Here is a 112,122-nt window from a genome sequence, read left to right as displayed (position 1 = left end):
GTTGTGCAGGGCGATGGCGGCGACGACCAGGCCGACCTGCGGCAGCGCCCGGCTGCTGTCGACCGATTCGACGTGGCTGTGTTCGGTCCGCGTGTCCATCCAGTGCATCATCGCAGCACCGCCGAGCAGGGCCAGCGCGGTGGCGATGCCGAGGCCGAGCGGGGCGCTGCTGGTGGCGATCGTCTGCACGGCCGGGACGAGCAATGAGAACAGGCTGGCGGCGAGCATCATGCCGCCGGCGAGGCCGAGCATCGGCGCCATCAGGCGTTCCGTCGGGCGGCGCATGAAGAGTACGGGAATGGCGCCAAGACCCGTGGCCAGGCCGGCGAACAGACTGGCCTGGAGGCCGGTCAGGGCCATCGGGTGGGCGGCAAACCATTGTCCGGCCTGGTCGATGCCGAAGGCCAGGGCGACGACGGCCATGGCAATGCCGGTCCACAAGTGCTTGCGGGCGGCGGGGCGGGCGTAGTGGCGGGCAACGATCTGGGTCATGGCTTTCTCCTTGTGATGGAGGAACTTTATGCCGTGACCGTCGATTGATCTAATCGATTGATTAAATTTTGGCGATAGCTGGGTTTAATTTGGTAGGGCGGCGTCGACCGGTTTTGCCTTGAGTACGCTGCTCAGGATGGCCGGATCGATACCGACCAGGAAGCCGCGCTTGCCGCCGTTGATGTAAATCAGCGGCAATTCGAGGATGCTGCGCTCGACGAACACCGGCATCGCCTTCTTCGTGCCGAACGGACTGGTGCCGCCGACCAGGAAGCCGGTGTGGCGGTTGGCGACTTCCGGCTTGCAGGGTTCGACCTTCTTGCACGGAATCTGCCGCGCCAGTTCCTTGGTCGACACCTTGCAATCGCCGTGCATGAGCACGATCAGCGGCTTGGCGCTCTCGTCTTCGAAGACCAGTGTCTTGACCACGGCATGTTCGTCGACGCCGAGTTCGCGTGCCGAGACGCGGGTGCCGCCGTGTTCTTCATAGGCGTAGAGATGCGGGGTGAAACTGACCTTGTTCGCTTTCAGGAACTTGGTCGCCGGAGTTTCGGGGGCGTGTTCTGGCTTGCTCATGGCGGCATTCTAACCGCGCGGATGATGCATCGCATGCAGCGACTTCAGCCGTTCGCGGGCAACGTGGGTATAGATCTGTGTGGTCGAGATGTCGGCGTGGCCGAGCAGCAGCTGGACGACGCGCAGGTCGGCGCCGTGGTTGAGCAGATGCGTGGCGAAGGCGTGGCGCAGCACGTGTGGCGACAGTTTCGCCGGGTCGATCCCGGCCACCAGCGCGTAGCGCTTGACCAGATGCCAGAAGGCATGACGAGTCATGGCGCCGCCGCGGGCGGTGACGAACAGGGCGTCGCTGACCTGGTCGTGCAGGATGGCGGCGCGCGCTGTCTTCAGGTAGTCGGCAATCCAGTCGATGGCCTGCTCACCGAGCGGCACCAGCCTTTCCTTGCTGCCCTTGCCAAAGGCGCGCAGCACGCCATCGGCCAGGCTGACCTCGTGCAATTTCAGATTGACCAGCTCGGAAACACGTAGCCCGGTCGCGTACAGGGTCTCGAGCATGGCCCGGTCGCGCCGACCGAGTGGCGTGTCGAGGTCGGGCGCGGCGAGCAGGTTGGCGACCTGCTGTTCCGACATGACCTTGGGCAGGCGCGACGGCAGGCTGGGGTTGGAGAGTTTCAGCGTCGGGTCACTGACGATGCGACCGCGCCCGACCTGCCAGCGGAAGAAGCGGCGCAATGTGGACAGGTAGCGCGCCTGCGAGCTGGCGCGCGTGCTACGTGACAGGTGGGCGACGAAGGCGGTCAGCGTCGTTTCACGCAGGTCGAGCAGCGGCTCATGCGCGTGTTCGGCGAGCCAGCCGGCCAGCCGGCCGAGGTCGGAACGGTAGCTGTCGAGCGTTGCCTTGGCCAGACCGTCCTCCAGCCAGAGGGCGTCGCAGAACTGGTCGATCTCGGCGAGGTCAGTGGGGCTTGGCGGCAAGTTCGGCGTTTTCATGCTGCAGCAGCCAGCGCTTGACCTCGAGCAGGAAACCGCCGCGTTCGCGGGCGAAGCCGCCGAGCCCGCCCTGGCTGGCGACAACGCGGTGGCAAGGGACAACCACCGGGTAAGGGTTGGCGCCGCAGGCCTGGCCGACGGCACGCGGCGCGTTGTGCAGGGCTTTTGCCAGTTGGCCGTAGGTTTCGGTCCGGCCGCCGGGAATGGCTGAAATCTGTTCCCAGACGCGGCGCTGGAAGCTTGTTCCGGCGGGTTTGAGCGGCAGGCTGAACGGACTGGCCGGGTCGCGCAGGTAGGCTTGCAACTGTCGAACGGCTTCGGCCGCGAGCGGGGTGGTCGGCGCCAGGGTGGGGCGGGGCTCAAGGAAGTCGATGGCGGTGATTTCGTCGGCGTCGCAGCAGATGCCGAGACAGAAACCGGGGGCGGCGACGATGGCTTGGTAGTCCTTCATGGCCGTTCAGAAAGCGGAAATGCCGGTCTGGGCGCGGCCAAGTATGAGCGCGTGGATGTCATGCGTACCCTCGTAGGTATTGACCACTTCGAGATTGACGACATGGCGGATGACGCCGAATTCGTCGGAAATGCCGTTGCCGCCGAGCATGTCGCGTGCCGTACGGGCGATGTCGAGCGCCTTGCCGCAGGAATTGCGCTTCATCAGCGAAACGATTTCCGGCGTTGCGCTGCCGTCGTCCATCATCCGGCCCAGGCGCAGTACGCCCTGGATGCCGAGGGTGATCTCGGTCTGCATGTCGGCGAGTTTCTTCTGTACCAACTGGTTCGCTGCCAGCGGCCGGTCGAACTGCTTCCTGTCCAGCGTGTATTGCCGGGCCGTGTGCCAGCAGGCTTCGGCGGCTCCTAAAGTGCCCCAGGCGATGCCGTAACGGGCGGAATTCAGGCAGGTGAACGGACCTTTCAGGCCGGCGACGTCGAGGCGGTTTTCCGTCGGGACGAACACCTCGTCCATGACGATCTCGCCGGTGATCGAGGCGCGCAGGCCGACCTTGCCGTGGATCGCCGGCGCACTCAGGCCGGGCATGCCTTTGTCGAGGATGAAGCCGCGAATGACGTTTTCGTCGTCCTTGGCCCAGACGACGAAAACGTCGGCAATCGGCGAATTGGTGATCCACATCTTGCTGCCGGACAGCTTCCAGCCGCCGGGCACGGCGCGGGCGCGGGTGGCCAGGCTGCCGGGGTCGGAACCGGAGTTGGGTTCGGTCAGCCCGAAGCAGCCGATCAGCTCGCCGCGACCGAGGCCGGGCAGGTACTTCTGTTTCTGTGCCTCGCTGCCGAAGGCGAAGATCGGCAGCATGACCAGCGAGGACTGCACGCTGAGCATCGAGCGGTAGCCGGAATCGACGTATTCCACTTCGCGGGCGATCAGGCCGTAGGAGACGTAGTTCAGCCCGGCGCCGCCGTATCGCGGCGGCAGCGTGGCGCCGAGCAGACCCATCTCGCCCATCTCGCGGAAGATTGCCGGGTCGGTGTGCTCGTTGCGGAAGGCGTCGCGCACCCGCGGCGCCAGCGCCTTCTGCGCGAAGCTGCGCGCCGCGTTGCGCACCTGGCGTTCGTCGGCCGCCAGTTGTGAATCTAGCAGCAGCGGGTCTTCCCAGTTGAAGCTGGGCTTAGCCACGGACGTGCCCGTCGCCGAGGACGATCCATTTCTGGCTGGTCAGGCCTTCCAGACCAACCGGGCCACGGGCGTGGATCTTGTCGGTCGAGATGCCGATTTCGGCGCCCAGGCCGTATTCGAAGCCGTCGGCGAAGCGCGTCGAGGCATTGATCATGACCGAGGCCGAATCGACTTCGCGCAGGAAGCGCATGGCCTTCGGATGGTTGTCGGTGACGATGCTTTCGGTATGCTTCGACGAATACTGGTTGATGTGGGCGATGGCCTCGTCGATGTCGGCCACGACCTTGACCGAAATGATCGGCGCCAGGAATTCGGTGTAGTAATCCTCTTCCGTGGCCGCGACGGCGTTCGGGACGATGGCGCAGGTTGCTTGGCAGCCGCGGATTTCGACGCCCTTGGCGGTCAGCATGTGGGCGATCGGCGGCAGCAGCATGGCGGCAACTGCGCGGTCGACGAGTAGCGATTCGGCCGTGTTGCAGGTGCCGTAGCGCTGCGTCTTGGCGTTTTCGACGATTTTCAGTGCCTTGTTCGGGTCGGCTTCTTCTTCCAGGTAGACGTGGCAGTTGCCGTCCAGGTGCTGGATCATCGGCACGCGGGATTCGGCCAGGAGCCGCGCGATCAGGCCTTTGCCGCCGCGCGGCACGATGACGTCGACGAACTCGCGCATGGTGATCAACTCGCCCACGGCGGCGCGGTCGGTGGTGTCGACGACCTGGACACAGTCGGCCGGCAGGCCCGCGGTGCGCAGACCTTCCTGGACCAGGGCAGCGATGGCGCGGTTGCAGCGGATCGCTTCCGAGCCACCGCGCAGGATGGCGGCGTTGCCGGATTTCAGGCAGAGGGCGGCGGCGTCGGCGGTGACGTTCGGGCGGGCTTCGTAGATGATGCCGATGACACCGAGCGGCACGCGCATCTTGCCGACCTGGATGCCGGACGGGCGGAACTTGAACTCACCCATCTCGCCGATCGGATCGGGCAGCTTGGCGACCTGTTCGACGCCTTCGGCCATGTTGTCCACGCCCTTGTCGGTCAGCGTCAGGCGGTCGAGCATGGCCGGCTCCAGACCGGCGGCGCGGGCGGCGGCGACATCCTCGGCATTGGCGGCGAGCAGTGCGGCTTTTTCACGGCGGATGGCGTCGGCAATCGCCTGCAGGGCGGCGTTCTTTTCGGCGGTCGTGGCGGTGGCGAGACGGCGCGACGCGGCGCGGGCCTGGCGGCCGATCGTCTGCATGTAGTCCTTGATGTCCATGGGCTTGTCGGTATGAGGCAAAAACACATTATAGCCAGACAAATTACAGGGAACTTCCAGAAGCAGGTAAACTCTTAACCGCAACGACAACAGGGCTTTCCGTCGAGGACAAGATGGCCGAAAAACTGATTTTGCCGACCGAAGTCAAGGTCTGCGCAACCTGCAGCTACTGGGATGGTGACCGCCAGGTGGATGCTGAAATGAAACTGGTCGTGGTTTCCGACGAGTGCCAGGGTGAGTGCCTGGTACAGGAAGCCAGCAAACCCGGGCTGCACGACGTGCGCCGGGAGTGCGACTGCATCTGGGAAGATCTCGATCCGGACGAACCGTCCGCGCCGCCGGCCGCTTAAGCCGGCCGCGAACTCCTGCACAGCGAGATGCCCAGTTGCAGGAATTCATCCCACAGATTGCCGCGACCGATCCCCTTGATCAGTGCGTCGATCCGTCCCGCATGCCTGAGCGCGGCTTCGAGGCGGTTCTGGCTCAGACGCTGCAAGGCCCGTTTGACCTGAACCTGACGCGGCCCCCAGACTTTGGCATCCTTCAACAGCAGATCGAGCGGGCGGCCGCTGTCCAGCCCGCCGCGGATCGCTGCCAGGGCGCGGATTTCCTCGCACATGGCCCACAGTACCAGCGGCGGCGCTTCGCCTTCCTGCATCAATCCGTCGAGCGTGCGCGCCAGGCGAGCAACGTCGCCGACCAGCAGGGCTTCGCGTAGTCCCTCGATATCGTAGCGGGCGACATTGAGCACGGCGTCGCGGATCTGCTCGTGCGACAGCTTGCTGGCTGGGTAAAGCAGGGCCAGTTTCTGGATTTCCTGGTGGGCGGCGAGCAGATTGCCTTCGACGCGTTCGGCGATGAACTTCAGGCTTTCCGGTTCGGCGCTCTGCTGCTGCCGGCGCAGACGGCCGGCGATCCAGCCGGGCAGTTCGGCCAGCGGTGGCGCATTCAGCTTGATGACGACGCCGGCATTGGCCAGCGTGGTGAACCAGGCCGCCTTTTCCTCGCGCCAGTCGAGCTCGGGCAGCGTGATCAGCAGCAGATTGTCGGACGACAGGTTCTGGCACCACTGCTGCAAGGCCGCGCTGCCCTCCTTGCCCGGTTTGCCGCCGGGAATGCGCAGGTCGATCAGCTTGCGGTCGCCGAACAGCGACAGGTTGCCGCCGGCGGCGAGTAACTGCCCCCAGTCGAACTGTGCCAGCACGGTCAGCACTTCGCGTTCGTTGTAGCCGGCGCTACGCGCGCGGGCACGAATCGCATCGGCCGCTTCGAGCACCAGCAACGGCTCGTCGCCGTAGAGCACGTAGAGTGGACGCAGCTCGCGTTCGAGGTGCGCCGCCAGTTGCTCGGCCTTGAGCAGCATCAGTCCTCTTCCGTCGCCGTCGGATCCTTGGGCTTGATCAGGCTCAGGCGGCGCATGATCTGGTTGACCAGGTCATTGTTCATGTCGCGCCAGAGGATGCCTTCTTCGATGTCCTTGGTCAGCACGCTGGAGTCGTCGAAGCTGATGTCCCGGGTCAGGGCAATCTTGTTGGGGGCGACGAGCTCCCGGCCCTGGCCGTCGACCAGGCGGAAGGTGTAATCCAGCTGCAGGCGGTATTCGCGGACGCGGCCTTGGGCATTGACGCTGAGAATGGTCTTCTGGCGGTTGTCGCCGAGTTGCTGGAAAACGGCGGCTGCCTGCTTGGCGTCGCCGACGATTTCGGTGTCGCCGCTGCTGCGGATGTAGCGTTCCAGCCAGATGCGTACTTCGGCCGTTTCCGGTAGGGCGATGTACATGGTCCGGTAGGGCAGGTCGCTGCCGCCCGCGCCGCGCAGATGGAAGCCGCAGCCGGCGACCAGAAGGGCGAGCAGCAGGGCGAACAGGGAGCGGAGCGGGTAGCGCATGCGAGTTTCCTCAGACGACGATATTGACCAGGCGGCCCGGAACGACGATGACCTTCTTCGCCGGCTTGCCTTCCATGAATTTCTGGGCGTCGGGATTGGCCAGCGCGGCGGCTTCGATGCTCGCCTTGTCGGCTTCGGCGGCGACGCGGATGGCACCGCGCAGCTTGCCGTTGACCTGGACGACCAGCTCGATTTCATCCTGCTTCAGCGCGGCCGCGTCGGCCTTCGGGAAGGTGGCGAGGCCGGCGTCGGCACCTGGCTTCAGTTCGCTGTAGAGCGCCTGGCCGATGTGCGGGACGATGGGGAAGAGCAGGAGCACGGCGCTTTCCAGGACTTCCTGGGCCAGCGCGCGGCCGGCGGCATCGGCCAGATCGCACTTGTCGTAGGCGTTGAGCAGCTCCATGACGGCAGCGATGGCGGTGTTGAACTGCTTGCGCCGGCCGTAGTCGTCGGCGACCTTGCCCATGGTCTGGTGCAGCTTGCGGCGCAGGTCGGCCTGGGCCGAACTCAACCCGTCGTTGCTCGTGCAGGCGGCGACCAGGCCACCCTGAACGTGGTCGTAAGTCGTCTTCCACAGGCGGCGAAGGAAACGGAAAGCGCCTTCGACGCCGGCATCCGACCATTCCAGCGACTGGTCCGGCGGCGAGGCGAACATGATGAACAGGCGGGCGGTGTCGGCACCGTACTGGTCGATCAGCGCCTGCGGGTCGACGCCGTTGTTCTTCGACTTCGACATCTTCTCGGTGCCGCCGATGACCACCGGCAGACCGTCGGCGCGAAAGGTGGCGCCAGTCGGCCGGCCGCGCTCGTCGGTGACGACGTCCACATCGGCCGGGTTGATCCACTGCTTCTTGCCGCCGTCGAGTTCGCGGTAGAAGGTCGGGGCAACGACCATGCCCTGGGTCAGCAGGTTGGCGAAGGGTTCGCCAAGGTCGCCGATCAGGCCGACGTCGCGCATCAGCTTGGTGAAGAAGCGCGAGTACAGCAGGTGCAGGATGGCGTGCTCGATGCCGCCGATGTACTGGTCGATGCCGCCTTTACACCAGTAGGCGACGCGCTCGTCGACCATGGCCGTGGTGTTGTCCGGGCAGGCGTAGCGCAGGAAGTACCAGGACGACTCGAAGAAAGTGTCCATGGTGTCGGTTTCACGCTTGGCGTGACCACCGCACTTCGGACAAGTGGTTTCGTAAAACTCGGGCATCTTGGCCAGCGGCGAACCGGCGCCGGTGATCTCGACGTTCTCCGGCAGCACGACCGGCAACTGCTCGTCGGGCACGGGCACGTCACCGCAGCTCGGGCAATGGATGATCGGGATCGGGCAGCCCCAGTAGCGCTGGCGGCTGATGCCCCAGTCGCGCAGGCGGAACTGGGTCTTCTTTTCACCCAGGCCCTTGGCAGCCAGGTCGGCGGCAATCGCATCGACGGCGGCTTCATAGCCGAGGCCGTCGTACTTGCCGGAATTGACCAGCTTGCCCTTGACCTTGTCGGCGTACCACTCGGCCCATTGCTGGTTGCTGAAGCTTTCGCCGTCGACGGCGACGACCTGCTTGATCGGCAAGTTGTATTTCAGGGCAAAGGCGAAGTCGCGCTCGTCGTGCGCCGGCACGGCCATCACGGCGCCGTCGCCGTAGCTCATCAGCACGTAGTTGCCGACCCAGACTTCAACTTTTTCGCCGGTCAGCGGGTGGCTGACGTAGATGCCGGTCGGCATGCCCTTCTTTTCCATCGTCGCAATGTCGGCTTCGGCAACGCCGCCCTTCTTGCATTCCTCGATGAAGGCGGCAAGTTCCGGATTGTTGGCGGCGGCGCGGGTGGCCAGCGGGTGTTCGGCGGCGACGGCGACGAAGGTGACGCCCATGATGGTGTCGGCGCGGGTGGTGAACACCCACAGCTTTTCCTCGGCGTTGTCGGCCAGCGGGAAGGCGAAGCGCACGCCGGTGCTCTTGCCGATCCAGTTCTTCTGCATCAGGCGCACCTGCTCCGGCCAGCCCGGCAGGTTGTCGAGCTCGGCCAGCAGTTCCTCGGCGTAGGCGGTGATCTTCATGTAGTACATGGGGATCTCGCGCTTCTCGATCAGTGCGCCGGAGCGCCAGCCGCGGCCGTCGATGACCTGCTCGTTGGCGAGCACGGTATGGTCGACCGGGTCCCAGTTCACGGTGCCGAGCTTCTTGTACACCAGGCCCTTTTCGTAGAGGCGGGTGAACAGCCATTGTTCCCAGCGGTAGTACTCGGGCGTGCAGGTGGCGAATTCGCGCTGCCAGTCGATGGCGAAGCCCAGCGACTTCAGCTGCGAGCGCATGTAGTCGATGTTCGAGTAGGTCCACCCGGCTGGCGCCACGTTGTTGGCCAGCGCGGCGTTCTCGGCCGGCATGCCGAAGGCGTCCCAGCCCATTGGCTGCAGCACGTTGTAGCCCTGCATCTTGTGGAAGCGCGAGAGCACGTCGCCGATCGTGTAGTTACGGACGTGGCCCATGTGCAGTTTCCCGGATGGATACGGGAACATCGACAGGCAGTAGTACTTGGGTTTGCTGGCGTCTTCGACGGCGCGGGCGGCACCGGTTTCGTCCCAGTGTTGCTGGGCGGCGCGCTCAAGGTCGGCCGGGGTGTATTTTTCCTGCATGGGCATGGGGAGCGTTCTTGCTGAAAGGCGTCGATCAAACCGCGAATTATAGCGGTTGCGCGGCCCGGTTTCTCCCCGGTTTTCAGCGCGTCCTGCGCTCGCCGGCAGGAAGGGGGCATTTTGCCCCCGGTTCTGTTACGGTTCCCCGGAGCGGCGTCGATTTGCGCCGCCCCGGGCCGGACATCAACGACGTCCGGTCAGGCGGCTTTTTTTTGGCCGACCATGTCGTTCCAGGTGCTCTGCCAGCAACGGTAGGCATTCTGCGCCGCCATCAGCGAGAGCAGCGACATGCGGGTCTGGTGGCGCCACATCCAGGTCAGTTGCGGGGCCGGGTTGAGCTTGCCGGTGGACAGCGAACCGGCTTCGTCCTCGACGATGGACAGGAAGCGCTCAATGGCCAGGCCGCAGAATTCGGAGCCTTCGGATTTTCCGGTCAGGTACTCGGCTTCGCCGACGGCGCGGCGCCACAGCTTGAGCGCCAGTTCTTCACTGATGCCGGCTTTCTTGGCGATCCACGGGAGGATCTTCGGTGACTTCATGCTGTTCATCTTGCTGCTCCTTTTACGATCGTGGCGGTGACCACTTCTGTATCGACTGCCTTGTGGGCAAAAAAGTTTTGTGCACTGCAATATTTATTTGCTTCCAGTATACGTTGCCGTGACCTGTGGGTCATTAGTGGATAACCCTTAAGTAAATGTTGCGTTGCACAAATGCAACAAATTGGTCCGACCATTTGTCCTTTGCTGGCGGCGGGCATTGTACACTGGCGGACTGTTTATGTGACCAGTCCAAACCATGCCCGATCTGCTCGCCAACCTCAATCCTCCTCAACTGCAGGCCGTGACGCTGCCGCCGGTGCATGCGCTGATCCTGGCCGGCGCCGGCAGCGGCAAGACGCGAGTACTGACGACGCGCATCGCGTGGCTGATTTCGACCGGCCAGGTCGGGCCGCACGGCGTGATGGCGGTGACCTTCACCAACAAGGCGGCCAAGGAGATGAGTGCGCGCCTGTCGGCGCTGGTGCCGATCAACGTGCGCGGGATGTGGATCGGCACCTTCCACGGCCTGTGCAACCGGCTGCTGCGCGCGCACTACCGCGAGGCGGGTCTGCCGCAGACTTTCCAGATCCTCGATTCGGCCGACCAACTGGCGATGGTCAAGCGCCTGCTGAAGAATCTCAACATCGACGACGAGAAATACCCGCCGCGCGAGCTGTGCCATTTCATCAACGCGCACAAGGAGCAGGGCGTGCGCGCCGGCCAGGCCGAGGTGTACGACCACTACACGCAGAAGCGCGTCGAGATTTACGCCGAGTACGAGGCCCAGTGCAACCGCGAGGGCGTCTGCGACTTCGCCGAGCTGTTGCTGCGCTGCTTCGAGCTGCTGCAGCGCAACGAGCCGCTACGCACGCATTACCAGCAGCGTTTCCGGCACATCCTGGTCGACGAGTTCCAGGATACCAACAAGCTGCAGTACGCCTGGCTGCAACTGCTCGCCGGCGGCGGCGCCAGGCTCTTTGCGGTCGGCGACGACGACCAGTCGATCTACCGCTTCCGCGGCGCCGAGGTCGGCAACATGCGCGACTTCGAGCGTGACTACTGTGCCGACAACATCATCCGCCTCGAGCAGAACTACCGCTCGCACGGCAACATCCTCGCCGCTGCCAACGCCATCATCAAGTACAACCGCGAGCGTCTGGGGAAGAACCTGTGGACCGACGCCGGCGACGGCGAGCCGATCCGCGCCTTCGAAGCCTATTCGGACATCGACGAGGCGCGTTTCATCGTCGACGAAGTCCGCGAACTGGTCCGCGACGGCGTGCCGGCGACGCAATGCGCCATCCTCTACCGTTCGAATGCCCAGTCGCGCGTGCTCGAACACGAGTTGTTCACCAAGGGCGTGCCCTACAAGGTTTATGGCGGCCTGCGCTTCTTCGAGCGCCAGGAAGTCAAGCACGCGCTCGCCTACCTGCGCCTGCTCGGCAACCCGGACGACGACACCGCCTTCCTCCGCGTCGTGAACTTCCCGACTCGCGGCATCGGCGCCCGCTCGCTGGAAAACCTGCAGGCTGCCGCGCACCAGATGAATTCCAGCCTCTACAACGCCGCCGCCTCGCTGACCGGCAAGGCCGGTCAGACCGTCGGCGCCTTCATCCGGCTGGTCGAGACGCTGCGCCAGGAAACCGAGAAGCTGCCGCTGCCCGAGATCATCGAGCATGTCGTCGAGAAGTCCGGCCTGGCCCAGCATTACCGGCTGGAAAAGGAAGGCCAGGAGCGCCTGGAGAACCTCGACGAACTGATCAATGCCGCCGCCACTTTCGTTGACGACGAAGGCGCGCTCGGCGAAGGCGGCGCGCTCGCCTCCTTCCTCGCCCACGCCTCGCTCGAATCCGGCGAGCACCAGGCCGGCGAGGGCCAGGAAGCGGTTCAGTTGATGTCGGTGCACGCGGCCAAGGGCCTGGAGTTCGACGTCGTCTTCATCAGTGGTCTGGAGCAGGGCCTGTTTCCGCACGAGAACGCGGTCAGCGAGGGGCGCGACGGGCTGGAGGAAGAGCGCCGCCTGATGTACGTCGCGGTCACCCGCGCCCGCCAGCGGCTTTACCTGTCCTGCGCGCAGACCCGGATGCTGCATGGGCAGACGCGTTATTGCACGGCCTCGTCCTTCTTCGACGAGATTCCCGAGGAACTGCTGCTCAAGCTCAACAAGAAGGCCGCGGCCCCGGCGCCGACCTGGGGCGGCTATGCCGCCGCCAGCAGCGAGCCGGTGGCCGGCGGGCTGCGTATCGGCCAGAACGTCGAGCATGCCAAGTTCGGTCTCGGCGTCATCGTCGCCACCGAGGGGCGCGGCGCCGATGCCCGGGTGCAGGTCAATTTCGGCGGCGGCGCCGGCATGAAATGGCTGGCGCTGGAGTACGCCAAGCTGACGCCGGTGTGATTTGGCAGCCGGCTGCGGTAGATCGCCGGGCGGCTCGGTGATACCCTCGGCATTTTGACGCTGACCGGAATGTTTTCCGTGACCAAGGCATGATGGCGAAAATCAAGGCTGGACTCGTTTCCCTGCGCGACCTCGTGGCGACGGCGTGGTGGATATTCCTGATCGCCGGGCTCGGCTTCGTCGTTGCCTACCAGTTCGTCGAGCCGGCGCCGCCGAAGCATGTGGTCATGACCGCCGGCGGCGAGAGTGGCGCGTATTACCAGTTCGCCAAACGCTACGCGGCGATCCTGGCGCGCGACGGGATCACCCTGGAGGTCCTGCCTTCGGAAGGTTCCCTGCACAACCTGGAACGCCTGAAGAATGGTGAAGCGCAGATCGGCTTCGTCCAGGGCGGTGTCATCGAGCCGTCGCCGGATGCCGAGATCGACGGCGAGCCGGAGGATCATGGCCTGCTTTCGCTGGGCAGCATGTTCTACGAGCCGGTCTGGGTCTTTTACCGTGGCAAGACCATCGACCGCCTGAGCGACCTGCAGGGCAAGCGCATCGCCATCGGCCAGGAAGGTTCCGGCATCCGCCATCTGGCGCAACGTTTGCTCGACGACAACGAGGTCGATTTCCGCAGCAACACGGTGCCGATTTCCGGCCTGGATGCTGCCGAGGAATTGCAGCAGGGGCGTATCGACGCCGCCTTCATCATCGCCGCCGAACATGCGCCGGTGGTCCAGGTGCTGCTGCGCTCGCCGGACGTCAAACTGATGAGCTTTTCGCAGTCCTTTGCCTACGAGCGCCGCTACCCCTTCCTGACCCGGCTGACCATGCCCAAGGGTGTTGCCGACCTGGTTCGCGATTTCCCGCCCGAGGATACGCGGGTGCTGGCGCCGACTGCCAGTCTGGTGGTCAGCGAGGACCTGCATCCGGCACTGCAGAACCTGCTGCTGCAGGCGGCGCGTCAGGTCCATGGGCGACCGGGTTTTTTCCAGACGGCCAACGAGTTCCCGGCGTACATGGACGGCATGCTGCCGCTGTCGTCGGAAGCCGAGCGTTTCTTCAAGTCGGGCCCGCCCTTCCTGCAGCGCTACCTGCCGTTCTGGCTGGCGGTGCTGGTCGATCGCATGTTCGTCCTGCTGCTGCCGGTGATCGCCCTGCTGATTCCGCTGATGCGGGTGGCGCCGGCACTGTATAGCTGGCGGGTGCGCTCCAAGGTGTTCCGGTGCTACGGCGAGCTGAAATTTCTCGAGGACGACCTGAAGAACCATTTCGACCGCGAGCGCCTGCCGGAATACCGCAGCCGGCTTGATGCGCTCGACGAAGAGGCGGCCGAGCTGCATGTGCCGCTGGGCTTCACCGATCTGGTCTACACCTTGCGCGAGCACGTCAATCTGGTGCGGCGCATTCTCGACAAGAAGGAGCGCGGTGCATGAAGGGCTTCCTCGTTGCCAACCCCAAGGGCGGTTCCGGCAAAAGCACGCTGGCGACCAATCTGGCCGGGTACTTTGCCAGCCGCGGCCACGAGGTGATGCTGGGCGACATCGACCGCCAGCTGTCGTCGAGCGAATGGCTGGCGACCCGGCCTTTCGAACTACCGACCATCGACACCTGGGAGATCGGCCCGGACAACATCGCCCGGCCGCCCAAGGGCACCTCGCACGTCGTGCTCGATACGCCGGCCGGACTGAACGGCAAGCTGCTCGACAAGGTGCTCAAGCTGTCGACCCGGGTCATCGTTCCGGTGCAGCCGTCGATGTTCGACATGCGCGCAACCCGCCATTTTCTCGAGGCCCTGCTCGACGAGAAGGCGGTGCGCAAAGGCCGCGCCGACGTCGCCGTGATCGGCATGCGGGTCGATGCGCGCACGCGTGCGGCCGCCGAACTGGAACGGTTTTTTGCCGGCTTCGATCTGCCGGTGCTCGCCTACCTGCGCGACACCCAGGTCTACGTCCAGGCGGCAGCCGCCGGCATGACCCTGTTCGACCTGCCGCGTTCGCGCGCCGAGCGGGACATCGAGCAGTGGCAGGCGATCATCGAATGGGTCGAGCGCCCACTGTGACGAGACGCACATGCTGAAATATCTCCTGTTGCTGGTCCTGCTGCTGATTGTCTGGTGGGCGTGGAAAAAGCGCGCCGGGGACGACAGCGGCGGCAATGACGCGCCACCGCGGACACCGGAACGGATGGTGCGTTGCGCCCATTGCGGGGTACATCTGCCGGAGAGCGACGCGGTCGTCGACGGTGACGCGTATTTCTGCAACGAGGCGCACCGCCGGGCCGGGCGCAGCGGCGGCGACTGATCGTGCAGGGCTGGCTGACCACCACTTGGGAGCCTAACTGGCGCTCCTTCCGCTACTTCGTGCTGTACCGCCTGCTGCTCGGCGGTCTGTGCCTGCTCGGTCTGCTGTTCCCGAGCGAGTGGAACGTCCGTCTCAACCTGTTGCCTTCGGCCTTGCTGTATACGCTGGTCGGGGCCTATTTCGCCGCCATGGTTTCCGGGTATTTCCTGGCCCGCTTCTGGCAGCAGCATTTCAATTTCCAGCTATCGTTCCAGGTTCTGGCCGACGTCCTGGTGATCAGTGTACTGATGTTCATCGCCGGCGGCGTCAGTAGCGGACTCGGACTGGTCCTGCTGATCTCGCTGGCGGCCGCCAGTCTGGTCGGCCAGGGCCGGCTGGTGCTCTTCTACGCGGCGCTGGCGACCTTGGCGGCACTGATGTCGCAGAGTTTCGGCATCCTTTATCGCGGCTTCGATCCGGGCAGCATCGTCCAGGCCGGCTTCCTGTCGGCGGGGTATTTCGCCACCGCCATCCTGGCCCGCCTGCTCGGCCAGCGCATCATGATCAACGAGGATCTGGCGCGCCGGCGCGGCATCGCGCTGGACAACCAGATCCGCATCAATCAGCGGGTGGTCGAGCGCATGCAGGACGGGGTGCTGATCGTTGCACCCGACGGCCAGGTCGTCCGCTACAACCCGATGGCCGCGCGCCTGCTCGGCCTGCCGTCGGTGGCCGGCCAACTGGCGGCCAATGCGCCGACGCTGGCCGCCGGGCTGGCGCACTGGCTGGCCGGCGGTAACGATACCCTCCTGTTTTTCGGTGCCGGCAATAGCGAACTCGGGGCGCGCTTCGAGTCCACCGCCAGTACCGACGGCGATGTGCTGATCTTTGTCGAGGACGTCGGCCGGATCAAGGAGCAGGCCAAACAGTTGAAACTGGCTGCGCTCGGGCGATTGACGGCGAGCATTGCGCACGAGATTCGCAATCCGCTGTCGGCCATCAGCCATGCTTCGGAGTTGTTGCACGAGGAGCGGCGCGGCGAGATTTTCGAGCGGCTGCTGCGCATCATCGGCGACAACACGGCCCGGCTGGACCGGATCGTCAGCGACGTGCTCGAACTCGGTCGGCAGAATCAGGCGCAGGTTGAAGCGATCGCCCTGCGCGAGTTTCTCGGCAATTTTGCCGTGGAGCTGCTGGCCAACGAGAACCTGCCGGCATCGACCATCGCGCTCGACGTTCCTCCGGGCAAGATGATCTGCTTCGACCGCTCGCATCTGCACCAGGTGCTCTGGAACCTGGTCGGCAATGCCTTGCGGCATGCGTCGCGCGGGCCGGGGTCGGTGCGGATCGTGTTTGCCGGGGAAGACGTGCCGGGGCGGGTAGAATTGCATGTGATCGACGACGGCCCCGGGGTCCCCGAAGCCTTGCGCGACCAGATTTTCGAGCCGTTTTTCACCACTCACACGCTCGGTACCGGGCTCGGCCTGTTCATCGCGCGCGAGTTGTGCGTGGCCAACGGCGGTGCGCTGGTCCTCAAGGCTGGGGGAGGGGGCGGTCATTTCATTGTTTCCGGGAGAAGCGATACGTGTCAGTCAGCCGTAGCGAACGACGCCCCCGCGGCGAGTTGAACCGTGTCCTCGTCATCGACGACGAGGCCGACATCCGCGAATTGATCGACCTGACCCTGGCTCGCATGGGGCTGGCGGCGGAATGCGCCGGCTCGGTTGCCGAGGCCAAGGCACTGCTGGCAGCGTCCTCCTTCCAGTTGTGCCTGACCGACATGCGCCTGCCCGACGGCGAGGGGCTGGAAATCGTCCGCTATATCGGCGAGCATCATCCCAGCCTGCCGGTGGCGGTGATCACCGCCTGGGGCAGCGCCGAAAATGCCGTCGCCGCACTCAAGGCCGGGGCCTTCGATTACCTGGCCAAGCCAGTCGGCCTGGAGCAGTTGCGGGCCCTGGTCCGCTCGGCTTTGCGGCTGCCCAGCGAAAGCGGTCAGAGCGACGAATTGCGGGCGCTGACCGGCGATTCGCCGAGCATGCAGCAGGTTCGCGAGATGATCGAGAAAATGGCGCGCAGCCAGGCGCCGATCTATATTTCCGGCGAGTCCGGTTCCGGCAAGGAACTGGCGGCGCGCCTGATCCACGCCCGCAGCGCGCGCAGCAGCGGGCCTTTCGTCCCGGTCAATTGCGGGGCGATTCCCGAAAACCTGATGGAGAGCGAGTTCTTCGGTTACCGCAAGGGCGCCTTTACCGGCGCCGACGGCGATCGCGACGGTTTTTTCCAGGCGGCTAACGGCGGCACCCTGTTCCTCGACGAAGTCGCCGACCTGCCGCTGGCGATGCAGGTCAAGCTGCTGCGTGCCATCCAGGAAAAGCGCGTGCGCAAGGTCGGCAACGTCACCGAAGAGCCGGTCGATCTGCGCATCATCTGCGCCACCCATCGCAATCTGCGCGAATGCGTCGACCAGGGCAAGTTCCGCCAGGATCTCTACTACCGGCTCAACGTCATCGAGTTGCGCATGCCACCTTTGCGCGAGCGCATGGAAGACATCGCGCCGCTGGTCGACAGCATTCTCAACAAGCTGTGCGGCGCGGTGCATCCGCGGCTGTCGGCGGCGGCGATCAAGGCGCTGCAGTTGTATTCCTTCCCCGGTAACGTGCGCGAACTGGAGAACATCCTCGAGCGGGCGACGGCACTCTGCGTCGGCGACGAAATCGGTCCCGAAGACCTGCACCTCGAACCCGAGGAGATTGGCGGAGGCGGGGGCGATGGTCAGGGGCGCGGCAGCGAAAGCCTGGACGAATACCTGAACCGCCTGGAGCGCCACGCCATCCTGGAAGCGCTGCAGCAAACCGAGGGCAACCGCACGGCGGCGGCGAGGCTGCTCGGCGTGACTTTTCGTTCCCTGCGTTACCGGCTGGAACGGCTGGGCATCGAATGAGCTGGTGCGACGGCGGCTGGTGGCTTGCGGCTGAACGGCTGGACTCACCCAATTTCGGCGAGCGGCCGGCGGCTGTTGAAGTCTCGCTGGTCGTCGTCCATAACATCAGCCTGCCGCCCGGCGAATTTGGCGGCAACTGGGTCGAGGATTTCTTCCTCAACCGCCTTGATGCCGGCGCCCATCCTTACTTTGCCGAGATTGCCGGGCTGCAGGTATCGGCGCATTTCTATGTCCGCCGCGACGGTCGTGTGATCCAGTTCGTCGGTTGCGACCGGCGCGCCTGGCATGCCGGTCGGTCGACCTGGTGCGGGCGGGATAACTGCAACGATTACTCGGTCGGCATCGAACTGGAAGGTTGCGACGAACTGCCGTTCACCGAGGCTCAGTACGCCGCCTTGTGGCCCTTGCTCGATGCCTTGCGCCAGCGTTATCCGATTGCCGCCGTCGCTGGTCACAGCGATATCGCGCCGGGGCGCAAGAGCGATCCCGGGCCGCATTTCGACTGGGCGGCGCTGGCCGCCCGTCATCCCGACCTCGACTTACCGCCCGAAGTAACGGCGTAGGCGCTCGACCGCCTCGGCCAGTCGGTCAACGCCGGTGGTGTAGGCGAAGCGGATGTGTTTCTCCGGCGCGTTGGCGCCGAAATCCAGCCCCGGTGTGGCGGCGACGCCGGTTTTTTCCAGCAGGTCGCGAGCCAGCGCAAAACTGTCGGCGGCCAGCGCCGAGCTGTCGCAATACAGGTAGAAAGCGCCTTCCGGGCGGGCGGTGATGCGAAAGCCAAGTGCTTCCAGCGCCGGTGCCAGGAAATCGCGGCGACGGCGGAATTCGGCCCGGCGTTCTTCCAGGATGGCGATGGTTTCCGGCCGGAAAGCCGCCAGCGCGGCGTGCTGTGCCGGCGTCGACGGGCACAGGACCAGGTTCTGCGCCAGCTTCTCGACGTCGCGCAGGTAGGGCTCGGGAATCACCATCCAGCCCAGGCGCCAGCCGGTCATCTGGAAATACTTGGAGAAGCTGTTGATCACCCAGATGTCGTCGCCGGCGGCGCAGGCGGTTGGTGCATCGCATTCGTCCCCCAAGGGGACTTCCTTCGGGGCGTAGGTGAGGCCGTGGTAAATCTCGTCGACCATGAAGTGGCCGTTGCGAGTGCGGCAGATGTCTGCTAGTGCAGCGATTTCCGGCAGCGTCAGCAGCGTGCCGGTCGGGTTGGCCGGCGAGGCGACCAGCAGGCCGGCGGTGCGCGCGTTCCAGGCCGCGCCGACCTGCGCCGGCGTCGGCTGGAAGTTGCTTTCCGGGCCGACGGCGATGGCTTGCGGTCGACCTTCGTAGGTGCGCAGGATGTGGCGGTTGCACGGGTAGCCGGGGTCGGCCAGCAGCCATTCGTCGCCGGGGTTGGTCAGGCAGGCGAAGGCAAGGTTGAGCGCGCCGGAGGCGCCGTTGGTCACGGCGATGCGGCGGGCCGGTACGTCGACGCCGTAACGTTGGCGGTAGAAATCGCTGATTGCCTGGCGCAGTTCGGGCAGGCCGAAGGCCTGCGTGTACATCGTCTTGCCGCCGGCGATGGCGTTGATGGCCGCCTGGGCGATCGGTTCCGGCGTCGGGAAGTCCGGTTCGCCGACTTCCATGTGGATGATGTCGCGGCCCTCGGCTTCGAGCTGGCGGGCGCGGGTCAACAGTTCGACGACGTGGAAGGGTTCGATGTCGGCGAGACGGGCGGCAGGACGGTACATGGGCTCTCCAAAGGAAAACGGCCACCCGCAGGTGGCCGTTTGATTATCGCTTAGGCAATACTTATGCAGCGTCCTTGAAGATGCCCATTTCGAACAGTTCGCGTTTGAGCACGAGTTCGCGCGGCATCTTCTCGCCCATCTTGTCGAACCACTCCTTGTGGCCGGCCAGTTCGGCCTTCCAGGCGTCGGCGTCGATGGTGGTCAGGGCCTCGAAGTCATCCTTGTTGATGTCCAGGCCGGTCCAGTCGATGTCCTCGAACTTCGGCATCCAGCCGAGCACGGTTTCCTTGGCGGCGACGGTGCCCTTGCAGCGGTCGACGATCCATTTCAGTACGCGCATGTTGTCGCCGAAGCCCGGCCACATGAACTCGCCCTTCTCGTTCATGCGGAACCAGTTCACGCAGAAGATCTTCGGCGTGGCATCGACGGTTTTGCCCATCTTCAGCCAGTGGTTGAAGTAGTCGCCCATGTGGTAGCCGCAGAACGGCAGCATGGCGAACGGGTCGCGGCGGACGACACCCTGCTGGCCGAAGGCGGCGGCGGTGGTTTCCGAGCCGAGGGTGGCAGCCATGTAGACGCCGTAGTTCCAGTTGAAGGCCTGGTACACCAGCGGCACGGTGGTGGCGCGACGGCCGCCGAAGATGAAGGCGGAGATCGGCACGCCGGCGGGGTCTTCCCAGGCCGGATCAACCGACGGGCACTGGTTGGCCGGGGCGGTGAAGCGCGAGTTGGCGTGGGCGGCCTTCTTGCCGGCCTTGCCGTCTTCCGGCGTCCAGTCCTTGCCCTGCCAGTCGATCAGGTGCGCCGGGGCTTCCTTGGTCAGGCCTTCCCACCACACGTCGCCGTCGTCGGTCAGTGCGACGTTGGTGAAGATGATGTTTTCCTTGAGCGTGGCCAGGGCGTTGTAGTTGGTCTTGGCCGAGGTGCCCGGGGCAACGCCGAAGAAGCCGGCTTCCGGGTTGATCGCGTAGAAACGGGTGATGCCGTCGGCGTCGAGGCGCGGCTTGATCCAGGCGATGTCGTCGCCGATGGTGGTGATCTTCCAGCCGTTCATCGGCTCGGGCGGGATCAGCATGGCGAAGTTGGTCTTGCCGCAGGCCGACGGGAAGGCGGCAGCGACGTAGGTCTTTTCACCTTCCGGCGATTCGACGCCGAGGATGAGCATGTGTTCGGCCAGCCAGCCCTGGTCGCGGGCCATGTTCGAGGCGATGCGCAGCGCGAAGCACTTCTTGCCGAGCAGGGCGTTGCCGCCGTAGCCGGAGCCGTAGGACCAGATCTCGCGGGTTTCCGGGTAGTGCACGATGTACTTGACGGTCGGGTTGCACGGCCAGGCGACATCCTTCTGGCCGGCTTCGAGCGGGGCGCCGACGGTATGCACGCAGGGGACGAATTCGCCATTGGTGCCGAGCACGTCAAACACCTTGGCGCCCATGCGGGTCATCGTGCGCATGTTGACGACGACGTAGGCGGAGTCGGAAATTTCCACGCCGATGTGGGCGATCGGCGAACCGAGCGGGCCCATCGAGAACGGGATGACGTACATCGTGCGGCCCTTCATGCAGCCCTTGAAGAGGCCATTCAGGGTTTCGCGCATCTTGGCCGGTTCTTCCCAGTTGTTGGTCGGGCCGGCGTCTTCCTTGTTTGCGGAGCAGATGTAGGTACGGTCTTCGACGCGGGCGACGTCGGACGGGTCGGAGAAGGCCAGGTAGGAGTTCGGGCGCTTTTCCGGGTTCAGCTTGATCAGGGTGCCGGCTTCAACCATTTCCGCACACAGACGGTCATACTCTGCCTGCGAACCATCGGCCCAGTAGATGCGGTCGGGCTGGGTCAGCGCAGCAATCTCGGCGACCCATTTTTTCAGGCCTTCGTGTTTGACGTAATCTGGTGCATTCAGCGGTGCGGTCATGGCGATGTCTCTCTCTAAGTTACTGAAATAGCTAGGTTTCACGCCAGTCGCCGGGAGCTGCCACCAAGACTGCGAGCGGCTGGAGGCCGTCGGCTGGGAAGCCCGTAATTATGCATCAAATCAGGGTAAATAGCTACTTGACTTTTCGTATCTAAGTGATGTCCGAAATGAACAAAAGCCGCCAAGCTGATATAATTTATCGCATCACAAAACCGTATTTCACGATATAAAACGGAGGAAGACATGGATCCCAGGCAGCTGCGCGAGGCCGCGCTTTACTATCACCGTCATCCGAAGCCGGGCAAGATCGCGGTCACGCCGATCAAGCAGCTGACCAATCAGTACGATCTGTCGATGGCCTATTCGCCAGGTGTTGCCTTCGCCTGCGAGGAAATCGTCGCCGATCCGGCCGAAGCCAGCACCCTGACCGCCCGCGCCAACCTGGTTGGCGTCATCACCAACGGCACTGCCGTCCTCGGCCTCGGCGCGATTGGTCCGCTTGCTGCCAAGCCGGTCATGGAAGGCAAGGGTGTGCTGTTCAAGAAGTTCGCCAACATCGACGTCTTCGATCTCGAGATCGAAGAACGCGATCCTGACAAGCTGATCGAGACCATTGCCTCGCTGGAGCCGACCTTTGGCGGCATCAACCTCGAGGACATCAAGGCGCCCGAGTGTTTCTACATTGAAAAGAAGCTGCGCGAGCGGATGAAGATTCCGGTCTTCCACGACGACCAGCACGGTACGGCGATCGTCGTCGGTGCGGCCATCCTCAACGGCCTGCATTTGATCGGCAAGGACCTGTCCAAGGTCAAGATCGTCACTTCCGGCGCCGGCGCTGCGGCGCTCGCCTGTCTCGACCTGTTGGTCATGCTGGGGGCGCCGGTCGAGAACATCTGGGTCACCGACATCAAGGGCGTGGTCTACGAAGGCCGCGTCGAGGAAATGGATGAGATCAAGGCGCGCTACGCCAAGAAGACCGACGCCCGGTCGCTGGGCGAAGTGATCGCCGACGCGGATGTCTTCCTTGGCCTGTCGGCCGGCGGCGTACTCAAGCCGGAAATGGTCGCGAAAATGGCGCCCCGGCCGGTGATCATGGCGCTCGCCAACCCGACGCCGGAAATCCTGCCCGAGCAGGTCAAGGCCGTGCGCGACGACGCGATCATGTGTACCGGCCGGTCGGACTACCCGAACCAGGTCAATAACGTCCTCTGTTTTCCGTTCATTTTCCGCGGTGCGCTCGACGTCGGTGCGACGACGATCACCGAGGAAATGAAGATGGCGGCGGTCAAGGCCATCGCCGAACTCGCTCGTGCCGAGCAGTCGGACGTGGTCGCTTCGGCCTACGGCGAGAAGATTTCCGGCTTCGGCCCGGAATATCTGATTCCCAAGCCCTTCGACCCGCGCTTGATCGTCAAGATTGCGCCGGCCGTGGCGCAGGCCGGCATGGATTCGGGCGTCGCGACGCGGCCGATCCAGGACTGGGACGCCTACCTGCAGGGGCTGAACGAATTCGTCTATCACTCCGGCCTGATCATGAAGCCGGTGTTCGCCCAGGCGCGACTGGCGCCCAAGCGCATCGTCTTTGCCGAGGGCGAGGACGAGCGCGTGCTGCGCGCGATCCAGGTCATCCGCGACGAGGGAATCGCCCGCCCGGTGTTGATCGGCCGACCGGCCGAAATCCTGCGGCGGATCGAGGCTGCCGGCCTGCGCATCCGCGAAGGTGAGGATTTCGAGATCATCCACTCGGAGAACAATGCCTTCTTCGACGCCCACTTCGACGAGTTCTGGCAGACCTACTACGGCATCATGCAGCGTAAGGGCGTCTCGCCCGACTACGCGCGCCGCGAAGTGCGCCGCCGTAATACGCTCTATGGCGCCTTGATGGTCCGCCTCGGTTACGCCGACGGCCTGATCTGCGGCACTTTCGGTCGTCACGACACGCATCGCGAATATGTTGAGAATGTCATCGGCACCCGCGCCGAGCATGATCGTTACTACACGATGAATCTGCTGCTGCTGCCCGGTCGCACCGTGTTCATCGCGGACACCTACGTGAATTACGATCCGAGTGCCGAACAACTGGTCGACATGACCTTGATGGCGGCCGAGGAAATCCGCAATTTCGGCATCGTTCCCAAGGTGGCGCTGCTGTCGCATTCCTCTTTCGGTACCGAGGACACGCCGACCGCGGTGAAGATGCGCGAGGTGCTCGGCGAACTCAACCGACGTGCGCCGGAACTCGAAGTCGAAGGCGAAATGCACGGCGACGCCGCGCTCGACGAGCAGATCCGCCAGGTGACCTTCCCCAATTCCCGCCTCAAGGGGCAGGCCAACCTGCTGGTGATGCCGACGCTGGACGCGGCGAACATCTCGTTCAACCTGCTCAAGGTGGCGGCCGGCGACAACCTGACCGTCGGACCGATCCTGCTTGGGGCGGCACGGCCGGTAAACATCCTGACGCCGACGGCCACCGTCCGCCGCATCGTCAACATGACGGCGTTGACCGTGGTTGACGCCTCCTGAGTAAGTGCCTCAGTTTTCGTCGCTATCTCAATGGTTTGATTGAAATTTTGTCCTTGGCTGATAAACTCGGATAAAATTCCGCCAAATCTTGGAGAGTTTCTACATGCGGCGAAAACTGTGGCTTCTGCTGACATCCCTGGCGCTGGTTCTGGCGCCTTTGCCGGTTATCGTGGACAAGGCAGAAGCTCAGACGAGCAAACCCAAGCAGTCGTCCGCCAAAAAGTCTTCGACCTCCGCCAAGCAAGCGAAGAAGACCGCGAAGAATACGACCAAGAAAACCGTCGCCAAGCATCAGGGCGCGGTGCGCCATGTTGCGGTCAGCGATGATCCGACCCGTCTGGCCATTCAATCCTCGGCTGCCCTGGTCCTGGATCAGAGCAGCGGTCGGGTGCTGGTCGAGAAGCAGCCGGACGCCGTGGTGCCCATCGCTTCGATCACCAAACTGATGACCGCCATGGTCGTGCTCGACGCCGGTCTCGACATGGAAGAAGTGATTTCCATCAGCAGCGCCGACATCGACGATCTCAAGGGGACCCGCTCGCGTTTGCCAGTGGGCACGACGATGACCCGCGAAACGGCGATGTTGCTGGCGCTGATGTCGTCGGAAAACCGCGCGGCCAATGCGCTCGGTCGCCACTATCCCGGTGGTTTGCGGGCTTTTGTCGATGCCATGAACCGCAAGTCGCGCTCGCTGGGCATGTTCGATACGCGCTTCGAGGAGCCGACCGGGCTGTCGAGCAACAACGTGTCTACCGCCCACGACCTGGCGCGCATGGTGACTGCCGCGGCACGTTACCCGCACATCCGCATGTATTCGACCACGGCCGAGGCCAAGCTGGAGCTGAGCGGGCGCATCCAGACCTTCGGCAACACCAATACCCTGGTTCGCAGCGACAACTGGCAGATCGGCCTGTCGAAGACCGGTTACATCTCCGAAGCCGGGCGTTGCCTGGTGATGCAGGCCTGGGTTGCCGACAAGCCGGTGGTCATCGTGCTGCTCGATTCGCAGGGCAAGATGACGCGCGTTGGCGACGCCAACCGGATCAAGCGCTGGATGGAAAGTGCCGGCCTGAAGCCGGTCGCCACGCCGGCCTGACCAGCCTGCCGGCGGCAGGCATCAATTGCGGTGGTGTACGTAGCCCAGGGCTTGTGAGACGGCGTTGGCCGTTTCCTGGACCTGGCGCGCCCATTCCGGGTTGTGACGATCGGCAGGGGCCGATACCGACAGCGCGGCAACGACCTGGCCTTCATCGTCGTGGATCGGTGCGGCGACGCACTTGAGGCCTAGTTCGGCCTCTTCGTCGTCGTAGGCGATGCCGTGGCGGCGAACCTTGTCCAGTTCCTTTTCCAGCGCTTCGAGCGTGGTCAGCGAATGCGGCGTCTTGCCCGGCAGGCCGGTGCGGCGGGCGTAGTCACGGACCTTCTGGGTGCCGTCGGCGGCCAGAAAAAGCTTGCCCAGCGAAGTCAGGTGCAGCGGCGCACGACCGCCGACCAGATAGACGACGCGAACCAGCGAACGTCCCGATGAGGTGCGCTCAAGATAGACGATCTCGTCGTCGTGACGGGCGCCGAGGTTGATTGCCTCGCCGATCTTTTCATGCAGTTCCTGCATGAAGGGCAGGGCGACTTCGCGGACATTGATCCGCGATTTGACGATGTTGCCGAGTTCGAGCAGGCGAATGCCCAGGCGGTAAGTGCCGGCATCCTGGCGCTCGACGAAACGGGCGTTGCACATCGCCGCGAGGATGCGGTGGGCGGTCGACGGATGGAGTTCGGTCGCCGTTGCCAGTTGCTTGAGGCTGGCTGCATCCGGCACCTGAGCAAGCGCGTCGAGCAGCGACATCATGCGCTCGATGACCTGGATCGAACCTGGCGTTCTGGTAGCGCCGTCGGCAACTTCTGACAACTGGATTCCTTTATTCGCGGGGTTTGAGTAGCATTAGCCACTTTGCCTTCTTGTGCGGCGCAATATTAACATGCGGATCGCCTTATACGTTACCTGTCTCGTTGACCTGATGCGCCCCTCAGTGGGCTTTGCCGCCCTGCGTTTGCTGACGGCAACGGGTAATGACGTCGTCGTTCCGCCGGCGCAGACCTGCTGCGGTCAGCCGGCCTGGAGCGCCGGCAACCGGCCGCTGGCCGAAATCCTGGCGCAGAAGGCGATTGTCGAACTGGAAGATTACGATGCGGTGGTCGTTCCTTCCGGTTCCTGTGCCGAGCAGATTCGCCTGACCTATCCCAAGCTGTTCGCCGACGATGCCGTCTGGGGACCGCGCGCCCGGGCGCTGGCCGCCCGTACCCAGGAACTGAGCGAGTTTCTCGCCGGCCAGGGCGAGCCGCTTGAGCCGCCCGGTGAATTTGCCGGCAGCGTCACCTATCACGATTCCTGCAAGGGCCTGCGCGGTCTCGGCATCAAGGCGCAGCCACGTGCCCTGCTCGGCCGCGTGCGCGGGCTGAGCCTGAAGGAGATGGCCGACTGTGAGGAATGCTGCGGCTTCGGCGGCGCCTTCGCCGAGAACTATGCTGATGTCTCGGCGCGCATCGTCGACCGCAAGTGCGAGTCGATTGCCGCTGCCGGCGCCGATGCGGTGGTCGGCGGCGATCTTGGCTGCCTGCTCAACATCGAGGGGCGCTTGCGTCGGCGCGGCGACGAGACGACGCGGGTGCTGCACTTCGCCGAAGTGCTGGCCGGGGAAACGAAGCCATGAACGGCAACGCCCGTCACTCGCAGGCGATGCATTTCACCGCCCGCGCCGCCGACAAGGTGCGCAACCCGGTGCTGCAGCAAGCGCTGCAGAAGGCCAAGCCGCTGTTTTCCGGCAAGCGCGCTAAGGCGATGGCGGCGCTGCCCGACGACGGCCTCGAATTCGAACAATTGCGCGAGGCCTGCGCCGGCATCCGCGACCGGGCGTTGAACGACCTCGACGTGTGGCTCGAAATCTTCGAGGAAAACGCCCGCGCGCGCGGTGCCGAAGTGCTGTGGGCGCGCGACGGCGGCGAAATCTGCGATCTGGTGATCGATGTCGCCCGCCGTCATGGCGTCAAGAAGGTGACCAAGTCGAAGTCGATGCTCTCCGAAGAAGCGCATCTCAACGACGCGCTGGCCGCTGCCGGCATCGAGCCGGTCGAGACCGATCTCGGCGAGTACATCATCCAGCTCGCCGGCGAGGCGCCGTCGCACATCATCGCGCCGGCGGTGCACAAGACGCTGCAGGAAGTCGAGGCGCTATTCGCCGAGAAGCACGGCCGACCGCAAGAGGCGCGGACTTCCGCCGACATCCCGGCGCTGACCCGCGAGGCGCGTGGTGTCCTGCGCCAGCACTTCCTGTCGGCCGACATGGGCATTTCCGGCGCCAATTTCCTGATCGCCGAGACCGGTACCGCGGCCTTGGTCACCAATGAAGGCAATGGCCGCATGGTGACGACGCTGCCGCGCGTGCACGTGGTGATCACCGGCATCGAGAAGGTGGTGCCGACGCTGCAGGATTTCGCGACCTTGATGCGCCTGCTGCCGCGTTCGGCGACCGGCCAGACGATCTCCAACTACGTCTCGCTGCTGACCGGCACGCGCGCTGACGACGAAACAGAAGGGCCGACCAAGACCGTCTTCATTCTGGTCGATAACGGCCGTGCCGACGTCGTCGGGTCGCACTACCAGGACATCCTGCGCTGCATCCGCTGCGGCGCCTGCATGAACCACTGCCCGGTGTATTTCTCGCTCGGCGGCCATGCCTACGGCTGGGTCTATCCGGGGCCGATGGGTTCGGTGCTGACGCCGCTCTATACCGGCATCGAGAACGCGCTCGACCTGCCGCACGCGTCGACCGGCTGCCGCCAGTGTTCGAGCGTCTGTCCGGTGCGCATTCCGCTGCCCGAACTGATGCACGGCCTGCGCCAGGAACAGCAGCGGCGCGGCCTGCGCCCCTGGGGCGAACGCCTCGGTCTGCGCGCCTGGGCCTGGGTTGCTGGCCGGCCGGCGCTGTACCGGGCGCTGACCCGGATCGCCGCCCGCTACCTGAACTGGCTGGCCGACGGCGAGGGCCGTATCCGCATTCTCGGTTTTGCGCCGGGCTGGACGACGGCGCGCGATCTGCCGGTGGCCGGCGGTGGCAAGACCTTTTTCGAACAATACGCTGCAAGCAAGAGAGACTGACAATGGAATTCGCACCCGAAGGCCCGATGGCCATTCCCCTCTGGATCAACGGCCGCGCCTACCTGACGGTGGGCGAGCGTTTCTTCGACGTGGTCAATCCGGCGACCGGGCAGGCTCGTCACCGGGTGCCGATGTGCGGTGCCGACGAAGCGGCGCAGGCCGTCGCAGCCGCGCGCGATGCCCAGGGCGCCTGGGCGGACTTGGGGCCGTCGGCGCGTCAGCTCTGTCTCGCCCGCTTGGCCGATGCCCTCGAGCGCTACGCCGGTCATTTCGCCAAATTGCTCAGCCAGGACAGCGGTCGTACCGACGACCTGGCAAGCGCCGAAGTGACGGCCACCGTCGCCGGTTTGCGCGCGATGTCGGTGGGGGAAACCGGGGTGGCGGCGCTGGTCGTCGACGACAGCCAGCCGCTCGCCGGTCTGGTCGCCGCCGCCGTGCCGGCCCTGCTGGCCGGTGCGACCCTGGTCGTCAAACCGAGTCCGAAAGCGCCGTCGGCGGCTTTCGCCCTGTGCGAACTGGCGACCCGCAACGACTGGCCGGCCGGCGTGCTCAACCTTGTCCACGGCGACGGCCCGGCCATCGAAGGCTTGTGCGCGGCCGGCGTCGATTACCTGGTGTACGCCGGTGCTTCGGCGCTGGGCGCCCAGGTCGGCGAGCTGGCGGCGAAACACGGAACGGCGTTCGTCACGGTCGGCTGATGGAACGCATCGTCTATCTCGAACAGGCATCGATGATCGCCACCGTCCGGCGGCCGGCGTTCGCCCATGCGTGGGTCGAGTACCCGGCGACGACCGCCGATCAGGTGGCCGAGCGCCTGCGCGGGGCGAGTATCGCCATCGTCAACAAGGTGCCGCTGCCGGGCGCGGTGATCGACAGCCTGCCCGACCTGAAGATGGTCGCGGTGGCGGCAACCGGCACCAATGTCGTCGATCTCGACGCCTGTCGCCGGCGCGGCATCGTCGTCAGCAACATCCGCGGCTACGCCGAACAGACCGTGCCCGAGCATGTCTTCGCGCTGTTGCTGGGGCTGTCGCGCAATCTGTTCGCCTGGCGCGAAACGGTGCAGGCCGGGCGCTGGCAACAGGCGACGCAATTCTGCCTGTTCGATCACCCGATCCGCGACCTGCACGGGGCGACGCTCGGCGTCGTTGGTGCCGGCAGTCTCGGCAATGGCGTCGTCCGGCTTGGCGAAGCCTTCGGCATGCGCGTGCTGCGCGCCGAACGCAAGGGGGCGGATGGCGTCCGTCCCGGCTATACCGCTTTCGCCGAGGTACTGGCGCAGGCCGACGCGATCAGCCTGCATTGCCCGTTGAGCGAGGCCACCCACCACCTGATCGGCGAGCCGGAACTGCGCGCGATGAAGCGCTCGGCCCTGCTGATCAACACCGCACGCGGCGGCATCGTCGACGAAGCGGCACTGATTCGCGCGCTGCGCGAAGGCTGGATTGCCGGTGCCGGTTTCGACGTGGTCACCGCCGAACCTCCGCCGGTCGGTCACCCCATGCTCGATCCGGCCCTGCTCGCCTTGCCCAACTTCATCCTCACTCCGCACGTCGCCTGGGCCAGTCGGCCGGCGATGCAGGCGCTGGCCGATCAGTTGATCGACAACATCGAGGCCTTCGTCGCCGGTCAGCCGAGGAACGTGGTCACATGAGCGCGCGCGACGACATCCTTGCCCGTGTTCGCGCCGGTGTCGGCAAGGGCGATGCCGGTGCCCGCCGCGCGGCGGCTCTGGCACGCCTGCAAGCCGGGCAGGCGGGGCCGCAGCCGACCCTGGTCGGCGATCTGGTCGAGCGTTTCTGTGCCAAGGCGGAATCGCTGGCCAGTACGGTTGCCCGCGTCGACGGCTACGCCGCCGTGCCGGCGCATGTCGCCGAGTGGCTGAGCGCCCGGCAACTGCCCCTGCAGGCGGTGACTGCGCTCGACGTCGCCGGGCTCGACTGGGCCGAGGCGGGCTTGTCCTGCCGCAGCGGCGTGGCGGTCGATGCCGACCCGGTCGGCATTTCCGGCTGCTTCTGCGCCATCGCCGAAACCGGTACCTTGATGCTGCTGTCCGGTCCGGTGACGCCGGCTTCGGTCAGCCTGCTGCCGGAAACCCATATCGCGCTGGTGCCGGCGGCGCGCGTCGTTGCCACCATGGAAGACGCGTTTGCCTTGCTCAAGGCCGAACGCGGTGCCTTGCCGCGGGCCGTCAACTTCGTTTCCGGGCCGTCGCGCACCGGCGACATCGAACAAACCATCGTCCTCGGCGCCCATGGGCCGTGCCGGGTCCATCTGATCGTGATCGGGGAAAATTCATGAGTATTCAATTTGCCGTGCGCGGCGACCACATCCAGCTCGACCAGTTGCTCAAAGCCACCGGCCTGTGCGAATCCGGCGGCGCCGCGCATGCAGCGATCGCCGACGGCCAGGTGACGGTCGACGGCCAGGTCGACACCCGCAAGCGGGCCAAGCTACGGCCCGGTCAGCGCGTCGTTTTTGCCGGCGAGGAAATCGAGCTGCTGGCCGAGTAGCGCTTACTTAGTCCAGCCAGCGGATCGGCGAGGCGAGTTCGGGGTGTTTGCCGCAATGCTCGCGGTAATGCCCGGCTATCGTCGCCATGTCCTGCGCCGGATCGCCACTCAGGGTGATGTAGGCGAGGATGCCGACCCGGCGCCTGGCGTAATCGATGAAGCCCAGCCCGACCGGCACCTGCGCCGCCAGGGCGATGCGGTAGAAACCGCTCTTCCAGCCGGCGGTCAGGCTGCGCGTGCCTTCCGGTGCCAGGACCAGCATGAAGCGCTGGCGGCGGGCGAATTCGTCGGCCATCTGGTCGACAAAACCGGTGCGCTGGCGCCGGTTCACCGCGACCCCGCCGAGGCGGCGCAGCAGGCCGCCGAAAGGCCAGCGGAAGAGGGCATCCTTGGCCGCCCAGTGCGCCGCCAGCGCCAGTCCCTGGCGCGCCAGCAGCGCGTAGAGCGCGTCCCAGTTCGAGGTGTGCGGATAAGCAATCAGTACCGTCCGGGGTGGGCGTTCAGCTGGCTCGATCAGGGTCCAGCCGAGACGTTTCAGCAGCCAGCAGGCAAGGGTCTGCATCGTCGGCTCAGCACATCTTGACCACGATGTCGTGCAGTGTGTTGGCGCAGTGGGCCATGCGGTCGGCAGCGTTGGCCAGGTGGCGGTAGATTTCGCGTTGCTTGAACATGTGGATGTAGTTGTCGCCCTGGAAGAGGTCGGCGATGGCACGCCGGTAGGCCTTTTCCACCCGGCGTTCGGCCTTGCGTGCGGCGTCGGCGTCGTTGGCCGCCTCTGCCGGGGCCGTCGCCAGGCGGCTGAAGCCCTGTAACAGCGCGTCGGTGCCGAGTTTGATGTGCATCGCCATCTCCAGGCAGTGCTTGTCGGGCTGCAGGCCGAGCACCTCCATTTCGCTGACCGTCGTCTTGCAGTAATTGACCACCTCGTCGAGGTCCATGATCGCGCGGTAGAGATCCTCGCGGTCGATCGGCGTCGAGAAGGCCTCGTTCAGCGTGTGCAGGTTGTGGATCTTGACCCGGTCGGCTTCGTGCTCGTCCTTGCGGATCTGCTTGCCGATGTCGTGATCGGCGTTTTCCATGAATTCGACCAGCAGCCCGGTGGTCTTGCCGACCTGCCGGCACTGTTCGACGAGCATGCCGAAAAAGTCGGGCATTTTCGGGAAGAATCGGCCGAGCAGGCGGGACAGCAGCGAGGGCGAGGCGGTAGCGTTGCTCATGGCTTGGCTCCGAGGAAAAGATTGACCAGCGCATAGGCCAGGATGGCGACCAGGGCGGCGCCGGGAATGGTGATCAGCCAGGTGGTGGCGATGTCCTTGGCCTTGGCCCAGCGCACCGCGCGCGGGCGTTCGGAGGCGCCGATGCCCATGATCGAGGTGGCGACGATGTGCGTCGTCGATACCGGCGCGCCGCCCAGCGAGGCGCTCATGATCACCAGGCCGGAGGTCAGTTGCGAGCCGAGGGCATGGATCGGGCGGACGCGGTAGATGGCGAAACCCAGCGTGCGCACGATGCGCCATCCACCGGAGAGGATGCCCAGGGTCATCGCCGTGGCGCAGGCGAGCATGACCCAGAACGGCACGGCAAAGTGCGGGATGAAACCGCCGAGCAGCAGCACCAGGGTCAGGATGCCCATGCTTTTCTGCGCGTCGTTGGCGCCGTGGGCGAAGGCCAGCCCGGCGGCGGTGAAGAACTGGGCAAAACGCAGGTGACGGTTGGCAGCCGGCGTGGCTGCCCGGAGCAGGACGCTGAGGATGCGGTGAATGGCGAAACCGACCCAGAAACCGATCAGCGGCGACAGGATCAGCGCCGCCAGGACCTTGACGATGCCGGCCAGCCGTCCGTCGAGCAACTCCTGGAAGCCCCAGACCACATGATCGACCCCGACCCCGACGACGACCGCGCCGATCAGGCCGCCGACCAGGGCGTGCGACGACGACGAGGGAATGCCGAAATACCAGGTGCCGAGATTCCACACGATGGCGCCGATCAGGCCGCACAGCAGCATCGCCAGTGACAGCAGCGGCAGGATGCCGCCGAGTTCGACGAACTTGCCGATGGTGTTGGCAACCGCCGTGCCGCCGAGCAGGGGGCCGAGGAATTCGAAGACGCCGACAACGATGACAGCCTGCGCCGGGGTCATCGCCCGCGAGGCAATGACCGTGGCGACGATGTTGGCCGCGTCATGGAAGCCGTTGGTGTAATCGAACACCAGGACGACGACGACGGTTGCCAGCGCGAGCAGGAACAGGGTGTCCATGCGTGTTGCCCGGTGTCGGGTCTCCCTCCGGATTGGTATATGTTGTTTTGGTCAGTATAGCGCGCGCCCTTGCGGGTGTGTGTCGGGTTAAAATAAGCGAATCCTAATAGTATGGCGCATGCCGGGAACAGCCATGTCCTACCCCAGTTTTTCCTCGATTTCCCGCAGTTTTGCCCCCGGCTGGTTCGCCGCCGTCATGGGCACCGGCGTGCTGTCCATGAGCACCCTGGCCCTGTCGGCCTGGTGGCCGCCGCTGGTCGGTCCGGCGGAAGTGCTGCACTGGTTCAATGTGTTCCTTTTCGCGCTGCTCGCCGTGCCCTGGCAGACCCGCTGGTTGCGTTTTCCCCAGGCGGCGATGCAGACCCTGCAGCATCCGGTGCAGGCCAATTTCTATCCGACCTTTTCGATTGCCCTGCTGGTGCTGGCAGCCCAGTGGGTGCAGTTCGGTCCCTATGTCGGTGCGGCGCTCTTCTTCTGGTGGGCAGGTGTCATCCTGCATTTCGTGTTCAGTTTTGCCGTGCTCTTCTTCATGTTTCGCGGCGAGCATGTGGCGCTCGATCATGTGACGCCGGCCAAATTCATCCCGGCGGTTGGTCTGGTGGTCATGCCGCTGGCCGGTGGTCCGCTGCTCGTGCACATGGACGGGGCGCTACGCGAATGGGCCTTGACGGCCAATATTGTCGGCCTCGGCGCGGGCAGCATGATGTACCTCGGTCTGCTCGGCCTGACCCTGCAGCGCAAGTACCTGCACAAGCCGGCGCAGGGCATCCTGACGCCGACGGTGTGGATTCATCTGGCGCCGATCGGCGTCATCCCGGTCAGTTTCATGAACCTGGCCGAACATTTTCCCTTCCCGGTCGTGCGCGAGATTGCGGCGGTGCTGATGGCGCTGGTCTGGGGCTTTGGTGTCTGGTGGCTGGTGATGGCCAGCCTGCTGACCTGGTCGGCCAAGGCTGCGGGGCAATTGCCGTTCGCGCTTTCCTGGTGGGGGTTTACTTTTCCGCTGGGGGCGTTCGCCGTGGAGAGCCTGCGGCTGTACAAGATTTTCGGCTGGAGCAGCATGCTGGTGATCGGCGTGCTGGCCTGGCTCATGTTGTGCGGTTTCTGGTCGCTGACCCTGTGGCGAACCGTGCGCGGGGTAATGAGCGGCGCTATCTTTCAGCCGCACCCATGATGGCCTGGGGGGACTTCCTGGGCCGGGAGCGCAGGAAAAAAAGGCGGGCGACTAGCGCCCGCCCAAGCGGAGTCTGCCCTGTTTGGCGTCAGGGCAGGAGGAAAGAGGCTTTCTCCCGCAGGCTAATGTCGGCATTGCCCTCGGCGGTGATGGTGAAATGGATCGGGTTGGAGCCGCGTTTGCCCGATTCCGGCGGCGCCGCAACCACGACGTTGAACGAGGTCAGTCCGGCAGCCTTGGCGTCGACCGTGTCTTCGCCGCTGATCTTGAGGCCGTCGAGACCGTCGACGGCCAGTTTGTAGCGCTGCGGCGATTCGGTGGTGTTCATGATCTGCAGCATGAAGACGTTCTCGATGCTGCCGTCGTCCGCCTCGCGGGCGAGCGTCGAGCGGTCGCGGATGATGTCCATCTTCAGCGGGATGCGGTTGACCAGGAAGTAGCCGGCAATGATCGTGATCAGGATCAGGATGGCGGTGTAGACCAGGACGCGCGGCCGGATCATGTGGCTGAGGATGTCGGCCTTCGATTCCTGTTTGGCCATGGCATTTTCGGTCGAGTAGCGGACCAGGCCGCGCGGCAGCCCGACCTTGTCCATGACCTGGTCGCAGACGTCGATGCAGGCGGCGCAACCGATGCATTCATACTGCAGGCCGTTGCGGATGTCGATACCGGTCGGGCAGACCACCACGCACTGACCACAATCGACGCAGTCGCCCAACTTGCTGGTGTCGGTGCTTTTCTTGCGCACGCCGCGCGGTTCGCCGCGAGCCGGATCGTAGGTGATGATCAGCGTGTCCGGGTCGAACATCACGCTCTGGAAACGGGCATACGGACACATGTACTTGCACACCTGTTCGCGCATGAAACCGGCGAACAGGAAGGTGAAGCCGCCGTAGAGGAAGATCCACAGGGTTTCCCAGGGGCCGAGGTTGTTGGTCAGGACGTTGTTGATCAGTTCGTCCATCGGCGTGAAGTAGCCGACCAGCGTGAAGCCGGTCCATAGCGACAGGATGCCCCAGAGCAGGAACTTGGTCGCCTTGATGCGCAGCTTGCGTGCATCCATCGGCGCCTTGTCCAGTTTCATCCGGGCATTGCGGTCGCCCTCGACCCAGTTTTCGATCCACATGAACAACTGGGTATAGACGGTCTGCGGGCAGGCGTAGCCGCAGAACAGCCGCCCGGCCACGGCGGTGACCAGGAACAGCGCGTAGGCCGAGATGATCAGCAGGACGGCCAGGTAGATGACGTCCTGAGGCCAGAAGACCAGGCCAAAGAGGTAGAACTTGCGCTCGACCAGATGGAACAGGATGGCCTGCCGTTCGTTCCAGACCAGCCAGGGGGCGCCGTAGAAAATGACCTGGGTCAGCAGGACCAGGACGATGCGCCAGTTATCGAAAAATCCGCGTACCCGCTTGGCGTAGATTTTCTTGCGTTTTTCGTAGAGTGAAACTTCGACTGCCGGTTCCTGCTTGTTCTGGTCGTCCGCTTGAGTCATTTTTGTTTTACACCTGTTAGTTGTTATGGTCGGAAACCGGGGTGGGCGTGTCTGCCGACTATTCGCATGAAGCAAGCCTGCGGGGCGAACTAAGGGGGATATGCGACCAGCCGACCGGCGCACCGTGAGCTCTAGAACTCCAAGGAAAGCACATTGAGCAGTGGGAGGTGACCCCGGTTTCCGGGATGACTAATATCAAGTTGCGTGCCAGCTTGGGTGTGTTGCTTGATTCATTAAAAATCAACTGCTTGGAATTTGTTTTGTTCGGCTGTTCGATGTTTTTTGAAATGCTGTGTCAGAATCGGCAGCATTGATTGGCTGAGGTGACAGTTTTGACATCGCATTTCCTGAGTGAGCTGATTTCCTTTCTCGATGGTTTGCCTGAGCCACGTATCGTAATGAGCGCCGATTACCGGATCATTGCCGCCAATGCGGCCTATACGCGCGAGTTTGGCGGGGGGCGCGAGCTGGCCGGCCGAGCGTGCTACGAGGTCTCGCATCGATTCAATGTGCCGTGCGACCAGGCCGGCGAATCCTGCCCGCTCAAACTCAGCCTGGAGGCGGGTGAACCGCAACGGGTCCTGCACCTGCATCACACGCCCCGGGGTGAGGAGCATGTGCTGGTCGAAACTTCGCCGATTCGTGATGAGACCGGCGAAATTGCCTATTTCGTCGAAACCATGCGCCTGGTGCGCCAGGCCAGCAGTCGAGCGGCCACCAGCGGGCTGGTCGGACGCTCGCCGGCATTCAGCAGCATGCTGGAAAAGATGATGCGGGTTGCGCCTTCCGACGCTGCGGTCCTGTTGCTCGGCGAGACGGGGACCGGCAAGGAACTGGTGGCGCACGCCATTCATGAGGCCAGTGCCCGGGAGGAAGGGCCTTTTGTCGCGGTCGATTGCGCGGGAATGACGGAAACCCTGTTCGAGGCCGAGTTGTTCGGTTATGAAAAAGGCGCCTTCACCGGGGCCACGCATCGCAAGCAGGGCTTGGTCGAAGCGGCTTCGGGCGGTACCCTGTTCCTCGACGAAATCGGCGAACTGCCGCTCTCGCTGCAGGTCAAGCTGCTGCGCCTGCTCGAAACCGGAACCTATCGCCGGGTTGGCGGCCTGGACTGGTTGCCGGCCGATTTCCGGCTGATCACGGCGACGCACCGCGATCTTGCTGCCATGGTGGTGGCTGAAAGCTTTCGCCGCGACCTGTATTTCCGCATCAATACCTTTCCGATCCGGACGCCGGCATTGCACGAGCGTAGCTCGGACATTCCCCTGCTGGCCGAATCGCTGCTGGCCCGGGTTGACCGCAAACCGGGCCGGCACTTCACGGCGGCCGCGCTTGACTGGCTTGCCGTGCAGCGGTTCAGCGGCAACATCCGCGAATTGCGCAATCTGATCGAGCGTGCTTCCCTGCTTGCCGACGGCGATGCCATCGATGTCGGCCATCTTCTTGAAATGACCGATCCGCCGCTGGTTCAGCCGGCCGAGCGGGATGCCGCGAGCGGTTTTCGGGTGGATGGCCTGATTGATCTGGAAACGCTGGAAAAACGCTATCTCAAGTGGTCCAGGCAGACGCACGGCGGTGATATGGATGCGCTGGCCAGGCAACTCGGAATCAGCACCCGGACCTTGTATCGGAAACTGGAGCGTGTGAATTGATGGAGAAAATTCACGATTGTCTTCAATATATGACATTGTTATATTCCGTGCGGCTTGTGGGAGTGGCTTATCCCTTGTCTTTACCAAGTCTTACATTCCCGCATGATTGTTAATCTAGAATCGAGAAAAGCTGTTCTATTTCCAATAGAGGGTCCATTGGGTCAGAGTGCGCCGGAGCGCGTGCGACAGAATGGGTGACGAAGGTTCTTTGCGAGTGATAAATATGAAAATCAGGACAATTCCCTTTTTGCTGGCGGTTGCGGTTTTCCCCGTCTCCGCTCTTGCCCAGAATGCGCCTTCCCCGGAGGTGCAGCAGGCCCTGCGCGAGATTGCCCAGCAAGCAGTGCTGAAGAGCCCGGAAGTGACGACCAAGTGGCGTAACTACAAGGCGGCCGACGAGGAAATCGGGGTGGCACGCGGCGGTTATTTTCCGCGGGTTGACCTGACGGCCGGTACCGGCCGCGAGAGCCTGAAGACCCCGCCGACGAACGTCAAGGACGACTATACCCGGCGCGGTTACGCACTGACCCTGAACCAGATGGTGTTCGACGGGTTTGCCACGCGCAGCGAGGTTCGCAAACTCGACAAGGCGCGTCTGGTCCGTTACTACGAACTGCTGGAAGCCTCCGAGAATGTCGCCCTGGAAGCCAGCCGCGCCTATCTCGATGTGCTGCGCTACCGTTTCCTGGTCGATCTCGCCGAAGACAACTACATCCGCCACAAGGCCACGCATGAGCAGTTGAAGGCGCGTACGGCGTCGGGCGTCGGGCGTCGCGTCGATCTGGAACAGGCGGGCAGCCGTCTGGCCCTGGCCGAAGTCAACCTGACCACGGAAACCGCCAACCTGCATGATGTATCCGCGCGCTATCAGCGTCTGGTCGGCAACATGCCGCCCGACGTGATCGTTCCGCCCAGCCTGGTCGGTAGTGCACTGCCGGCCAGCCCGAAGGCGGCACTGGACATCCTGCACAAGCGCAATCCGACGCTGCATGCGGCGATCGAGAATATCGAAGCCGCCCAGCACGACATCGCCGCCAAGCGTTCGGCCTACTCGCCCCGAGTGGATCTGCGGGCCAGAACCGAGAGCACCTCCAACTATCAGGGTGTCAGCGGCGACCGCGATTACAACGTGGCCGAGGTGGTGTTCAGCTGGAACCTGTTCAATGGCGGTTCGGATCGGGCGCGTGAGCGTCAGTTCATGGAGCGCAAGCACATGGCCGTGGAAATGCGTGAAAAGGCCTGTCGCGACACGCGCCAGACGTTGCTGATCGCGTACAACGACGTGCTGCGACTGAAGGAACAGTCCAACTACCTGGCAACCCAGGTCGCCTTGCTGGAAAAGACGCGCAATGCCTATCGTGACCAGTTCAATGTCGGCCAACGCACCTTGCTCGACTTGCTGGATACCGAGAATGAATTGCTGTCGGCGCGGCGTGCGGCAGTCAATGCCGATACCGACCTGACGCTGGCCTATCTGCGCACCTATGCCGGCATGGGGTCGCTGCTGGAATTCATGGGGCTGCAGAAGCTTGATACCCACACACCGACCGCTGGTGAACTGGCCGAAGTCGATGCGGCTTCGCTGTGCCCGACCGATGCCGTCACCCAGCAAGCCTCGTCGCGCGATGCGCTCGATGCCAAGGCTCGCGAGATGATGACCGCGCCGCGTTCGCCGGTGGTGGCGCAGGCCCCGCAGGAACTGGTGCCGCAGACTGCCGTTGGCGATATCGAAAATCGGGTACGTTCCTGGGCTGAGGCCTGGTCGGCGAAGGATTACTCGGCCTACACCGGTTTCTATGCGCCGACCTTCACGCCGGATGGCGGTCTTTCCCGCGAGGACTGGGACCAGTTGCGTCGCGCCCGGATCTCGCCGCGCGAGCGCATCTCGGTCACCGTCGACAAGCTCCAGGTACGTATGGATGGCGAGGAACGGGCCTTTGCCGAGTTTGAGCAGACCTATCGCTCGAACATCTTCAACGACCGTGTCATGAAGACGCTTGAGATGATCAAGGTCGATGGCAAGTGGTTGATCAACCGCGAAAGCTCCACCCCTTGCGTGGGTAATACTGTCGGCGGTTGCCATCGACTGGCACGCTGAAAACCCGCGGGGCTGAGTCCCCGCGTTGGAAATAAAACCCCCGGGGATAAGTTTCCCGGGGGTTTTTTATTCAGGGTGTCAGGTTAGATCGACCTGGGAGACAAACACATAGCCTTGCGAGCGCAAGGTCTTGATGAAGCTGCTGCCGTCGGCCTGTTTGCCCAGAATGCGCCGGATTTGACTGACATGGACGTCGATGATCCGGTCGTAAGGGATGTACTCGCGTTTGAGGACGCGGGAGAGGCATTCCCGGGACAGGGGTTCGAACGGGTGCTCAAGAAATGCCATCAGCAGGGAAAAACCGGAAACGCCGATCGATACGGGTTCGCCGTTGCCGTTCAGCAGTTCCCGGGCAGCGGTGTCCAGCGTCCAGTGCCCGAAACGCATACGCTTGAAATCTGCCCGCGAAACCGCCGTCTGACTACGTAGCTGGCTGCGTCGGAGCAGCGCACGGGTACGGGCGAGCAGTTCGCGCATGTTGCAAGGCTTGGGCAGGAAGTCGTCAGCGCCGATCTCGATACCGATGATGCGCTCGATTTCGTCGGAGCGCGTCGAATGAATCAGAACCGGTATCTCGGAGTGCTGGCGCAGCTGCCTGAGGAGTTCGAGTCCGTCCGCGTCGGGGAGGCTCAGGTCGAGGATCACCACGTCGGGGTTTTGATCGAGCTGTTGCCACATGGCGGCGCCATTTTCGGCGAAAATGCTGCCGATCCCCACTGTACCAAGGGTGGCGCTGACAACATGGCGGGTGCCGGGGTCATCTTCTACGATCAGTGCGGTCTGATTCATGGGAGGGGTAAAGATGCTCGATGGAAATGATTGTAATGCATTGTAAAAGGAAGTGCGCAGGCCGTTGTTCAATGGACGAGAGGAGGCAAGCCCCGGCGTTCGGGGGTTTTACCTTTTTTCAACCAAGTTTTTTGCCGGCGAGGGAAAATGATCCTCTCTTAAACGGCTGGCGGTGCTAAGTCCATGATGCTGATACCTCAGGAACTGGAAGGCTTCGATGTGAGGGACGCCGTAGCGCGCATGCTGGATCGTCCCGAGTTGTGGTGGCAGGCGGTCGGCTTTTTTGTTCATCATTTTTCAGGATGGGAAAATGCCTGGCTTGATGTACATGGCAACGATCAAGCCGAGCGTCGGTGTGTGCATGCGATCCGGAGTGCGGCGGCGAATGTCGGTGCGATGCGGCTTTCCGCGCTGGCCGAGCGCCTGGAAAAGTTGCTGCTGCAGCGAATTGCCGGCGAGGATGTGGATATTCCCGTCGAGCTGCGCGCCGATCTTGCGGCTGCCTTCTCGGAGGCGTGGAAAAGTGCCGATGCAGCCTGGCGGGAAGCGGGTTGTGAGTTGCCGGGGCAGTCGTGACGAAACAGTTCGAGCCGGCACCGCTGGGTCGGCATCTGGCCCGCGTCAATCTGCAGGTGTTGCTGCCGGCTTTCCTTATTCTTTCGGCCATCATCCTGCTGACCGCCGGCGGTATGGATTTGCGGGACCGGATCGACGAAGGTCGGGCGCGGACCGCGCTGCTCGAAGAGATGCTGAGCAAGGGCGTGCTGGTCGAGGATCCGGTACGGGTGTCCGTGTTCAGGAAAATGTTGTATTCATTGCCCGATCTGCGTTCGCTGACCCTGTACCGAGACGATCAAAGCATTTATTTCGAATATCTGCGCCCTGACAGCTACGCGGTATCGGGCTGGAAGCCGCCGGTTTTTGAAGAAGGTTATCGTCTGCAGCCCGGCTACGTCGACTTTCTGGTTCGCGGCAAGGTTGCCGGCAGCGGCTGGATGCTGGTCAGTTTCGATCTGGGGCGCCTGCATCGGGAAATGCTGGGTTATGCCCTGTTGATCCTGATCGAATTTGCGCTGGCCCTGTGGGTCATCCTGCGACTGCAGCGCCGGCAGGTCGAGCGTGCCATGCGTCCGCTGGACCTGCTGAACGAAAACATGGCCGAGATTTCGCTCGGACACCTCGAAACGCGGGCGGCACATTCGGATATCGCCGAGTTCGAGCGCCTGAGCGCAGGTTTCAACCAGATGGTCGAGCAGATACGCGAGCGTGATCACTGGCTGGCTTCGCATCTCGGTAACCTTGAGCAGATCGTCGAGCAGCGGACCCGGGAGTTGCGGCAGGCCAAAGAGATCGCCGAAGCGGGGAGTCTGGCCAAGAGTGAATTCCTGGCGACCATGAGCCATGAAATCCGGACCCCGATGAACGGGGTTCTGGGCATGACAGAACTGCTCCTGAATACAGGGCTGACGCCGACCCAGCGGCAGTTCGTCGAGGCGGTCGATCGCTCCGGGCGGCACTTGCTGGCAATCATCAACGACGTGCTCGATTTTTCCAAGATCGAATCCGGGTACTTCGAACTGGAGGAAGAGGATTTCGATCTTGTCCGCTTGCTCAACGAGGCGGTCGAACTGTTTTCTCAGCCGGCGCACAAAAAGGGCCTGACGTTGCTGATCGAAGTCCCGGCCGGCCAGGCATTGCATGTGCGCGGCGATGCACTGCGTTTGCGTCAGGTGGTTGCCAATCTGCTCAACAACGCGGTGAAATTTACCGATCGGGGAGAGATCGTGCTCAGTCTGGCGCTGCTGCCATCCGAGGCCGGTTGCCAGTGCATGGCGTTGCGGGTCCGGGATACCGGCGTCGGCATCCCGCCGGAAGCGCGGGAGCGGATTTTCGAACACTTTGCCCAGGCCGACGGCTCGACCAGCCGGCGCTTTGGCGGTACCGGCCTTGGTCTGGCCATCTGCCGGCGGCTGGTTGACATGATGGGGGGAGAAATTTTCGTGGACAGCATGCCCGGCGTGGGTTCGTGCTTTACCGTGAAGCTCTGCCTCCCCACTGTCGAAAGGCTGGTGCCGGACGATTTGCCGGATGCCGGGGGCGGAGTGACGGCGCGCCGGGTTGATGTGCCGACCGACACGGATGTGGCAACGCCGGTCCTGCGCGGTCGGGTGCTGCTGGCGGAGGACAATGAAAGCAACCAGATTGTCGCGCGTACCCACCTCGAACACCTGGGCCTGCAGGTGGTCGTGGTCAACGACGGTCAGCAGGCCATCGATCTGCTGGCCCGCGAGTCTTTCGATCTGGTCCTGATGGATTGCCAGATGCCGGTGGTCGATGGTTTCTCGGCCTGCGCAGAGCTGCGGCGCCGGGAAGCGCAGGGCGATCTGCCGCGTCTGCCGGTGGTGGCGCTGACAGCCAATGCCATGCGCGATGACCGGGCACGTTGCCTGGCGGCCGGGATGGACGACTACCTGGCCAAACCTTATCGGGGCGAGGAAATGCTCGCCGTGCTCGAGCGCTGGCTGCCCCGCGAACGTCGCAAGCTGGTGGCGACAACGCCGACGCCAGCGCCGACGTCGGTGCCCGCCATGCCGGGGAGTCAGGCACTCGATCCGGGGGTTTTCGAACAATTGCGTACCCTGGCGCCGAATGGGGCCGGCGCCTTGATCCGCCAACTGGTCGAGGCTTATCTGCGGGGCATGGAAAGTTTGTGGAGCGACTATGAATCCGCCCTGTCTGCCGGTGATGCGGCGGCCATGGCACGAGCCTGTCACGCGATGAAATCGAGCAGCTACAACGTCGGGGCGCTGCGTTTTGCCGGCTTGTGTCGGGAAATCGAGGCCTTGTGCCAGGAAGGCAAGCAGGAAGAAGTCATTGCCTTGCACCCCGGATTCGTGGCCGAACAAGAGGCAGTGCGCATGGCCCTGGACGAGATGTTGGAAAAGAGGGCGACGTCATGAGCGAACGTGTATGTCGGGTACTGGCGGCGGACGACGATCCGACCATGGGGCTGATGTTCGGCGTTGTCCTCTCCGCGCCGGGGTTCGCCTTGCGCTATGTTCCGGATGGCGAGGCGGCACTGGCGGCTTACGGCACCGGCGGCAGTTTCGACATCGTCGTGCTTGACGTCGAAATGCCGGGTATTGACGGCTTGCGCCTTGCCGAGACTATCCGGCGGTGCGAGCCGGAACTGCCAATCGTGTTGTTGAGCGGGCGCGAGGACGCGGCATTTTTCGACGCTGCTTCAAGGCTGGGCCTCCGTCATCTGTCCAAGCCGGTTGACTGGACGGCGCTGGCCGTTCGCCTGCGGGCGTGGCTGGTTTGATCCCCGGGCACTTGTCTGTTTGACCGGGTCTCGGGTTAGACTGGTGACGATGCACCAGAATTTTTACAAACGGAGGAAACACACATGAAAAAATTGATCCCTGTCGTCCTGGGCCTGATGATTGCCGCGCCGACCATGGCATCGGAGGAGCTGGCCAAGGCCAAGAACTGCACCACCTGTCATGGTATGGCCAAGAAGATCGTCGGTCCGGGCTACCAGGAAATCGCCGCCAAGCGCGCCGGCGAGAAGGGGGCGGAGGCAGCCCTGGCTGCCAAGATCAAGAACGGCAGCAAGGACGAGTGGGGCAAGGTGCCGATGCCGCCCAATGCCGTCACCGATGCCGAGGCACTGGCACTGGCCAAGTGGGTCCTGTCGTTCAAGTAAGAACTGTCAGGCGGTAGCAGGAAGGCGCCCGCAGAGGCGCCTGATATAACAATCACCCGGAGACTGTCATGGGGCCGTTGACTCCCGAACAGCGTCGGCGGCGCTGGCTGGCGCTGGCCGTTGTCGCGCTGGCGTACATCCTTTCCTTTTTCCAGCGCTTTGCGCCGGCCGGTATCGCCCAGGATCTGGCTGCCGCCTTCCAGACCTCGGCGGCCTCGCTCGGCGTGCTCGCCGCGACCTATTTCTACATCTACACGGTGATGCAGATCCCCACGGGGATTCTGGCCGATACCCTGGGGCCGCGCCGGATACTGGCGCTGGGGGCGTTGGTCGGTGGTGTCGGTAGTCTGCTGTTCGGCTTCGCGCCGTCGCTCGAATTCGCATTGGCCGGCAGAACCCTGGTCGGGCTCGGTGTTTCGGTCACCTTCATCGCCATGCTCAAGCTGGTGGCCGTGTGGTTCGAGGAGAACCGTTTTGCAACCATCGTCGGCATCTGCATGCTGGTCGGCAATCTCGGTTCGGTGCTGGCCGGGGCACCCCTGTCGGCGATGGCCCAGGCGACCGGCTGGCGCGGGGTATTCATCGGCGTCGGCGCCGTCTCTCTGGTGCTTGGGGCCCTGTGCTGGCTGATCGTTCGCGATGCGCCGACCGCTTCGGGCGAAGCATCGCGGCCGCGTTTCGACCGGACGGTGGTGCTTTCCAGCCTGCTGGCGGTGATCCGCAACCGTGCCACCTGGCCGGCGGCGCTGGTCAATACCGGCATGTCCGGCGCTTTCTTCACCTTTGCCGGGCTGTGGGCGACGCCTTACCTGATGCAGGTGCACGGCATGGCGCGCGCGACCGCTGCCAATCACCTGTCCTTGTGGTTTGGCGGTTTTGCCGTCGGTTGCCTGTTCATCGGCGGTCTGTCCGACCGTCTTGGGCGGCGCAAGCCGGTGATGATCGCCGTCTCGCATGTTTACGTGGCGATCTGGCTGATCCTGCTGTCCTGCGTGGCGATGCCGCTCAGCCTGTCGTACCTGCTTTTTGCCCTGCTCGGTTTGTCGACCGCCGGGTTCAGCCTGACCTGGGCGTGCGCCAAGGAGGTCAATCCGCCGTTGCTGTCGGGGATGTCGACCAGCGTTGCCAACATGGGCGGTTTCCTCTGTGCCGCGATCATGCAGCCGGTCGTCGGCTGGATCATGGATCTCGGCTGGCATGGCGAAATGGTCGCCGGTGCCCGCGTCTACGATGTCGCCACCTGGCAGAACGGCGTCTTGGCAGTGACCTTGTGTGCCGCGCTGGGTGCTGCCGCCAGCTGGCGTATCCGCGAAACGCGCTGTCGAAACGTCTGGCAGGCGCCATGATCCGGGTCTGAAAACTGACTTGCGGTGGTTTTGTGAATTAGCGTATGCTTATATTCATGAAGCCTATCCTGCCCGTACTGGTTCTTGCCCTCGGACTGGTGTCGCCCGCCATGCATGCGGCCGATGCCTTGCCGGTTGTCGTCGTCAAGCCGCATCCGGTCGACCTGACTTTTCCCGCCGAATCGGTCGTTGAGGCAGTCATGCAGGCGACGGTCGGGGCCCAGGTCGCCGGCCGCGTCACCGAGGTACGCGCCGACGCCGGTCAGCGGGTCAGCAAGGGCGACTTGCTGATGCGTATCGACGCCCGCGAAGCTAGTGAAGCCGCCCGGGCGGCAGAAGCACAATACACCGTGGCGAAATTGAATTACGAACGCCACAAGCAGTTGAAAGAACAGAAATTCGTCAGTCAGGCGGCGCTCGACAAGGCCAAGGCCGATTTCGATGCGGCGGCGGCCAATCGCAGTGCCGCGGGCGCCAGCCAGAGTCACGCGAGCATCGTCGCCCCGATGACCGGCATCGTCGCTCGCCGGCATGCCGAAGCCGGCGACATGGCGATGCCGGGAATGCCATTGTTCACCATTTACCAGCCGGGCGGCCTGCGCGTCACCGCCAGCGTGCCCCAGCATCGTCTGCCGGCCATGCGTGGTGTGACCAGCGCCCGTGTCGACTTCCCGGAACTCGGCAAATGGGTCGATGCGACTGCCATTCAGGTCTTGCCCACGGTCGATGCGGCGACCCATGTCGCGCAGGTGCGTGTCAGTCTGCCGGCACTGGCGGAAGCCGTTCCCGGCATGTTCGCCCGGGTCCATTTCGTTACCGGCCGCGCCGACAAGCTGACCGTGCCGGCCGGCGCGATACTGCGCCGCGGCGAAGTTGCCGCCGTCTATGTGCAGACCGCCGATCAACGTCTCGTCCTGCGCCAGTTGCGCCTCGGCGAAGCCGTCGGTCAGGGCGAGATCGAGGTGCTGGCCGGGCTGGCTGCAGGTGACAAGGTGGTCACCGATCCGGTCAAGGCGGCCATTCAAGTTCAGTCGGGCAAGTAGGCCATGGCCGCCGAAAAGACCTCGCTCGGCATTTCCGGGCGTATTGCCGCCGCCTTCCAGGATTCGCGGATCACCCCGCTGCTCGCGCTGGTCGCCTTCCTGATGGGCGTTTTCGCGACCCTGGTCACGCCGCGCGAGGAAGAGCCGCAGATCGACGTGACCATGGCCGACGTGCTGGTCGCCTGGCCGGGCGCTTCGGCCAAGGATGTCGAGAATCTCGTGGCGACGCCGGGCGAGCAGGTGCTGTCGCGCATGCATGGCGTCGAGCATGTGTATTCGATGTCACGCCCCGGCATGGCGGTGATCACCGTGCAGTTCGAAGTCGGCGTCAAGTACAACGACGCGGTGCTACGCCTGCACGACACGGTGATGGCGCATCGCGACTGGCTGCCGGCCAATCTCGGCGTGTCCGAGCCGGTGATCAAGCCGCGCGGCATCGACGACGTGCCCATCGTTGCGCTGACCTTCCACACCGCCGATCCGGCACGTTCGGCCTACGAACTGCAGCAGGTGGCGCGTGCGGTCGAGATCGAACTCAAGCGGATCCGGGGTACGCGCGACATCTCGACGCTCGGCGGTCCCGATCATGCCGTGCGCGTGCTGCTCGACGCCGAGCGGATGAACGCTTTCGGCGTCACGCCGCAGGACATTGCCGGTGCGCTGACCGTATCCAACGCCTTGCAGACTTCCGGCAGCCTGGTTGCCGGCAATCGCGAAGTTCTCGTGCAGACCGGCACGTATCTGGAGTCGGCGGCGGATGTAAAGCGCTTGGTCGTTGCAGTTCGTGAGCGCAAGCCGATCTACCTCAGCGACGTCGCCACGGTCGAGGACGGCCCCGACCAGCCGCAGCGCTACGCCTGGTTCGGCACCAAGGCCGGCGAGTTCCCGGCGGTCACCATCCAGATTTCCAAGCAGCCCGGGGTCAATGCCGCCGATGTCGCCAATGCCGCCATCGCCCGCATCGACAGCCTGAAGAATGTCGTCATTCCCGACGGCGTCGAGGTCACGGTGACGCGCAACTACGGCGAGACGGCGACCGAAAAGGCACAGAAGCTGATCGGCAAGCTGGTCTTCGCCACCGCTTTCGTTGTATTGCTGGTTTTCTTTGCGCTGGGCAAGCGCGAGGCGCTGATCGTCGGCATCGCCGTCACGCTGACCCTGGCGGCGACGCTGTTCGCCTCCTGGGCCTGGGGCTTCACGCTCAACAGGGTGTCGCTGTTCGCGCTGATCTTCTCGATCGGCATCCTGGTCGACGACGCGATTGTCGTCGTCGAGAACATCCACCGCTGGCAGGGCCTGCATCCGGAAAAGACGCTGCTCGAAATCATCCCCGGCGCCGTCGACGAGGTCGGCGGGCCGACCATCCTGGCGACGCTGACCGTCATCGCCGCGCTCTTGCCGATGGCCTTCGTGTCCGGGCTGATGGGGCCGTACATGAGCCCGATCCCGATCAACTCGTCGATGGGCATGGCGCTGTCGCTGGCCATCGCCTTCGTCGTCACGCCGTGGCTGGCGGTGCGGCTGATGAAGTCGCATGGCGGCGCACATGGCGCGGCGCCGGCGTCGAAGCTGGATGCCAGGCTCGACAGCACCTTCCGCAAGCTGCTGACGCCCTTCCTCGATCCGCTGACGGGCGGTGCCGCGCGCATCAAGCTGGCCGTCGCCGTCGTCGTGCTGATCCTCGGTTCGGTGTCGCTGGCGTACTTTCAGCTCGTGGTGCTGAAGATGCTGCCCTTCGACAACAAGAGCGAGTTCCAGATCATCGTCGACATGCCGGCCGGTACCCCGGTCGAAGAAACGGCGCGGGTGCTGCAGGAAATCGGTGCCGAGCTGGCCAAAGTCGAGGAAGTGACGAACTACCAGGCCTATGCCGGTACCGCCAGCCCGATCAACTTCAACGGCCTGGTCCGCCAGTATTACCTGCGGGCAGCGCCGGAGAAGGGCGACATCCAGGTCAATCTGGTCGACAAGGCCAAGCGTTCGCGCAAAAGTCATGAAATCGCCGCCGGCGTGCGGGCGGCGGTCGAAGCCGTCGGTCAGCGTAACGGCGGCGTCGCCAAGGTCGTCGAAGTGCCGCCGGGGCCGCCGGTGATGTCGCCCATCGTCGCCGAGATCTACGGTCCCGACTACGCCGGCCAGATCGCCGTCGGCAAGCAGGTGCGCCAGGCCTTCAGTGAAACGCCCGACATCGTTGCCATCGACGACTACATCGACGCCGATGCGCGCAAGTTCGTCCTGCACGTGCTGCAGGCCAAGGCCGCGCAACTGGGCGTGGCGCAGCGCGACATCGTCGAAGTCGTCGGCATGGGGCTGGCCGGCATGGACGTGACACCGGTGCGCAATGCCGAATCCAAGTTCGCCGTGCCGGTGCGGATCACGCTGCCGTCAGCGCAGAAGTCGGCGCTCGATACGCTGCTCAAGTTGCGGGTCCGTTCCCGCGACGGCCAACTGGTACCTGTCTCGGAACTGGTCGAAGTGCGCGACACGGTGCGCGAGAAGACGATCTATCACAAGGACCTGCTGCCGGTCGTCTACGTCGTCGGCGACATGGGCGGCCAGCTCGATTCGCCGCTCTACGGCATGTTCGACATCCGCTCGAAAATCAACGGCATGGCGCTGAAGGAAGGCGGCACGCTCGGCGAATGGTTCATCCGCCAGCCGACCGATCCCTACGCCGGTTACAGCGTCAAATGGGACGGCGAGTGGCAGGTCACCTACGAGACCTTCCGCGACATGGGGCTGGCCTACGCGGTCGGCCTGATATTGATTTATCTGCTAGTGGTCGCTCACTTCGGGAGCTATCTGGTGCCGCTGATCATCATGGCGCCGATTCCGCTGACCATCATCGGCGTCATGCCCGGACATGCCTTGTTCGGCGCGCAATTCACAGCGACCTCGATGATCGGCATGATCGCGCTGGCCGGCATCATCGTCCGCAACTCCATCCTGCTCGTTGATTTCATCAAGCAGCAGGTCGCCGCCGGCATGGATTTCCACGACGCGGTGATCCAGTCGGCGGCGGTGCGCGCCAAGCCGATTGCGCTGACCGCATTGGCCGCCATGCTCGGCGCCATGTTCATCCTCGACGACCCGATCTTCAACGGCCTGGCGCTGGCGCTGATCTTCGGCATCCTGGTGTCCACGCTGCTGACCCTGGTCGTCATTCCCGTTCTCTACTACGCAGCCTTCCGCAAGGAGCATCAAGCATCATGACCATCGAACGCATCATCCGCATCATGGCCGGCTTCTTCGTCATGCTTTCGCTGGCGCTCGGCTGGCAGGGCAGTCCGGTCTTCGTCTCCGAATGGTTCCTGGCCTTCACCGCCTTCGTTGGCTTCAACCTGTTCCAGAGCGGCTTCACCGGCTTCTGTCCGCCGGAGAAGCTGCTGAAGAAGCTTGGCGTCAAATCCAGCGGTGGTTCCTGCGGGGGATGAGGCGGCGCTTCAGTGCGCCGTGTACTCCGCATCGAACCCCGCATCGACGATCGCCTGGAGAATCTCCTCCGGACTGACGAAATTGCCGTGCTCGACATCGACCTCGCTGCTTTCCAGCGAAATGTCGATATGCGTGACACTGGGCAAGTCCTGAATTGCGCTGGTGAGCATCTGCATGCGGTGGATGTCGTTCAGGCCACCGACCTTGAAAAGCTGTCTGTGCATGATCTGACCTCCTTGGTCTGAAGCATGTAGATTGGTCAGCAAAATGCCCCGGAAGTTCTGGTGATTTTCCGCTCAGGCAGCGCGCATCGCCTGATAGGCCGCCAGTGCCCGCGCGACTTCGCCGCTTGGGCGGGCGCTGTCGCCAAGACCGAATTCCATTTGCAACGATGCCTTGTTGGTGTCGATGTAGTCGATGACGCGGCTCAGGTTGTTCATCCGGTTGGGAATGAAATTGTTCTCTGAATTGAGCAATTCCGCGGAGCGGGCAAAGTTGCCGCTGAATTCGCGGATTGCGTTCACCGCACCGTTCGGGTTGCTGGCCAGCACCCGTTCCAGGCGGGCGGTGTCGAGACTGGCCATGTTGGTGACCGGGTGGATCTCCAGTCCGAGTGCGCCCATGCCGCGAACACCGCTGCCGGCACCGTTGAAAATGTTCTCGATGCTCTTTTCCAGTTCCCACTGCGACACGGTTGCGGCGTGTGTGCCAGCCAGCAGGCCGCCGTTGGCCAGGACTTCGTCGAAGCGGTCGATCCAGCCGTTGTAGGCTTCGGTAAAGGCCTGCAGGCGGCTGCGGATTTCGTCGGCGCTGCTGCCATGGTCGATTGTGCCCAGTTTGCCGGCTTCCTGCTGCATTGCCGCGACGTAGTCTCCCATCGCGGTCATTTCTGCGAATTCGGCTTTGTAAACAACCTCTTTCCGGTTGATCGCGGTCATCATCGCGTAGGCTGATTCCGGATCGAACAGCGACGGATTGCGGCCGTTGGCCATCAAGGGGGCATTCGTCAGCAAGGCGTTCATGGCGCTGGTGGTGCTGCCGCCGTTGAGCAGGCTGTCCATGGCCTGGGATTTGAAATCGGCCAGCCGCTCCTGCAGGACGGCCAGGAAGTTGCCGCCTGCCGCCGGCGCGGAATTGCCGTGCCCGCGGTGCATGCCGGAGAGCAGCGAAAAATCGAAAGTCTTGTTGATGATGGCGTTGGTCGACATGTTACCTCCTGGCGATGGCGACGGCAGATTGCCCTCCAGTTGCCCATGGCTTCCTCATTGCAACAAGCGTGCCCGGTACCGCGAAATGGTGGCGCGTCCGCCGCTGTCGCGCTCTGCCGGCATTTCCCCGTCTTCAGTGGGCTGAGACCGCTGAAAGATTCACATCTTCCGGCAATTTTCGCCGCCGTCGACTTGCCGGCCGATCGGCTAGAATCCGCCTGACAACATGGAGGAGCGGGACATGAAGATTGGTTTTATCGGCCTGGGCATCATGGGGCGCCCGATGGCGCTGAATCTGTTGAAAGGTGGTCATCAAGTCACCGTCTGGGCGCGTCGTGCCGAATCGATGCAGCCCTTGCTCGACGCCGGTGCCAGCGGCGCTGCGTCGCCGGCTGATGTGGCGCGCGGCCAGGAGCTGGTGATTTCCATGGTCGCCGATGCGCCCGACGTCGCCGAAGTCATGCGCGGCGTCGCCAGTGCCGCCGTGCCGGGGCTGGTCGCCGTCGACATGAGCACCATCGCGCCGGCGGCAGCCAAGGCTATTCACGCGGAACTGGCGGCGGCCGGCGTCGATTTCATGGACGCGCCGGTGTCCGGCGGTGAAGTCGGCGCGATTGCCGGGACGCTGTCGATTATGGCTGGCGGTTCCGAGGCCGCCTTTGCCCGCGCCCAGCCGGCGTTCGCCTGCATGGGCAAGAACATCGTCCATGTCGGCGCTTCGGGTGCCGGCCAGGTGACCAAGGCGGCCAACCAGATCGTCACCGGCATGGGCGTGCTGGCGGTTGCTGAAGCGATGGCCTTTGCCTCGAAGAATGGGGTCGACCGCGGCAAGGTGCGCGAGGCGCTGCTCGGCGGCTTCGCCTACTCGAAGATTCTGGAAAACCACGGCCAGCGCATGCTCGACCGCAATTTCAAGCCGGGCTTCAAGAGCTGGATGCACGAGAAGGATCTGAACATCGTCATGCAGACGGCGCATGAACTCGGGCTGTGTCTGCCGGGTTCGGCGGCGACCGCGCAGATGTTCAACGCCATGGTCGGTTCCGGCCTGGGCGAGGAGGATTCGATCGCCGTGCTGAAACTGCTGGAAAGCCTCTCGGGACAGGCATGAAGGTCGGTTTCATCGGACTGGGCGCGATGGGGCGCCCGATGGCCCTGCATCTGCAGGCGGCCGGCCACGAGTTGCACGTCTGGGCGCGCCGCTCGGCAAGCTGCGCCGGCCTGCCGGCGACGGTCCATGCCTCGCCGGCCGAACTGGGTGCCGCGTGCGAGGTGGTGTTCACGGTCATCACCTCGAGCGCCGACGTCGAAGGCGTGGCGCTCGGTGACAACGGCCTGATCCACGGCATGGCGGCGGGCAGCGTGCTGGTCGATTGCTCGACCATCGCCCCGGATGTCGCCCGGCGTATCGCCGGCCAACTGGCGGAGAAGGGCATCCACATGCTCGACGCACCGGTCTCCGGCGGCGAGCAGGGGGCGAAAGACGCGACGCTGGCGATCATGGCTGGCGGCGACGCGGCGGTGCTTGAACGGGTGCGGCCCTTGCTGAAAAAACTCGGCCAGCGCATCGTCCATATCGGCCCCAACGGCGCCGGCCAGGTCGCCAAGGCCTGCAACCAGATGATCATGGTCGCCGCCATCGAGGCGGTGGCCGAGGCGATGCATCTGTCCGCTGCGGCCGGGGTTGATCCGGCCAAGGTGAAGCAGGCGCTGGCCGGCGGCTCGGCCGGCTCGCGCGTGCTCGAGATCATGGGCCAGCGCATGGTCGACCGCGATTTCTCGGCCGGCATCGAGGCCCGCCTGCATCACAAGGATTTCGGGCTGGTACTTGAAGCCGCCCGGCAGAGCGGCGTGCCGGTGGCACTGACGGCGAGCGTCGCGCAGCAACTCAACGCGCTGATGGCGCTGGGTTTCGGCAAGGACGATACGAGTTCGCTGTTGCGCGTGCTGGAGGCTAATTCCCCGCGCACTGCGGACACACCGCGCTGATCTCGACTTCCGGGCTGTCCAGGCGGTGGCCGGTGGCGGCCAGGCTGGCGTAGAGCGTGGTGGCGACGTTGGCGTCTTCCAGTTCGGTCACCGCATTGCATTTCGGGCAGACTAGGAACAGGCTCGGTGCCGAATGGTTGCCGTGGCGGCAGGCGACGAACAGGTTCATGCGGCCGATCTTGTGCGCCAGGCCGTGCTCGATCAGAAAATCGAGGGCGCGGTAGATGGTCGGTGGCGAGGCATTGCCGCGCGACTGCCGCATCTGTTCGAGCAGGTCGTAGGCCTTGATGCCCTTGGGCGTTCGATAGAGCAGGGCGAGCACTTCGCGGCGGATTGCCGTCAGGCTGGCGCCGCGTTGCCGGCAACTGGCAGCGGCGCGTTCAAGTGCCTGGCTCTCATCGCAGACTTCGGTATTCATCGAATCGGCTTGGTGGTAGATATGCGATGTTATAACATTGCTGCCTTCCTGCACCAAATCACGACGACCAAGGAACGATCGATGAGCCGATCCGCCAAGCTGCCGACCGAGGCAGAACTTCTCGCCGCTTCCGCCGATGACTACATGTCGCCGGCGCAACTGGCCTTCTTCCGCCAGCGCCTGCTCGACGAAGAGGCCGCCTTGCGCGGTGCCGCCGAGGAAACCACGCACCACCTGCAGGACAACGCGGCCGAACCCGATCCTAACGATCGGGCCAGCGCCGAGGAAGAGCACACGCTGGAACTGCGCGTGCGCGACCGCGAGCGCAAGTTGCTGAAGAAAATTGCCCAGGCGCTCAAGCGCATCGAAGACGGCAGCTACGGCTGGTGCGAGGATACCGGCGAACCGATCGGCATTGCCCGCCTGCTTGCCCGGCCGACTGCCAGCCTGTGCCTGGAAGCCCAGGAGCGCCATGAATTGAAGCGGCGCCAGTTCGGCGGTTGATCCCATGATGGCCGACGACGCCGACCGGCGCATTCCGGTCGTCATCCTCACCGGCTTTCTCGGCGCCGGCAAGACGACGCTGCTCAACCACCTGCTGCAACAGCCAGAAATGGCTGAAACCGCCGTGCTCATCAACGAGTTCGGCTCGGTCGCCGTCGACCATCACCTGGTCGAGAAAATCGACGACGACGTGATCCTGCTCGACTCCGGCTGCATCTGCTGTACCGTGCGCGGCGACCTGACGCGCAGTCTGAGCGAGTTGTTCATGCGCTGCCTGCGCCGCGAGATCAAGCCGATCCGCCGCGTCGTCATCGAAACCACCGGCCTGGCCGACCCGTCGCCGGTGATCTACACCCTGATGGAAGATTTCTTCCTGACCGAGCGCTACCGCATCGACGGCGTCGTCACCGCGGTCGACGCGACCCACGGCGAGGGCCAGCTGGCGACGCACGGCGAGGCGATCAAGCAGGTGGCAATGGCCGACCGGCTGCTGCTGACCAAGGCCGACCTGGCGACGCCGGAGCAACTGGCATCGCTGGCCGCCCGGCTGACCACGATGAACCCGTCGGCACCGCAGTTGCGCGTCGAGCGCGGCGCCGTCCCGGCGTCGGCGATCCTCGCCTGCGGCCTTTACGACCCGGCTGCCAAATCGCCCGACGTTGCCGGCTGGCTGGCCGAGGAAAAGGTCCGCGATGAGCGCCGCCGGGCCCACGGCCACCATCACCACCACGACGTCGACCGCCACGACGCGCACGTCTACAGCTTCGCCCTGACCTTCGCCGAGCCGCTCGCCTGGCCGAGCTTCGCCGATGCCGTCGGCGTCCTGCTGGAGAGCATGGGCGAGCGCATCCTGCGCATCAAGGGCCTGCTCAACGTCGTCGGCGACCACAAGCCGCGCGTCGTCCAGTGCGTCCAGCACGTCCTCTATCCCTACACCCGGCTCGACGACTGGCCGACGCAAGCGCCGTACGACGACCGCCAGAGCCGGCTCGTCTTCATCGTTCGCGATCTCGACCAGTCGCTGGTCGAGCAGGCCTTCGCGATGTTCTGTGGAGTGCGCGACCAATGCTGATCCGCAAGCTGTTCAAGTTCGAGAACGCCCATATCGTGCGCGGCTGCAGCACGCGCCGCTGCTCGCATTCGATTCACGGCCATTCGTACAAGGTCGAGCTGATCCTCGAAGCGCACGCCTTCGACAATGGCCAGATGCTCTACGACTTCGGCCTGCTCAAAGGCGGCCCGCGCGACCTGATCGACGCCTTCGACCACGCCGTCGCCATCTGGGACGGCGACGATGCCGACTACGTGGCCGCCTGCAAGCGCTTTTCCGAGCGCTGGATCAGCCTGCCGGTGTCGCCCAGCGCCGAGCAGTTCTCACGCCTGTTCTTCCGTCTGGTCGATACGCTGTTGAGTCTGACTGACACCGTCAACGGCGAGCAGGACGTGCGCCTGCACTCGGTCATCGTGCACGAGACCGAGACCGGCTACGCCCAGTGCTTCCGCGAGGACGCCGACAACCCGCGCATGGGCTTGATCGAGCTCGAACGCATCGTCTTTTCCGAGGCCATCACCCAGGCCTGGCGCGACCCGCAGTTGTTCGAAAAGCTCAAGCGCGGCGAGCGCCTGCGCAACCCGTCCGCCGTCTGATTTTGTCTTGAAGGAGAACCCGATGAAAAAGCTGCCCCTGATCCTGGTCGCCCTGCTGCCGGCCCTGGCACTGGCCCACAAGGACCACGCTCACAGTCACGGCGTCGGTCAGCTCGGCATCGTCGTCGAAGGCGACCAGTTGACCCTGCTGCTCGAAGTGCCGCAACACGACCTGGTCGGTTTCGAACGGGCGCCGAGAAACGCCCGCGAGCAACTGACGGTGCAGGCCGCGCTGGAAAAACTGAAGACACCGGCCAAACTGTTCACGCCGACGGCGGCCGCCCAGTGCGTGCCGAGCGAACAGAAGATCGATGCGCCCTTGCTCGAAGGCGCCAAGGGCCATCACGGCCACGGCGATGTCGAAGTTCGCTACGTTTATCGCTGTGCCCAGCCGGCCGCGCTGGCCGACCTCAAGGCCACGGTATCGGCGGAATTCCCGCGCGTGCGTTCGCTCAATGTCAGCTTCGCCGGTCCCAAGGGCCAGAAGGGTGGCAAGCTGGACGCCAAGAACCCGGTATTCGCCTGGTAAACATGACGCCGGCGGCGATCCGCATCGATGATCTGCTGTTTCGCTGGCGTCCCGATGCGGCGCCGGCGGTCTGCCTGCGCGGATTGCAGGTCGACGCCGGCAAAAGCCTGTTCCTGCACGGTCCCAGCGGCGCCGGCAAAAGCACGCTGCTGAATCTGCTCGGCGGTGTGCTGCTGCCCGAACGCGGGCGCATCGAAGTGCTCGGGCAGGTGCTCGGCGACTTGTCGGCGGCGCGCCGCGACGCCTTCCGCGCCGATCACCTCGGTTTCATCTTCCAGCAATTCAATCTCCTGCCCTGGTTGTCGGCGCTGGAGAACGTCCTGCTGCCCTGCCGCTTTTCGCGCCGCCGCGCGCAACGCGCCGGTGACCCGGTGGCCGAGGCGCGCCGCCTGCTCGCCGCGCTCGACCTGGCCGCGTCCGTGCATGGCGCCCCGGCCGCCGAACTGTCGGTCGGCCAGCAACAGCGCGTTGCCGCCGCCCGGGCGCTGATCGGCCGGCCGGAAATCGTCATCGCCGACGAGCCGACCTCGGCCCTCGATGCCGCCCGCCAGGATGCCTTCATCGACCTTTTGCTGGCGGAAGCGAAGGCGGCGGCCAGCACCGTCGTTTTCGTCAGCCACGACCAGCGGCTGGCGGCACATTTCGATGCCAGTTTTGCCCTGACCGGGGAGTTGCCGGCATGAGCGCCTTGCTGCGGCTGGCCCTGGCCAGCGCCTGGAATCGCCGGCTCAGCCTGGGGCTGACCCTGCTCGCCGTGATGCTGGCGGCGACCCTGCTGCTGTCGGTGGAACGTATCCGCGAGGCGGCGCGCGACAGTTTCGCGCAATCGGTCTCGGGCAGCGACCTGATCGTCGGCGCCCGCACCAGCCCAGTCCAGCTGGTGCTGTATTCGGTCTTCCGCCTCGGCGAAGCGACCAACAACCTCGACTGGGCAAGCTACCAGAAAATTGCTGCCGATCCGGCCATTGCCTGGAGCGTGCCGTTGTCGCTCGGCGATTCGCATCGCGGTTATCCGGTGCTCGGCACCACGGCCGATTATTTCATCCATTTCCACTATGGCGACCGTCAGCCTTTACGCCTGGCCGACGGCGTCGTCTTTGCCGGCATCTTCGAGGCGGTGCTCGGCGCCGAAGTCGCCCAGCGTCTCGGTTACCGCGTCGGCGACCGGATCACCCTGAGCCACGGCGACGGCGGCCTGCCCGGCATGGAGCACGACGACAAACCGTTCACCGTGGTCGGCATCCTGGCGCCGACCGGTACGCCGGTCGACCGCACCGTGCATGTCGGCCTGGCTGCCATCGAGGCCATCCACCTCGACTGGATCGGCGGCGCGCCGGTGCCCGGCTTCAACATCGGTGCCGAGGTGGTGCAGAAATTCGACCTGACGCCGAAATCGATCACCGCCTTCCTGGTCGGCCTGCACCAACGTGCCGAAGTCTTCCGCATCCAGCGCCGGATCAACCAGTTCGCCGACGAGCCACTGCTTGCCGTGATGCCCGGCGTTGCCCTCGACCAGTTGTGGCAGACCGTCGGTGTCGTCGAGCGGGCCTTGCAGGCGGTTTCCTGGCTGGTGCTGGCGGTCGGTCTGGCCGGCCTGATGGCGACCATGCTCGCCGGCCTCGACCAGCGGCGCCGCGAAATGGCCATCCTGCGGTCCATCGGCGCCGGACGACGGCACATTCTTGGCTTGTTGCTGCTCGAAAGCGGCCTGGTCAGCCTGCTCGGCTGCCTGCTCGGGCTGGCCGCAGTCAGCCTGTTCGCTGCCGTCGGCGGCGATCTGCTGGCCGCTTTCGGTCTGGCGGCCCTGCCGCTGGCGGTGAGCGTGGGCGAAATGAAACTTCTCGGCGCCGTGCTGGTCTGCGGCCTGGCCGTCGGTGTGCTGCCGGCCTGGCGTGCCTATCGTCTGTCGCTGGCCGACGGACTGATTCCCCGTTCATGAAGGAACAAGAATGCTGAAGCGTTGCCTGCTGTTGTTTGCGCTGCTCGTGCCCATGCTGGCCTCGGCCAGCGATTACCGCGTCGGTGACCGGCTGCCGGCTGGCAAGGGCGCGGCCAAGGGATTCAAGGAAATCATGTGGGACGATCTGATGCCCAAGGGTTGGGACCCGATGGCGGCGTTCAAGGGCATCGATCTCAACAAGCTGCAGGACAACGATCCCAAGGCCATCGACCTGCTCGCCAGCGTCCGCAAGGAATGGGACAAGGCGCCGGTCGAGCCCGCGCTGAATGGCCAGCGCATCCGTATTCCCGGCTTCGTCGTGCCGCTCGAGCGGAAAGGCGACGATGTCATCGAGTTCCTGCTGGTGCCGTATTTCGGTGCCTGCGTGCATGTGCCGCCGCCGCCGTCGAATCAGGTCATCCATGTCGTCCCGGCCAAGCCGGTGAAGGGCATGCGGACCATGGAAACCTTCTGGGTCAGCGGCACCCTCAGCCTGCAGGGCGGCGACAGCGGCATGGGCGTCTACGCCTACCGTATCGCTGCCGAGCGGGTTGAACCCTATCAAGTGAATCAAGGAAAGAAACGATGAGTACCCTGAGCATGATCCTGCTGGCCTGCCTGGCCGGCGGTTTGATCAGCATGGCCGCGGCGGCGACGGTGGTGTTCCGCCTGTCCCGGCAGTCGACGGCGATCCTGGTGGCGTTTTCCGCCGGGGTGATGCTGTCGTCGGCCTTCCTGCACATCCTGCCGGAAGCCTTCAACTCGTTGCCGCCGGTGGACATCCACGCCGGCCACGACCATGGTCCGGACGACCACGCTGCCATCGCCGCCGAGGAGGATGCGCATGCCGGGCACAACCACGGTGGCCCGTTCGCCACCTTGTTCGCGCTGATGCTGGGCACGCTGTTCAGCTTCTTTGCGCTTGAACGCCTGGCGCTGTGGCGCCACTCGCACGGCGATTGCGCGTCGCACGACGGCCACCACGCGACGGTGACGGCGCCGCCATTGATCCTGATCGGCGACGCTTTCCACAATTTCGTCGACGGCGTGCTGATCGCCGCCGCCTTCATTGCCGACCCGATGCTCGGCGTGACCACGACGGTCGCCATCATCGCCCACGAAGTGCCGCAGGAAATGGGCGATTTCGTGCTGCTGCGCAATGCCGGTTGGAGCAACACCAAGGCCTTCATCGCCAATGCCGGCTCCAGCCTGAGTTCGCTGCTCGGCGGTGCGCTCGGTTTCTTTGCCCTGTCGGCGGCCGATTTCGTCCTCCCCTACGTGCTGGTGATCGCCGCCTCCAGCTTCATCTATGTCGCGCTGGCCGACATCTTTCCGCTACTGCACAAGCAGCGCGAGAGTTTCGTCCGCCAGAGCCTGCTGATCGGCGCCGGCGTGGCGGTGGTCCCGGTGGTGGGGTGGTTCACCCACTGAACCGCGGCGCACTGCCGGGCAGAACTTCCTTCAGCTTGCGTTAATCTGCTGCGCGCTACCATCGCTCCCTCGCAAAAAATGGCGGAGCCGTGAGGGTCTGCCGATCATGATCGGGGGAGGTGGAGATGGCGCTGGGATATTTCAAACGTCAGGCGGCCTGGCGCATTGCCGGGATCAGCCTGAGCTTGGCCATCATCACCACGCCGCTGATCTGGTACCTGTCTCGTGAACAGGCCGAGAGCGAGGTTGTTGCCCTGGCGATGGAGGAGTCGCAGCGGATCATGTCGCACATGGCGTTCGACGCAGCGCCTGAATCCTTGTCGAGCAGCGCGGCGCTCTCGGCCCGGAATGCCACCGGCGGCCTGTTCGATATCGCCGAAATCTATGATCGCTCGGGGATGAAACTGGCCGAGGCCATGACCGACAGCGGCGAGCGTATCGAGCGGCTGCTGCCCAAGCATGGGAGGCCGGAGTACCAGCGCGCCTCCTACGAGCGTGTCGGGCTGGGTGACGATCTCTGGGTGCTTCGGGTCTTCGTGCCATTCTCCAGGACGAAGTCCGCCGGCGAACCGGAGATCCTGGCCTATTTCGAGGGCGTGCGCGTGATACCCCAATGGCAGCGCGAAAAAATGCTGCGCGACGCACTGATCCTGGCCTTGATCGTCGGCGGTTCGGCACTGCTTTGCGGTCTGGCCATCTATCCGGTGGTCATTCACCTGGCCCGCGACAATCTGCGCCAGGCACGGGAAATCCTTGAATCACACATCTCGATCACCGAGGCCCTGGGCCGGGCGATTGCCCGGCGGGATTCGGATACCGGTGCGCATAACTACCGGGTGGCATGGCTTGCTGCCCGCGTCGGTGAGCACATGGGGCTGCCAAGAAAGGAAATGCAGGGCCTCATCGTCGGCAGCTTCCTTCACGATGTGGGCAAGATTGGCATTCCCGACGCCATTTTGCTGAAGCCCGGCCGCCTCGACGACGATGAACTGGAGATCATGCGCACCCATGTCCTGCAGGGCGAGGCCATCGTTGCCGACATCGAATGGTTGTCCGATGCAGCCGATGTCGTTTCCGGGCATCACGAGAAATGGGACGGTAGCGGTTACCCGAGGCGGCTTGCCGGCGAGGAGATTCCGCGCAACGCGCGGATCTTTGCGGTGGCGGACGTTTTCGACGCCCTCTCCTCGAAGCGCCCCTACAAGGATGCCCAGGGTTTTGAGGCAGTGATCAATGTCATTGCCCAGGGGGCCGGACGGCACTTCGATCCGGCGATTGTCGAGCGTTTCGTCGAGATTGCCCGGTCCCTGCACAACCGCCTGGCCCAGTGCGACGAGGCGGCCTGCCGGGAGTTGCTGCGCGAGAAGATAAAACAGTACTTCGGGGTGTGACTGTCTCAGCCGGGAATGCACATCAGCAGCAGGTCGCCGCTGTTGCTGGCACACAGCAGCCGATTTTCATCGATGAGCGTCACAAAGGGACGAACCGGCTCGGGGAGCTTGAAGTCTCCTCGGGAATGGCCATTTTCACGTGCGAGCACGTGCAGGACATGGTTCAGGTCAAGCGCGTACACGCTTGATGCATCGCTGGTCAGTTCCGCCATCAATGCCCCCCAGTTGCGTTGACTGTCGCGATAGTCGGTTGTCCGGTGGCGCCAGCGCGTTTTCCCGGTGGCGGTATCAATCGCAAAAATCCATCCGGTCGGGGACCACAGGAATGCCAGGCCAGCGGCCACATGGTGTGAATTGATGAAGTTGCCGGCGCTGAACTCCCAGGTCTGCTGACCGTTTGCCAGGTCAAGGCCGTGCAGTTTTTCCTTGTAGCTGCCGGCAATCAGGCTGCTGCCGTCGACGTGCAGCTGGCGCAGGTATTGCCATTCGTCGATGCGATTCACCTGCCAGCGGACTTGCCCGTCGGTGAGGGAGAGTGCGTAAAGGCGACCGTCACCCGGTCCGACATAAAGCGTGTCTCCGGCGACGACAGGCGCATAGCTGATGCGCGTATCGGCAATCGCATCGAAGTGCCATCGTGGTCGCCCGCTCTCGGCATCCAGGACAAGAAGCCGGTGCCCGTCGCCAAAACAGACGCTTTCCCCGTTCAAACACGGCGCGCCAATCTGGTCACGGGCACGGTAACGCCACAACGCCTGCGTTTCCCCCGGACGCCAGGCGGCGATTTCGGATTGGCCTCCGCAAATGACGATTTCAGCTGCGGTGCGCGGCCGGAATCTTGCACCGCCCGGAAGGTGGTGGCGAATGTTCCAGGTCACGCTTTCCCGGGACAGGTCAAGCAGTCCGAGCCGGGACTCGCCGGCAAACATGACACCATTGCCGATCACGCTTGCCGGAGCCAGGCGGCGATCCTCGCTGGGCCAGCGTCCCAAGATTGGGAGCGCGGGGGCGCGCCGGCTGTCTCCTGTGGCAAACGGAGCGATCGCCCCCAGGCCAAGCGCCAGCAAGCCGTTCAGCAGGGTCCGGCGTTGCCGATCGGTCAATTGCAGCGGGCGCCTTGCTCGATCCAGCGGAGCAGAATCCGCGTATTCGGATGATCGCGATCTTCGGTCGGCGATATTCCCGGGGGCATGCGGTCTTCAACCAGGTGCTGGAACAGGCTGCTTTGATCGGGTTTGCCCGGGATGACCACCTTGGTGGCGTTATTGACGCCCTTGGCCACCGAGTCGGCGCCCAGCATGATGCCGCTGTGGCTGCTCAGGTCCAGTTCATGAAAGCTCGGCGGTTCCTGATTGGACATATGGCAACTGGTACAGGCCGGTGTGTCCGGTGCGAATGCGCCGTCCCTGGCGAACAACGGCAGGACATTGTTCTTGAAATCCTTGTCGTTCGGTGCGCCGCGTTCTATCCATTTGCGTACCGTGGCAAATGACTGTTCGTTGCCACCCACGGAGAAGTGTACGCCGAGCGGCATGCGGTTGTTGCGCATGCGTCTGCCGAGAATGTGTTTGGCGCCTTTTTCTCCGGGCTGGAAGATGGGACGGGCCGGCGATTCCTGCGAGCCGGTCCGTATTCCCTCGCAACTCGAGAGATCGAGTCCGCGGTAGCTGTGTTCGGGGTTTGCGGACGAGTGACAGACGATGCAGGCCGGTCCCTGGCCGAAGGCATTTGGTGTGCGCATCAGCGTGGCGATGTAATCGTAGGGGATGGGAATGTTGCGCCCGAGGATCAAGGTATCGACTGCCGCATGATCCCCTTCGAGTTTGATCTTGCCGTCGCGTAAATCCTGTACCCACTGACTGTTGACCGTTTCGGGCACTTTTTCCGCCCAGGCCTTGTTCAGCGACAGGGCCATGAGTCCGCAGGCCAGCAGCAGCCAGTAAGGTTTGTTGAGTCCTTGCATGAAAATTCCCCCCGTGATGATTTTGTTGTTGCTTAAGGCATTGTGCATCACCTTTGCGGGTTGTGTGCCGATTTCCCTGTCACCCCCGTGGCAGGCTCAGCCTGGCACACAATCCCCCAAGCGGCGATTGCCCAAGCACCAGTTCCCCGTCGTACAAGCCGGCCAGTTCGCTGACGATGGCCAGGCCCAGGCCGGAACCGGCAACCTTCTCGTCGCCGCGCTGGCCCCGTTGCAGCAGGGCGGCCCGTTGATCGTCCGGGATGCCGGGGCCGTCGTCGTCGATAGCCAGGTGCAACTGCTCCGCATCGGCCGAAATGGCGATGCGTATTTCGCTTCTTGCCCACTTGCCGGCGTTGTCCAGCAGGTTGCCGAGCATTTCCTGGAGGTCCTGGGCTTCGCCGCGAAACAGCAATTCGCGTGCCGTCTCGTCAGGGGTGAAGGTAAAGCGGCGTTCGGGGTGGACGCGCTGCATGACGCGGATCAGCCCGTCCATGACCGGCGCCACCTGACAGCGCAGGCCTTTGTCCTGGGCGGCGGCGGCAACCCTGGCCAGCGCCAGGTGACGGTCGATCTGCTGGCGGGCGGCAACGACCTGGTTGCGTACCAGTTCGGCGAACGGGTCGTCGACCTCGGCGGCTGCGTTGGCCATCACGGTCAGCGGGGTTTTGACCGCGTGGGCGAGATTGCCGGCCTGGTGGCGGGCGCGGGCGACGAAATCGGCATTGCGGCTGAGCACGGCATTCAGTTCGTCAACCAGCGGCTGGATTTCGCTCGGGTGGTCTTCGCTCAGTGTCGTCCGTCGGCCATCGCGCAGCAGTGACAATTCGTCGCGCAGGCGCTTGAGCGGGCGCAGACCGGCGACAACCTGGAAGGCCGCCGCGACCATCAGCCCACCGGCGAGCAGGGCCAGGGCGCCGATCAACAGCGTGCGGAAGCGCTCGATGGGTTCGGACAGCAAACGTTCGTCGGCGGCGACGATCAGGCGCCAGCCTTGATCCGGGTTTTCGGCCGGTTGCATGACCTGTTCCAGCATGCGCAGCGCTTCCCCGTCCGGGCCGGTGACGCGATGGGTGTGGCGCTCGCCATCGGCCAGCCGGTCGCCGGGAACCTGCAGCTTTGCATCCCACAGCGAGCGGGAGCGCAGCACGATCGTGTCGCCGTTGTCGGATGCCATGCGCTCGACCTGCCAGTAAAGGCCCGAGTAGGGCCGTTCCAGGCGCGGGTCGCTGAGTGTCCGGGCAAGCACGGGATTGCCGGCGGCATCGGTTTCAAGATGACCGGCCAGTTGGGCCAGGTGCATGCTGAGTTCGTTGTCGAACTGGCGCGACAGCTGCTGTTCGAACATGCTTTGCAACATCCAGCCGGCAACGCCGACAGTGGCCGCCACCCAGACCAGCGTGCCGGCCAGCAGGCGGAACCGCAGCGAGGTGCTGCCAGCCTTCATGAAGGAGGACCCAGGCGGTAACCGAAGCCGCGTACCGTTTCGATCATCCCGTTGGGCAGCTTCTTGCGCAGCCGGCCGACGAAGACTTCGATGGTGTTGGAATCGCGGTCGCTGTCCTGCGGGTAGATGTGCTCGGACAGTTCGCTGCGCGAGACGACTTCGCCGCGGCGCTGCATCAGGTAGGCCAGCACCTTGAATTCGTGGCTGGTCAGCGCCAGACTCTGACCATCGACGCTCGCTGTCGCCCGCCGGATATCCAGACGCAAACTGCCGCACACCAGCTCGTTGCTGGCCTGGCCGGCGCTGCGCCGGATCAGGGCGCGCAGGCGGGCGAGCAGCTCTTCCATGTGGAAGGGTTTGACCAGGTAATCGTCGGCACCGGCGTCGATCCCGGCCACCCGCTCATGCCAGTCGCCGCGCGCAGTCAGGATCATTACCGGCATGGTGCGCCCGCCACCCCGCCAGCGTGTCAGTACCGACAGTCCGTCGAGCAGCGGCAGGCCGAGGTCGAGGATCACCGCGTCGAAATCGTTCTCCATGCCCAGATGCAGCGCATCGCGCCCGTTGACCGCGACCTCGACGATGTAGCCCTCAGCCTTCAGCTTGCGGGCGACCTGGAGATTCAGCGTCGGTTCGTCTTCGACCAGCAGGATGCGCATCAGTCCCGCCTCCCATGCCGGCCGCCTTGCCGCCCCTTGATCTCCAGCACACTGCCGTCGCGCGCGTCGATCAGCAGTTTGTTGATGCCGCCGTCGCGACGCAGCATCTTCACTTCGTAAATCCAGCGCTGGTCCTCGTGTTCCAGTTCGACTTCCAGCACCTCGCCGCGATGTTCGCGTTCGATGCGTGACAGAACCTGGCGCAGCGACAGGATCTCGCCGGCTTCCAGTGCCCGTCGGGCAACCTCGTGATCCTGGCGACTGCCGGCCTGGACCGGCGCAATGCCGATGCAGGCCGATAGCAGGAACAAGCGGAGCTGTCGCAACAACATTACAGGGTTATTGACGGCCACGGCCGGGACCCATGCCCTGGCCGCCGCCGTTCATGCCCGGCCCCATGCCGCCACGCGGGCCGGCATAAGGTCTTTGTTCCGGCGGTGTGGCCGGCAGGGTAACGCCACGTTCCTGCGCGCGTTGCACCATCTGTTCGTGGTGTTTGGCGCGCACGGCGGCGCGCTCCTCGTCGGTGCGGGCGTTGCGCATGGCATTGCGGTGCTCGACACGCTCCTGCTCGGTCATCAACTGGCTGCCAAATATCGGTTCGGCGGCCGGGTCGGCCGCGAATGTGCCACCCGAACCCAGGAGCAGGCCGGCGGTGACGAGACTGATCAGCAATTTGCTTTGGGACAACATGATGGACTCCTTCACGCATTGAATGATGGCACAGGCTTGTTCATTCCCCGATTCCTGTTTTACCCCTGTCAACATGAACGCGGGCTGAATATTGCCGGCGTCTAGTCGTCTTCGTCATGACCGTGATGTCCTCGGTAGCGTGGCGGTTCGTAGGGCGCTTTGGGTTGCTCGCCGAAACCGGCGCGATAGACCTCGGCGCTGGTGAACCGGCAATCCTGGCGCGAGCCGACCGTCTTGAGCAACTCGGTATCGGGTTTGGGCAGCGTCCCGACCTGGCTGGTGATCCGGGTCCTGATCTGTTCACAGCTTTCATCCGGTACCGGGTTGGCAAGGCTGCTCAGTGGCAGGAGCAGGGATAAACAGAGTGCAAGTGGCGTTTTCATGGCGCTTTCCTTCGAGTGGAATGTCGCCATGCTCGGTGAGCCAAGCTGAATATTCGCTGAATCCGCGCTTCAGGTTGCGTTCAGGTATGCGGCGGCATAGTTCGCTCCATCGCTGATCCGGAGGTTGTCCGCCATGAAATTCCGTCTTGCCCTTTCCTGTTTCGCGCTTTCGTTCCATTCTCTGCTGGCCAGTGCCGGTCCGCTCGAAGCGCAACTGGCTACCTACGCCACTGCCGCCAAGGCGGCCAACCCGGCGTTTGCGGGGTTCTCCGCCGCCCGCGGCGAAAAGCTGCATGTCACCAATTTTGCCCTGGGCAAGCCGGATACGCCGGCCTGCACGAGCTGTCACGGCAACGATCCACGCGCTGCGGGCAAGACCCTGACCGGCAAGTTGATCGAGCCGATGGCCCTGTCGGTCTCGCCTGGGCGTTATGCCGATCCGGCCAAGGTCGAGAAGTGGTTCAAGCGCAACTGCAACGAGGTGCTCGGCCGCGAATGCACCCCGCTCGAAAAGGGCGACTGGCTGGCTTTCGTCAGCAGCCGCTGAAACAGAACGGAGGAAACGACCATGAAATTCCCGACCCGACCCCTTGCCCTCGGCCTGCTGGCCCTCGGTTTTTCCGCCCTGATCTTCAGCCGCGCCCAGGCCGGCGGCGGTCATTACTATCCGCCGGTCGCCGATCCGGTAGTCAAGGAAGAATGCGGTAGCTGCCACCTGGCGTTCCCGGCATCGATGCTGCCGGCCTCGTCGTGGAAACGGATGATGGGCGAACTTGACAATCACTTTGGCGACAACGCTTCCGTCGATTCCGAGGTCGCCCGCAAGATCACCGCCTATCTCGTCGCCAACGCCGCCGATACCGGTGGCCAGCGCTACGGCGCCAAGTTGCAGCGTGGTGTCGATCCGGCCTCGGCGCCGCAGCGCATCACGGCCTTGCCCAAGTGGGTGCGCGAACACCGCGAAGTGCCGGATTGGGAATGGCGGCACAAGGACGTGCGCAGCAAGGCCAACTGCACGGCCTGTCATGCCGACGCCGAGCTCGGCTACTACGAAGATTGAACGTTTCAGGGAGATAGCACCATGACTTTTTCGCACCGGATGTTTTCCTTGGCCCTGGTCGCCGCGCTGATGGCCGGCGTGCTGAGCTTTTCTCAAGCCGCTCGTGCCGATTCCGAGCGCAGCGGCAACTGGCTGCCGATTCCCCGTCTGATCGAAAAGCTGGAGGCGGCCGGCTATCGCAATATCGAGAAGATCGAGCGTGAGCACGGACGTTACGAAGTGCGGGCCACCAATCCCCAGGGGGCGCGCAGCAAGCTGCTGCTCGATGCGCGTACCGGCGAATTCGTCGGCGCGCAGCGCGCGTATGAGCGGCAGGATGGCCGCCGCGGAGAAAGCGGCGGCGAGTGCAACAAGCGCCGCTGTCGCGACGACATGCCGGCGACGCCGGCCGGGAGCCGCTGATGGTCAGGGGCGTGCTTGTCTTGCTGACTGCCGCGCTGGCCATGCTCTGGGGTTGGGATGTGCTGCAGGCACCGGCCTCGCCGGCGCATCCCTGGTGGATCGCGCGGCAGGAGGCGATGTACCTGAGCGGCCTGCTGGCGATCGGCCTGATGTCGCTGGCGATGTACCTGGCGACGCGTCCGGTCTGGCTGGAAGCGCCCTTCGGCGGCATGGACCGCGTCTATCGCGCGCATAAATGGGCGGGTATCGTCGGCGGCAGTTTCGCGATCATGCACTGGCTGGTCGAGATGTCCGACGACATCCTCAAATCGACCATCGGCCGTGCCGGCCGGGTGCCCAAGGAAAAGACCACCGGTCTGCTCGACAGCATGCAGGATCTGGCCGAGGACTTCGGCGAATGGGGCTTCTACATCCTGCTGGTGCTGCTGGCGATCACGCTGTGGCAGCGTTTTCCCTATCGCCCCTGGCGTTTCCTGCACCGGGCGATGCCGGTGATCTACCTGCTGCTGGCTTTTCACTCGGTCCTGCTGGCGCCGCGCGATTACTGGACGCAGCCGGTTGGCTGGGTGCTCGCCGGGCTGGTTGCGGCCGGCGTTTATGGCGCGTTGCGGGCCTTGCTCGGCAACATCGGACAGGCCCGTCGGGTACGCGGCGAAATCATTGCCGTGACGCAGCCGGCCCCCGATGTCGTCGGCGTTTCCTGCCGTTTGCCGGCGGCCTGGCACGGACATCGTGCCGGACAGTTCGCGCTGGTCACCTTTGACCCGGACGAGGGCGCGCATCCCTTCACCATCGCCAGCGCCGACAGCGGCGACCGGACCGTCGAGTTCCGCATCAAGGCGCTTGGCGACCATACCCGCCAGCTTCCTACGCTGCTGCGCCCCGGCCAGCCGGTCGACATCGAAGGGCCCTACGGACGCTTCGACCTGTCCCGCATCAATCCCAGGGCACGGCAATTCTGGGTGGCCGGCGGCATCGGCGTGACGCCCTTCCTGGCCTGGCTGGGCGCCTTGCAGAACAGCGCAGCGCCGGTGCCGGCGGCAGACCTGCACTACTGTACCCGCGACCGCGAGCGCGATCCCTTCGTGGCCGAACTGCAGTCGTTGTGCGCCGGCTTGCCCAGCGTTCGCCTGCATGTCCACGGCGGTGCCCAGGGCGACGTGCTGGATGCGCATCGCCTGCTTGCGGATATCGGTCCCGCCGAAGCAGCCGAAGTCTGGTTCTGCGGTCCGGGTGGGCTGGCCGATGCGCTGCGCCGGGGAATTGCCGGGATCGGCAGGCGGCGCCTGAGTTTCCATCAGGAAGCCTTCGTCATGCGCTGATTTCAGCTTCGCTTAAGCGCACCGGGTCATAGTTGGCCCGGGTCGCAACCATGAATCAGGAGTACACAGGAATGTCGACAGAAAAAACCGTTGAGCTCGAGTTCTCGAAAAAATACGATGCGGTGCACGCCCGCCAGTATTTTCACAAACACGGCGATGGTTGGTCACGACGCCTGTCGGATTGGCGCGAGCAACAACTGGCCCGGCATGCCCTGGCCCTGGCCGGTGAGCCCGACCTGGTACTCGACCTGCCCTGCGGCGCCGGTCGTTTCTGGCCGACGCTGGCGGAAAAGGCGGGGCGCCTGATCCTGGCTGCGGACAATTCGGCCCACATGATCGAGGTGGCGCGGCATTCCCAGGCGCCGGCCATTGTTGAACGTGTGCGCACTTTCCAGACCTCGGCCTTCGCTATCGATCTGGAAGGCGAGGCGGTGGATTGCGTTTTCTGCATGCGCCTGCTGCATCACATCGCCGATCCGGTGCATCGACTGGCGATGTTGCGCGAATTCCATCGCGTCAGCCGCGATACCGTGATCGTGTCGTTGTGGGTCGATGGCAATTTCAAGTCCTGGCGTCGCAAACGCCTGGAAAGGCGGCGGGCGGCGCGCGGCGGCAACGAGAACCAGAACCGCTTCGTCGTTTCGCGAGACACGATCGAGGCGGAATTCGCCGAGGCCGGTTTCGCGGTCATCGGTGCCGAGGATTTTCTCCCGGCCTACGCCATGTGGCGGGTCTATACTTTGCGCAAGACATCATGAGCGGCACGGCATCCCGGGGTTTCGAACGCTGGTGGCGTACCGAGGGCGAATGGGTCGAAGAGGCCAACCAGCGACGCGGTGGTGAGAGCGGCGTGCAGCGTTTGCCGGGGGAGCGTCGCTCGCTCTACTGCAAACGCCAGTCCGGGCATGTGCACCGTTCCCTGTGCCATCCGCTCGGGCGACCGACCGTGTTGCGCGAGGCCGAGTCGATTCGCGCCTTCCGGGCGCTCGGTCTCGGCGTGCCCGAACTGGTCTATTGTGGCGCACGCAAGCAGGGCGATACCTGGCAGGCTTTGCTGGTGACCGAGGAGTTGCCCGGCTTTGTCGCTCTCGATCGCTGGTACGCGACGCAGGCGGAAAGTGTATCGCCGGCGGCGCGGGGGCTGCTCCTCGATCGCCTCGGTCAGTCGCTGGCGCTAATGCACGCTGCCGGCTGGCAGCACGGCTGCCTGTACGCCAAGCATGTATTTGTCCGGGTCGAAGAAGGCAGCTATGGGCCGACGGTCGAAGTGGCGCTGATTGATCTTGAGAAATGTCGGCGCCGCTGGCGACGAAAATTTGCCGCCCGCCACGACATGGCGCAGTTCTCGCGTCACCGCGGCGGTATGCCGCCGGCCGACTGGGAACGTTTGCTGGCAGCGCATTCGGCAGCCCTGGCTGCCCTGGGATTGTGCTGAGAAGGCCGGCTGGTTTCAGCCGGCCTTGCCGGCACCCAGGGCGTCCAGCCCGCCAGCGAGGACACGGACGTCGAAGCCACGCTGGCTGAGCAGGAAAGCGGCGGCGCTGCTGCGTCGTCCGCTCTGGCAGAGCAGGATGTGGGTGCGCTGCCGGTCGAGGCTGGTGGCTTTCAGGCGGAGCAGGTAGAGCGGCAGGTTGATGCTGCCTTTCAGGCTGCCGGTCTGGTATTCGCTCTCCAGGCGGACGTCGATCAGTTGTGCCCCGCGCTTGATCAGTTCGGCGCCCTGGGCGAGGTTGATGTGCTTGACCAGCGGGGTCCGCAGCAGTGTGTCGAAATCGGCGGCTGGCAGGCGCATCAGTTCACCGGCCTGGCGCATGGTGACAGTGGCGTTGCGCGGGTCACCGGAAATCAGGGCCTCTTCGCCGAAGCCCTGGCCGGCCTGCAGGTTGGCCAGCGGGACTTCCTTGCCGTCTTCGGTAGTGCGGGTGACTTGCGCGCTGCCGTTGCGGATCAGGTAGTAGTAATCCCCCGGCTCGCCCTGGCGGACAACGACTTGTCCGGCGGCCACCGGCATGGCCTCGAAGCGGCCGAACAGCAGGTGCAGGTTGCCCGGCGGAATCTTGCTGAAGGCCGGGTTGCTGAGCAACTGGAACATCCATTGCGGATCGTCGCCCTCGAATTCGGTGATTTCGTAAGCCGTTGCCTGGTCGCGAGCGAGCAGGTCGTCGAGGTCGTCGTCGGTAAAGATCAGCAACTGACCATGGTCGACCGCCTTGCAGCTATGGGCACGCGGCTTGAGGCGGGAGAACGGGTGACAGGCGGCCTTGTCGTCGGCGCGCAGGCGTTGCGGCGGGCTGCCGTCACCGGCGTCGAGCACGACTTCGCCGGACAGCAGGTAGCAGGTGTAAATGTCCTTGTCGCCTTTGTTGAAGGCAACCTGGCCGGGAACCAGCTGCATGCCTCGCGCCATGTTCAGGGCTTGTGCCTGGGCTTGCCGGGAGAGGTCGGAGATCGGGATGAAGCGCGAAATTTCTGCCGGAGTCATGATGGGCGATCTGTCTTCAGGTGGGGCATTCGTCACAGTGGTGGATTTCCACCGTGACATGAACGATTTCCTCGTGGATGGCCAGTGCCTGGCGCACGGCCAGCGGGGTCAGTGCGGAACTGTGGGTGAGCAGCGAGACGGCACAGGCGTAGGTCCCGTTGCCGACGCGCCAGACATGGAGGTCGGTCAGGTGGGTGCCGGCCGGTAGCGTGGCGATGACTTCGCGGATTTCCTCGACCACCGGGTGGTCCATCTCGCGGTCGAGCAGGACGCGGCCGGTGTCGCGCAGCAGGTTCTTTGCCCACAGCGCGACCAGCACGGCGCCGACCAGCGCGCAGGCCGGGTCGAGCCAGTCCCAGCCGTAGATCCAGCCGCCGGCCAGGGCGGCGATGGCGAGGATGGAGGTCAGCGCATCGGTGATGACGTGGATGTAGGCGGCTTTCAGGTTGAGGTCTTGGTGATGATGACCGTGGTCGTGCCCATGTCCGTGTTCGTGGTGATGGTCGTGACCGCCGGCCCGGTGCAGGATGGCGGCGCAGCCGAGATTGACCAGCAGGCCGAGGATGGCGACCGCCATCGCCTCGCCGTAGCGGATCGGTTGCGGTTCGAGCAGGCGGTGGAAGGCGCCGAGCACCATCAGGCCGGCGACGGCGAGCAGGAACAGGGCGCTGGTGTAGCCGCCGAGCACCTCGATTTTCCAGGTGCCGAAGGTGAAGCGCGGGTCATCGGCGTATTTACGGGCGGCGCTGTAAGCGAAGACCGACAGGCCAATGGCCAGCGCGTGCGAACTCATGTGCCAGCCGTCGGCCAGCACCGCCATCGAGTTGAACCACCAGCCGGCGGCGATCTCGACGATCATGGTCGCCAGCGTGATCCACAGTACCCAGCGGGTGCCGGCTTCGGCGCGGGCATTGCCGGTGCCGTAGTCGTGCGATTGCTCCCAGCGGGAGAGATCGTGATGGGCGTTCATTGCTGACCGTAGGCCTTGAACTTCTCGATGACTTCGTCCATGTCGCCCCGGCCCAGCAGTACTGGCTGGCCGAGCTGGCAGGCGCGCCAGTACTGTTCGCACAGTTCTTCCAGCTCGATGGCCAGGGCCAGCGCCTGGTCGAGGTCGCGGCCGGCGACGAGGAGACCGTGGTTGGCCAGCAGGCAGGCGCAACGGCCCTCCATGGCGCGCAGTGCAGCGTCGGACAAGGCCTGCGAGCCGAAGATGGCGTAGTCGGCGCAGCGTACGGTATCGCCGCCGAAACGGGCGATCATGTAGTGGAAGGGCGGAATCTCCAGGCGCAGACAGGCCAGGCTGACGGCGAACGGCGAATGGGCGTGGAGCACGGCGCCGAACTCGGGTCGGGCGGCGTAGAGGTCGCGGTGGAAGCGCCACTCGGATGAGGGTTTGCGCCGCCCTTGGTGGGAGCCGTCGAGCGCCATGCGCGGGATGTCTTCTGCTTCCAGGCCGGCGTAGGGCATGCCGGTCGGCGTGATCAGGAAGCCGTCGCCGTCACGCACGCTGACATTGCCGGCGGTGCCGCGATTGAGCCCGGCCGGCTGCATGGCCCGGGCGGTGGCGATCAGTTGCCGGCGCAGTTCAGTCACGGCTTTCTTCCGGATAGCGCGCGAGCAGGCCGGCCCGGCTGGCCGGGCAGACGCCGCGCTCGGTGATGATGGCGCTGACCCGCGCCGCCGGGGTGACGTCGAACGCCGGGTTGGCCACAGCTTCCTCGGCCGCCAGCTGGCGCACGGCAGCGGGCTGGGTGTGGTGGTCGAGGCCGTGCACCAGGCGGAATTCGTCGCCGTCGCGTTCCTCGATCGGAATCGCGCTGCCATCCGGACAGGCGAAATCGAGGGTTGATCGCGGTGCGGCGACGTAGAAGGGAATGGCGTTGTCGGCGCAGGCCAGGGCCTTCAAGTAAGTGCCCACTTTGTTGGCAACGTCGCCATTGGCGGCAATGCGGTCGGCGCCTACGATGACGGCGTCGACCTGGCCGCTGCGCATCAGGAGGCCGGCAGCGTTGTCGGCGATCAGCGTGTGCGGCACGCCGTGCTGGGCCAGTTCCCAGGCCGTCAGCAGGCCCTGATTGCGCGGCCGGGTTTCCGACACCCAGACATGTACCGGCAGGCCGGCGTCGTGCGCGGCATAGACCGGCGACAGCGCGGTTCCCCAGTCGACGGTGGCCAGCCAACCGGCATTGCAGTGGGTCATCACGTTGAGCACATGCCCCTGTTCGCGCTGCAACTGGCGGAACAGCGCCAGGCCGTGCTGGCCGATGGCAGCGTTCTGGGCCACGTCCTCTTCGGCGATGGCCTCGGCTTCCTGCCAGGCTGCCGCCAGCCGCTGCACCGGGGCCAGCGGCTGCAGGCAGGCCTGCATGCGGGCCAGCGCCCAGTGCAGGTTGACCGCCGTCGGCCGGGTCGCGCCGAGTTCGGCGATGGCCTGGGCCAATCCCGTGTCGGAGGCGTCCTCGGCGACGGCGATGGCCAGGCCGTAGGCCGCAGTGGCGCCGATCAGCGGCGCACCGCGCACCTGCATGGCGCGGATCGCATGCGCCGCCTCGGTCAGCGTACGCACGCGCACCCAGTGCAGCGCATGCGGCAGCCGGGTCTGGTCGATGATGTCGATGGCGCGCTGCTCGGGATGGGCGCGCAGGGTTCGGGTGGGGATGCCGTCGATGTTCATGGGGTGCCATTGTGGCATAGTGGGCGCTTGCCCAGAACCCGTTCCCAGCATGGATACACCGATTCACATCAATTCCCGCTTCCCCGCGATGGGGACGACCATTTTCACGGTCATGTCGAAACTGGCGGCCGATTGCGGCGCCGTCAATTTGTCGCAGGGCTTTCCCGATTTCCAGGCCGAGCCGGCGCTGTTCGATGCCATGCATCGCTACATGCTGGCCGGGCGCAACCAGTATGCGCCGATGGCCGGCCTGCCGGAGTTGCGTCAGGCCATCGTGGACAAGGTGGCGGCGCTGTACGGCACCCGTTTCGACGTCGACCGCGAGGTGACGGTGACGGCCGGCGCGACGCAGGCGATCTTCACGGCGATTGCCGCTTTCGTCCGTCCCGGCGACGAAGTCATCGTCCTTGAGCCAGTCTACGATTCCTATGTGCCGGCGATCGAGACGGTGGGCGGCAAGGCGGTGTTCTCGCGGCTGCGTTTTCCCGATTACACGCCGGACTGGGACGAAGTGCAGTCGCTGGTGACGTCGCGAACGCGGATGATCATCGTCAATTCGCCACACAACCCGACCGGCAGCCTGCTCACCGCCGCCGATCTCGAACGCCTGGCGGCCATCGTGCGCGGCACCGACATCGTGATCCTGTCCGACGAAGTCTATGAGCACATCGTCTACGACGGGGAGGCGCACGCCAGCCTGTGCGGCCATCCGGAACTGGCGGCGCGCAGCATCGTCGTTTCCAGCTTCGGCAAGACCTATCACATCACCGGCTGGAAGATCGGCTACGTGGTCGGCCCGGAAGCCCTCATGGCCGAGTTCCGCAAGGTGCACCAGTTCAATGTGTTCACCGTTCATGCGCCGTCGCAACTGGCGATTGCCGAGTACATGCAGGATGCTTCACGCCATCTCGGTCTGGCGGCGTTTTACCAGGAGAAACGTGATTTCTTCCGCGCGCTGATGCGCGACACGCCGTTCGAATTGCTGCCCTGTCGCGGTACCTATTTCCAGTTGGCGCGCTACGGACAGATTTCCGACCTGCCGGATACCGATTTTGCGCAGTGGCTGACCCGCGAAGTCGGTGTCGCCGTGATCCCGGTATCGGTATTTCATGCCGACGGCCATGACGAAAAGGTGGTGCGTTTCTGCTTCGCCAAGCGGGAGGAAACGCTGGTCGCGGCGGTCGAGCGCCTGCGTGCGGCATTTGCAAAGTAGTGTGGAGAAATGCAAAGCGCCTTGACGGGCGTTCACCATCGCCCGAATAATCCTCCGGTCACCTCATTTCAGTAAAGGAAACAGCATGGGAATGCTTCAGGAATTCAAGGAGTTCGCCGTCAAGGGCAATGCGATGGACCTGGCGGTTGGCGTCATCATCGGCGCCGCGTTCGGCAAGATCGTCGATTCCATCGTCGGCGACCTGATCATGCCGCTGGTCAGCATGGTCGTCGGCAAGCTGGATTTTTCCAATCTGTTTGTCGTGCTTGGCGACAATCCGGACAATCTGGTTGCGCTGGCCGACCTGAAGAAGGCCGGTATTCCGGTGTTTGCCTATGGTTCCTTCGTGACCATTCTGCTCAATTTCATCATCCTGGCCTTCATCATCTTCATGATCGTCAAGCAGATGAACCGCCTGCGCAAGGAAGAGGCCGCGCCGGCGCCGGCCCCGGCCGAACCGCCGCCGACGCCGGAAGATGTCATGCTGCTGCGTGAAATCCGCGACGCGCTGAAGAAGTAGTCGTTGCCGACGCTGTTGCCGGGCCGCCTGCGGGCGGCCTTTTTGTTGCCGTTCGCGCGAGGGGTGCAAGAAAGCGTAACAAATCGTGAACACGGTGCTCCGGCATCGCTGGCAGGACGTTAATGGCTACTGGACCATCCAACAGAGAGCCTGTCATGAACAAACGTCTGATCCTCGCCGCCATCCTGGCCTCGCTCGCCAGTGCGTGTGCGGTCGTTCCGGTCGAGCCTTATTACGGCGGTACGGTCGTCGTCGAACCGCCACCACTACGCGTCGAGTATCCCGGTTATCCGCCTTATCCCGGTTACGTCTGGATTACCGGTTACTGGTCCTGGGGTGGGCTGCGCCATGTCTGGGTGCCGGGGCGCTGGGTGGCGCCGCGTCCTGGCTATGTCTGGGTCGCGCCGCGTTGGGTCCGCGACGGGCCGCACTGGCGGATGCACGAAGGGCGCTGGGATCAGGACGAGCGACCGCGGACGGCGCCGCCGCCACCGGCACGCATCACCCCGCCGCGCGTCGACGAGCGCGAAGCGAAACGGCATGACGACCGGCGCGATGACCGGCGTGGACGCGATGATCGCCGGCATGATGGGTATCGCCCGGATTACCGCCCCGACTATCGGCCGCAGACCCGCCCGGAAGCGCCGCAACGGTCGCCGGAAATGCATCATGAGCGGCGCCGGCTACCTTCGGGCGCTCCCGAGGCGGGACGCGACGAACGGGTACGTGAGGAACGAGACGAACGGGGCGAGCAACGTGGGTCGGGGCGCCGCCGTGGCGAGGCGACGACCGACCTGTATCGCTGAGCGATCAGCTGCGTTCGCCGAAAACCGCCTGCCAGAGTGCATCGACTGCGAGAATGTGGCGTTCAACCTCTTCCCGCGGCACCGGTGCCTTCGGTGTCGCCGACAGTCGGCGAATGTGTTGCAGGCGACGGTATTCGCGGTAGGCGTTGCCGGCAGCGAGCGCCAGCTCCGGTTCGATCAGGCCGAGTTCGCCAGCGATGCGTAGCAGGGCGATATTGCCGAGGTTGCCGGTCAGTTCCGGGTGGCTGTGGGCATGGCCGAGGACCAGGTACTGGACGATGAACTCGACATCGATGATGCCGCCCGGGTCGTGCTTGAGGCCGAAATGACTGTCGCTCTTCGAGGCATGGGCGTCGTACATCTTGCGCCGCATGGCGATGACTTCCTCTTGCAGTTTTGCGAGATCGCGTGGCTGCTGCAGAATTTCACAACGAATGGCTTCGAAGCGAGCGCCCACTGACTTGTCGCCGGCGCAGAAACGGGCGCGGGTCAGCGCTTGGTGTTCCCAGGTCCAGGCGTTGTTCAGCAGGTAGTCGCGGAAGGCATCGACGGTGACCGCCAGCAGGCCGGCGTCGCCGTTGGGGCGCAGACGCAGGTCGGTCTCGAACAGGATGCCGGCCGAAGTCTGGCTCGATAGCCAGGTATTCATGCGCTGGGCCAGGCGGGTGTAGTTTTCCTGGGCGTCCTGGTCGTCGTCATCGTAGAGATAGACGAGGTCGAGGTCGGAAGCGTAGCCGAGTTCCTTGCCGCCCATCTTGCCGTAGCCGATGACGGCGAATTTCGGCGTTTCGCAATGCCGCTTCTTGATCTTGCGCCAGACCAGCGGCAGGGTCTCCTGGACGATGCTGTCGGCCAGTTCGGTGAGGTGGTCGGACAGCGACTCGATGGTCTGCAGGCCGGCCAGGTCCTGTGCCAGCAGGCGGAAGACCTGGGCGTGGTGCATTTCCCGCAGGATGTCCATCTCGCGCTCGGTATCGTCGAGGTGGTCGGCCAGGCTAGTGCGCAGCTGCTCGCGGAAGCCGTTCCAGTCGGTGGCGCTGTCGTAGAGCCGGGGGTCGAGCAGTTCGTCGAGCAGCAGCGGGTAGCGGTTGAGGTATTCGCTGGCCCAGGTTGACGCGCACATCATGTCGGCGACGCGCTTGAGCGCCAGCGGGTACTGCTGCAGCAGCGCCAGGTAGGCGCCGCGTCGGGCAATGCTTTCGAGGAAGGTGATGCCACGGACCAGCGTCGTATCCGGGTCGCTGGTCTGGCCGGCGGCCTCGATCAGGCGGGGGCCGACCGCGTCGAGGCGCTGCCGGTTGCTGACCGGCAATTGCTGGTAGCGGCTAGCGGCACGCAGATCGGCGAGGCGACCGATGGCGTCCTGAGGGCGGCGGAAACCGAGATTGCCGAAGGCTTCGATGGCGGTGTCGTCGTCAAGCTGGCCGAGCCATAGACCGGTCAGCGGGTGGTCGCCGGCTTCGGGGTCGGAGAAGATGGCCTCGAAATGCTGGCTGACCTTGCTGCGATGACCGTCGAGCACGGCCAGCATCGCCGGCCAGTCGGCAAAGTCCATGCTGGCGGCGATTTTCTGACGCTCGTCGGGGTCGCTGGGCAGCATGTGCGTCTGCGCGTCGTTGACGTATTGCAGGCGATGTTCCAGGCGGCGCAGGAAAACGTAGGCTTCGCGCAGTTCCTGCTCGGTTTCGGCGGGGATCAGTTGGCGGGCCACCAGTTGCTTTAGTACCGACAGGGTTGGCCGGATCTGCAGGCCGGGGTCGCGGCCGCCGCGGATCAACTGGAACACCTGGGCCATGAACTCGATCTCGCGGATGCCGCCGGGACCCAGCTTGACGTGATCGGCCATGTCCTTGCGCGCGACCTCGCGGCGGATCTGCGCGTGCAGGTCGCGCATCGCGTTGATTGCGCCGAAGTCGAGGTATTTGCGGAAGACGAAGGGGCGGGCGATCTTCTGCATCGCCTCGATCCATTCCGGCTGCAGGTTGACGCCGGTGTTCATCGTCCGGCCCTTGATCCAGGCGTAGCGTTCCCACTCGCGGCCCTGGGTGATGAAGTAGTTCTCGAGCGAGTCGAGCGAGCAGACCAGCGGTCCGGAGTCGCCGTTCGGGCGCAGGCGCATGTCGACACGGAAAACCTGGCCGTCGGCGGTGATGTCGCCGAGCGCCTGGATCACGCGCTTGCCGAGGCGGGTGAAAAAGTCGTAATTTTCTATCGTCTTCGGGCCCGCGGTGTCGCCTTCCTCGGGGTAGATGAAGATGTAATCGACGTCGGACGAGACGTTCAGCTCGCGTCCGCCGAGCTTGCCCATGCCGATCACCAGCATGCGTTGCGGCCGGCCCCGGCTGTCCAGCGGTTCGCCGTGGGTGGCGGCAAGCTGGCGGTGATAGTGTTCGAGGGCGAAATTGGTGGTGACGTCGGCGAGCAGGGTCATGCTTTCGACGACTTCGGCCAGGGGGGCCAGACCGCACAGATCGCGCAGCGTGATGTGCGCCATGGCCCGCTGGCGCAGGTGGCGCAGGCCGGTTTTCAGGGCTTCGTCGTCGGCGAACGGGCGGTTCAGCGGTGACCGCAGCATTTCTTCGTCGAGTGGGCGCAACCAGTCGGCGGCGAGTTCGGCAATCAGTGCCGGGCGGGCCAGCAGCAGGTTGTTCAGGTAACGGCTGTGGGCCAGAGCCCTTTCCCAGCGGGGGTCGATCGGAGTGGTGTCCATGTTTGCGTTCGGCTCCCTGCCGAGAGGGTAGAATATTCGTCCTGCTTCCAGGCTTTCGATTGTAGTGATCTATCACCCCTTCTGGCAAAGCGACGCGACGCTTGAGTAATCCGTCCAGCCACCCCATTTCCGAGCTTTCCCCGGATTCGCGCCGGGCACTGTACTACCGGCTGCATGGCTTGCGTGCCCTGCTCGGCCGGCCGTCGGTCGCGCGTGCGCTGCGTCTGGTCGGCTGGCTGATGCTGGCCGGCTGGTTGCTGTTCGTGGCGCTGGTGCTGGCCCTGCGTTTTCTCATCCTGCCGTCAGTTACCGATTACCGGGGCGAGATCGAACGGCTGGCCAGCCAGGCTGTCGGCCAGCCGGTGCGCATCGCGCGGATCGAGGCGCACTGGCGCGGGCTCAATCCCGAACTGGTGCTCGACGGCGTTTCCCTGCTCGACGCAGACGGGGTGCCGGCGCTGACCCTGGAACGTATCGATACCGTCCTGTCCTGGCACAGCCTGTGGCGGTTTGAGCCGGTGCTGGCGCTATTGTCCTTTGATCGACCGGTGTTGCATGTCCGGCGAGGTGTCGATGGGCGCATCAGCATTGCCGGGATGGCTTCGGACGACGGTGGCGATCCGGCTTTTGCCGAGTGGGTGCTGGACCAGTTGCGCATCCGTGTCCATGACGCGACCATCGTCTGGGACGATGCCCTGCGCGGGGCGCCGCCCCTGGTGCTCGAAGATCTCCAGTTCGGCCTGGACAACCGGGGGCGACGGCACCGTTTTGGCTTGTCGGCTTTGCCGCCGGCGGAACTGTCGGCACGTATCGATCTGCGCGGCGAGGTGTACGGGGATGTGCATGAGGCACTCGAGCATTCCTCGGGCAGCCTGTATCTTGAAGTCGATCACGCCGACTTGGCCGGTTGGCAGCCGTGGGTTGATTACCCGGTAGACCTGCCGCGCGGCCGCGGTGGCCTGCGTCTGTGGGGAAAGTTTGCCGAGGGCGGTGGCAAGCTCACCGTCGATCTGGCCCTGGCCGACCTCAGCATCCGTCTCGGCGAGACCCTGCCGGTCCTCGATCTGTCGGCGATGCGTGGGCGTCTGCTGGGTGAATACCGCAGCGATGCCTGGGCGGTGACGGCGCAGCACCTTGAATTGCAGACCACCGACGGGATAAACGTTGCGCCGACGGATTTCCATGTGGATTGGCGCAATCTGTCGGCTGGTATCAACGGCAACCTGCGCGCCAACCGGCTCGATCTTGCCGTACTGGCCAAGCTCGCCGGCTATCTGCCGCTCGATGCGCGCAGCCGGGAACTGCTGCAGGCTTATGCGCCGCAAGGCCGGATCAGCGACCTGCGGGCCAGTTGGGGCTTGCAGGGCGACAAACTCACGCGTTATGCCCTGGCCGCGGGCTTCTCCGGCCTGGGCGTGCAGGCTCAGGACTATTTCCCCGGAGCCCTCGGCCTGGCCGGCAGCATCGACCTGAGCGAGAAGGGCGGGCGGGTGCAGATCGATGTGGCGCAATCCTCGCTGTCCTTGCCGGCGGTCTTTCCCGAGCCGGATATCGCCTTCGACACGCTCAAGGCGCGGGTCGGCTGGAAGAACACGCCGGCGGCATTGGAGGTCGCCATCGAGGAGGTGCTGTTCTCCGGTCCGGACGCCACCGGCAAGGCCCAGGGCAAATATCGTTTCAATGGCGACGGACCCGGCGAGATCGATCTCGAAGCCAGTATCGAGCGGGCCAACGGCAGCGCGGTGTGGCGCTACATGCCGCATGCGGTGAACGCCGATGCCCGCGAATGGTTGCGGCGCGGCATCACTGCCGGCACCGCTCACGACGCCCGGCTGGTGCTCAAGGGCAATCTGCACGATTTTCCATTCCGCGACCCGACCACCGGCAAGTTCCTGGTGACTGCCAAGGCGCGTGATGCGCGGATCGACTACGCCGATGGCTGGCCGGTCATCGAAGGCGTCAGCGGCGACATGAGCTTCGATTTCGGCATGCGCGTCCATGCGACCGCCGGCCGCATTCTCGGCGCCGAACTGCCGGATGTGACGGTGACCATTCCCGACTTCGATGTTGACGACGAGATGTTGCTGGTCCGCGGAGCGGCGACCGGGCCGACCAACGAATTCCTCGATTTCATCGAGCGCAGCCCGGTGGCCGACAGCATCGATCGCTTCACCGAGGGCATGCGCGCCGTCGGTAACGGCCGCCTCGACCTCGAACTCGATATTCCCTTGCGGCGCCCGCTGGAGACGCGGATGCGCGGGGCCTACCATTTCCACGACAATCAGGTGCATCTGGTCGAGGGCCTGCCGATGATCGCGCAGGTCAATGGGCGGCTCGACCTGACCGACAGTTCGATCTCGGCCACGGAAATCACCGGGCGCGGTTTCGGCGGGCCGTTGCGGGTCAAGGTCGGCAGCGAGGGTGGCAAGGTTTCGGTCAGCGCCGCCGGCACCGCCGGGATCGTCGAGGTGGCAAGGCATTTCGGCTGGCCGTTGCTTGATCAGTTGAGCGGAAGTACGCCATGGAAGGCCGATCTCGTCATTCACCGACGTAACGCCTACGTGCTGGTGACCTCGGATCTGCTCGGCATCAGTTCGCCCTTGCCCGACTTGCTCAACAAGCCGGCGACAACCCGCCTGCCATTGCGCATCGAGCGGACGTCGCCAAGCCCGGACAGCGAGCAATACCGGGTCAGCCTCGGTGATGTGGCCCGTGGCGTGATTCAGCGCCAGGGGGGCAAATGGACCCGGGGGGCGTTCGCCGTCGGCACGGCCGAAGCGATACTGCCGGCCAGCGGTCTGGATGTTCGCGTGGCGATGGCGAAAATCGATGGCGATGCCTGGCGCGGATTTCTGCCGCAGGATGATTCTGCTACCGCGGGCGAGGCCGCTGAAAGTGCCTTGCCCTTGTCCTCGGTCAGCCTGCGTACGCCAATGTTGCGACTGTTCGGTGCCGACTATCACGAGGTCGAACTGGGCCTGGTGCCGCAGGCGCAATCCTGGAAAATCGACCTGAGAACGCGTGAGTCGGCCGGTAGCCTGATTTGGCGCAGCGCCGGCGATGGCTGGGTGGAGGGGCGGTTGCAGCGCTTGCACTTGCCCCGGTCGGCGGGCGGTGGTGCTTCCTCGTCATCGGTCATCGACAGCCTGCCCGGCATGAATCTGCAGGTCGACGACCTGCGTCTGGGCAACAAGGTGCTCGGTCAGCTCGAGTTGCGCGCGCGCAATCTGCGCGGTGCCTGGTTGCTCGAAAAACTGCGACTGAGCAACGCTGACGGAGAACTGGCCGGCAGTGGCCGGTGGACGCGCGGTCAGAGGCAGCGCACCGACCTTGATTTCGAACTGACCGCCAACGATATCGGCAAGCTGCTGACCCGGCTTGGCTACGAGGATGCGGTACGCCAGGGCAAGGCCCGGCTGGCCGGTAGCCTGCGCTGGAACGGGCCGTTGACCGACCTGGATTATCCGTCGCTGAGCGGCGAGCTCGATGTGAAAGCGGAAAAGGGCCAGTTCAACAAGCTCGAACCCGGCGTCGGCCGCCTGCTCGGGCTGATTTCGCTGCAATCGCTGCCGCGCCGCCTGACGCTGGATTTCCGCGATCTGTTCAGCGAAGGGCTGGCTTTCGACAGCATCGAAGGCAAGCTGGCAGTCGAAGCCGGCATGATGCGCACGCTCAGCCCCCTGATAATCAACGGGCCGGCAGCACAGGTGGTGATCGAGGGCAGTACCGACCTGAAGCAGGAAACCCAGGATCTGCGTGTCGGGGTCAGGCCGGAAGTCAGCACCCTGGCCGTCGGTGCGGCGGCACTGGTCAATCCGGTGGCCGGCGCGGCGGCGCTGGTCGCCAATACCGTGCTCAAGAACCCGCTCAACCGGGCGTTCGGCTACCGTTATCATGTCACCGGTAGCTGGAGCGACCCGCAGGTGGAAAAACTCGGCCTGGGCGAGGAAAAGGCGCCGGCCAACCAACAGGAACAGAAGCCATGAACAAGCAGAATTGCCGTATCGCCGCCTTGCAGATGGTCTCCGGGCCACGCGTCGCCGACAATCTGGCGGCGGCCGGACGTCTGGTCGAGGACGCCGTCGCCCAGGGCGCGCAGCTGGTCGTCCTGCCTGAATATTTTCCGGTCATCGGTGCCGTCGACGCGGACCGGGTGCGTGCCCGCGAGGCCTTTGGCAACGGCCCGGTTCAGGACTGGCTAGCGGCCACGGCGGCACGCCACGACGTCTGGCTGGTTGCCGGCTCGATTCCGCTGGCCACCGCCATGCCGCACCAGATGCGCAACAGCTGCCTGGTCTTCAACGACGGTGGTGATTGCGTTGCACGCTACGACAAGATCCACCTGTTCGGTTTCCGGAAGGGCGACGAGTCCTACAACGAGGCCGCCTTCATCGAGGCCGGCGACGCACCAGTCGCAGTCGACACGCCGTTTGGCCGGATTGCGCTGTCGATTTGCTACGACCTGCGTTTTCCCGAACTCTACCGCTCGCTGGCGCCGGTCGATCTGATCCTGGTACCGGCGGCCTTCACCGAAACGACCGGGCGCGCGCACTGGGAAATCCTGTTGCGCGCCCGCGCCATCGAGAACCAGTGTTACCTGCTGGCCGTCGGCCAGGGCGGGCGCCACGAAAGCGGCCGTGAAACCCACGGCAACAGCATGATCGTCGATCCCTGGGGCGAAATCCTCGACCGTAAATGGAAAGGGCCGGGCGTCGTCATCGCCGACCTCGATCACCAACGCATTGCCGAAGTCCGCGAGAGCCTGCCGGCGCTCGCCCACCGCAAACTATAAGGACGTTCCATGAGCCAACCCAACGCGCTGGCGCAAGCCGAATCCCTGCTGCTGACGCCTTTTTCCCTGAGCGAAACCGACCTGTCGCGGACCTTCGGGCAGATCATGGCGCATCAGGTCGATTACGCCGACCTCTACTTCCAGTATTCGCGCTCCGAGGCCTGGAGTCTCGATGAGGGCATCGTCAAATCGGGCAGCTTCAACATCGATCAGGGCGTCGGTGTGCGCGCCTTGTCCGGTGAAAAGACGGCCTTTGCCTACTCCGACGACATCAGCGCCGCCGCGCTCGGCGACGCAGCCAGCGCCGTCCGTGCCATTGCCGCCGCTGGCCAGTCCGGCGCGTTGCCGGCACTGCGCGCATCGGCCGCCGCCCGCGCGCTCTACCTGCCGAACGATCCGCTGGCGTCGCTGCCGGCCGACGCCAAGGTCAAGCTGCTTGAGCGACTGGAAGGCTTTGCCCGGGCACTCGATCCCCGCGTCCAGCAAGTCAACGCTTCGCTCGCCGGCGAGTACGAGGTGATCCTGGTTGCCGGTTCCGATGGCCGGCTGGCCGCCGACATCCGGCCGCTGGTGCGTTGTTCGATCTCGGTCATCGTCGAGGAAAACGGCCGGCGCGAGCAGGGCGCCTCCGGCGGCGGCGGGCGTTTCGACTTCGGCTATTTTGACGACGAAGTGCTGCAGCGTTACGCCGGCGAGGCCGTGCACCAGGCGGTCACCAACCTCAAGGCGGAAGCCGCACCGGCCGGTCAGATGACCGTCGTTCTCGGTGCCGGCTGGCCCGGCATCCTGCTGCACGAAGCCGTCGGCCACGGGCTGGAGGGCGACTTCAACCGCAAGGGCAGTTCGGCCTTTTCCGGGCGCATCGGCGAACGCGTTGCCGCCAGGGGCGTCACCGTCATCGACGACGGCACCATCGCCGACCGGCGTGGTTCGCTGAACATCGACGACGAGGGCAACCCGACCCAGCGCAATGTGCTGATCGAGGACGGCATCCTCAAGGGCTACATGCAGGACAGCCTGAACGCCCGCCTGATGGGCGTTGCCCCGACCGGTAATGGCCGCCGCGAATCTTTCGCCCACCTGCCGCTGCCGCGCATGACCAACACCATGATGCTGGCCGGCGAGCACGATCCGCAGGAAATCATTGCCTCGGTCAAGAAGGGCATCTACGCCGCCAACTTCGGCGGCGGTCAGGTCGACATCACCAGCGGCAAGTTCGTCTTCTCGATGAGCGAGGCCTATCTGATCGAGGACGGCAAGGTGACCCGGCCGATCAAGGGGGCGACGCTGATCGGCAACGGGCCGGACGCGCTGACCCGGGTGTCGATGATCGGCAACGACCTCAAACTTGATCCCGGTGTCGGCACCTGCGGCAAGGAAGGGCAGAGTGTGCCGGTTGGCGTTGGTCAGCCAACGCTGCGAATCGATGGACTGACGGTGGGTGGAACGGCATAATTCCGCATTGTCATTTTTTCGGAGCCAAGTCATGCGCGTGATCCTGTTACTGGCCACTCTGCTGGCGAGCGGTCCATTGTTCGCCCAGTCGGCGGCTCACGAGCGCATGAAGGCCCTGCAGGCCGATCCGGCTTCACTTCAGGCGGCAATCGCCGCCGGCAAGAAGGCGAGCTTTTTCTGTGCCAATTGCCATGGTGAAAACGGCGTTGCCAAGACAAGCGATGTGCCGAATCTGGCCGGCCAGCACCCCGCCTACCTGCTCGAACAGATTCGCAAGTTCGGTGCCGGCGAACGCAAGAATGCCTTCATGGAAGGTCTGATCAAGGTGCTTAGCAACGAAGAGCGTGCCCAGATCGCCCTTTACTACGCCAGTGTTTCGGTTCTGCCCTCAAAGGCGGATGTCAGCCAGATTGCTCACGGCAAGGTTCTGTTCGACAAGCTGTGCGCCCGCTGTCATGGTGCGGATGCTCGCGGCAATGAGCTCTATCCGAGGCTGGCCGGCCAGCAGCAGCCCTATCTGAAAACGGCGATCACCCATTACCGTGACGGTACCGGCGTGCGCAACAATCAGCTGATGAAAATCGCCACCGCGCCGCTGAAGAACGAAGACATCGTTTCCCTTTCGCATTACCTGACGCAGTTGCCGTGACGCCGCAGCGTCCAGCCTTCCGGTAGAATGCCCGATCTTCGGCAATTTCTACTGGATGGTTCAGGACATGGCAGCGAACAGCACGGCAACGGGTAAACCGGTCACCGACGACGTACGGATCAGGGAAATCAAGGAGCTGGTACCACCGGCCCACGTTTTCCGTGAGTATCCGGCCTCCGGGCGTGCCGCGCAGACCACCTATGCTGCCCGCCAAGCCATCCACCGCGTCCTGCACGGCGCCGATGACCGCCTGCTGGTGGTCATCGGCCCCTGTTCGATCCATGACTACGACGCAGCGATGGAGTACGCCAAGCGTCTCGCCCGCGAGGCCGACAAGTACGCCGACGACCTGATCGTCGTCATGCGCGTCTATTTCGAGAAGCCGCGTACCACGGTCGGCTGGAAGGGGCTGATCAACGACCCGCGCCTCGACAACACCTTCCGCATCAACGAAGGAATCCGCCTGGCTCGGCGCATCCTGCTCGAGATCAACGAGCTCGGCCTGCCCTGCGCGACCGAGTTCCTCGACACGATCACGCCGCAATACACCGCCGACCTGATCGCCTGGGGCGCCATCGGTGCCCGCACCACCGAATCGCAGGTGCATCGCGAGCTGGCCTCAGGTCTCTCGTGTCCGGTCGGCTTCAAGAACGGCACCGACGGCAACATGCGGATCGCGGTCGACGCCATCCGTTCGGCCAATTCGCCGCACCATTTCCTGTCGGTGACCAAGTCCGGCCATACCGCCATCGTGTCCACGATGGGCAACGAGGACTGCCACGTCATCCTGCGCGGCGGCAAGGAACCCAACTACGATGCCGCCAGCGTCGACGCAGCCTGCCAGGAAATCGCCAAGGCCGGTCTGGCGGCGCGGTTGATGGTCGATTTCTCGCACGGCAACAGCCGCAAGCAGTACAAGCTGCAGATGGAAGTCTGCGACAGCGTCGCCGCCCAGCTGGCCGCTGGCGAGGAGCGGATCATGGGCGTCATGGTCGAGTCGCATCTGGTCGAGGGGCGCCAGGACCTGTCGCCGGAAAAGCCGCTGACCTACGGGCAGAGCATCACCGACGCCTGCATCCACTGGGACGACAGCCTGCTCGTGCTCGAGCGCCTGGCCGCCGGCGTCCGCGCCCGGCGTCTGGTCGAGGCCAGCCAATAAGCTACAGTTCGAGGAAATCGCCGATTTCGCCGGCCCGGGCCAGCGTGTCGGCGTATCCGAGGTCGATCAGCTTGCGGGTGAAGGGCTTTTCGAACAGCAGGTAGCTGGTCAGGGCGCCACCGCGCCGGTTCATCGCGCCGATCCCGCCGAGCAGGAGCTTGATCGGCCAGGGCAGCGTATGGGCGTGTTCGGCGGCGATCCGGTCGATGCGCTCGGAGGGGGAAATCACCAGTGTGTCGATCGGCCGCAGCTTGATTCCCGACGCCTGCCGCAAATCTTCCGGTATGGCTGACAAGGTGCGGTTGATCCGCTCGACGCGCTCGATGTCTACGGCCAGTCCGTCGAGGAAGATGCTCGACAGCGCATGGCCGGCGATCTGGGCGAGCGAGGGGTAATCGTCGTTGTGCAGCCGCTCCCGGTGCTCGTCGCGACGCGGTGCGCCGACGATCAGCAGGCGCTCGGCGCCGAGGTGAATCGCCGGCGACAAGGGGGCGATCTGGCGCATCGAACCATCGCCGAAGAATTCGCGGTTGATGCGGATGGCCGGAAAAATGAAGGGAATGGCGCTGGAAGCGAGCAGGTGTGAAACGCTCAATTCGGTCTTGACGCCGATGCGTTGCGAGCGATGCCAGGGGGAGGTGTCGCCGGCAGCCTGGAAGAAGTTGATGTGCTGCCCAGAGTCGTAGCCGGACGCGGAAATGCTGATGGCGTGCAGGGCGCCGCGACGGATTGCCCGGTCGATGCCGGTCAGGTCCATGTTCCGCTGGAGCAGCGAGTGCAGGGGGGCGTTGTCGAGCAGCGAACGCGGCGGCCGGCCGAGCAGCCAGCCGAAGGCCAGTGCCGACAGCCAGCGTGCGCCGGCGGCGCCGACGCCGATCGGGTCGGTCCGGTAGATGTCGCCAGCCTTCATGTTGCGCCAGAAACTGGCCAGGGTGGTGACCGCCCGACCGAAGTTGTCGGCCTGGCAGGCCAGGCCGACCGCATTGATGGCGCCGGCCGAGGTGCCGCAGATGATCGGGAAGGGATTGCGCCGCCGCTGCTTGCCGGCCAGTTTGCTGATCGCCAGCAGAACGCCGACCTGATAGGCGGCACGGGCGCCGCCCCCGGTCAGGACCAGCGCCGTCGGTTTGCTGCCGGGGAGCCCGGCCGGTGCGGGTTCGGTCATGCGAGTGCGCGACTGCGGGAGATGGGCATGGGCAAGGGGTTCGCCGTTGGACCGCCCGATTATACAATGCAGGCATGCTTACCACCGTTGATCACAGCCGCGACAGCGCCGGCCTCCGCTACGTTTATCCGGTCGTTTCCCGGCGTGCCGGTGGGGTCTCGGTGGGCGTCAATCTCAATCCTAACAATGCCTGCAACTGGGCCTGTGTCTATTGCCAGGTCGAGGGCTTGAGCCGCGGCGGGCCGCCGCCAATCGACCTGGATCTGCTGGCGGACGAGTTGTCGGGCTTCCTGCAGGCGGCGGTTGGCGGTGATTACCTGTCCCGTCACGCGCCGCCCGAAGCGCGTCGCCTAGTCGATGTCGCCTTTTCCGGCAATGGCGAGCCAACCTCGGCGGCTGAGTTTGCCGCCGCCGTCGACGTGGTCGGGGACATCGTCGAGCGTCTGGTGCCGGGCTTGCCGGTGCGCCTGATCACCAACGGCAGTCTGGTTCATCGCCCGGGCGTGCAGGATGGGCTGCGCCGCCTGTCCGAACTGGCCGGCGAGGTTTGGTTCAAGCTTGACCGGGCGCTGGCGGACGAGATTGCCCGGGTCAATGAAATTCCCGGTTCGCCGGAAAAGGCAGCGCGCAATCTTGAAATCTGTGCCGGTCTGGTGCGCACCTGGGTGCAGACCTGCTGGTTCGCCTTCGACGGTCAGGCGCCCGCGAAAGATTCGGCCGATGCCTATTGCCGCTTGTTGCAACCGCTGGCCGGCAAACTCGCCGGCGTCCATCTGTACGGGCTGGCGCGGCCGTCGATGCAGCCGGCGGCACCGCGGCTGAGCGCCCTGCCGGCGGCCGTCATGCAGCAATTCGCCGCGCAGATCGAAAAGGAAACGGGCCTCAAGGTGATCGTCTCACCCTGAGGCCCGTTGCGGCTGCCGTGCCCCGTTGCCGGGGCATCAATCAGGCGGCCTTCTTGGCGTGGTTGCGCGCCGACTTCTTCAGCGACTTGTACAGTTCCGGTTCCTGGGCCTTGAGGTACTCGACCACTTCCCAGTCATCGCGCTTGATGGTGCGGATGTCGATCTGCTCGACGTGAACCAGGCGCAGCAGTTCGCGAACCGGCTTCGGCATGTTGCGGCCGCTCTCGTAGCGGGAGCCGCCGCTCTGGGTGACGCCCAGTGCCGACCAGAATTGTTGCTGGTTCAGACCCAGCTTGCGGCGAATCTCGCGGGCGTCGATTTTTTCGATGGTTTTGACGGAAGTCATGGAAATCTCTCCTATGCAATAAAAGTATTCGTATCTGACCGTCTTAAACAGGTATTACTTAGGTCATATGACGAATTTTATATAGGCCTATGACGTTCGGCAAGTGGCAAAGCCATAAATTTTGTTAAAGACGCCGATAGTTTGCTTCTTTTATCCGTCATCACCGATACGCACCGTCGGCAGCGCTGGCGCAAGTCCTTTGCGAAACGCGCGCCTTAATCTAAGATCGACGCAAAGCGCACTGCGCAATCAAGGAGAGAACAATGCAGGTCAAGGAAATCCTCCGCGTAAAGGGCGGCGCACTGTATACCGCGACACCGGGGCAGTCGCTGGCTTCGGCCATCGCAACGATGGCCGATCTGGATGTCGGTTCCCTGGTGGTCATGGATGAAGGACGCATGGTCGGTATCGTGACCTTCCGCGAGGTGCTCAAGGCCTTGAAGGCGGCCGGCGGTCAGGGCACCGATTTACCGCTGGGCGAGGTCATGGTGGCCAATCCGGTGACCGCCTACCCCGACATGGAAGCCAACGACCTGCGCCGGCTGATGATCGAAAAGCACTCGCGTTACCTGCCGGTTGTCGATAACGGGCAGTTGCTCGGCGTCATCTCCTTCCTCGACGTGGCCAAGGCCGTGCTTGAGGAGCAGAGTCTGGAGAACGCGCTGCTCAAGAACTACATCAAGAACTGGCCGGAAGAAACGGCGGCCTGAGTCCTGCTGGCGGGTGGCAAGGGGGCGGCGTGGTACACTCCGCCCTCCTCAAATATGGTGTGATTTCATGTCCGGCAATACCTTCGGCACCCTGTTTACGGTGACTTCCTTTGGCGAGTCGCATGGTCCGGCGATCGGTTGTGTCGTCGATGGCTGCCCACCGGGGCTGGCGCTCAGCGAAGCCGACATCCAGGCCGAACTCGACCGGCGCAAGCCGGGCACCTCGCGGCATGTGACCCAGCGCCGCGAGCCGGATACCGTCGAAATTCTGTCCGGGGTGTTCGAGGGCAAGACCACCGGCACGCCGATTGCCCTGCTGATCCGCAACCAGGACCAGCGCAGCAAGGATTACGGCAACATCGCGACGACCTTCCGTCCCGGTCATGCCGATTACACCTATACCCAGAAATACGGCTTTCGCGACTATCGCGGCGGCGGTCGTTCGTCGGCGCGCGAAACGGCGGTCCGCGTCGCTGCCGGAGCGATTGCCCGCAAGTGGCTGAAGGAACGCTACGGCGTCAGCATCCGCGGCTGGATGAGCGCGCTCGGGCCGATCGAGATTCCTTTCGTCAGCGCCGACGACATTGACGGCAACGCCTTCTTTGCGCCCAACGCCGCGCTCGTGCCGACGCTGGAAAGCTACATGGACGACCTGCGCAAGTCGCTCGATTCGGTCGGCGCGAAGATAACCGTCACCGCCGACGGCGTGCCGCCGGGCTGGGGCGAGCCGGTGTTCGACCGGCTCGACGCCGAGATCGCCTACGCGATGATGGGCATCAACGCGGTCAAGGGGGTCGAGGTCGGCGACGGTTTCGCCTCGGTCGCCCAGAAGGGCAGCGAGCACGGCGACGAGATGACGCCGCAGGGTTTTGCCAGCAATCACGCCGGCGGCATTCTCGGCGGCATTTCGACCGGTCAGCGGATTGTCGTCAACATGGCGATCAAGCCGACCTCGTCGATTGCCCAGCCGCGCCGTTCGGTCGATGTCGACGGTAATGCGGTCGATGTGGCGACGCAGGGGCGCCACGATCCCTGTGTCGGCATTCGGGCGACGCCGATTGCCGAGGCGATGCTGGCGCTGGTGCTGATCGATCATGCCTTGCGCCACCGGGCGCAGTGCGGCGACGTCGTGTGCACGACGCCGCGCCTGCCGGGCTGAGCTTTTCCACGGGCTGGCCATGGCGGCCGGCCGTGTCTATTGAAGGGGAGCATCATGCAGGTTGACCATCACGATCTTCTCAGCGAATTCCCGGAGTTCGCCGATGCCATCACCGCCCTCAAGGCGGGCAACGCCCTGTTCTCGCGCCAGCTCGCCAGCTATAACCGGCTGACCGGCAAGGTCGAGGATCTGGAAGCGCACGACATGCCGGTTGCCGATTTCACGCTGGAAGACATGAAGAAACAGCGGGTCAAGCTCAAGGACGAGCTCTATCACATGCTGCTGGCCTTCCGTGCCGGCCAGCAGTCGGTTGGCTGAACTGCGCGCCGCCCGGCGGCGCCGACGCTAGGAGCGCGGTATGCAAGCCCTGCCGCACTGGCGCCTGTCGGGCTATTACTTCTTCTATTTCGCCTTCATCGGCGCTTTTTCGCCGTATTTCGGACTGTATCTCCAGTCGCTGAGTTTCTCGGCCTGGGACATCGGCCTGCTGATGTCGCAGATGCAGTTGATGCGTCTGTTCGGTCCCAATCTGTGGGGCTGGCTGGTCGATCACTTCGGTCATCGTCTGGCGGTCATCCGCCTGGCCGGTGCGGTTGGCCTGGCGGGCTTCCTCGCTTTCTTCTGGCTCGACCGCCTGCCCGGCATGCTGGTGGCGATGGCGGTGCTGGCCTTGTTCTGGAGTGCGGCGCTGCCATTGGTGGAGACGCTGACCTTCGATCACCTGCGCGAGGAGCGCGGACGCTACGGCAACATCCGTCTGTGGGGGTCGGTCGGTTTCATCATCGCGGTGATGGGGACCGGCGCCTTGCTCGACTGGGTGGCGCCGGTCGGTGTGCTCTGGGTGTGCGCTTTCATCCTGCTCGGCATCCTGCTCTTTGCGTTGGTTCTGCCGGAAGCGCCGATTCATACGGCGACCGGCGAGGAAACGCCGATCCGCGACATCCTGCGTCAGCCCCGGGTGCTGGCGCTGATGGGCGCGTGTTTCGCTATGTCGGCGGCGCATGGCGGGTTCTACGTGTTCTATTCGATCCACCTCAGCGGTCACGGTTATGCCAAGACGGCGGTCGGCCTGCTGTGGTCGCTCGGAGTGCTCGCCGAAATCGGCGTCTTTCTGTTGATGGCACGGATCGCCCGCCGCTACAGCCTGCGCGACATCCTGCTGCTGAGTTTTGCGGCGGCCGTGTTGCGTTTCCTGCTGATGGGCTGGGCGGTCGAGTCGGTGGCGGCGATGATTTTCGTCCAGTTGCTGCACGGCCTGACTTTCGGCGCTTACCATGCCGCCGCGATTGCCGCCGTGAATCAGTGGTTTCCGGGTAAGGCGCAGGGGCGCGGGCAGGCGCTCTATTCCAGTTTGTCCTTCGGCGCCGGCGGTCTGGTTGGGGCCTTGGTCAGCGGCTGGACCTGGGATGACTGGGGGGCAGGCTGGACTTTCTCGCTTGGATCGGTGTTTGCGTTGGCCGGTCTGCTGCTGGTCTGGCGCTGGGTGACAGGCGACACTGCGTTCCAGGCGGCAAAAACGCCCGATCCTGTGCAATAATTCAAGGCTTTACCGCACACTTCCAGGTCCCATGTCGAAGACACTTTACGACAAGCTGTGGGAGAACCATGTCGTCCATCAGGAAGCGGACGGCACGGCACTCCTCTATATCGATCGTCACCTCGTCCATGAAGTGACCAGCCCGCAGGCTTTCGAAGGCCTGAAACTGGCTGGCCGCAAGCCGTGGCGGGTTTCGTCCATCGTCTCGACGCCCGATCACAACACGCCGACCGATCACTGGGACGAGGGGATCAAGGACCCGATCTCCCGCCTGCAGGTCGAAACGCTGGACGCCAACATCCGCGAGGTCGGTGCGCTCGCCTACTTCCCCTTCAAGGACCCGCGGATGGGCATCCTGCACGTCGTCGGTCCGGAAAACGGCGCCACGCTGCCGGGCATGACCGTCGTCTGCGGCGATTCGCATACCTCGACGCACGGGGCCTTCGCCTGTCTGGCGCACGGTATCGGTACTTCCGAGGTCGAACACGTGCTGGCGACGCAATGCCTGGTGCAGAAGAAGTCGAAGACCATGCTGATCGCCGTCGAGGGCAAGCTCGGCAAGGGCGTTACCGCCAAGGATGTTGCGCTGGCCATCATCGGCACCATCGGTACGGCCGGCGGCACCGGTTACGCTGTCGAATTCGGCGGCAGCGCCATCCGCGGGCTGTCGATGGAAGGCCGCATGACACTGTGCAACATGGCGATCGAAGGCGGTGCCCGGATGGGCTTCATCGCTGTCGACGACACCACGATCAATTACCTCAAGGGGCGGCCGTTCTCGCCCAAGGGTGAGACCTGGGACAAGGCCGTTGCCTACTGGCGCACGCTGCATTCCGATCCGGGCGCGCAGTTTGATCGCGTGGTCACGCTCAAGGCCGAAGAGATTCGGCCGCAGGTGACCTGGGGCACGTCGCCGGAAATGGTCGTCGGCATCGATGCCGTGGTGCCTGATCCGGCCAAGGAAAAGGACCCGGTCAAGCGCGAAGGCATGGAACGCGCGCTGCAGTACATGGGGCTCAACCCGAACACGCCGATCCAGAACATCGCCATCGACAAGGTCTTCATCGGCTCGTGCACCAATTCGCGGATCGAGGACCTGCGCCAGGCTGCCGCCGTGCTCAAGGGCCGGCGTGTCGCCGCCAACGTCAAGCTGGCGCTGGCTGTGCCTGGCTCCGGGCTGGTCAAGCGCCAAGCCGAGGAAGAAGGCCTCGACAAGGTGTTCATCGCCGCCGGTTTCGAATGGCGTGAACCGGGTTGTTCGATGTGTCTGGCGATGAATGCCGACCGGTTGGAGCCGGGCGAACGCTGCGCATCGACGTCGAACCGCAATTTCGAAGGTCGCCAGGGGCCGGGCGGCCGGACCCACCTGGTCAGCCCGTCGATGGCTGCTGCTGCTGCCATTGCCGGTCGTTTCGCCGATGTGCGGGACGTTCTCTGAGGAGTAATGACGATGCGTTTCCTGATGGTGGTCGCGGTATGTTTCGGGCTGGTGGCCTGCAATACGGCCGAGGGCGTCAAGAAGGATGTCGCGGTTGGCGCCGAGAAAACCGGTGAGGTGATCCAGAAGGGTGGCGAGGTGGTTGGCAAGGCGCTGAACAAGAGTGGGGAAGCCGTCGAAGGGGCCCTGCAGAAAACCGGTGAAGTGGTCGGCGACACGCTGAAAAAGGGTGGCGAGGCCGTGCAGAAGGTGGTGGATTAATGGATAAGTTTGTTCGTTTGGAAGGGCTGGTTGCGCCGCTCGATCGCAGCAACGTCGACACCGACGCGATCATCCCCAAGCAGTTCCTCAAGTCGATCAAGCGTTCCGGCTTCGGCCCGAACGCCTTCGACGAATGGCGCTACATGGATGTCGGCCAGCCCGGGCAGGATAATTCGCAGCGTCCGAAGAACCCGAATTTCGTGCTCAACCAGCCGCGTTACCAGGGTGCCGAAGTGCTGCTGACGCGCGCCAATTTCGGCTGCGGCAGCTCGCGCGAGCACGCGCCGTGGGCCCTGCTCGACTACGGTTTCAAGGCGATCATCGCCGAGAGCTTCGCCGACATCTTCTTCAACAACTGCTTCAAGAACGGCATCCTGCCGATCGTGCTGCCGGCTGCCGAAATCGAGGCGCTGTTCCAGCAGGTCGAGGCGACGCCCGGCTACAAACTGGTTGTTGACCTGCCGGCGCAGGCGGTCGTTCGCCCTGACGGTCATGCCATTCCCTTCCAGGTTGACGCCTTCCGCAAGGAATGCCTGTTGAACGGCTGGGACGACATCGGCCTGACCCTGCGCCACGCCGACAAGATCAAGGCCTTCGAAGAGAAGCGCCGTGTCGAACAGCCCTGGCTGTTCGCCCAATAAGGAGACGACATGAAGATTTGTGTGCTGCCGGGTGACGGCATCGGTCCTGAAATCACCGCTGAAGCGGTGCGTGTGCTCAATGCGCTCGATCTCAAGTTCGAGATGGAAACGGCGCTGCTCGGCGGCGGTGCGGTCGATGCGACCGGCAACCCGTATCCGGAAGCAACGCAGAAACTGGCGCGCGAAGCCGATGCCGTGCTGCTCGGTGCCGTCGGTGGCCCGCAGTGGGACAGTCTGCCGCGCGAGAAGCGCCCGGAGCGCGGCCTGCTCGGCATCCGCAAGGATCTGAACCTGTTCGCCAACCTGCGCCCGGCAATACTTTACCCGGAACTGGCCAACGCCTCGACGCTGAAGCCGGAAGTCGTTGCCGGGCTCGACATCCTGATCGTCCGCGAACTGACCGGCGACATCTACTTCGGCCAGCCGCGCGGTGTGCGCGAGGAGAATGGCGAGCGCGTCGGCTTCAACACCATGGTCTATAGCGAATCGGAAATCCGCCGCATCGGCCACGTCGCCTTCCAGGCGGCGCAGAAGCGCAACAAGAAATTGTGTTCGGTGGACAAGATGAACGTGCTCGAGTGCACGCAGTTGTGGCGCGACGTGATGATCGAGATCGCCCACGACTACCCGGACGTCGAACTCAGCCACATGCTGGTCGACAATGCTGCCATGCAGCTGGTGAAGGCACCCAAGCAGTTCGACGTGATGGTCACCGGCAACATGTTCGGCGACATCCTGTCGGATGAGGCGTCGATGCTGACCGGTTCGATCGGCATGCTGCCGTCGGCCTCGCTCGACGACAAGAACAAGGGGCTGTACGAGCCGTCGCACGGTTCGGCGCCGGACATCGCCGGTAAAGGTGTGGCCAATCCGCTGGCCACCATCCTGTCGGCGGCGATGATGCTGCGCTACACCTTCGGCCTGGAAGAGCAGGCACTGCGGGTGGAAAACGCGGTCAAAAAGGTGCTGGCCCAGGGCTATCGCACCGGCGACATCTACGAGCGCGGGACCAACAAGGTCGGGACGAAGGAAATGGGCGACGCCGTGCTGGCGGCGCTGGCGTAAACCGAAGTTGCGGTTCGCGCGTTAAACAAAGCTTGTATTCGGAGAGAGAGTCATGAAGAAGGTTGGTCTGGTCGGTTGGCGTGGCATGGTCGGTTCCGTGCTGATGCAGCGTATGGTCGAAGAGGGCGATTTCGCCCATATCGATCCGGTTTATTTCTCGACCTCCGCCGCTGGCGGCAAGGCGCCGGTCTTCGGCGGCAAGGAAGCCTCGCTGCCGCTGCAGGATGCGTCCAACATCGACGCCCTGAAGGCCTGCGAAATCATCATCACCTGCCAGGGGGGCGACTACACCAAGGAAGTCTTCCCCAAGCTGCGCGCTGCCGGCTGGAACGGTCACTGGATCGATGCTGCCTCGTCGCTGCGCATGGTCGACGACGCCGTGATCATTCTCGACCCGGTCAACATGCACGTGATCAAGGACGCGCTGGCCAAGGGCGGCAAGAACTGGATCGGCGGCAACTGCACGGTTTCGCTGATGCTGATGGGCCTCGGTGGCCTGTTCCAGAACGATCTGGTCGAGTGGGCCACGTCCATGACCTACCAGGCCGCTTCCGGCGCCGGCGCGCAGAACATGCGCGAACTGATCAGCCAGATGGGTGTCATTCACGACTCGGTCAAGGATCTGCTGGCCGATCCGGCCTCGGCCATCCTCGACATCGACCGCAAGGTCGCCGAGACCATCCGCTCCGACAGCTTCCCGAAGAAGAACTTCCGCAACACGCCGCTGGCCGGTTCGCTGATTCCGTGGATCGACGTGCCTTACGAAAACGGCCAGTCCAAGGAAGAGTGGAAGGGCGGCGCCGAGTGCAACAAGATCCTCGGCAAGCCGGCGTTCCGTTCGGCCGGTTCGATTCCCATCGACGGCCTGTGCGTGCGCATCGGCGCGATGCGTTGCCACAGCCAGGCGCTGACCATCAAGCTGAAGAAGGATGTGCCGCTCGACGAGATTTCCGACATGCTCGCCAAGGCCAACCCGTGGGCCAAGGTGGTGCCGAACGATCGAGAGATTTCCGAGCGTGAGCTGACCCCGGCCGCCGTCACCGGCACGCTGACGGTGCCGGTCGGTCGTCTGCACAAGATGGCGATGGGCCCGGAGTACCTGGCCGCCTTCACCTGCGGCGACCAGTTGCTGTGGGGCGCCGCCGAGCCGCTGCGCCGCATGCTGCGCATCCTGCTCGACGCTTGAGTTCGGCGTGTATGGAAAAAAACGGGGCGTTCAGCCCCGTTTTTTATTTGTTGGGTATATGCTGAAAGTGCGTAACTTAGAAGCGGGTTTAGCTTGCATTGCTAAGTCCATGATGTTAATTTGATTCTCCCAAGTTATACGCTCAGGGCATGGCCGTGACCGAGAACAATTCTTCCAAATTCAAGAAATGTGCGCTGGCGCTTGCCGTCGCTTCCTGTATGTCGCTTGCGACCTCGGCTGCCGAAGCTGCCGGACTCGGGAAACTGACGGTTTTCTCCAGTCTGGGGCAGCCGCTGAAGGCCGAGGTCGAGCTTTCGGCGACGGGAGAAGAGCTGGTTGGCATGAATGCCAGGCTGGCACCGCCGGACATCTTCAAACAGGCCGGTGTCGAATACTCCTCGGCACTGACCGATCTGCGCTTCGCGGTGGAGCGACGCGGCAATGGCAAATCGGTCCTGCGCGTGACTTCGGCGCGTCCGGTCAATGAGCCTTTCCTTGATTTTCTGGTCGAACTGACCTGGCCGGCAGGTCGCCTGGTCCGTGAATACACTTTCCTCCTCGATCCGCCGGAGTTTGCCAGCGGCCAGGGAATGCGCACCAGTGTCGACGCCAAGATCGTTGAAACCGTCAGGGGCGGCGGTGTTGCTCCCGAAACGGTGGCGCCGCCGCCCAGGAAAGCGGAAGTGTCTGCTACGCCGCCGGTCGCGAAAGCGCCCGAGAAGCCCCCGGTGGGCGACCCGTCTACCCGTCTGGTCGAACGTGGCGACACCCTGTTGCGGATCGCCAATGAACGTCGATATGCCAGTGTCTCCCTCGAACAGATGCTGGTCGGCCTGTATCGCAACAATCGCGAAGCCTTCATCGAAAACGACATCAATCGCCTCAAGGCCGGCGTGATCCTGAATGTGCCGGATGAGGCGACCGTTGCAGCCGTTTCCGAAAAGGAAGCGCGCGCTGTTTACGTCTCGGCTGGCGACTTTGCCGCCTACCGACGCAAGCTGGCTGCGGCGGCAGCCGAAGCCAGGACTGAGTCGCCCGCGGCCCAGAGCGCCGGGGGAAAGATTACGCCCAAGGTCGAGGAGAAAACACCGGCTGTCGATACTGCGCGCGATCAAGTCAAAGTCTCGCGTGCCGATGCCCCGGCCGGCAGCGAGGTCGATCGCATTGCTGCCGACAAGGCGCTGCAGGAATCCCAGGCGCGCGTGGCGCAGCTTGAACGCAATCTGACGGAAATACAGAAGTTGCTGGAGATGAAGAACCAGCGACTCGCCGAACTGGAAAAACCCGCACAACCGGTCGAGACCGCCGCGCCTGAAACCAAGCCGGTGGAGGCGCCGGTCGAGCCGGCCGCACAACAACCCGCGCCGGCCACCGAAACGCCGGCAACGGCAGCCCCTGCCGAGACGGCGACACCAGCAGCGGTTGAGCCACCGGCCGTGGCAAAGCCGCCGGTGGTCCCGCCACCGGTGGTGCCGGAGGTTCCGGTCGAGGATGATTTCCTGGCTGACAATGCCTTGCCGCTGGCCGGTGGCGCAGCCGCGATCGCCTTGCTGACCGGGCTGTTGATTTATCGTCGTCGACGCAAGCCGGATGCCCTCGGCGCTGAAACTACGGCGGCACCGTCGCCTTCCAGCCTCGGGCCGAATTCGGTATTCCGCATGACCGGCGGCCAGAGCGTCGATACCGCCAGCACGCCGCCGCATACGGGCGAGTTCAGCCAGGCCGGTCCGGGCACGATCGATACCGACGAGGTCGATCCGGTGGCCGAGGCCGATGTTTACATGGCTTATGGGCGTGATGCCCAGGCAGAGGAAATCCTGCTCGAAGCGATGCAGAAGGACCCGAGTCGTCTGGCCATCCACGCCAAGCTTCTCGAGATCTATGCCAACCGCCGCAGCGTCAAGCAATTCGAGACGCTGGCCAGTGAGCTCTACGCGCAGACGGCAGGGGTCGGACCGGAATGGGAAAAGGTGGCGGCGCTGGGCGCCGAAATCGATCCGGAGAATCCGCTTTACGGCGGAGCCGCTCAATCCGCTAAATCGTCGGCGGCAGCCAAGCCGTTCGATGCCGACGCCACGCTGGTGGCCAGTGCCGCGGCGGTAGCTGCTGCAAGCGCCGCTGCCGCGATGCCCGACGTGCCGCAGGATGCCGTTGATTCGCAGGCGTTGGACAACGCAGTGGATGCGCTCGTTTTCGAGGCGCCGACGTTTGCCGAGCCAGCGTTTGAATCCGAGCCCGAACCCCTGCTTGAGCCCGCATCGCCAATGGCCGCCGAGTTTGCGGCTGTCGAGCCGGCTGATGACGGGATGGCGCTGGACTTCGATCTCGGCAATGCGGTACCGGAAGAAGTCGTCGAATCTGCCGAGGCGGACTTGAGCCAGTCCGTGCCGCGTCCTGAAGAACCTTATGTTGATACCGTGGTGACCGCCGAGAGTCCGCCGGACGTGCTCGATTTCGATCTGAGCGGTATGGTCGGCGGCGACTCTTCGCTTGGTGCTGTGCCGCTGGATGCGGATTCGGCCGACAAGGGACTTGAGGCCCTGGATCTGCCGCCGTTCGCAGCGCCGGCTGAGGTACCCGAGGTAACTACCGAGGACGAGTTTGCCGCCGCCGATTCTGCGCATGATTTCTCGCCGGAGGGAACGCTGGTGATTTCCGGTGCCGGTAACTTCGGACAAGCGGTGGATACCGGTGACTTCACCCTGGATGAACTGCCCGAAGCCGAAGTCGCAGCGACCCCGGCGGAGGAAGCGTCCGAAGCAGACGATCTGGCGGCATTGGTTTCGACCTCGGTGACGCCGGTTGCGGCCGAAGAAGAAGTACCGGCCGAGGCCGACGAACCGGCGGCCGACGCGGCAATCGCCGCCGAGCCCTTGACCATGGATGCGCCTGATCTGGTCAATACCATCGTCAACCCGATGGCGCTTGGCTCGGACGACGTGGATTTCGATGTCAAGCTCAGCGATTCTGTCTTCCTCGGTCAGCCGATGATGCCGTCCGAGTTCGATATCGGTTCGATCAATCTCGACCTCTCGGCGGAGCCGTCGCCGGGTGCTGCCGACCTGCCGGAACCGGCGGGTTTGTCCAAGGCGGGAGGGGCGACTGCCGATGTGGCGGCGGAAGTTCATGACGCACAGTGGGAGGAGGTCAATACCAAGCTCGATCTGGCCAAGGCCTACGAGGAAATGGGCGACCTCGAAGGGGCGCGCGAACTGCTGCAGGAAGTTCTGGGCGAAGGTTCTGCCGACCTGGTTGAGCAAGCGCAAAGCATCCTTGCCCGCATTGGCGGGTAAAATCTCCGGATTGCGCCTGGCGAACGGCCCCGCAAGGGGCCGTTCGCATTTCCGGAGTCGTATCGCGTTGCATCCTTCCGCTGCCGTCTTCCTGTGGTTTGCCGCCGTGCTGGCGGTTCAGTATCTGGCCTATCCCGGCCTGTTGCTGATTTCCGCTTGCCTGCTGCCGATTCCCGGGGTCGCCCGGCCGTGGTTGGCATTTACGCGACGTGCTCGCTGGCTATTGCTCAGCCTGTGGCTGATCCTGGCCTATCACACGCCCGGAGAGGCCTATGCCGATATCGCCTGGGCGCCGACCTACGAGGGGATGGCCGAGGCCAACGTGCATGCTCTGCGCCTGATCGTGATGCTCGGTTGCCTGTCGTGCCTGTTCTCGCGCCTGGGGCGGGAAGGACTGCTGGCCGGTCTGGCAGGGCTGCTGTTGCCGGCCTCGCGTCTGGGGTTCGATGGCGAGCGGCTGGTCGTTCGGCTGTCGTTGGTCCTGGAGCGCCTGCAGCAGCCACAGGAAAAGGGCGCCTGGCGAAAAGTGTTGTCGGCTGGCGGTGAGATGCACGACGGCCCGACTGTGATGCGTTTGCAGACGCAGGCATGGCTGAGGCGTGACAGCCTGCTGGTGCTGGTGTCGTCGCTGGTCTTGCTGGGGGTGATGGCGTGGTGAGGATTGCGCTCGGCGTCGAGTACTTCGGTTCGCCCTTTCGCGGCTGGCAGAGTCAGGCCGGCGGCGGCACCGTGCAGGATGCGCTGGAGGCGGCCCTGGCGAAGATCGCTGGCCAGGCGGTGGCGACCCTGTGCGCCGGCCGCACCGATGCCGGCGTGCATGCGACGCAGCAGGTCGTGCATTTCGACGCGCCGGTCGAGCGGCCGCTGACGGCCTGGGTGCGCGGCGTCAATACGCATCTGCCGGACGGTGTTGCGGTGCGCTGGGCGCAGCCGGTGAGCGACGAATTCCATGCCCGCTTTACCGCGCACGGGCGGCGTTACCGCTATCTGCTGCTCAACCGGCCGCAGCGTCCCGGCCTGTGGCAGGGACGGGTCGGCTGGTTTCACCTGCCGCTCGACCTAGCAGCGATGCAGGATGCCTGCGCCCGATTGCTCGGCGAGCACGATTTTTCGGCCTTCCGGGCTGCACAATGCCAGGCCAAGTCGCCGGTCAAACTGATGACGGTCGCCTCGGTGCGCCAGCACGGGGCAATGTTCGTCTTCGACTTTGCCGCCTCAGCCTTCCTGCATCACATGGTGCGCAACCTGGTCGGCACGCTGGTTCATGTCGGCAAAGGCGCGCAGTCGCCGGACTGGGTCGACGCGCTGCTGCAGATGCGCGACCGGACGCAGGCGGCACCGACATTCTCACCGGACGGCCTGTATTTTCGCGGTCCGGTTTATGCGCCGGAATGGGGGCTGCCCGAACCGGCCGATGACTTTCTCGATGGATTGCTGACATGAAAACCCGCATCAAGATCTGTGGCCTGACGCGTGAGGCCGATGTCGATGCCGCCGTCGCCGCCGGGGCCGACGCCGTCGGTTTCGTCTTCTACCCGCCCAGCCCGCGTTACGTGACGCCGGAACGGGCCGCCGAACTGGCGCGCCGGGTGCCGCCCTTCGTCGATGTCGTCGGCCTGTTCGTCAATGCCACGGCCGAGGAAATTGGGGCGACCTGCGCCTCGGTGCCGCTCAATTTGCTCCAATTTCACGGCGACGAGACGCCAGCGTTCTGCCGCAGCTTCGCCAGACCCTGGCTGCGAGCGGCGCGCGTGAGGCCGGGGCTCGATCTGGTAGAATTCGCGCGCTCGTATTCCGATGCGCGCGGATTGTTGCTCGATGCTTTTGTCGAAGGCTACGGCGGTGGCGGTCACGTGTTCGACTGGACGCTGATTCCGCCGGGTTTGCCAGGGCATCTGGTGCTTTCCGGCGGGCTGCACGCGGACAATGTCGGCGACGCGATTCGCCGGGTGCGACCGGTGGCGGTCGATGTCTCGTCGGGTGTCGAAGCGGGCAAGGGAATCAAGGATCACGACAAGATCGCCGCTTTTGTCGCTGCCGTCCGGGCAGCCGATGCGGCGATCGGCGAAGTTTAGGAAAGTTATGCGGAAATCGGTGGGCGGTATCACCCGAACCTGTTGGCGGCGTCACCTGGCGAACCATCCCTGAAACGGGACCTTCGCCAGTTCCCGTTCACCCATTTTCCAGGAGTTTCGCCATGTCCCAATCGCATTACAGTTTTCCCGATGCCAGCGGCCATTTCGGTCCCTACGGTGGCGTCTTCGTTGCCGAAACGCTGTTCGGCGCGCTCGATGAACTGAAGGCCGCCTACGCCGCCGCCCAGGCCGACCCGGCCTTCCGCGCCGAGTACGAGTACGAACTCAAGCATTTCGTCGGCCGTCCGTCGCCGATCTACCACGCCAAGCGCCTGTCCGAGGTCTGCGGCGGCGCCCAGATCTACCTCAAGCGCGAGGACCTCAACCACACCGGCGCGCACAAGGTGAACAACTGCATCGGCCAGGCCCTGCTCGCCAAGCGCATGGGCAAACCGCGCGTCATCGCCGAGACCGGCGCCGGTCAGCACGGCGTCGCCACCGCCACGGTGGCCGCCCGCTACGGCTTCGAGTGCGTCGTCTACATGGGCAGCGAGGACGTGCGTCGCCAGGCGGCCAACGTCTATCGCATGAAGCTGCTCGGCGCTACCGTGGTGCCGGTCGAATCCGGCTCGAAGACGCTCAAGGACGCGCTCAACGAAGCGATGCGCGACTGGGTCACCAATATCCACAATACCTTCTACATCATCGGCACGGTTGCCGGCCCCCACCCCTACCCGATGCTGGTGCGCGACTTCCAGAAGATCATCGGCGAGGAATGCCTCGAACAGATGCCGGAAATGGCCGGGCGCCAGCCGGATGCGGTGATCGCCGCGGTTGGCGGCGGTTCCAACGCGATGGGTATTTTCTATCCTTACATCGATGTGCCGGATGTCCGCCTGATCGGTGTCGAAGCCGCCGGTTCCGGCATTGAGACCGGCATGCACGCGGCTTCGCTGACCGCCGGCGTGCCCGGCGTGCTGCACGGCAACCGCACCTACCTGCTGCAGAACGAAGACGGCCAGATCATCGAGACGCATTCGGTCTCGGCCGGCCTCGACTATCCCGGTGTCGGCCCGGAACACGCCTGGCTGAAGGACATCGGTCGCGCCGAATACCAGCCGATCAAGGACGACGAGGCGCTCAAGGCCTTCCACGACCTGTGCCGCCTGGAAGGCATCATCCCGGCGCTGGAGTCGAGCCACGCCATCGCCTACGCGATGAAGCTGGCGCCGACACTGGCCAAGGACAAGATTCTGCTGGTCAACCTCTCCGGCCGGGGTGACAAGGACATGCACACCGTGGCCGAGAAATCCGGGATCGTATTCTGATGTCGCGCATTCAAAAAACTTTCGCACGCCTCAATGGCGAGGGCCGCAAGGCGCTGATTCCTTTCATCACCGCCGGCGATCCCGACGCCGACCTGACTGTGCCGCTGATGCACGCGCTGGTCGAGGCCGGCGCCGACATCATCGAGCTGGGGGTACCTTTCTCCGACCCGATGGCCGACGGCCCGACCATCCAGCGCGCTTCCGAGCGGGCGCTGGCCAAGGGCATGAGCCTGCGCAAGGTGCTGCAACTGGTGACCCGCTTCCGCACCGAGGACGATAAGACGCCGGTGGTGCTGATGGGCTACGCCAATCCGATCGAAGCCATGGGCCTGACGACGTTCGCCGAGAAGGCCGCGCAATCGGGCGTCGATGGCGTGCTGGTGGTCGATTATCCGCCGGAAGAGGCGGAGAAATTCGGCGCGGCGATGAAGGCGCAGGGCATGGATCCGATCTTCCTGATCGCGCCGACTTCCAGCGCCGAGCGCATCGCTCACACGGCGAAGATCGCCATCGGTTATGTCTATTACGTGTCGCTGGCCGGCGTGACCGGTTCCGGCGCGCTGAATGTGGAGGCGGTGGCGCAGAAGCTGCCGCTGATCCGCGAACAGACCGGTCTGCCGGTCGGTGTCGGCTTCGGCATCCGCGACGCGGCCACCGCCGCGCGCATCGCCGCGTTTGCCGATGCCGTCGTCGTCGGCAGCCGGATTATCGAAGAGATCGAGAAATCAACCGCGGGAACTGCCTGTGCCAACGTCAAGGCGCTGGTTGCAGAGATTCGTCGCGGTGTGGATGAGGTGAAGAAATGAGCTGGCTGACCAAACTGCTACCCCCGAAGATCAAGCGCGAACAGGGCGCCCAGCAGCGCCGCGGCAATCTGCCCGAAGGCCTGTGGAGCAAGTGCCCGGCCTGCGAGGCGGTGCTCTACGCGACCGATCTGCAGAACAACCTGCAGGTCTGCCCGAAGTGCGGTCATCACCACCGCATCAATGCCCGCCAGCGCCTCGACCTGCTGCTCGATCCGGAAGGCCGCTTCGAGATCGGTGCCGAGGTGGTGCCGGTGGACAGCCTCAAGTTCAAGGATTCGAAAAAGTACCCGGATCGCCTGATGGATGCCAACCGCGATACCGGCGAAAGCGATTCGCTGGTGGTCATGCAGGGGGCGATCAAGAACATTCCGGCGGTTGCCGCTGCCTTTGAATTCGACTTCATGGGCGGTTCGATGGGTTCGGTCCTCGGCGAGCGTTTCGTGCGCGGGGTCAACGTCGCGATCGAGCAGAAGACGCCGTTCATCTGCGTTGCCGCTTCCGGCGGTGCGCGCATGCAGGAAGGCCTGTTCTCGCTGATGCAGATGGCCAAGACAACGGCGGCGCTGACCCGCCTGTCGCAGGTCGGTCAGCCGTTCATCTCCATCCTGACCGACCCGACCATGGGCGGCGTTTCGGCCTCGTTCGCCTTCGTCGGCGACGTCGTCATCGCCGAACCGAACGCGCTGATCGGCTTCGCCGGCCCGCGCGTCATCGAGCAGACGGTGCGCGAGAAGCTGCCGGAAGGCTTCCAGCGTGCCGAGTTTCTGCTCGACAAGGGCGCCATCGACATGATCGTCGATCGCCGCGAAATGCGCGACCAGGTCGCGCGGACGCTGGCGCTGCTGCTCAACCAGCCGGCCGCCGCTTGAAGACTCTTGCCGACTGGCTGGTCCATCTCGAAGGCCTGCATCCGAAGGGGCAGGCCGGCATCGAGCTCGGCCTGGAACGCATCCGCCAGGTCAAGGCGGCGCTCGGCCAGGTCCAGCACTGCCCGGTGATCGTCGTCGGCGGCACCAATGGCAAGGGCTCGACCTGCGCCTACCTCGAGAACATCATCGACCGCGCCGGCTACAAGGTCGGCTGCTACACCTCGCCGCACATCCTCGCCTACAACGAACGCGTCCGCCTGAACGGCGTGCCGGTCGACGATGCCGCGCTCTGCGCCGCCTTCGCCAAGGTCGAGGCAGCGCGGTTGGCGACCGGTGTCGCCCTGACCTATTTCGAATTCGGCACGCTGGCCGCCTGGGAAGTCTTCGCCGCCGCCGGTGTCGAGGCGGCGGTGCTCGAAGTCGGCCTGGGCGGTCGCCTTGATGCGGTCAACGCCTACGAACCCGACGTCTCCATCGTCACCACCGTGGCCCTCGACCATACCGACTGGCTGGGGCCGGATCGCGAATCGATCGGCTTCGAGAAGGCCGGCATCTTCCGCGCCGGCAAGCCGGCGCTGTGCGCCGATCCGCAGCCGCCGCAACGCCTGCTCGACCACGCCGTGGCGATCGGCGCCGACCTGCGCCTGGTCGGCCGCGACTTCGGTTTCGAACGGCCTGGCGCCGAGGCCGCCGAAAACCGCCTGCAGTGGCGCTGGTGGTGCCGTAGCGGCGACCAGATTGTGCGCCGCTCGCTGGCCTATCCGGGGCTGCGCGGACCGACCCAGTTGTTCAACGCCAGCGTCGCCCTGGCCGCGCTGGAGGCCATCGCTGACCAGTTGCCGGTGACCATGCAGGCGATCCGTCCGGGCCTGATCGAAACCGAATTGAGCGGCCGCTTCCAGATCGTTCCCGGCAAGCCGGCAATCGTCCTCGACGTCGGCCACAATCCGCAGGCGGTCAAGGTGCTCGCCGACAACCTCTCGAACATGGGTTTCTTCGACCGCACCCGGGCGGTGCTGGGCATGCTCGCCGACAAGGACATCGCCGGTGCTCTGGCGCCGCTCAAGGATCGCGTCGACGTCTGGCATCTGGCCAGTCTGCCGGGGCCGCGCGGCACGACCGCCGCGGCGCTGGCGCAGATCGTGCGCGATGCCGGGGTCGGCGGCGAGATCGTCTGCCACGACACGCCGGCCGAGGCAATGCGGGCGGCCCGGGAGGCAGCCGGGGAAAGTGATAGAATCCTCGCCTTCGGATCGTTCTACACGGTGGCCGGCGCGCTCGAAGCGCTGGGCAGGAAAGCCTGATTGATGGAAGACAACGACGTTCAGCTGCAGCTCAAGAAACGCGCCCGCCGCCGCCTGGTCGGCGCCGTCTTCTTCGTCTCGCTCGTCGCCCTGGTATTGCCGATGCTGATGGATCACGATCCGCGGCCACCCGTACAGGACGTCGAAATCCGCATCCCCGGCCAGGACGACAAACCGTTTGCGCCGGCGATGGTCGCCGTACCCGTCGAGAGCCCGCCCGAAAAACCCGTGCCGGCGAGTGAGGCGCCCGCCGCACCGGCTGCCCGCGTCGTCGAGGCCAGTCCGCCACCCGCGCCGGCGCCCGCGCCCGCCGTGGTCCAGCCGGCCCCGGCCAAGCCTGCCGATAAGCCGGTGGCCAAGGCGCCGGAAAAGCCGGTGGTCGAGAAAAAGCCGGAGGCGCCCACTGCGGCGGCCAACGACGAGGCCCGCCGGGCAGCGGCGATCCTTGCTGGACAGTCGCCGGCGCCAGCCCCGGCAGCGGCCGGCGCACCGCATCTGATCCTGATCGGTGCCTTCACCAACGAGGCCAACGTTGTCAGCCTGCGCAAGAAACTTGGCGAACTCGGCATCAAGACCTATACCGAACCGCTGGATTCGCCTCAGGGCAAGAAGACACGGGTCCGCGCCGGCCCCTTCCCGAACCGCGATGCGGCTGAAAAGGCACTGGAAAAGATGAAACGCATTGGCGTTTCCGGTGTCATTGCACCCAAGCCATGACCCTGTTCGACTACATTGCCGTGACCATCGTCCTGCTTTCCCTGGGCTTCGGCCTGTGGCGAGGTATGGTCAGCGAGGTCATTGCCTTGCTGGCCTGGGGCCTGGGCATATATGCGGCATTCAGTTTTGGCCCCGAACTCGGCGCGATGCTGCCCGCGGGGATCGAGGATCCGACGGTGCGAGCGCTGATCGGTTGTACGCTGATCTTCGTCGGCGTTCTGGTGGCGATGGCGATTGTCCGCCTGCTCATCCTCAAGGCAGTGAAAGCATTGGGGCTGTCGGTTTCCGACCGCCTCCTGGGCATGTTCTTCGGTCTGGCGCGGGGCCTGCTGTTGACCCTGCTGCTGGTGGCGCTCGGCGGCATGACGGCCGCCCCGAGCCAGCCATGGTGGCGCGGTGCAGCACTGGCGCCGCCGCTGGAAACGGCTGTGCTGGCAATGAAACCGATGTTGCCACACGATCTGGCCAAACGTATTCGATTCAGTTAATCAGGAAAATATCATGTGCGGGATTCTCGGCGTCTTGGCCACCACTCCGGTCAATCAATTGCTGTACGACGGACTCATGGTGCTGCAGCACCGCGGTCAGGATGCGGCCGGCATTGCCACGGCGGAAGGCAATACCTTCCACCTGCACAAGGGGCCGGGGCTGGTGCGCGACGTCTTCCGCACCCGCAACATGCGGGCGCTGCCCGGTAACTGCGGTATCGGCCACGTCCGCTACCCGACCGCCGGTTCGGCCTACAACTTCGCCGAGGCGCAGCCTTTCTACGTCAATTCGCCGTTCGGCATCGTGCTCGGTCACAACGGCAACCTGACCAATGCCGAGCAGCTGAAGGAGGAGATGTTCCGCCTCGACCGCCGGCACATCAATACCAATTCCGATTCCGAAGTCCTGCTCAACGTGCTGGCGCATGAACTGCAGTCGGCGGCGCACGGCTACGAACTGGACGTGGACAGCATCTTCCAGGCGGTAGCCGGCGTCCATCGCCGTTGCCGCGGCGCCTACGCCGTGGTCGCCATCATCGCCGGCTACGGTCTGCTCGCTTTCCGCGACCCGCATGGTATCCGGCCGCTTATCTACGGCCAGAACGAAACCCCGGAAGGCATCGAGTATCTGGTCGCCTCCGAGTCGGTGGCGCTGGATACGCTGGGTTTCCAGGTCGTCCGCGACATCGAGCCGGGCGAGGCCGTGTTCATCGACCTCAACCATCAGTTGCACAGCCGCCAATGCGCCCAGCAGCCGATGTACGCACCGTGCATCTTTGAATACGTCTACCTTGCCCGTCCGGATACCGTGATCGATCGCGTGCCGGTTTACGAAGCGCGTCTGGCGATGGGTGAGTTGCTGGCCGAAAAGGTCAGGGCGGCGATTCCGGTGGACGAGATCGACGTCGTCATCCCGATTCCCGATTCCAGCCGTCCTTCCGCCATGCAACTGGCGCATGTGCTGAACATTCCGTTCCGCGAAGGCTTCGTCAAGAATCGCTACGTGGGCCGCACCTTCATCATGCCCGGCCAGGCGATGCGCAAGAAATCGGTGCGCCAGAAGCTGAACACCGTCGGCCAGGAGTTCAAGGGCAAGCGCGTGCTGCTGGTCGACGATTCCATCGTCCGTGGCACGACCAGCCGCGAGATCGTCGAGATGGCCCGGGCTGCCGGCGCGACCAAGGTCTACTTCGCTTCCGCCGCGCCGCCGGTGCGTTTCCCGAACGTCTACGGCATCGACATGCCGACGCGTGCCGAACTGATCGCCACCGGTCGTAACGACGCCCAGATCGCCGCCGAAATCGGCGCCGATGCGCTGGTCTATCAGGACATCGAGGCGCTCAAGCAATCGATCACCAAGCTGCGCGCCGACCTGACCGTGTTCGACGCCTCCTGCTTCGACGGCTGCTACATCACCGGCGACATCGACGACTACTATCTCGATGCCGTCGAGGGCAAGCGCAGCAAGAAGCCCGCCAAGAACGACGACAAGAACGACGATGATGGCGACGGTCGCGAATCGCAGCAGATGGTTCTCGGCCTGGCCAACGGCGGGCAGGAATGATGGCTGGGTTGCCGAACTATCGCCCGGAAACGCTGGCCGTACGTGCCGGCCAGGAGCGCAGCCAGTTCGGCGAGCACGCCGAGGCGCTCTACCTGACGTCGAGCTTCGTCTTCGGTAGTGCCGCGCAGGCGGCGAAGCGCTTCTCCGGCGAGGAGGAGGGCAATGTTTATGCGCGCTTCTCGAACCCGACCGTGACCATGTTCGAGGAACGCCTGGCGGCGCTCGAAGGTGCCGAGGATTGCGTCGCCACCGCCAGCGGGATGGCGGCGATCATGGCGCTGTGCCTGGCGCACCTCAAGCAGGGCGACCACATCGTCGCCTCGAACAGCCTGTTCGGCGCCACCGTACAGTTGTTCAACAACATCCTGTCGCGCACCGGCATCACCACCACCTTCGTCTCGCATACCGACCCGGCGGCCTGGGAAGCGGCGATCCGCCCGGAAACCAAGCTGTTCTTCCTGGAAACGCCGTCGAATCCGCTGACCGAAATTGCCGATATCCGGGCGCTGAGTGCAATCGCCCACGCGCGCGGCATCCTGGTCGCCGTCGACAACTGCTTCTGCACGCCGATCCTGCAAAAGCCGCTGGAAAAGGGCGCCGACCTCGTCGTCCATTCGGCGACCAAGTACATCGACGGCCAGGGGCGCGTCCTCGGCGGCGCCGTCTGCGGGCCGAAGAAGCTGACCGAGGAAGTTTTCAAGTACCTGCGTACCGCCGGGCCGACGCTGTCGGCGTTCAACGCCTGGGTCCTGCTCAAGGGCCTGGAAACGCTGAAGATCCGGATCGAGGCGCAGGCCGCCAACGCCGCCCGGCTGGCCAACTGGCTGGAAGCGCACCCCAAGGTCGCCCGCGTCTTCTACCCGGGGCTGCCGTCGCACCCGCAATATGCGCTGGCACAGACGCAGCAGGCCAGCGGCGGCGCCATCGTCTCCTTCGAGGTCAAGGGCGCCCGCGAGCAGGCCTGGACGGTGGTGGACCACTGCCGCCTGCTGTCGATCACCGCCAATCTCGGCGACACCAAGACCACCATCACCCATCCCGCCTCGACCACGCACGGCCGCATTTCCCCGGAAGCCCGGGCCGCCGCCGGCATCAACGAAGGCCTGCTGCGCATCGCGGTCGGCCTGGAAGCGGTCGAGGATCTGCAGGCCGACCTCGAGCGCGGCCTTTCCCTGATCTGATTTTCCGTGCGGGCACCCGGCTGCGGCCGGGCGTCCGCCTTTGGAGCTGTCCATGCATTTTTCCGAACTCGGCCTGAAGGCCGAAATCCAGCGTGCCGTCGCCGAACAGGGCTACGACACGCCGACCCCGATCCAGCAGCAGGCGATTCCCGCGGTGCTCGCCGGCCACGACCTGATGGCCACGGCGCAGACCGGTACCGGCAAGACCGCCGGTTTCACGCTGCCCATCCTGCACCTGCTGGCGAGCGGGCCGAACGACCGCCTGACGCGCATTGCCAAGACGCCGCGCGTGCTGGTGCTGACGCCGACCCGCGAACTGGCGATCCAGGTCGAGGAAAGCGTGCGCACCTACGGCAAGCACCTGCCGATCAATTCGCTGGCCGTCTTCGGCGGCGTCGGCATCAACCCGCAGATCGCCAACCTGCGCCGCGGCGTGGACATCCTGGTGGCGACGCCGGGGCGCCTGCTCGACCACGTCCAGCAGCGCACGGTCGACCTCTCGGCAATCGAGATATTCGTCCTCGACGAAGCCGACCGCATGCTCGACATGGGCTTCATCCCCGACATCAAGCGCATCCTCGCGCTGCTGCCGGCCAGCCGCCAGAGCCTGCTGTTCTCGGCGACCTTCTCGGACGAGATCAAGAAACTCGCCGACCAGATGCTGAAGAACCCCCAGCTCATCGAGGTCGCCCGCCGCAACATGGTCTCCGAGACCATCACCCACGTCGTCCATCCGGTCTCCGCGGGCATGAAGCGCAATCTGCTCGCCCATCTGCTGCGCCACAACCCGGACACCCAGGCGCTGGTGTTCGTCGATACCAAGATCGTCTGCGGCCGCCTCGCCCACTTCCTCGAACGCCACGGCATCGCCGCCGACGCCATCCACGGCGACAAGAGCCAGCAGCAGCGCACCGAAACCCTCGAAGCCTTCAAGAGCGGCCGCCTGCGGGTGCTGGTGGCCACCGACGTCGCCGCCCGCGGCATCGACATCGACGAACTGCCCTACGTCATCAACTTCGAGCTGCCGCATACCGCCGAAGATTACGTGCACCGCATCGGCCGCACCGGCCGCGCCGGCCACAAGGGCAATGCGGTGTCGCTGGTGTGTACCGAGGAGAAGCACTGGCTGGCCGAGATCGAGAAGCTCATCAAGCTGAAGATTCCCCAGGAGGTGGTTCCCGGTTTCGACCCCGAAGCGGAGTTCTTCGAGGCCGGCAGCCGTGGCGGCCGCGGTCGCGGTCACCGCGACCTTGCCGAGCGCAGCATGCCGGCACGTGAACCGCGCAGCGAAGG

The 112,122-nt window shown here is 64.5% G+C and carries 110 protein-coding genes (1 of these 110 only partly in view); 75 read left to right on the top strand and 35 right to left on the bottom strand.

The window, feature by feature from the left end; genetic code table 11:
• From Q0799_RS05360 to Q0799_RS05335, 6 genes are all read right to left on the bottom strand, one after another.
• Positions 1–492: the 5' portion of a ZIP family metal transporter gene (locus Q0799_RS05360; protein ID WP_298395336.1), read on the bottom strand. It extends 384 nt beyond the left edge of the window; the window shows 492 of its 876 coding nt (coding positions 1–492); it begins with the start codon at positions 490–492; its stop codon lies beyond the left edge, outside the window.
• A gap of 84 nt (positions 493–576) precedes the next feature.
• A complete protein-coding gene (locus Q0799_RS05355; protein ID WP_298395333.1) occupies positions 577–1,068 on the bottom strand; it encodes an aminoacyl-tRNA deacylase in 492 nt (163 codons plus the stop codon).
• A 9-nt stretch (positions 1,069–1,077) separates the two neighbouring features.
• Positions 1,078–1,998: a site-specific tyrosine recombinase XerD gene (xerD, locus tag Q0799_RS05350; protein ID WP_298395330.1), complete on the bottom strand. Its 921-nt coding sequence runs from the start codon at positions 1,996–1,998 to the stop codon at positions 1,078–1,080.
• Positions 1,964–2,449, bottom strand: coding sequence for a methylated-DNA--[protein]-cysteine S-methyltransferase (locus Q0799_RS05345; RefSeq protein ID WP_298395327.1), 486 nt, complete (start codon positions 2,447–2,449; stop codon positions 1,964–1,966). The genes xerD and Q0799_RS05345 overlap by 35 nt, the downstream gene beginning before the upstream one ends.
• 6 nt (positions 2,450–2,455) lie before the next feature.
• Positions 2,456–3,628, bottom strand: a complete 1,173-nt coding sequence (locus Q0799_RS05340; protein ID WP_298395324.1) for an acyl-CoA dehydrogenase — start codon at positions 3,626–3,628, stop codon at positions 2,456–2,458.
• On the bottom strand, positions 3,621–4,877 hold the full coding sequence (locus tag Q0799_RS05335; RefSeq protein WP_298395321.1) for a glutamate-5-semialdehyde dehydrogenase: 1,257 nt from the start codon (positions 4,875–4,877) through the stop codon (positions 3,621–3,623). The genes Q0799_RS05340 and Q0799_RS05335 overlap by 8 nt, the downstream gene beginning before the upstream one ends.
• A gap of 113 nt (positions 4,878–4,990) precedes the next feature.
• On the opposite strand from Q0799_RS05335, the gene Q0799_RS05330 reads away from it, so the two are divergent.
• The gene (locus Q0799_RS05330; RefSeq protein ID WP_298395318.1) at positions 4,991–5,227 is read left to right on the top strand and encodes a hypothetical protein; all 237 of its coding nucleotides are present in this window, start codon (positions 4,991–4,993) and stop codon (positions 5,225–5,227) included.
• Here the strand turns inward: Q0799_RS05330 and holA are convergent.
• The 4 genes from holA to Q0799_RS05310 form a co-directional block, all read right to left on the bottom strand.
• Complete coding sequence (gene holA, locus Q0799_RS05325; protein WP_298395316.1) at positions 5,224–6,240, bottom strand: DNA polymerase III subunit delta; 1,017 nt, start codon at positions 6,238–6,240, stop codon at positions 5,224–5,226. The two genes, Q0799_RS05330 and holA, sit on opposite strands and share 4 nt — an antisense overlap.
• A complete protein-coding gene (lptE, locus tag Q0799_RS05320) occupies positions 6,240–6,764 on the bottom strand; it encodes an LPS assembly lipoprotein LptE (RefSeq protein ID WP_298395313.1) in 525 nt (174 codons plus the stop codon). The genes holA and lptE overlap by 1 nt, the downstream gene beginning before the upstream one ends.
• Before the next feature lie 10 nt (positions 6,765–6,774).
• Positions 6,775–9,384: a leucine--tRNA ligase gene (leuS, locus tag Q0799_RS05315; RefSeq protein ID WP_298395373.1), complete on the bottom strand. Its 2,610-nt coding sequence runs from the start codon at positions 9,382–9,384 to the stop codon at positions 6,775–6,777.
• 197 nt (positions 9,385–9,581) lie between these two features.
• A complete protein-coding gene (locus Q0799_RS05310; RefSeq protein ID WP_298395310.1) occupies positions 9,582–9,932 on the bottom strand; it encodes a hypothetical protein in 351 nt (116 codons plus the stop codon).
• A gap of 247 nt (positions 9,933–10,179) precedes the next feature.
• Between Q0799_RS05310 and Q0799_RS05305 the strand changes: the two genes are divergently transcribed.
• The 7 genes from Q0799_RS05305 (at position 10,180) to ampD (ending at position 18,092) form a co-directional block, all read left to right on the top strand.
• Positions 10,180–12,318 (top strand): UvrD-helicase domain-containing protein, encoded by a 2,139-nt coding sequence (locus Q0799_RS05305; RefSeq protein ID WP_298395306.1) that lies wholly within the window; start codon positions 10,180–10,182, stop codon positions 12,316–12,318.
• 89 nt (positions 12,319–12,407) lie between these two features.
• Positions 12,408–13,739: a TAXI family TRAP transporter solute-binding subunit gene (locus tag Q0799_RS05300; protein ID WP_298395303.1), complete on the top strand. Its 1,332-nt coding sequence runs from the start codon at positions 12,408–12,410 to the stop codon at positions 13,737–13,739.
• Positions 13,736–14,365, top strand: coding sequence for a ParA family protein (locus Q0799_RS05295; protein WP_298395300.1), 630 nt, complete (start codon positions 13,736–13,738; stop codon positions 14,363–14,365). Before Q0799_RS05300 ends, Q0799_RS05295 begins: the two co-directional genes overlap by 4 nt.
• Before the next feature lie 10 nt (positions 14,366–14,375).
• Complete coding sequence (locus tag Q0799_RS05290) at positions 14,376–14,606, top strand: PP0621 family protein (protein ID WP_298395297.1); 231 nt, start codon at positions 14,376–14,378, stop codon at positions 14,604–14,606.
• Between the two features lie 2 nt (positions 14,607–14,608).
• On the top strand, positions 14,609–16,213 hold the full coding sequence (locus tag Q0799_RS05285) for an ATP-binding protein (protein WP_298395294.1): 1,605 nt from the start codon (positions 14,609–14,611) through the stop codon (positions 16,211–16,213).
• The gene (locus tag Q0799_RS05280; RefSeq protein ID WP_298395291.1) at positions 16,171–17,529 is read left to right on the top strand and encodes a sigma-54 dependent transcriptional regulator; all 1,359 of its coding nucleotides are present in this window, start codon (positions 16,171–16,173) and stop codon (positions 17,527–17,529) included. Before Q0799_RS05285 ends, Q0799_RS05280 begins: the two co-directional genes overlap by 43 nt.
• The gene (gene ampD / locus Q0799_RS05275; RefSeq protein WP_298395288.1) at positions 17,526–18,092 is read left to right on the top strand and encodes a 1,6-anhydro-N-acetylmuramyl-L-alanine amidase AmpD; all 567 of its coding nucleotides are present in this window, start codon (positions 17,526–17,528) and stop codon (positions 18,090–18,092) included. Before Q0799_RS05280 ends, ampD begins: the two co-directional genes overlap by 4 nt.
• Here ampD and Q0799_RS05270 read toward each other — a convergent pair.
• Positions 18,069–19,256, bottom strand: a complete 1,188-nt coding sequence (locus Q0799_RS05270) for a pyridoxal phosphate-dependent aminotransferase (protein ID WP_298395285.1) — start codon at positions 19,254–19,256, stop codon at positions 18,069–18,071. The genes ampD and Q0799_RS05270 overlap by 24 nt on opposite strands.
• Before the next feature lie 61 nt (positions 19,257–19,317).
• Positions 19,318–21,162: a phosphoenolpyruvate carboxykinase (GTP) gene (locus tag Q0799_RS05265; protein ID WP_298395283.1), complete on the bottom strand. Its 1,845-nt coding sequence runs from the start codon at positions 21,160–21,162 to the stop codon at positions 19,318–19,320.
• A gap of 243 nt (positions 21,163–21,405) precedes the next feature.
• Here Q0799_RS05265 and Q0799_RS05260 point away from each other — a divergent pair, with 243 nt between their 5' ends.
• Together Q0799_RS05260 and pbpG are read left to right on the top strand one after the other, a co-directional pair.
• Entirely contained in the window at positions 21,406–23,685 is a 2,280-nt protein-coding gene (locus tag Q0799_RS05260; protein WP_298395281.1) for an NADP-dependent malic enzyme, read from the top strand.
• Positions 23,686–23,788: 103 nt separating this feature from the next.
• A complete protein-coding gene (pbpG, locus tag Q0799_RS05255) occupies positions 23,789–24,781 on the top strand; it encodes a D-alanyl-D-alanine endopeptidase (RefSeq protein ID WP_298395279.1) in 993 nt (330 codons plus the stop codon).
• Between the two features lie 21 nt (positions 24,782–24,802).
• On the opposite strand, the gene Q0799_RS05250 is transcribed toward pbpG, so the two are convergent.
• Positions 24,803–25,531, bottom strand: coding sequence for an IclR family transcriptional regulator (locus tag Q0799_RS05250; protein ID WP_298395370.1), 729 nt, complete (start codon positions 25,529–25,531; stop codon positions 24,803–24,805).
• A gap of 130 nt (positions 25,532–25,661) precedes the next feature.
• Between Q0799_RS05250 and Q0799_RS05245 the strand changes: the two genes are divergently transcribed.
• From Q0799_RS05245 to Q0799_RS05220, 6 genes are read left to right on the top strand one after another with little or no spacing between them, the layout of a single operon-like run.
• A complete protein-coding gene (locus Q0799_RS05245) occupies positions 25,662–26,393 on the top strand; it encodes a (Fe-S)-binding protein (RefSeq protein WP_298395276.1) in 732 nt (243 codons plus the stop codon).
• Positions 26,390–27,838, top strand: coding sequence for a lactate utilization protein B (locus Q0799_RS05240; RefSeq protein ID WP_298395274.1), 1,449 nt, complete (start codon positions 26,390–26,392; stop codon positions 27,836–27,838). The genes Q0799_RS05245 and Q0799_RS05240 overlap by 4 nt, the downstream gene beginning before the upstream one ends.
• A 2-nt stretch (positions 27,839–27,840) precedes the next feature.
• Complete coding sequence (locus Q0799_RS05235) at positions 27,841–28,536, top strand: aldehyde dehydrogenase family protein (RefSeq protein ID WP_298395271.1); 696 nt, start codon at positions 27,841–27,843, stop codon at positions 28,534–28,536.
• Positions 28,536–29,492, top strand: a complete 957-nt coding sequence (locus Q0799_RS05230) for a D-2-hydroxyacid dehydrogenase (RefSeq protein ID WP_298395268.1) — start codon at positions 28,536–28,538, stop codon at positions 29,490–29,492. The genes Q0799_RS05235 and Q0799_RS05230 overlap by 1 nt, the downstream gene beginning before the upstream one ends.
• Positions 29,489–30,139 (top strand): lactate utilization protein, encoded by a 651-nt coding sequence (locus tag Q0799_RS05225; RefSeq protein WP_298395265.1) that lies wholly within the window; start codon positions 29,489–29,491, stop codon positions 30,137–30,139. The genes Q0799_RS05230 and Q0799_RS05225 overlap by 4 nt, the downstream gene beginning before the upstream one ends.
• Positions 30,136–30,351, top strand: a complete 216-nt coding sequence (locus Q0799_RS05220) for an RNA-binding S4 domain-containing protein (protein ID WP_298395262.1) — start codon at positions 30,136–30,138, stop codon at positions 30,349–30,351. Before Q0799_RS05225 ends, Q0799_RS05220 begins: the two co-directional genes overlap by 4 nt.
• Positions 30,352–30,358: 7 nt before the next feature.
• On the opposite strand, the gene Q0799_RS05215 is transcribed toward Q0799_RS05220, so the two are convergent.
• Genes Q0799_RS05215 through Q0799_RS05205 form a run of 3 tightly spaced genes read right to left on the bottom strand, consistent with a single transcriptional unit; the run spans position 30,359 to position 32,608 of the window.
• On the bottom strand, positions 30,359–30,913 hold the full coding sequence (locus Q0799_RS05215; protein WP_298395259.1) for a 1-acyl-sn-glycerol-3-phosphate acyltransferase: 555 nt from the start codon (positions 30,911–30,913) through the stop codon (positions 30,359–30,361).
• 7 nt (positions 30,914–30,920) lie between these two features.
• Positions 30,921–31,568 carry a DUF47 family protein gene (locus tag Q0799_RS05210; RefSeq protein ID WP_028995097.1) on the bottom strand — a complete coding sequence of 216 codons (648 nt, stop codon included), beginning with the start codon at positions 31,566–31,568 and terminating at the stop codon, positions 30,921–30,923.
• A complete protein-coding gene (locus Q0799_RS05205) occupies positions 31,565–32,608 on the bottom strand; it encodes an inorganic phosphate transporter (RefSeq protein ID WP_298395254.1) in 1,044 nt (347 codons plus the stop codon). The genes Q0799_RS05210 and Q0799_RS05205 overlap by 4 nt, the downstream gene beginning before the upstream one ends.
• Before the next feature lie 133 nt (positions 32,609–32,741).
• Here Q0799_RS05205 and Q0799_RS05200 point away from each other — a divergent pair, with 133 nt between their 5' ends.
• Positions 32,742–33,782 carry a C4-dicarboxylate ABC transporter gene (locus Q0799_RS05200; RefSeq protein ID WP_298395251.1) on the top strand — a complete coding sequence of 347 codons (1,041 nt, stop codon included), beginning with the start codon at positions 32,742–32,744 and terminating at the stop codon, positions 33,780–33,782.
• Positions 33,783–33,870: 88 nt separating this feature from the next.
• On the opposite strand, the gene ccoG is transcribed toward Q0799_RS05200, so the two are convergent.
• Positions 33,871–35,277: a cytochrome c oxidase accessory protein CcoG gene (ccoG, locus tag Q0799_RS05195; RefSeq protein ID WP_298395248.1), complete on the bottom strand. Its 1,407-nt coding sequence runs from the start codon at positions 35,275–35,277 to the stop codon at positions 33,871–33,873.
• 398 nt (positions 35,278–35,675) lie between these two features.
• Here ccoG and Q0799_RS05190 point away from each other — a divergent pair, with 398 nt between their 5' ends.
• Positions 35,676–36,929: a sigma 54-interacting transcriptional regulator gene (locus Q0799_RS05190; RefSeq protein ID WP_298395245.1), complete on the top strand. Its 1,254-nt coding sequence runs from the start codon at positions 35,676–35,678 to the stop codon at positions 36,927–36,929.
• A gap of 223 nt (positions 36,930–37,152) precedes the next feature.
• On the top strand, positions 37,153–39,027 hold the full coding sequence (locus Q0799_RS05185; protein WP_298395242.1) for a TolC family outer membrane protein: 1,875 nt from the start codon (positions 37,153–37,155) through the stop codon (positions 39,025–39,027).
• 78 nt (positions 39,028–39,105) lie between these two features.
• On the opposite strand, the gene Q0799_RS05180 is transcribed toward Q0799_RS05185, so the two are convergent.
• Positions 39,106–39,816, bottom strand: a complete 711-nt coding sequence (locus Q0799_RS05180; protein WP_298395240.1) for a response regulator transcription factor — start codon at positions 39,814–39,816, stop codon at positions 39,106–39,108.
• A gap of 183 nt (positions 39,817–39,999) precedes the next feature.
• On the opposite strand from Q0799_RS05180, the gene Q0799_RS05175 reads away from it, so the two are divergent.
• The 8 genes from Q0799_RS05175 to Q0799_RS05140 all read left to right on the top strand — a co-directional run bounded on the left by Q0799_RS05175 (position 40,000) and on the right by Q0799_RS05140 (position 49,348).
• A complete protein-coding gene (locus Q0799_RS05175) occupies positions 40,000–40,392 on the top strand; it encodes an Hpt domain-containing protein (RefSeq protein ID WP_298395237.1) in 393 nt (130 codons plus the stop codon).
• Positions 40,389–42,776 (top strand): ATP-binding protein, encoded by a 2,388-nt coding sequence (locus tag Q0799_RS05170; protein ID WP_298395235.1) that lies wholly within the window; start codon positions 40,389–40,391, stop codon positions 42,774–42,776. The genes Q0799_RS05175 and Q0799_RS05170 overlap by 4 nt, the downstream gene beginning before the upstream one ends.
• On the top strand, positions 42,773–43,141 hold the full coding sequence (locus tag Q0799_RS05165) for a response regulator (protein ID WP_298395232.1): 369 nt from the start codon (positions 42,773–42,775) through the stop codon (positions 43,139–43,141). Before Q0799_RS05170 ends, Q0799_RS05165 begins: the two co-directional genes overlap by 4 nt.
• An 84-nt stretch (positions 43,142–43,225) precedes the next feature.
• Positions 43,226–43,525, top strand: a complete 300-nt coding sequence (locus Q0799_RS05160) for a c-type cytochrome (RefSeq protein WP_298395229.1) — start codon at positions 43,226–43,228, stop codon at positions 43,523–43,525.
• A gap of 68 nt (positions 43,526–43,593) precedes the next feature.
• Positions 43,594–44,871: an MFS transporter gene (locus Q0799_RS05155; RefSeq protein WP_298395225.1), complete on the top strand. Its 1,278-nt coding sequence runs from the start codon at positions 43,594–43,596 to the stop codon at positions 44,869–44,871.
• Positions 44,872–44,927: 56 nt separating this feature from the next.
• Entirely contained in the window at positions 44,928–45,914 is a 987-nt protein-coding gene (locus Q0799_RS05150) for an efflux RND transporter periplasmic adaptor subunit (RefSeq protein ID WP_298395222.1), read from the top strand.
• A gap of 3 nt (positions 45,915–45,917) precedes the next feature.
• Positions 45,918–49,127, top strand: coding sequence for an efflux RND transporter permease subunit (locus Q0799_RS05145; RefSeq protein WP_298395219.1), 3,210 nt, complete (start codon positions 45,918–45,920; stop codon positions 49,125–49,127).
• Entirely contained in the window at positions 49,124–49,348 is a 225-nt protein-coding gene (locus Q0799_RS05140) for a DUF2892 domain-containing protein (protein ID WP_076094577.1), read from the top strand. The genes Q0799_RS05145 and Q0799_RS05140 overlap by 4 nt, the downstream gene beginning before the upstream one ends.
• A 9-nt stretch (positions 49,349–49,357) precedes the next feature.
• Here Q0799_RS05140 and Q0799_RS05135 read toward each other — a convergent pair whose 3' ends face one another.
• Both Q0799_RS05135 and Q0799_RS05130 read right to left on the bottom strand, forming a co-directional pair.
• Positions 49,358–49,573, bottom strand: coding sequence for a heavy metal-associated domain-containing protein (locus Q0799_RS05135; RefSeq protein WP_298395209.1), 216 nt, complete (start codon positions 49,571–49,573; stop codon positions 49,358–49,360).
• A 72-nt stretch (positions 49,574–49,645) separates the two neighbouring features.
• Positions 49,646–50,557 (bottom strand): hypothetical protein, encoded by a 912-nt coding sequence (locus Q0799_RS05130; RefSeq protein WP_298395206.1) that lies wholly within the window; start codon positions 50,555–50,557, stop codon positions 49,646–49,648.
• Between the two features lie 241 nt (positions 50,558–50,798).
• Here Q0799_RS05130 and Q0799_RS05125 point away from each other — a divergent pair, with 241 nt between their 5' ends.
• Together Q0799_RS05125 and Q0799_RS05120 are read left to right on the top strand one after the other, a co-directional pair.
• A complete protein-coding gene (locus Q0799_RS05125) occupies positions 50,799–51,665 on the top strand; it encodes an NAD(P)-dependent oxidoreductase (RefSeq protein ID WP_298395203.1) in 867 nt (288 codons plus the stop codon).
• A complete protein-coding gene (locus Q0799_RS05120; RefSeq protein WP_298395200.1) occupies positions 51,662–52,543 on the top strand; it encodes an NAD(P)-dependent oxidoreductase in 882 nt (293 codons plus the stop codon). Before Q0799_RS05125 ends, Q0799_RS05120 begins: the two co-directional genes overlap by 4 nt.
• Here Q0799_RS05120 and Q0799_RS05115 read toward each other — a convergent pair.
• Positions 52,509–52,961: a transcriptional repressor gene (locus Q0799_RS05115; RefSeq protein ID WP_298395197.1), complete on the bottom strand. Its 453-nt coding sequence runs from the start codon at positions 52,959–52,961 to the stop codon at positions 52,509–52,511. The genes Q0799_RS05120 and Q0799_RS05115 overlap by 35 nt on opposite strands.
• 81 nt (positions 52,962–53,042) lie before the next feature.
• Here Q0799_RS05115 and dksA point away from each other — a divergent pair, with 81 nt between their 5' ends.
• The 9 genes from dksA to Q0799_RS05070 all read left to right on the top strand — a co-directional run bounded on the left by dksA (position 53,043) and on the right by Q0799_RS05070 (position 60,402).
• The gene (dksA, locus tag Q0799_RS05110; protein WP_298395194.1) at positions 53,043–53,465 is read left to right on the top strand and encodes an RNA polymerase-binding protein DksA; all 423 of its coding nucleotides are present in this window, start codon (positions 53,043–53,045) and stop codon (positions 53,463–53,465) included.
• A 4-nt stretch (positions 53,466–53,469) separates the two neighbouring features.
• A complete protein-coding gene (locus tag Q0799_RS05105) occupies positions 53,470–54,537 on the top strand; it encodes a GTP-binding protein (RefSeq protein ID WP_298395191.1) in 1,068 nt (355 codons plus the stop codon).
• Positions 54,531–55,112 (top strand): 6-carboxytetrahydropterin synthase, encoded by a 582-nt coding sequence (locus Q0799_RS05100; protein ID WP_298395188.1) that lies wholly within the window; start codon positions 54,531–54,533, stop codon positions 55,110–55,112. Before Q0799_RS05105 ends, Q0799_RS05100 begins: the two co-directional genes overlap by 7 nt.
• A gap of 22 nt (positions 55,113–55,134) precedes the next feature.
• Entirely contained in the window at positions 55,135–55,641 is a 507-nt protein-coding gene (locus Q0799_RS05095) for a DUF2796 domain-containing protein (protein WP_298395185.1), read from the top strand.
• A gap of 2 nt (positions 55,642–55,643) precedes the next feature.
• On the top strand, positions 55,644–56,324 hold the full coding sequence (locus tag Q0799_RS05090; protein WP_298395182.1) for an ATP-binding cassette domain-containing protein: 681 nt from the start codon (positions 55,644–55,646) through the stop codon (positions 56,322–56,324).
• Entirely contained in the window at positions 56,321–57,580 is a 1,260-nt protein-coding gene (locus tag Q0799_RS05085; RefSeq protein ID WP_298395180.1) for an ABC transporter permease, read from the top strand. Before Q0799_RS05090 ends, Q0799_RS05085 begins: the two co-directional genes overlap by 4 nt.
• A gap of 10 nt (positions 57,581–57,590) precedes the next feature.
• Positions 57,591–58,169 carry a DUF3299 domain-containing protein gene (locus Q0799_RS05080; RefSeq protein ID WP_298395177.1) on the top strand — a complete coding sequence of 193 codons (579 nt, stop codon included), beginning with the start codon at positions 57,591–57,593 and terminating at the stop codon, positions 58,167–58,169.
• Positions 58,166–59,011, top strand: a complete 846-nt coding sequence (locus Q0799_RS05075) for a ZIP family metal transporter (protein WP_298395174.1) — start codon at positions 58,166–58,168, stop codon at positions 59,009–59,011. Before Q0799_RS05080 ends, Q0799_RS05075 begins: the two co-directional genes overlap by 4 nt.
• Positions 59,012–59,136: 125 nt before the next feature.
• Positions 59,137–60,402, top strand: a complete 1,266-nt coding sequence (locus tag Q0799_RS05070; RefSeq protein WP_298395172.1) for an HD-GYP domain-containing protein — start codon at positions 59,137–59,139, stop codon at positions 60,400–60,402.
• Between the two features lie 5 nt (positions 60,403–60,407).
• On the opposite strand, the gene Q0799_RS05065 is transcribed toward Q0799_RS05070, so the two are convergent.
• From Q0799_RS05065 to Q0799_RS05035, 7 genes are all read right to left on the bottom strand, one after another.
• Positions 60,408–61,505 (bottom strand): PQQ-binding-like beta-propeller repeat protein, encoded by a 1,098-nt coding sequence (locus tag Q0799_RS05065; RefSeq protein WP_298395170.1) that lies wholly within the window; start codon positions 61,503–61,505, stop codon positions 60,408–60,410.
• Positions 61,502–62,365: a hypothetical protein gene (locus Q0799_RS05060; protein WP_298395167.1), complete on the bottom strand. Its 864-nt coding sequence runs from the start codon at positions 62,363–62,365 to the stop codon at positions 61,502–61,504. Before Q0799_RS05060 ends, Q0799_RS05065 begins: the two co-directional genes overlap by 4 nt.
• A 79-nt stretch (positions 62,366–62,444) precedes the next feature.
• Complete coding sequence (locus tag Q0799_RS05055) at positions 62,445–63,809, bottom strand: sensor histidine kinase (protein WP_298395164.1); 1,365 nt, start codon at positions 63,807–63,809, stop codon at positions 62,445–62,447.
• Complete coding sequence (locus Q0799_RS05050; protein ID WP_298395161.1) at positions 63,806–64,468, bottom strand: response regulator transcription factor; 663 nt, start codon at positions 64,466–64,468, stop codon at positions 63,806–63,808. The genes Q0799_RS05055 and Q0799_RS05050 overlap by 4 nt, the downstream gene beginning before the upstream one ends.
• Positions 64,468–64,794, bottom strand: coding sequence for a PepSY domain-containing protein (locus Q0799_RS05045; RefSeq protein WP_298395158.1), 327 nt, complete (start codon positions 64,792–64,794; stop codon positions 64,468–64,470). Before Q0799_RS05045 ends, Q0799_RS05050 begins: the two co-directional genes overlap by 1 nt.
• A gap of 13 nt (positions 64,795–64,807) precedes the next feature.
• Complete coding sequence (locus Q0799_RS05040; RefSeq protein WP_298395155.1) at positions 64,808–65,161, bottom strand: hypothetical protein; 354 nt, start codon at positions 65,159–65,161, stop codon at positions 64,808–64,810.
• A 101-nt stretch (positions 65,162–65,262) separates the two neighbouring features.
• Positions 65,263–65,544 (bottom strand): hypothetical protein, encoded by a 282-nt coding sequence (locus Q0799_RS05035; protein ID WP_298395152.1) that lies wholly within the window; start codon positions 65,542–65,544, stop codon positions 65,263–65,265.
• 133 nt (positions 65,545–65,677) lie between these two features.
• On the opposite strand from Q0799_RS05035, the gene Q0799_RS05030 reads away from it, so the two are divergent.
• The 6 genes from Q0799_RS05030 to Q0799_RS05005 all read left to right on the top strand — a co-directional run bounded on the left by Q0799_RS05030 (position 65,678) and on the right by Q0799_RS05005 (position 69,763).
• Complete coding sequence (locus tag Q0799_RS05030; RefSeq protein ID WP_298395149.1) at positions 65,678–66,091, top strand: DUF1924 domain-containing protein; 414 nt, start codon at positions 65,678–65,680, stop codon at positions 66,089–66,091.
• A 21-nt stretch (positions 66,092–66,112) separates the two neighbouring features.
• Positions 66,113–66,604, top strand: coding sequence for a diheme cytochrome c (locus Q0799_RS05025; protein ID WP_298395146.1), 492 nt, complete (start codon positions 66,113–66,115; stop codon positions 66,602–66,604).
• A 21-nt stretch (positions 66,605–66,625) separates the two neighbouring features.
• Positions 66,626–67,006, top strand: a complete 381-nt coding sequence (locus tag Q0799_RS05020; protein ID WP_298395143.1) for a PepSY domain-containing protein — start codon at positions 66,626–66,628, stop codon at positions 67,004–67,006.
• Positions 66,949–68,328 carry a ferric reductase-like transmembrane domain-containing protein gene (locus tag Q0799_RS05015; protein ID WP_298395138.1) on the top strand — a complete coding sequence of 460 codons (1,380 nt, stop codon included), beginning with the start codon at positions 66,949–66,951 and terminating at the stop codon, positions 68,326–68,328. Before Q0799_RS05020 ends, Q0799_RS05015 begins: the two co-directional genes overlap by 58 nt.
• A 71-nt stretch (positions 68,329–68,399) precedes the next feature.
• Entirely contained in the window at positions 68,400–69,086 is a 687-nt protein-coding gene (locus Q0799_RS05010; protein ID WP_298395135.1) for a class I SAM-dependent methyltransferase, read from the top strand.
• Complete coding sequence (locus Q0799_RS05005; RefSeq protein ID WP_298395132.1) at positions 69,083–69,763, top strand: lipopolysaccharide kinase InaA family protein; 681 nt, start codon at positions 69,083–69,085, stop codon at positions 69,761–69,763. Before Q0799_RS05010 ends, Q0799_RS05005 begins: the two co-directional genes overlap by 4 nt.
• Before the next feature lie 15 nt (positions 69,764–69,778).
• Here the strand turns inward: Q0799_RS05005 and Q0799_RS05000 are convergent, their stop codons facing one another.
• The 4 genes from Q0799_RS05000 to mtnA are packed head-to-tail and all read right to left on the bottom strand — an operon-like array spanning position 69,779 to position 73,487.
• Positions 69,779–70,810 carry a cyclic nucleotide-binding domain-containing protein gene (locus Q0799_RS05000; RefSeq protein WP_298395129.1) on the bottom strand — a complete coding sequence of 344 codons (1,032 nt, stop codon included), beginning with the start codon at positions 70,808–70,810 and terminating at the stop codon, positions 69,779–69,781.
• A 16-nt stretch (positions 70,811–70,826) separates the two neighbouring features.
• The gene (gene dmeF / locus Q0799_RS04995; RefSeq protein WP_298395126.1) at positions 70,827–71,780 is read right to left on the bottom strand and encodes a CDF family Co(II)/Ni(II) efflux transporter DmeF; all 954 of its coding nucleotides are present in this window, start codon (positions 71,778–71,780) and stop codon (positions 70,827–70,829) included.
• Positions 71,777–72,406 carry a class II aldolase/adducin family protein gene (locus Q0799_RS04990; RefSeq protein ID WP_298395123.1) on the bottom strand — a complete coding sequence of 210 codons (630 nt, stop codon included), beginning with the start codon at positions 72,404–72,406 and terminating at the stop codon, positions 71,777–71,779. Before Q0799_RS04990 ends, dmeF begins: the two co-directional genes overlap by 4 nt.
• A complete protein-coding gene (mtnA, locus tag Q0799_RS04985) occupies positions 72,399–73,487 on the bottom strand; it encodes an S-methyl-5-thioribose-1-phosphate isomerase (protein WP_298395120.1) in 1,089 nt (362 codons plus the stop codon). Before mtnA ends, Q0799_RS04990 begins: the two co-directional genes overlap by 8 nt.
• Positions 73,488–73,536: 49 nt before the next feature.
• Between mtnA and Q0799_RS04980 the strand changes: the two genes are divergently transcribed.
• The 3 genes from Q0799_RS04980 (at position 73,537) to Q0799_RS04970 (ending at position 76,026) form a co-directional block, all read left to right on the top strand.
• The gene (locus Q0799_RS04980; protein ID WP_298395117.1) at positions 73,537–74,700 is read left to right on the top strand and encodes a pyridoxal phosphate-dependent aminotransferase; all 1,164 of its coding nucleotides are present in this window, start codon (positions 73,537–73,539) and stop codon (positions 74,698–74,700) included.
• Between the two features lie 85 nt (positions 74,701–74,785).
• A complete protein-coding gene (gene mscL, locus Q0799_RS04975) occupies positions 74,786–75,220 on the top strand; it encodes a large conductance mechanosensitive channel protein MscL (protein WP_298395114.1) in 435 nt (144 codons plus the stop codon).
• A gap of 155 nt (positions 75,221–75,375) precedes the next feature.
• Positions 75,376–76,026, top strand: a complete 651-nt coding sequence (locus Q0799_RS04970) for a hypothetical protein (protein WP_298395111.1) — start codon at positions 75,376–75,378, stop codon at positions 76,024–76,026.
• A gap of 4 nt (positions 76,027–76,030) precedes the next feature.
• Here the strand turns inward: Q0799_RS04970 and glnE are convergent, their stop codons facing one another.
• Positions 76,031–78,736, bottom strand: coding sequence for a bifunctional [glutamate--ammonia ligase]-adenylyl-L-tyrosine phosphorylase/[glutamate--ammonia-ligase] adenylyltransferase (glnE, locus tag Q0799_RS04965; RefSeq protein ID WP_298395109.1), 2,706 nt, complete (start codon positions 78,734–78,736; stop codon positions 76,031–76,033).
• A gap of 101 nt (positions 78,737–78,837) precedes the next feature.
• On the opposite strand from glnE, the gene Q0799_RS04960 reads away from it, so the two are divergent.
• The 5 genes from Q0799_RS04960 to aroG all read left to right on the top strand — a co-directional run bounded on the left by Q0799_RS04960 (position 78,838) and on the right by aroG (position 86,791).
• The gene (locus tag Q0799_RS04960) at positions 78,838–82,722 is read left to right on the top strand and encodes a YhdP family protein (protein ID WP_298395106.1); all 3,885 of its coding nucleotides are present in this window, start codon (positions 78,838–78,840) and stop codon (positions 82,720–82,722) included.
• Positions 82,719–83,528: a carbon-nitrogen hydrolase family protein gene (locus Q0799_RS04955; RefSeq protein WP_298395103.1), complete on the top strand. Its 810-nt coding sequence runs from the start codon at positions 82,719–82,721 to the stop codon at positions 83,526–83,528. The genes Q0799_RS04960 and Q0799_RS04955 overlap by 4 nt, the downstream gene beginning before the upstream one ends.
• 9 nt (positions 83,529–83,537) lie before the next feature.
• Positions 83,538–84,983 carry a metalloprotease TldD gene (gene tldD, locus Q0799_RS04950; protein WP_298395100.1) on the top strand — a complete coding sequence of 482 codons (1,446 nt, stop codon included), beginning with the start codon at positions 83,538–83,540 and terminating at the stop codon, positions 84,981–84,983.
• 31 nt (positions 84,984–85,014) lie between these two features.
• Positions 85,015–85,632 (top strand): c-type cytochrome, encoded by a 618-nt coding sequence (locus Q0799_RS04945; RefSeq protein WP_298395097.1) that lies wholly within the window; start codon positions 85,015–85,017, stop codon positions 85,630–85,632.
• Positions 85,633–85,699: 67 nt separating this feature from the next.
• Complete coding sequence (gene aroG, locus Q0799_RS04940; RefSeq protein ID WP_298395094.1) at positions 85,700–86,791, top strand: 3-deoxy-7-phosphoheptulonate synthase AroG; 1,092 nt, start codon at positions 85,700–85,702, stop codon at positions 86,789–86,791.
• Position 86,792: 1 nt separating this feature from the next.
• On the opposite strand, the gene Q0799_RS04935 is transcribed toward aroG, so the two are convergent.
• Complete coding sequence (locus Q0799_RS04935) at positions 86,793–87,956, bottom strand: patatin-like phospholipase family protein (RefSeq protein WP_298395091.1); 1,164 nt, start codon at positions 87,954–87,956, stop codon at positions 86,793–86,795.
• 74 nt (positions 87,957–88,030) lie between these two features.
• Here Q0799_RS04935 and Q0799_RS04930 point away from each other — a divergent pair, with 74 nt between their 5' ends.
• Positions 88,031–88,861, top strand: a complete 831-nt coding sequence (locus Q0799_RS04930; protein ID WP_298395088.1) for a radical SAM protein — start codon at positions 88,031–88,033, stop codon at positions 88,859–88,861.
• A 40-nt stretch (positions 88,862–88,901) separates the two neighbouring features.
• Here the strand turns inward: Q0799_RS04930 and Q0799_RS04925 are convergent, their stop codons facing one another.
• Positions 88,902–89,207, bottom strand: a complete 306-nt coding sequence (locus tag Q0799_RS04925; protein ID WP_028993517.1) for a helix-turn-helix domain-containing protein — start codon at positions 89,205–89,207, stop codon at positions 88,902–88,904.
• A gap of 263 nt (positions 89,208–89,470) precedes the next feature.
• Between Q0799_RS04925 and Q0799_RS04920 the strand changes: the two genes are divergently transcribed.
• From Q0799_RS04920 to Q0799_RS04815, 22 genes are all read left to right on the top strand, one after another.
• Positions 89,471–89,917 carry a CBS domain-containing protein gene (locus Q0799_RS04920; RefSeq protein WP_298395086.1) on the top strand — a complete coding sequence of 149 codons (447 nt, stop codon included), beginning with the start codon at positions 89,471–89,473 and terminating at the stop codon, positions 89,915–89,917.
• A gap of 67 nt (positions 89,918–89,984) precedes the next feature.
• Positions 89,985–91,076: a chorismate synthase gene (gene aroC / locus Q0799_RS04915; RefSeq protein ID WP_298395084.1), complete on the top strand. Its 1,092-nt coding sequence runs from the start codon at positions 89,985–89,987 to the stop codon at positions 91,074–91,076.
• 54 nt (positions 91,077–91,130) lie between these two features.
• The gene (locus tag Q0799_RS04910; protein WP_028993514.1) at positions 91,131–91,394 is read left to right on the top strand and encodes a DUF465 domain-containing protein; all 264 of its coding nucleotides are present in this window, start codon (positions 91,131–91,133) and stop codon (positions 91,392–91,394) included.
• Between the two features lie 40 nt (positions 91,395–91,434).
• Positions 91,435–92,613: a major facilitator superfamily domain-containing protein 6 gene (locus Q0799_RS04905; RefSeq protein WP_298395080.1), complete on the top strand. Its 1,179-nt coding sequence runs from the start codon at positions 91,435–91,437 to the stop codon at positions 92,611–92,613.
• A 31-nt stretch (positions 92,614–92,644) separates the two neighbouring features.
• On the top strand, positions 92,645–94,051 hold the full coding sequence (gene leuC / locus Q0799_RS04900; RefSeq protein WP_298395079.1) for a 3-isopropylmalate dehydratase large subunit: 1,407 nt from the start codon (positions 92,645–92,647) through the stop codon (positions 94,049–94,051).
• Positions 94,052–94,063: 12 nt separating this feature from the next.
• Positions 94,064–94,312, top strand: coding sequence for an entericidin EcnAB (locus tag Q0799_RS04895; protein WP_298395077.1), 249 nt, complete (start codon positions 94,064–94,066; stop codon positions 94,310–94,312).
• Positions 94,312–94,953 carry a 3-isopropylmalate dehydratase small subunit gene (leuD, locus tag Q0799_RS04890; protein ID WP_298395075.1) on the top strand — a complete coding sequence of 214 codons (642 nt, stop codon included), beginning with the start codon at positions 94,312–94,314 and terminating at the stop codon, positions 94,951–94,953. Before Q0799_RS04895 ends, leuD begins: the two co-directional genes overlap by 1 nt.
• 9 nt (positions 94,954–94,962) lie before the next feature.
• Positions 94,963–96,018 (top strand): 3-isopropylmalate dehydrogenase, encoded by a 1,056-nt coding sequence (leuB, locus tag Q0799_RS04885; protein ID WP_298395072.1) that lies wholly within the window; start codon positions 94,963–94,965, stop codon positions 96,016–96,018.
• 52 nt (positions 96,019–96,070) lie between these two features.
• Complete coding sequence (gene asd, locus Q0799_RS04880; RefSeq protein WP_298395071.1) at positions 96,071–97,204, top strand: aspartate-semialdehyde dehydrogenase; 1,134 nt, start codon at positions 96,071–96,073, stop codon at positions 97,202–97,204.
• A gap of 155 nt (positions 97,205–97,359) precedes the next feature.
• Positions 97,360–100,497, top strand: coding sequence for a FimV/HubP family polar landmark protein (locus Q0799_RS04875; protein ID WP_298395068.1), 3,138 nt, complete (start codon positions 97,360–97,362; stop codon positions 100,495–100,497).
• Between the two features lie 67 nt (positions 100,498–100,564).
• Positions 100,565–101,155, top strand: coding sequence for a CbiQ family ECF transporter T component (locus tag Q0799_RS04870; RefSeq protein ID WP_298395065.1), 591 nt, complete (start codon positions 100,565–100,567; stop codon positions 101,153–101,155).
• Positions 101,152–101,940, top strand: a complete 789-nt coding sequence (gene truA, locus Q0799_RS04865; RefSeq protein WP_298395062.1) for a tRNA pseudouridine(38-40) synthase TruA — start codon at positions 101,152–101,154, stop codon at positions 101,938–101,940. The genes Q0799_RS04870 and truA overlap by 4 nt, the downstream gene beginning before the upstream one ends.
• A complete protein-coding gene (locus Q0799_RS04860; RefSeq protein WP_298395060.1) occupies positions 101,937–102,572 on the top strand; it encodes a phosphoribosylanthranilate isomerase in 636 nt (211 codons plus the stop codon). The genes truA and Q0799_RS04860 overlap by 4 nt, the downstream gene beginning before the upstream one ends.
• Before the next feature lie 122 nt (positions 102,573–102,694).
• Positions 102,695–103,900 (top strand): tryptophan synthase subunit beta, encoded by a 1,206-nt coding sequence (gene trpB, locus Q0799_RS04855; protein ID WP_298395057.1) that lies wholly within the window; start codon positions 102,695–102,697, stop codon positions 103,898–103,900.
• Positions 103,900–104,706, top strand: a complete 807-nt coding sequence (trpA, locus tag Q0799_RS04850) for a tryptophan synthase subunit alpha (RefSeq protein ID WP_298395055.1) — start codon at positions 103,900–103,902, stop codon at positions 104,704–104,706. Before trpB ends, trpA begins: the two co-directional genes overlap by 1 nt.
• A complete protein-coding gene (accD, locus tag Q0799_RS04845) occupies positions 104,703–105,575 on the top strand; it encodes an acetyl-CoA carboxylase, carboxyltransferase subunit beta (RefSeq protein WP_028993501.1) in 873 nt (290 codons plus the stop codon). The genes trpA and accD overlap by 4 nt, the downstream gene beginning before the upstream one ends.
• The gene (folC, locus tag Q0799_RS04840; protein ID WP_298395049.1) at positions 105,572–106,879 is read left to right on the top strand and encodes a bifunctional tetrahydrofolate synthase/dihydrofolate synthase; all 1,308 of its coding nucleotides are present in this window, start codon (positions 105,572–105,574) and stop codon (positions 106,877–106,879) included. Before accD ends, folC begins: the two co-directional genes overlap by 4 nt.
• A 3-nt stretch (positions 106,880–106,882) precedes the next feature.
• Positions 106,883–107,596 (top strand): SPOR domain-containing protein, encoded by a 714-nt coding sequence (locus tag Q0799_RS04835; RefSeq protein WP_298395046.1) that lies wholly within the window; start codon positions 106,883–106,885, stop codon positions 107,594–107,596.
• Entirely contained in the window at positions 107,593–108,084 is a 492-nt protein-coding gene (locus Q0799_RS04830; protein WP_298395043.1) for a CvpA family protein, read from the top strand. The genes Q0799_RS04835 and Q0799_RS04830 overlap by 4 nt, the downstream gene beginning before the upstream one ends.
• Before the next feature lie 13 nt (positions 108,085–108,097).
• Complete coding sequence (gene purF / locus Q0799_RS04825) at positions 108,098–109,648, top strand: amidophosphoribosyltransferase (protein ID WP_298395040.1); 1,551 nt, start codon at positions 108,098–108,100, stop codon at positions 109,646–109,648.
• On the top strand, positions 109,648–110,829 hold the full coding sequence (locus Q0799_RS04820; RefSeq protein ID WP_298395367.1) for an O-succinylhomoserine sulfhydrylase: 1,182 nt from the start codon (positions 109,648–109,650) through the stop codon (positions 110,827–110,829). Before purF ends, Q0799_RS04820 begins: the two co-directional genes overlap by 1 nt.
• A 52-nt stretch (positions 110,830–110,881) precedes the next feature.
• Positions 110,882–112,122 (top strand): DEAD/DEAH box helicase (locus Q0799_RS04815; protein ID WP_298395037.1); only part of this gene is annotated, 1,241 nt, incomplete at its 3' end.

It is taken from the genome of uncultured Azonexus sp., assembly GCF_937982035.1.
Classification (GTDB): domain Bacteria; phylum Pseudomonadota; class Gammaproteobacteria; order Burkholderiales; family Rhodocyclaceae; genus Azonexus.
This window is presented reverse-complemented; position numbering and strand designations above follow the sequence as displayed.

Coding starts and splice junctions, on each gene's coding strand:
- Q0799_RS05265 (WP_298395283.1), bottom strand. CDS start 21,162: ATGACCGCACCGCTGAATGCACCAGATTACGTCAAACACGAAGGCCTG.
- ccoG (WP_298395248.1), bottom strand. CDS start 35,277: ATGACTCAAGCGGACGACCAGAACAAGCAGGAACCGGCAGTCGAAGTT.
- Q0799_RS05145 (WP_298395219.1), top strand. CDS start 45,918: ATGGCCGCCGAAAAGACCTCGCTCGGCATTTCCGGGCGTATTGCCGCC.
- Q0799_RS05075 (WP_298395174.1), top strand. CDS start 58,166: ATGAGTACCCTGAGCATGATCCTGCTGGCCTGCCTGGCCGGCGGTTTG.
- Q0799_RS05080 (WP_298395177.1), top strand. CDS start 57,591: ATGCTGAAGCGTTGCCTGCTGTTGTTTGCGCTGCTCGTGCCCATGCTG.
- dmeF (WP_298395126.1), bottom strand. CDS start 71,780: ATGAACGCCCATCACGATCTCTCCCGCTGGGAGCAATCGCACGACTAC.
- Q0799_RS05230 (WP_298395268.1), top strand. CDS start 28,536: ATGGAACGCATCGTCTATCTCGAACAGGCATCGATGATCGCCACCGTC.
- Q0799_RS05215 (WP_298395259.1), bottom strand. CDS start 30,913: ATGCAGACCCTTGCCTGCTGGCTGCTGAAACGTCTCGGCTGGACCCTG.
- Q0799_RS05000 (WP_298395129.1), bottom strand. CDS start 70,810: ATGACTCCGGCAGAAATTTCGCGCTTCATCCCGATCTCCGACCTCTCC.
- Q0799_RS05050 (WP_298395161.1), bottom strand. CDS start 64,468: ATGCGCATCCTGCTGGTCGAAGACGAACCGACGCTGAATCTCCAGGTC.
- Q0799_RS05200 (WP_298395251.1), top strand. CDS start 32,742: ATGTCCTACCCCAGTTTTTCCTCGATTTCCCGCAGTTTTGCCCCCGGC.
- trpB (WP_298395057.1), top strand. CDS start 102,695: ATGTCCCAATCGCATTACAGTTTTCCCGATGCCAGCGGCCATTTCGGT.
- Q0799_RS05175 (WP_298395237.1), top strand. CDS start 40,000: ATGATGCTGATACCTCAGGAACTGGAAGGCTTCGATGTGAGGGACGCC.
- Q0799_RS05060 (WP_298395167.1), bottom strand. CDS start 62,365: ATGCAAGGACTCAACAAACCTTACTGGCTGCTGCTGGCCTGCGGACTC.
- Q0799_RS04895 (WP_298395077.1), top strand. CDS start 94,064: ATGCGTTTCCTGATGGTGGTCGCGGTATGTTTCGGGCTGGTGGCCTGC.
- Q0799_RS04910 (WP_028993514.1), top strand. CDS start 91,131: ATGCAGGTTGACCATCACGATCTTCTCAGCGAATTCCCGGAGTTCGCC.
- Q0799_RS04925 (WP_028993517.1), bottom strand. CDS start 89,207: ATGACTTCCGTCAAAACCATCGAAAAAATCGACGCCCGCGAGATTCGC.
- Q0799_RS05125 (WP_298395203.1), top strand. CDS start 50,799: ATGAAGATTGGTTTTATCGGCCTGGGCATCATGGGGCGCCCGATGGCG.
- Q0799_RS05235 (WP_298395271.1), top strand. CDS start 27,841: ATGGAATTCGCACCCGAAGGCCCGATGGCCATTCCCCTCTGGATCAAC.
- ampD (WP_298395288.1), top strand. CDS start 17,526: ATGAGCTGGTGCGACGGCGGCTGGTGGCTTGCGGCTGAACGGCTGGAC.
- Q0799_RS05055 (WP_298395164.1), bottom strand. CDS start 63,809: ATGAAGGCTGGCAGCACCTCGCTGCGGTTCCGCCTGCTGGCCGGCACG.
- Q0799_RS04860 (WP_298395060.1), top strand. CDS start 101,937: ATGAAAACCCGCATCAAGATCTGTGGCCTGACGCGTGAGGCCGATGTC.
- Q0799_RS05300 (WP_298395303.1), top strand. CDS start 12,408: ATGATGGCGAAAATCAAGGCTGGACTCGTTTCCCTGCGCGACCTCGTG.
- Q0799_RS05190 (WP_298395245.1), top strand. CDS start 35,676: ATGAGCGCCGATTACCGGATCATTGCCGCCAATGCGGCCTATACGCGC.
- Q0799_RS04970 (WP_298395111.1), top strand. CDS start 75,376: ATGAACAAACGTCTGATCCTCGCCGCCATCCTGGCCTCGCTCGCCAGT.
- Q0799_RS05260 (WP_298395281.1), top strand. CDS start 21,406: ATGGATCCCAGGCAGCTGCGCGAGGCCGCGCTTTACTATCACCGTCAT.
- aroG (WP_298395094.1), top strand. CDS start 85,700: ATGGCAGCGAACAGCACGGCAACGGGTAAACCGGTCACCGACGACGTA.
- Q0799_RS05220 (WP_298395262.1), top strand. CDS start 30,136: ATGAGTATTCAATTTGCCGTGCGCGGCGACCACATCCAGCTCGACCAG.
- accD (WP_028993501.1), top strand. CDS start 104,703: ATGAGCTGGCTGACCAAACTGCTACCCCCGAAGATCAAGCGCGAACAG.
- Q0799_RS04835 (WP_298395046.1), top strand. CDS start 106,883: ATGGAAGACAACGACGTTCAGCTGCAGCTCAAGAAACGCGCCCGCCGC.
- Q0799_RS05090 (WP_298395182.1), top strand. CDS start 55,644: ATGACGCCGGCGGCGATCCGCATCGATGATCTGCTGTTTCGCTGGCGT.
- leuD (WP_298395075.1), top strand. CDS start 94,312: ATGGATAAGTTTGTTCGTTTGGAAGGGCTGGTTGCGCCGCTCGATCGC.
- dksA (WP_298395194.1), top strand. CDS start 53,043: ATGAGCCGATCCGCCAAGCTGCCGACCGAGGCAGAACTTCTCGCCGCT.
- Q0799_RS05250 (WP_298395370.1), bottom strand. CDS start 25,531: ATGATGTCGCTGCTCGACGCGCTTGCTCAGGTGCCGGATGCAGCCAGC.
- Q0799_RS05025 (WP_298395146.1), top strand. CDS start 66,113: ATGAAATTCCCGACCCGACCCCTTGCCCTCGGCCTGCTGGCCCTCGGT.
- Q0799_RS05095 (WP_298395185.1), top strand. CDS start 55,135: ATGAAAAAGCTGCCCCTGATCCTGGTCGCCCTGCTGCCGGCCCTGGCA.
- aroC (WP_298395084.1), top strand. CDS start 89,985: ATGTCCGGCAATACCTTCGGCACCCTGTTTACGGTGACTTCCTTTGGC.
- Q0799_RS05245 (WP_298395276.1), top strand. CDS start 25,662: ATGCGGATCGCCTTATACGTTACCTGTCTCGTTGACCTGATGCGCCCC.
- trpA (WP_298395055.1), top strand. CDS start 103,900: ATGTCGCGCATTCAAAAAACTTTCGCACGCCTCAATGGCGAGGGCCGC.
- asd (WP_298395071.1), top strand. CDS start 96,071: ATGAAGAAGGTTGGTCTGGTCGGTTGGCGTGGCATGGTCGGTTCCGTG.
- Q0799_RS05130 (WP_298395206.1), bottom strand. CDS start 50,557: ATGTCGACCAACGCCATCATCAACAAGACTTTCGATTTTTCGCTGCTC.
- Q0799_RS05070 (WP_298395172.1), top strand. CDS start 59,137: ATGGCGCTGGGATATTTCAAACGTCAGGCGGCCTGGCGCATTGCCGGG.
- glnE (WP_298395109.1), bottom strand. CDS start 78,736: ATGGACACCACTCCGATCGACCCCCGCTGGGAAAGGGCTCTGGCCCAC.
- Q0799_RS05295 (WP_298395300.1), top strand. CDS start 13,736: ATGAAGGGCTTCCTCGTTGCCAACCCCAAGGGCGGTTCCGGCAAAAGC.
- Q0799_RS05010 (WP_298395135.1), top strand. CDS start 68,400: ATGTCGACAGAAAAAACCGTTGAGCTCGAGTTCTCGAAAAAATACGAT.
- Q0799_RS04955 (WP_298395103.1), top strand. CDS start 82,719: ATGAACAAGCAGAATTGCCGTATCGCCGCCTTGCAGATGGTCTCCGGG.
- mtnA (WP_298395120.1), bottom strand. CDS start 73,487: ATGAACATCGACGGCATCCCCACCCGAACCCTGCGCGCCCATCCCGAG.
- Q0799_RS05005 (WP_298395132.1), top strand. CDS start 69,083: ATGAGCGGCACGGCATCCCGGGGTTTCGAACGCTGGTGGCGTACCGAG.
- purF (WP_298395040.1), top strand. CDS start 108,098: ATGTGCGGGATTCTCGGCGTCTTGGCCACCACTCCGGTCAATCAATTG.
- Q0799_RS04935 (WP_298395091.1), bottom strand. CDS start 87,956: ATGACCGAACCCGCACCGGCCGGGCTCCCCGGCAGCAAACCGACGGCG.
- pbpG (WP_298395279.1), top strand. CDS start 23,789: ATGCGGCGAAAACTGTGGCTTCTGCTGACATCCCTGGCGCTGGTTCTG.
- Q0799_RS05335 (WP_298395321.1), bottom strand. CDS start 4,877: ATGGACATCAAGGACTACATGCAGACGATCGGCCGCCAGGCCCGCGCC.
- Q0799_RS05205 (WP_298395254.1), bottom strand. CDS start 32,608: ATGGACACCCTGTTCCTGCTCGCGCTGGCAACCGTCGTCGTCGTCCTG.
- leuS (WP_298395373.1), bottom strand. CDS start 9,384: ATGCAGGAAAAATACACCCCGGCCGACCTTGAGCGCGCCGCCCAGCAA.
- Q0799_RS05330 (WP_298395318.1), top strand. CDS start 4,991: ATGGCCGAAAAACTGATTTTGCCGACCGAAGTCAAGGTCTGCGCAACC.
- mscL (WP_298395114.1), top strand. CDS start 74,786: ATGGGAATGCTTCAGGAATTCAAGGAGTTCGCCGTCAAGGGCAATGCG.
- Q0799_RS05020 (WP_298395143.1), top strand. CDS start 66,626: ATGACTTTTTCGCACCGGATGTTTTCCTTGGCCCTGGTCGCCGCGCTG.
- Q0799_RS05210 (WP_028995097.1), bottom strand. CDS start 31,568: ATGAGCAACGCTACCGCCTCGCCCTCGCTGCTGTCCCGCCTGCTCGGC.
- Q0799_RS05310 (WP_298395310.1), bottom strand. CDS start 9,932: ATGAACAGCATGAAGTCACCGAAGATCCTCCCGTGGATCGCCAAGAAA.
- Q0799_RS04830 (WP_298395043.1), top strand. CDS start 107,593: ATGACCCTGTTCGACTACATTGCCGTGACCATCGTCCTGCTTTCCCTG.
- Q0799_RS05155 (WP_298395225.1), top strand. CDS start 43,594: ATGGGGCCGTTGACTCCCGAACAGCGTCGGCGGCGCTGGCTGGCGCTG.
- Q0799_RS05345 (WP_298395327.1), bottom strand. CDS start 2,449: ATGAAGGACTACCAAGCCATCGTCGCCGCCCCCGGTTTCTGTCTCGGC.
- holA (WP_298395316.1), bottom strand. CDS start 6,240: ATGCTGCTCAAGGCCGAGCAACTGGCGGCGCACCTCGAACGCGAGCTG.
- leuC (WP_298395079.1), top strand. CDS start 92,645: ATGTCGAAGACACTTTACGACAAGCTGTGGGAGAACCATGTCGTCCAT.
- Q0799_RS05160 (WP_298395229.1), top strand. CDS start 43,226: ATGAAAAAATTGATCCCTGTCGTCCTGGGCCTGATGATTGCCGCGCCG.
- Q0799_RS05270 (WP_298395285.1), bottom strand. CDS start 19,256: ATGTACCGTCCTGCCGCCCGTCTCGCCGACATCGAACCCTTCCACGTC.
- Q0799_RS05085 (WP_298395180.1), top strand. CDS start 56,321: ATGAGCGCCTTGCTGCGGCTGGCCCTGGCCAGCGCCTGGAATCGCCGG.
- Q0799_RS05115 (WP_298395197.1), bottom strand. CDS start 52,961: ATGAATACCGAAGTCTGCGATGAGAGCCAGGCACTTGAACGCGCCGCT.
- Q0799_RS05035 (WP_298395152.1), bottom strand. CDS start 65,544: ATGAAAACGCCACTTGCACTCTGTTTATCCCTGCTCCTGCCACTGAGC.
- Q0799_RS05225 (WP_298395265.1), top strand. CDS start 29,489: ATGAGCGCGCGCGACGACATCCTTGCCCGTGTTCGCGCCGGTGTCGGC.
- Q0799_RS05355 (WP_298395333.1), bottom strand. CDS start 1,068: ATGAGCAAGCCAGAACACGCCCCCGAAACTCCGGCGACCAAGTTCCTG.
- Q0799_RS04980 (WP_298395117.1), top strand. CDS start 73,537: ATGGATACACCGATTCACATCAATTCCCGCTTCCCCGCGATGGGGACG.
- Q0799_RS05105 (WP_298395191.1), top strand. CDS start 53,470: ATGATGGCCGACGACGCCGACCGGCGCATTCCGGTCGTCATCCTCACC.
- Q0799_RS05180 (WP_298395240.1), bottom strand. CDS start 39,816: ATGAATCAGACCGCACTGATCGTAGAAGATGACCCCGGCACCCGCCAT.
- Q0799_RS05030 (WP_298395149.1), top strand. CDS start 65,678: ATGAAATTCCGTCTTGCCCTTTCCTGTTTCGCGCTTTCGTTCCATTCT.
- Q0799_RS05185 (WP_298395242.1), top strand. CDS start 37,153: ATGAAAATCAGGACAATTCCCTTTTTGCTGGCGGTTGCGGTTTTCCCC.
- tldD (WP_298395100.1), top strand. CDS start 83,538: ATGAGCCAACCCAACGCGCTGGCGCAAGCCGAATCCCTGCTGCTGACG.
- Q0799_RS04945 (WP_298395097.1), top strand. CDS start 85,015: ATGCGCGTGATCCTGTTACTGGCCACTCTGCTGGCGAGCGGTCCATTG.
- Q0799_RS05290 (WP_298395297.1), top strand. CDS start 14,376: ATGCTGAAATATCTCCTGTTGCTGGTCCTGCTGCTGATTGTCTGGTGG.
- xerD (WP_298395330.1), bottom strand. CDS start 1,998: ATGAAAACGCCGAACTTGCCGCCAAGCCCCACTGACCTCGCCGAGATC.
- Q0799_RS05150 (WP_298395222.1), top strand. CDS start 44,928: ATGAAGCCTATCCTGCCCGTACTGGTTCTTGCCCTCGGACTGGTGTCG.
- Q0799_RS05165 (WP_298395232.1), top strand. CDS start 42,773: ATGAGCGAACGTGTATGTCGGGTACTGGCGGCGGACGACGATCCGACC.
- leuB (WP_298395072.1), top strand. CDS start 94,963: ATGAAGATTTGTGTGCTGCCGGGTGACGGCATCGGTCCTGAAATCACC.
- Q0799_RS05240 (WP_298395274.1), top strand. CDS start 26,390: ATGAACGGCAACGCCCGTCACTCGCAGGCGATGCATTTCACCGCCCGC.
- Q0799_RS05120 (WP_298395200.1), top strand. CDS start 51,662: ATGAAGGTCGGTTTCATCGGACTGGGCGCGATGGGGCGCCCGATGGCC.
- Q0799_RS04920 (WP_298395086.1), top strand. CDS start 89,471: ATGCAGGTCAAGGAAATCCTCCGCGTAAAGGGCGGCGCACTGTATACC.
- Q0799_RS05140 (WP_076094577.1), top strand. CDS start 49,124: ATGACCATCGAACGCATCATCCGCATCATGGCCGGCTTCTTCGTCATG.
- Q0799_RS04820 (WP_298395367.1), top strand. CDS start 109,648: ATGGCTGGGTTGCCGAACTATCGCCCGGAAACGCTGGCCGTACGTGCC.
- Q0799_RS05100 (WP_298395188.1), top strand. CDS start 54,531: ATGCTGATCCGCAAGCTGTTCAAGTTCGAGAACGCCCATATCGTGCGC.
- Q0799_RS04905 (WP_298395080.1), top strand. CDS start 91,435: ATGCAAGCCCTGCCGCACTGGCGCCTGTCGGGCTATTACTTCTTCTAT.
- lptE (WP_298395313.1), bottom strand. CDS start 6,764: ATGCGCTACCCGCTCCGCTCCCTGTTCGCCCTGCTGCTCGCCCTTCTG.
- Q0799_RS04930 (WP_298395088.1), top strand. CDS start 88,031: ATGCTTACCACCGTTGATCACAGCCGCGACAGCGCCGGCCTCCGCTAC.
- Q0799_RS05305 (WP_298395306.1), top strand. CDS start 10,180: ATGCCCGATCTGCTCGCCAACCTCAATCCTCCTCAACTGCAGGCCGTG.
- Q0799_RS05135 (WP_298395209.1), bottom strand. CDS start 49,573: ATGCACAGACAGCTTTTCAAGGTCGGTGGCCTGAACGACATCCACCGC.
- Q0799_RS05040 (WP_298395155.1), bottom strand. CDS start 65,161: ATGTTGTCCCAAAGCAAATTGCTGATCAGTCTCGTCACCGCCGGCCTG.